The sequence below is a fragment of the Leisingera sp. SA215 genome (assembly GCF_055902035.1).
This window is the reverse complement of sequence record NZ_JBVVXU010000008.1, coordinates 1-112,625: the sequence shown is the minus strand read 5'-3', so window position 1 is coordinate 112,625 and position 112,625 is coordinate 1. Positions and strand designations below refer to the sequence as shown.

105 protein-coding genes, 1 tRNA gene and 3 pseudogenes are annotated in these 112,625 nt (G+C 58.9%); 66 read left to right on the top strand and 43 right to left on the bottom strand.

Annotated features, from left to right (window positions below; all coding sequences use genetic code 11):
• Positions 1-75: 75 nt before the first annotated feature.
• The gene (locus AC0KW6_RS10815) at positions 76-390 is read right to left on the bottom strand and encodes a hypothetical protein (RefSeq protein WP_323775552.1); all 315 of its coding nucleotides are present in this window, start codon (positions 388-390) and stop codon (positions 76-78) included.
• Positions 391-624: 234 nt separating this feature from the next.
• On the opposite strand from AC0KW6_RS10815, the gene AC0KW6_RS10810 reads away from it, so the two are divergent.
• Positions 625-1,221, top strand: a complete 597-nt coding sequence (locus AC0KW6_RS10810) for an HD family hydrolase (protein WP_323775551.1) — start codon at positions 625-627, stop codon at positions 1,219-1,221.
• A 3-nt stretch (positions 1,222-1,224) separates the two neighbouring features.
• On the opposite strand, the gene AC0KW6_RS10805 is transcribed toward AC0KW6_RS10810, so the two are convergent.
• Complete coding sequence (locus AC0KW6_RS10805) at positions 1,225-1,779, bottom strand: ActR/PrrA/RegA family redox response regulator transcription factor (RefSeq protein ID WP_024092171.1); 555 nt, start codon at positions 1,777-1,779, stop codon at positions 1,225-1,227.
• Between the two features lie 81 nt (positions 1,780-1,860).
• Entirely contained in the window at positions 1,861-2,481 is a 621-nt protein-coding gene (locus AC0KW6_RS10800; RefSeq protein ID WP_323775550.1) for an SCO family protein, read from the bottom strand.
• A 116-nt stretch (positions 2,482-2,597) separates the two neighbouring features.
• On the opposite strand from AC0KW6_RS10800, the gene regB reads away from it, so the two are divergent.
• The 10 genes from regB (at position 2,598) to AC0KW6_RS10750 (ending at position 15,371) form a co-directional block, all read left to right on the top strand.
• Positions 2,598-3,992 carry a sensor histidine kinase RegB gene (gene regB / locus AC0KW6_RS10795; RefSeq protein ID WP_323775549.1) on the top strand — a complete coding sequence of 465 codons (1,395 nt, stop codon included), beginning with the start codon at positions 2,598-2,600 and terminating at the stop codon, positions 3,990-3,992.
• A gap of 89 nt (positions 3,993-4,081) precedes the next feature.
• Positions 4,082-5,629 (top strand): PAS-domain containing protein, encoded by a 1,548-nt coding sequence (locus AC0KW6_RS10790; protein WP_323775548.1) that lies wholly within the window; start codon positions 4,082-4,084, stop codon positions 5,627-5,629.
• 49 nt (positions 5,630-5,678) lie between these two features.
• Complete coding sequence (gene tsaE, locus AC0KW6_RS10785) at positions 5,679-6,155, top strand: tRNA (adenosine(37)-N6)-threonylcarbamoyltransferase complex ATPase subunit type 1 TsaE (RefSeq protein WP_323775547.1); 477 nt, start codon at positions 5,679-5,681, stop codon at positions 6,153-6,155.
• Complete coding sequence (locus tag AC0KW6_RS10780; RefSeq protein WP_474034882.1) at positions 6,152-7,150, top strand: aminoglycoside phosphotransferase family protein; 999 nt, start codon at positions 6,152-6,154, stop codon at positions 7,148-7,150. Before tsaE ends, AC0KW6_RS10780 begins: the two co-directional genes overlap by 4 nt.
• The gene (locus AC0KW6_RS10775) at positions 7,150-7,842 is read left to right on the top strand and encodes a nucleotidyltransferase family protein (RefSeq protein ID WP_474034881.1); all 693 of its coding nucleotides are present in this window, start codon (positions 7,150-7,152) and stop codon (positions 7,840-7,842) included. Before AC0KW6_RS10780 ends, AC0KW6_RS10775 begins: the two co-directional genes overlap by 1 nt.
• Complete coding sequence (gene addB, locus AC0KW6_RS10770) at positions 7,832-10,765, top strand: double-strand break repair protein AddB (RefSeq protein WP_474034880.1); 2,934 nt, start codon at positions 7,832-7,834, stop codon at positions 10,763-10,765. Before AC0KW6_RS10775 ends, addB begins: the two co-directional genes overlap by 11 nt.
• The gene (gene addA, locus AC0KW6_RS10765) at positions 10,762-14,115 is read left to right on the top strand and encodes a double-strand break repair helicase AddA (RefSeq protein WP_474034879.1); all 3,354 of its coding nucleotides are present in this window, start codon (positions 10,762-10,764) and stop codon (positions 14,113-14,115) included. Before addB ends, addA begins: the two co-directional genes overlap by 4 nt.
• Before the next feature lie 62 nt (positions 14,116-14,177).
• Positions 14,178-14,498: a thioredoxin gene (trxA, locus tag AC0KW6_RS10760; RefSeq protein ID WP_323775542.1), complete on the top strand. Its 321-nt coding sequence runs from the start codon at positions 14,178-14,180 to the stop codon at positions 14,496-14,498.
• A 157-nt stretch (positions 14,499-14,655) separates the two neighbouring features.
• On the top strand, positions 14,656-15,003 hold the full coding sequence (locus AC0KW6_RS10755; protein WP_323775541.1) for a Lin0512 family protein: 348 nt from the start codon (positions 14,656-14,658) through the stop codon (positions 15,001-15,003).
• Positions 15,000-15,371, top strand: coding sequence for a Lin0512 family protein (locus AC0KW6_RS10750; protein WP_323775540.1), 372 nt, complete (start codon positions 15,000-15,002; stop codon positions 15,369-15,371). Before AC0KW6_RS10755 ends, AC0KW6_RS10750 begins: the two co-directional genes overlap by 4 nt.
• 52 nt (positions 15,372-15,423) lie before the next feature.
• Here AC0KW6_RS10750 and AC0KW6_RS10745 read toward each other — a convergent pair whose 3' ends face one another.
• On the bottom strand, positions 15,424-15,615 hold the full coding sequence (locus AC0KW6_RS10745) for a DUF1127 domain-containing protein (RefSeq protein WP_323775539.1): 192 nt from the start codon (positions 15,613-15,615) through the stop codon (positions 15,424-15,426).
• A 220-nt stretch (positions 15,616-15,835) separates the two neighbouring features.
• Between AC0KW6_RS10745 and hslV the strand changes: the two genes are divergently transcribed.
• From hslV to AC0KW6_RS10725, 4 genes are all read left to right on the top strand, one after another.
• On the top strand, positions 15,836-16,399 hold the full coding sequence (gene hslV, locus AC0KW6_RS10740) for an ATP-dependent protease subunit HslV (protein ID WP_323775538.1): 564 nt from the start codon (positions 15,836-15,838) through the stop codon (positions 16,397-16,399).
• Between the two features lies 1 nt (position 16,400).
• On the top strand, positions 16,401-17,471 hold the full coding sequence (locus tag AC0KW6_RS10735; protein WP_323775537.1) for a hypothetical protein: 1,071 nt from the start codon (positions 16,401-16,403) through the stop codon (positions 17,469-17,471).
• Between the two features lie 13 nt (positions 17,472-17,484).
• A complete protein-coding gene (hslU, locus tag AC0KW6_RS10730) occupies positions 17,485-18,795 on the top strand; it encodes an ATP-dependent protease ATPase subunit HslU (protein ID WP_323775536.1) in 1,311 nt (436 codons plus the stop codon).
• A 78-nt stretch (positions 18,796-18,873) separates the two neighbouring features.
• On the top strand, positions 18,874-19,989 hold the full coding sequence (locus AC0KW6_RS10725; protein ID WP_323775561.1) for an alpha/beta hydrolase: 1,116 nt from the start codon (positions 18,874-18,876) through the stop codon (positions 19,987-19,989).
• 6 nt (positions 19,990-19,995) lie between these two features.
• Here the strand turns inward: AC0KW6_RS10725 and AC0KW6_RS10720 are convergent, their stop codons facing one another.
• Genes AC0KW6_RS10720 through AC0KW6_RS10710 form a run of 3 tightly spaced genes read right to left on the bottom strand, consistent with a single transcriptional unit; the run spans position 19,996 to position 22,289 of the window.
• Positions 19,996-20,583 (bottom strand): Smr/MutS family protein, encoded by a 588-nt coding sequence (locus AC0KW6_RS10720; RefSeq protein WP_323775535.1) that lies wholly within the window; start codon positions 20,581-20,583, stop codon positions 19,996-19,998.
• Positions 20,584-21,636, bottom strand: a complete 1,053-nt coding sequence (mltA, locus tag AC0KW6_RS10715) for a murein transglycosylase A (protein ID WP_323775534.1) — start codon at positions 21,634-21,636, stop codon at positions 20,584-20,586.
• Positions 21,633-22,289, bottom strand: a complete 657-nt coding sequence (locus tag AC0KW6_RS10710; protein WP_323775533.1) for a Tim44/TimA family putative adaptor protein — start codon at positions 22,287-22,289, stop codon at positions 21,633-21,635. The genes mltA and AC0KW6_RS10710 overlap by 4 nt, the downstream gene beginning before the upstream one ends.
• 114 nt (positions 22,290-22,403) lie before the next feature.
• On the opposite strand from AC0KW6_RS10710, the gene AC0KW6_RS10705 reads away from it, so the two are divergent.
• Entirely contained in the window at positions 22,404-22,904 is a 501-nt protein-coding gene (locus AC0KW6_RS10705; protein ID WP_323775532.1) for an FxsA family protein, read from the top strand.
• A gap of 55 nt (positions 22,905-22,959) precedes the next feature.
• Positions 22,960-23,448: a protein-export chaperone SecB gene (gene secB / locus AC0KW6_RS10700; protein WP_323775531.1), complete on the top strand. Its 489-nt coding sequence runs from the start codon at positions 22,960-22,962 to the stop codon at positions 23,446-23,448.
• A 75-nt stretch (positions 23,449-23,523) separates the two neighbouring features.
• Here secB and dnaQ read toward each other — a convergent pair whose 3' ends face one another.
• From dnaQ to AC0KW6_RS10680, 4 genes are read right to left on the bottom strand one after another with little or no spacing between them, the layout of a single operon-like run.
• Complete coding sequence (gene dnaQ, locus AC0KW6_RS10695; RefSeq protein WP_474034878.1) at positions 23,524-24,249, bottom strand: DNA polymerase III subunit epsilon; 726 nt, start codon at positions 24,247-24,249, stop codon at positions 23,524-23,526.
• Positions 24,242-24,835 carry a dephospho-CoA kinase gene (gene coaE, locus AC0KW6_RS10690; protein ID WP_323775529.1) on the bottom strand — a complete coding sequence of 198 codons (594 nt, stop codon included), beginning with the start codon at positions 24,833-24,835 and terminating at the stop codon, positions 24,242-24,244. The genes dnaQ and coaE overlap by 8 nt, the downstream gene beginning before the upstream one ends.
• Positions 24,832-25,665 (bottom strand): shikimate dehydrogenase, encoded by an 834-nt coding sequence (locus tag AC0KW6_RS10685; protein WP_474034877.1) that lies wholly within the window; start codon positions 25,663-25,665, stop codon positions 24,832-24,834. Before AC0KW6_RS10685 ends, coaE begins: the two co-directional genes overlap by 4 nt.
• Complete coding sequence (locus tag AC0KW6_RS10680) at positions 25,662-26,261, bottom strand: Maf family protein (RefSeq protein WP_323775527.1); 600 nt, start codon at positions 26,259-26,261, stop codon at positions 25,662-25,664. Before AC0KW6_RS10680 ends, AC0KW6_RS10685 begins: the two co-directional genes overlap by 4 nt.
• A 410-nt stretch (positions 26,262-26,671) precedes the next feature.
• Here AC0KW6_RS10680 and AC0KW6_RS10675 point away from each other — a divergent pair, with 410 nt between their 5' ends.
• The 7 genes from AC0KW6_RS10675 (at position 26,672) to AC0KW6_RS10645 (ending at position 34,115) form a co-directional block, all read left to right on the top strand.
• Positions 26,672-27,127: a CopD family protein gene (locus AC0KW6_RS10675; RefSeq protein ID WP_323775526.1), complete on the top strand. Its 456-nt coding sequence runs from the start codon at positions 26,672-26,674 to the stop codon at positions 27,125-27,127.
• A gap of 174 nt (positions 27,128-27,301) precedes the next feature.
• Complete coding sequence (gene rho, locus AC0KW6_RS10670) at positions 27,302-28,573, top strand: transcription termination factor Rho (RefSeq protein ID WP_323775525.1); 1,272 nt, start codon at positions 27,302-27,304, stop codon at positions 28,571-28,573.
• A gap of 31 nt (positions 28,574-28,604) precedes the next feature.
• Positions 28,605-29,891 (top strand): tRNA uridine-5-carboxymethylaminomethyl(34) synthesis GTPase MnmE, encoded by a 1,287-nt coding sequence (gene mnmE, locus AC0KW6_RS10665; protein WP_474034876.1) that lies wholly within the window; start codon positions 28,605-28,607, stop codon positions 29,889-29,891.
• A 13-nt stretch (positions 29,892-29,904) separates the two neighbouring features.
• A complete protein-coding gene (mnmG, locus tag AC0KW6_RS10660; protein WP_474034875.1) occupies positions 29,905-31,779 on the top strand; it encodes a tRNA uridine-5-carboxymethylaminomethyl(34) synthesis enzyme MnmG in 1,875 nt (624 codons plus the stop codon).
• The gene (gene rsmG / locus AC0KW6_RS10655) at positions 31,776-32,393 is read left to right on the top strand and encodes a 16S rRNA (guanine(527)-N(7))-methyltransferase RsmG (RefSeq protein ID WP_323775522.1); all 618 of its coding nucleotides are present in this window, start codon (positions 31,776-31,778) and stop codon (positions 32,391-32,393) included. The genes mnmG and rsmG overlap by 4 nt, the downstream gene beginning before the upstream one ends.
• Positions 32,386-33,195, top strand: coding sequence for a ParA family protein (locus tag AC0KW6_RS10650; RefSeq protein ID WP_323775521.1), 810 nt, complete (start codon positions 32,386-32,388; stop codon positions 33,193-33,195). Before rsmG ends, AC0KW6_RS10650 begins: the two co-directional genes overlap by 8 nt.
• A gap of 26 nt (positions 33,196-33,221) precedes the next feature.
• Positions 33,222-34,115: a ParB/RepB/Spo0J family partition protein gene (locus AC0KW6_RS10645; protein WP_323775520.1), complete on the top strand. Its 894-nt coding sequence runs from the start codon at positions 33,222-33,224 to the stop codon at positions 34,113-34,115.
• Here the strand turns inward: AC0KW6_RS10645 and AC0KW6_RS10640 are convergent.
• Genes AC0KW6_RS10640 through rph form a run of 4 tightly spaced genes read right to left on the bottom strand, consistent with a single transcriptional unit; the run spans position 34,105 to position 36,934 of the window.
• Positions 34,105-34,458: a YbaN family protein gene (locus AC0KW6_RS10640; RefSeq protein ID WP_323775519.1), complete on the bottom strand. Its 354-nt coding sequence runs from the start codon at positions 34,456-34,458 to the stop codon at positions 34,105-34,107. The two genes, AC0KW6_RS10645 and AC0KW6_RS10640, sit on opposite strands and share 11 nt — an antisense overlap.
• A 4-nt stretch (positions 34,459-34,462) precedes the next feature.
• Complete coding sequence (hemW, locus tag AC0KW6_RS10635) at positions 34,463-35,617, bottom strand: radical SAM family heme chaperone HemW (RefSeq protein WP_323775518.1); 1,155 nt, start codon at positions 35,615-35,617, stop codon at positions 34,463-34,465.
• Positions 35,610-36,224 (bottom strand): RdgB/HAM1 family non-canonical purine NTP pyrophosphatase, encoded by a 615-nt coding sequence (gene rdgB / locus AC0KW6_RS10630; protein ID WP_323775517.1) that lies wholly within the window; start codon positions 36,222-36,224, stop codon positions 35,610-35,612. Before rdgB ends, hemW begins: the two co-directional genes overlap by 8 nt.
• Positions 36,221-36,934 (bottom strand): ribonuclease PH, encoded by a 714-nt coding sequence (rph, locus tag AC0KW6_RS10625; protein WP_323775516.1) that lies wholly within the window; start codon positions 36,932-36,934, stop codon positions 36,221-36,223. The genes rdgB and rph overlap by 4 nt, the downstream gene beginning before the upstream one ends.
• A gap of 143 nt (positions 36,935-37,077) precedes the next feature.
• On the opposite strand from rph, the gene hrcA reads away from it, so the two are divergent.
• Both hrcA and AC0KW6_RS10615 read left to right on the top strand, forming a co-directional pair.
• Positions 37,078-38,142, top strand: a complete 1,065-nt coding sequence (gene hrcA, locus AC0KW6_RS10620; protein ID WP_323775515.1) for a heat-inducible transcriptional repressor HrcA — start codon at positions 37,078-37,080, stop codon at positions 38,140-38,142.
• A 9-nt stretch (positions 38,143-38,151) separates the two neighbouring features.
• Positions 38,152-38,715, top strand: coding sequence for a nucleotide exchange factor GrpE (locus AC0KW6_RS10615; RefSeq protein WP_024092134.1), 564 nt, complete (start codon positions 38,152-38,154; stop codon positions 38,713-38,715).
• 90 nt (positions 38,716-38,805) lie between these two features.
• On the opposite strand, the gene mutS is transcribed toward AC0KW6_RS10615, so the two are convergent.
• Both mutS and AC0KW6_RS10605 read right to left on the bottom strand, forming a co-directional pair.
• A complete protein-coding gene (gene mutS / locus AC0KW6_RS10610; RefSeq protein WP_474034874.1) occupies positions 38,806-41,436 on the bottom strand; it encodes a DNA mismatch repair protein MutS in 2,631 nt (876 codons plus the stop codon).
• A 101-nt stretch (positions 41,437-41,537) separates the two neighbouring features.
• Entirely contained in the window at positions 41,538-42,371 is an 834-nt protein-coding gene (locus tag AC0KW6_RS10605; RefSeq protein WP_323775513.1) for a flagellin N-terminal helical domain-containing protein, read from the bottom strand.
• Between the two features lie 300 nt (positions 42,372-42,671).
• Here AC0KW6_RS10605 and AC0KW6_RS10600 point away from each other — a divergent pair, with 300 nt between their 5' ends.
• Positions 42,672-44,927 (top strand): NADP-dependent malic enzyme, encoded by a 2,256-nt coding sequence (locus AC0KW6_RS10600; RefSeq protein WP_323775512.1) that lies wholly within the window; start codon positions 42,672-42,674, stop codon positions 44,925-44,927.
• A 6-nt stretch (positions 44,928-44,933) separates the two neighbouring features.
• Positions 44,934-45,806 (top strand): ribokinase, encoded by an 873-nt coding sequence (locus AC0KW6_RS10595; protein ID WP_323775511.1) that lies wholly within the window; start codon positions 44,934-44,936, stop codon positions 45,804-45,806.
• A gap of 156 nt (positions 45,807-45,962) precedes the next feature.
• On the opposite strand, the pseudogene AC0KW6_RS10590 reads toward AC0KW6_RS10595, so the two are convergent.
• Positions 45,963-46,334: pseudogene (locus tag AC0KW6_RS10590) on the bottom strand (transposase); the annotation flags it as partial.
• 390 nt (positions 46,335-46,724) lie between these two features.
• On the opposite strand from AC0KW6_RS10590, the pseudogene AC0KW6_RS10585 reads away from it, so the two are divergent.
• A pseudogene (locus AC0KW6_RS10585) lies at positions 46,725-46,867 on the top strand (sulfotransferase-like domain-containing protein); the annotation flags it as partial.
• A gap of 189 nt (positions 46,868-47,056) precedes the next feature.
• Here AC0KW6_RS10585 and AC0KW6_RS10580 read toward each other — a convergent pair.
• The 3 genes from AC0KW6_RS10580 to AC0KW6_RS10570 all read right to left on the bottom strand — a co-directional run bounded on the left by AC0KW6_RS10580 (position 47,057) and on the right by AC0KW6_RS10570 (position 49,108).
• The gene (locus AC0KW6_RS10580; RefSeq protein ID WP_323784156.1) at positions 47,057-47,341 is read right to left on the bottom strand and encodes an SCP2 sterol-binding domain-containing protein; all 285 of its coding nucleotides are present in this window, start codon (positions 47,339-47,341) and stop codon (positions 47,057-47,059) included.
• 79 nt (positions 47,342-47,420) lie between these two features.
• Complete coding sequence (locus AC0KW6_RS10575; RefSeq protein WP_474034873.1) at positions 47,421-47,885, bottom strand: DUF1810 domain-containing protein; 465 nt, start codon at positions 47,883-47,885, stop codon at positions 47,421-47,423.
• Complete coding sequence (locus AC0KW6_RS10570; protein ID WP_024092126.1) at positions 47,882-49,108, bottom strand: argininosuccinate synthase; 1,227 nt, start codon at positions 49,106-49,108, stop codon at positions 47,882-47,884. Before AC0KW6_RS10570 ends, AC0KW6_RS10575 begins: the two co-directional genes overlap by 4 nt.
• A 137-nt stretch (positions 49,109-49,245) precedes the next feature.
• Here AC0KW6_RS10570 and AC0KW6_RS10565 point away from each other — a divergent pair, with 137 nt between their 5' ends.
• Both AC0KW6_RS10565 and ilvA read left to right on the top strand, forming a co-directional pair.
• Complete coding sequence (locus AC0KW6_RS10565; protein ID WP_323784160.1) at positions 49,246-50,019, top strand: hypothetical protein; 774 nt, start codon at positions 49,246-49,248, stop codon at positions 50,017-50,019.
• Positions 50,020-50,104: 85 nt separating this feature from the next.
• Entirely contained in the window at positions 50,105-51,331 is a 1,227-nt protein-coding gene (gene ilvA / locus AC0KW6_RS10560) for a threonine ammonia-lyase IlvA (protein WP_474034872.1), read from the top strand.
• A gap of 14 nt (positions 51,332-51,345) precedes the next feature.
• On the opposite strand, the gene AC0KW6_RS10555 is transcribed toward ilvA, so the two are convergent.
• Positions 51,346-51,669: an Hpt domain-containing protein gene (locus tag AC0KW6_RS10555; protein ID WP_323779159.1), complete on the bottom strand. Its 324-nt coding sequence runs from the start codon at positions 51,667-51,669 to the stop codon at positions 51,346-51,348.
• A 187-nt stretch (positions 51,670-51,856) separates the two neighbouring features.
• On the opposite strand from AC0KW6_RS10555, the gene AC0KW6_RS10550 reads away from it, so the two are divergent.
• Positions 51,857-53,110, top strand: a complete 1,254-nt coding sequence (locus tag AC0KW6_RS10550; protein WP_323779182.1) for a PP2C family protein-serine/threonine phosphatase — start codon at positions 51,857-51,859, stop codon at positions 53,108-53,110.
• A 78-nt stretch (positions 53,111-53,188) separates the two neighbouring features.
• Here the strand turns inward: AC0KW6_RS10550 and AC0KW6_RS10545 are convergent, their stop codons facing one another.
• On the bottom strand, positions 53,189-53,632 hold the full coding sequence (locus tag AC0KW6_RS10545; RefSeq protein WP_323779161.1) for an NUDIX hydrolase: 444 nt from the start codon (positions 53,630-53,632) through the stop codon (positions 53,189-53,191).
• A 77-nt stretch (positions 53,633-53,709) separates the two neighbouring features.
• Here AC0KW6_RS10545 and hslO point away from each other — a divergent pair, with 77 nt between their 5' ends.
• From hslO to AC0KW6_RS10505, 8 genes are all read left to right on the top strand, one after another.
• Positions 53,710-54,696: an Hsp33 family molecular chaperone HslO gene (hslO, locus tag AC0KW6_RS10540; RefSeq protein ID WP_474034871.1), complete on the top strand. Its 987-nt coding sequence runs from the start codon at positions 53,710-53,712 to the stop codon at positions 54,694-54,696.
• Positions 54,689-55,297, top strand: a complete 609-nt coding sequence (locus AC0KW6_RS10535) for a CoA pyrophosphatase (RefSeq protein ID WP_323779165.1) — start codon at positions 54,689-54,691, stop codon at positions 55,295-55,297. The genes hslO and AC0KW6_RS10535 overlap by 8 nt, the downstream gene beginning before the upstream one ends.
• Positions 55,297-56,448, top strand: coding sequence for a CCA tRNA nucleotidyltransferase (locus tag AC0KW6_RS10530; RefSeq protein WP_474034870.1), 1,152 nt, complete (start codon positions 55,297-55,299; stop codon positions 56,446-56,448). Before AC0KW6_RS10535 ends, AC0KW6_RS10530 begins: the two co-directional genes overlap by 1 nt.
• A gap of 216 nt (positions 56,449-56,664) precedes the next feature.
• Positions 56,665-58,503, top strand: coding sequence for an ABC transporter ATP-binding protein (locus tag AC0KW6_RS10525; protein WP_323779169.1), 1,839 nt, complete (start codon positions 56,665-56,667; stop codon positions 58,501-58,503).
• Entirely contained in the window at positions 58,500-60,344 is a 1,845-nt protein-coding gene (locus AC0KW6_RS10520; protein ID WP_323779170.1) for an ABC transporter ATP-binding protein, read from the top strand. Before AC0KW6_RS10525 ends, AC0KW6_RS10520 begins: the two co-directional genes overlap by 4 nt.
• A gap of 55 nt (positions 60,345-60,399) precedes the next feature.
• Positions 60,400-61,647 (top strand): class I SAM-dependent RNA methyltransferase, encoded by a 1,248-nt coding sequence (locus AC0KW6_RS10515; RefSeq protein WP_323779172.1) that lies wholly within the window; start codon positions 60,400-60,402, stop codon positions 61,645-61,647.
• A gap of 1 nt (position 61,648) precedes the next feature.
• On the top strand, positions 61,649-62,458 hold the full coding sequence (locus tag AC0KW6_RS10510; RefSeq protein ID WP_323779174.1) for an ion transporter: 810 nt from the start codon (positions 61,649-61,651) through the stop codon (positions 62,456-62,458).
• Positions 62,459-62,524: 66 nt separating this feature from the next.
• Positions 62,525-63,052, top strand: a complete 528-nt coding sequence (locus AC0KW6_RS10505; RefSeq protein WP_323779176.1) for a L,D-transpeptidase family protein — start codon at positions 62,525-62,527, stop codon at positions 63,050-63,052.
• A 92-nt stretch (positions 63,053-63,144) separates the two neighbouring features.
• On the opposite strand, the gene dalA is transcribed toward AC0KW6_RS10505, so the two are convergent.
• Complete coding sequence (dalA, locus tag AC0KW6_RS10500) at positions 63,145-63,627, bottom strand: divisome-associated lipoprotein DalA (RefSeq protein WP_323779184.1); 483 nt, start codon at positions 63,625-63,627, stop codon at positions 63,145-63,147.
• Positions 63,628-63,797: 170 nt separating this feature from the next.
• On the opposite strand from dalA, the gene AC0KW6_RS10495 reads away from it, so the two are divergent.
• The gene (locus AC0KW6_RS10495) at positions 63,798-64,415 is read left to right on the top strand and encodes a L,D-transpeptidase (RefSeq protein WP_323779178.1); all 618 of its coding nucleotides are present in this window, start codon (positions 63,798-63,800) and stop codon (positions 64,413-64,415) included.
• Between the two features lie 138 nt (positions 64,416-64,553).
• Positions 64,554-64,736, top strand: coding sequence for a hypothetical protein (locus tag AC0KW6_RS10490; RefSeq protein WP_019295279.1), 183 nt, complete (start codon positions 64,554-64,556; stop codon positions 64,734-64,736).
• A gap of 79 nt (positions 64,737-64,815) precedes the next feature.
• Here AC0KW6_RS10490 and AC0KW6_RS10485 read toward each other — a convergent pair whose 3' ends face one another.
• From AC0KW6_RS10485 to AC0KW6_RS10475, 3 genes are all read right to left on the bottom strand, one after another.
• Complete coding sequence (locus AC0KW6_RS10485) at positions 64,816-67,824, bottom strand: aminotransferase class III-fold pyridoxal phosphate-dependent enzyme (protein WP_474034869.1); 3,009 nt, start codon at positions 67,822-67,824, stop codon at positions 64,816-64,818.
• Between the two features lie 71 nt (positions 67,825-67,895).
• Positions 67,896-68,957, bottom strand: coding sequence for a ferrochelatase (gene hemH, locus AC0KW6_RS10480; protein ID WP_323777500.1), 1,062 nt, complete (start codon positions 68,955-68,957; stop codon positions 67,896-67,898).
• Positions 68,958-69,062: 105 nt separating this feature from the next.
• Positions 69,063-69,884 (bottom strand): methyltransferase domain-containing protein, encoded by an 822-nt coding sequence (locus tag AC0KW6_RS10475; RefSeq protein WP_323777502.1) that lies wholly within the window; start codon positions 69,882-69,884, stop codon positions 69,063-69,065.
• Between the two features lie 13 nt (positions 69,885-69,897).
• Between AC0KW6_RS10475 and AC0KW6_RS10470 the strand changes: the two genes are divergently transcribed.
• The 4 genes from AC0KW6_RS10470 to AC0KW6_RS10455 all read left to right on the top strand — a co-directional run bounded on the left by AC0KW6_RS10470 (position 69,898) and on the right by AC0KW6_RS10455 (position 72,252).
• Positions 69,898-70,626 carry a ComF family protein gene (locus AC0KW6_RS10470; RefSeq protein ID WP_323777504.1) on the top strand — a complete coding sequence of 243 codons (729 nt, stop codon included), beginning with the start codon at positions 69,898-69,900 and terminating at the stop codon, positions 70,624-70,626.
• Positions 70,627-70,708: 82 nt separating this feature from the next.
• Positions 70,709-70,966 carry a glutaredoxin 3 gene (gene grxC, locus AC0KW6_RS10465; protein ID WP_323777506.1) on the top strand — a complete coding sequence of 86 codons (258 nt, stop codon included), beginning with the start codon at positions 70,709-70,711 and terminating at the stop codon, positions 70,964-70,966.
• A 15-nt stretch (positions 70,967-70,981) separates the two neighbouring features.
• Positions 70,982-71,812 carry a carbon-nitrogen hydrolase family protein gene (locus AC0KW6_RS10460; RefSeq protein WP_474034868.1) on the top strand — a complete coding sequence of 277 codons (831 nt, stop codon included), beginning with the start codon at positions 70,982-70,984 and terminating at the stop codon, positions 71,810-71,812.
• Complete coding sequence (locus tag AC0KW6_RS10455; RefSeq protein ID WP_323777510.1) at positions 71,812-72,252, top strand: MarR family winged helix-turn-helix transcriptional regulator; 441 nt, start codon at positions 71,812-71,814, stop codon at positions 72,250-72,252. The genes AC0KW6_RS10460 and AC0KW6_RS10455 overlap by 1 nt, the downstream gene beginning before the upstream one ends.
• 291 nt (positions 72,253-72,543) lie before the next feature.
• Here AC0KW6_RS10455 and ubiG read toward each other — a convergent pair whose 3' ends face one another.
• Complete coding sequence (gene ubiG / locus AC0KW6_RS10450; protein ID WP_323777512.1) at positions 72,544-73,290, bottom strand: bifunctional 2-polyprenyl-6-hydroxyphenol methylase/3-demethylubiquinol 3-O-methyltransferase UbiG; 747 nt, start codon at positions 73,288-73,290, stop codon at positions 72,544-72,546.
• A 50-nt stretch (positions 73,291-73,340) separates the two neighbouring features.
• On the opposite strand from ubiG, the gene pip reads away from it, so the two are divergent.
• The 6 genes from pip to infB all read left to right on the top strand — a co-directional run bounded on the left by pip (position 73,341) and on the right by infB (position 81,689).
• Positions 73,341-74,321 carry a prolyl aminopeptidase gene (pip, locus tag AC0KW6_RS10445; RefSeq protein WP_323777514.1) on the top strand — a complete coding sequence of 327 codons (981 nt, stop codon included), beginning with the start codon at positions 73,341-73,343 and terminating at the stop codon, positions 74,319-74,321.
• The gene (locus AC0KW6_RS10440) at positions 74,318-75,163 is read left to right on the top strand and encodes an ABC transporter substrate-binding protein (protein WP_323777516.1); all 846 of its coding nucleotides are present in this window, start codon (positions 74,318-74,320) and stop codon (positions 75,161-75,163) included. Before pip ends, AC0KW6_RS10440 begins: the two co-directional genes overlap by 4 nt.
• A gap of 1,183 nt (positions 75,164-76,346) precedes the next feature.
• A complete protein-coding gene (rimP, locus tag AC0KW6_RS10435) occupies positions 76,347-76,937 on the top strand; it encodes a ribosome maturation factor RimP (protein ID WP_323777518.1) in 591 nt (196 codons plus the stop codon).
• On the top strand, positions 76,937-78,547 hold the full coding sequence (nusA, locus tag AC0KW6_RS10430) for a transcription termination factor NusA (RefSeq protein ID WP_323777520.1): 1,611 nt from the start codon (positions 76,937-76,939) through the stop codon (positions 78,545-78,547). The genes rimP and nusA overlap by 1 nt, the downstream gene beginning before the upstream one ends.
• A 26-nt stretch (positions 78,548-78,573) precedes the next feature.
• The gene (locus AC0KW6_RS10425; RefSeq protein WP_323777522.1) at positions 78,574-79,194 is read left to right on the top strand and encodes an RNA-binding protein; all 621 of its coding nucleotides are present in this window, start codon (positions 78,574-78,576) and stop codon (positions 79,192-79,194) included.
• 8 nt (positions 79,195-79,202) lie between these two features.
• Positions 79,203-81,689: a translation initiation factor IF-2 gene (infB, locus tag AC0KW6_RS10420; RefSeq protein ID WP_323777524.1), complete on the top strand. Its 2,487-nt coding sequence runs from the start codon at positions 79,203-79,205 to the stop codon at positions 81,687-81,689.
• 558 nt (positions 81,690-82,247) lie between these two features.
• Here infB and mutT read toward each other — a convergent pair.
• The 3 genes from mutT to AC0KW6_RS10405 are packed head-to-tail and all read right to left on the bottom strand — an operon-like array spanning position 82,248 to position 84,723.
• Positions 82,248-82,646 carry an 8-oxo-dGTP diphosphatase MutT gene (mutT, locus tag AC0KW6_RS10415; protein WP_323777526.1) on the bottom strand — a complete coding sequence of 133 codons (399 nt, stop codon included), beginning with the start codon at positions 82,644-82,646 and terminating at the stop codon, positions 82,248-82,250.
• The gene (gene argJ, locus AC0KW6_RS10410; RefSeq protein ID WP_323777527.1) at positions 82,643-83,869 is read right to left on the bottom strand and encodes a bifunctional glutamate N-acetyltransferase/amino-acid acetyltransferase ArgJ; all 1,227 of its coding nucleotides are present in this window, start codon (positions 83,867-83,869) and stop codon (positions 82,643-82,645) included. Before argJ ends, mutT begins: the two co-directional genes overlap by 4 nt.
• A 2-nt stretch (positions 83,870-83,871) precedes the next feature.
• The gene (locus AC0KW6_RS10405; protein WP_474034867.1) at positions 83,872-84,723 is read right to left on the bottom strand and encodes a peptidylprolyl isomerase; all 852 of its coding nucleotides are present in this window, start codon (positions 84,721-84,723) and stop codon (positions 83,872-83,874) included.
• A 177-nt stretch (positions 84,724-84,900) separates the two neighbouring features.
• Between AC0KW6_RS10405 and secA the strand changes: the two genes are divergently transcribed.
• From secA to AC0KW6_RS10390, 3 genes are read left to right on the top strand one after another with little or no spacing between them, the layout of a single operon-like run.
• Positions 84,901-87,603 carry a preprotein translocase subunit SecA gene (gene secA / locus AC0KW6_RS10400; protein WP_474034866.1) on the top strand — a complete coding sequence of 901 codons (2,703 nt, stop codon included), beginning with the start codon at positions 84,901-84,903 and terminating at the stop codon, positions 87,601-87,603.
• Between the two features lie 51 nt (positions 87,604-87,654).
• Positions 87,655-88,818, top strand: coding sequence for a hypothetical protein (locus tag AC0KW6_RS10395; RefSeq protein WP_474034865.1), 1,164 nt, complete (start codon positions 87,655-87,657; stop codon positions 88,816-88,818).
• 24 nt (positions 88,819-88,842) lie between these two features.
• On the top strand, positions 88,843-90,396 hold the full coding sequence (locus AC0KW6_RS10390; protein ID WP_474034864.1) for a phosphate ABC transporter substrate-binding/OmpA family protein: 1,554 nt from the start codon (positions 88,843-88,845) through the stop codon (positions 90,394-90,396).
• 87 nt (positions 90,397-90,483) lie between these two features.
• Here AC0KW6_RS10390 and radC read toward each other — a convergent pair whose 3' ends face one another.
• From radC to dnaK, 3 genes are all read right to left on the bottom strand, one after another.
• On the bottom strand, positions 90,484-91,248 hold the full coding sequence (gene radC / locus AC0KW6_RS10385; protein WP_323777537.1) for a RadC family protein: 765 nt from the start codon (positions 91,246-91,248) through the stop codon (positions 90,484-90,486).
• A gap of 270 nt (positions 91,249-91,518) precedes the next feature.
• Complete coding sequence (dnaJ, locus tag AC0KW6_RS10380; RefSeq protein ID WP_323777539.1) at positions 91,519-92,679, bottom strand: molecular chaperone DnaJ; 1,161 nt, start codon at positions 92,677-92,679, stop codon at positions 91,519-91,521.
• Between the two features lie 78 nt (positions 92,680-92,757).
• A complete protein-coding gene (dnaK, locus tag AC0KW6_RS10375) occupies positions 92,758-94,872 on the bottom strand; it encodes a molecular chaperone DnaK (protein ID WP_474034863.1) in 2,115 nt (704 codons plus the stop codon).
• A gap of 22 nt (positions 94,873-94,894) precedes the next feature.
• On the opposite strand from dnaK, the gene AC0KW6_RS10370 reads away from it, so the two are divergent.
• Positions 94,895-95,497, top strand: coding sequence for an alpha-ketoglutarate-dependent dioxygenase AlkB family protein (locus AC0KW6_RS10370; RefSeq protein ID WP_323784298.1), 603 nt, complete (start codon positions 94,895-94,897; stop codon positions 95,495-95,497).
• Between the two features lie 77 nt (positions 95,498-95,574).
• On the opposite strand, the gene AC0KW6_RS10365 is transcribed toward AC0KW6_RS10370, so the two are convergent.
• The gene (locus AC0KW6_RS10365) at positions 95,575-96,396 is read right to left on the bottom strand and encodes an ABC transporter permease (protein WP_323784296.1); all 822 of its coding nucleotides are present in this window, start codon (positions 96,394-96,396) and stop codon (positions 95,575-95,577) included.
• A gap of 112 nt (positions 96,397-96,508) precedes the next feature.
• Here AC0KW6_RS10365 and cysQ point away from each other — a divergent pair, with 112 nt between their 5' ends.
• The 8 genes from cysQ (at position 96,509) to AC0KW6_RS10325 (ending at position 105,570) form a co-directional block, all read left to right on the top strand.
• Positions 96,509-97,306: a 3'(2'),5'-bisphosphate nucleotidase CysQ gene (gene cysQ / locus AC0KW6_RS10360; protein WP_474034862.1), complete on the top strand. Its 798-nt coding sequence runs from the start codon at positions 96,509-96,511 to the stop codon at positions 97,304-97,306.
• The gene (locus tag AC0KW6_RS10355; RefSeq protein ID WP_323779367.1) at positions 97,306-98,106 is read left to right on the top strand and encodes a 3-deoxy-manno-octulosonate cytidylyltransferase; all 801 of its coding nucleotides are present in this window, start codon (positions 97,306-97,308) and stop codon (positions 98,104-98,106) included. The genes cysQ and AC0KW6_RS10355 overlap by 1 nt, the downstream gene beginning before the upstream one ends.
• A gap of 178 nt (positions 98,107-98,284) precedes the next feature.
• A complete protein-coding gene (gene galU, locus AC0KW6_RS10350; RefSeq protein WP_323779369.1) occupies positions 98,285-99,178 on the top strand; it encodes a UTP--glucose-1-phosphate uridylyltransferase GalU in 894 nt (297 codons plus the stop codon).
• A gap of 45 nt (positions 99,179-99,223) precedes the next feature.
• Positions 99,224-100,207: a UDP-glucose 4-epimerase GalE gene (gene galE / locus AC0KW6_RS10345; protein WP_323779372.1), complete on the top strand. Its 984-nt coding sequence runs from the start codon at positions 99,224-99,226 to the stop codon at positions 100,205-100,207.
• A gap of 2 nt (positions 100,208-100,209) precedes the next feature.
• Positions 100,210-101,250: a glycosyltransferase family 2 protein gene (locus AC0KW6_RS10340; protein WP_323779374.1), complete on the top strand. Its 1,041-nt coding sequence runs from the start codon at positions 100,210-100,212 to the stop codon at positions 101,248-101,250.
• A 193-nt stretch (positions 101,251-101,443) separates the two neighbouring features.
• On the top strand, positions 101,444-102,430 hold the full coding sequence (locus tag AC0KW6_RS10335; protein ID WP_323779396.1) for a glycosyltransferase family 2 protein: 987 nt from the start codon (positions 101,444-101,446) through the stop codon (positions 102,428-102,430).
• Positions 102,427-104,127, top strand: coding sequence for a DUF5927 domain-containing protein (locus AC0KW6_RS10330; protein WP_474034861.1), 1,701 nt, complete (start codon positions 102,427-102,429; stop codon positions 104,125-104,127). The genes AC0KW6_RS10335 and AC0KW6_RS10330 overlap by 4 nt, the downstream gene beginning before the upstream one ends.
• A gap of 6 nt (positions 104,128-104,133) precedes the next feature.
• Positions 104,134-105,570, top strand: a complete 1,437-nt coding sequence (locus AC0KW6_RS10325; protein WP_474034860.1) for a nodulation protein NodH — start codon at positions 104,134-104,136, stop codon at positions 105,568-105,570.
• A gap of 280 nt (positions 105,571-105,850) precedes the next feature.
• Here the strand turns inward: AC0KW6_RS10325 and AC0KW6_RS10320 are convergent, their stop codons facing one another.
• The 8 genes from AC0KW6_RS10320 to AC0KW6_RS10285 all read right to left on the bottom strand — a co-directional run bounded on the left by AC0KW6_RS10320 (position 105,851) and on the right by AC0KW6_RS10285 (position 110,921).
• Positions 105,851-106,315: a PTS sugar transporter subunit IIA gene (locus tag AC0KW6_RS10320; protein WP_323779380.1), complete on the bottom strand. Its 465-nt coding sequence runs from the start codon at positions 106,313-106,315 to the stop codon at positions 105,851-105,853.
• A gap of 52 nt (positions 106,316-106,367) precedes the next feature.
• Positions 106,368-106,925: a ribosome hibernation-promoting factor, HPF/YfiA family gene (gene hpf, locus AC0KW6_RS10315; RefSeq protein ID WP_323779382.1), complete on the bottom strand. Its 558-nt coding sequence runs from the start codon at positions 106,923-106,925 to the stop codon at positions 106,368-106,370.
• Between the two features lie 271 nt (positions 106,926-107,196).
• Complete coding sequence (gene lptB / locus AC0KW6_RS10310; protein WP_323779384.1) at positions 107,197-107,955, bottom strand: LPS export ABC transporter ATP-binding protein; 759 nt, start codon at positions 107,953-107,955, stop codon at positions 107,197-107,199.
• The gene (gene lptA, locus AC0KW6_RS10305; RefSeq protein ID WP_323779386.1) at positions 107,955-108,467 is read right to left on the bottom strand and encodes a lipopolysaccharide transport periplasmic protein LptA; all 513 of its coding nucleotides are present in this window, start codon (positions 108,465-108,467) and stop codon (positions 107,955-107,957) included. The genes lptB and lptA overlap by 1 nt, the downstream gene beginning before the upstream one ends.
• 3 nt (positions 108,468-108,470) lie before the next feature.
• Complete coding sequence (gene lptC / locus AC0KW6_RS10300; RefSeq protein WP_474034859.1) at positions 108,471-109,070, bottom strand: LPS export ABC transporter periplasmic protein LptC; 600 nt, start codon at positions 109,068-109,070, stop codon at positions 108,471-108,473.
• 23 nt (positions 109,071-109,093) lie between these two features.
• On the bottom strand, positions 109,094-110,062 hold the full coding sequence (locus tag AC0KW6_RS10295) for a KpsF/GutQ family sugar-phosphate isomerase (RefSeq protein ID WP_323779390.1): 969 nt from the start codon (positions 110,060-110,062) through the stop codon (positions 109,094-109,096).
• Entirely contained in the window at positions 110,059-110,673 is a 615-nt protein-coding gene (locus tag AC0KW6_RS10290) for a ribonuclease D (protein ID WP_323779392.1), read from the bottom strand. Before AC0KW6_RS10290 ends, AC0KW6_RS10295 begins: the two co-directional genes overlap by 4 nt.
• A 161-nt stretch (positions 110,674-110,834) precedes the next feature.
• A tRNA-Leu gene (locus tag AC0KW6_RS10285) sits at positions 110,835-110,921 on the bottom strand.
• A gap of 842 nt (positions 110,922-111,763) precedes the next feature.
• On the opposite strand from AC0KW6_RS10285, the gene AC0KW6_RS10280 reads away from it, so the two are divergent.
• Positions 111,764-112,345: a tyrosine-type recombinase/integrase gene (locus AC0KW6_RS10280; protein ID WP_474034858.1), complete on the top strand. Its 582-nt coding sequence runs from the start codon at positions 111,764-111,766 to the stop codon at positions 112,343-112,345.
• A gap of 93 nt (positions 112,346-112,438) precedes the next feature.
• Positions 112,439-112,625 (top strand): annotated as a pseudogene (locus tag AC0KW6_RS10275) (IS91 family transposase); the annotation flags it as partial.

The following is a 112,625-nucleotide window of genomic DNA, read 5'->3' as shown; positions in this document are numbered from 1 at the left end:
CGCGGCCGGAGCCTGTGGCTCTGGCTTTTCAGGGTGGAGAGCAGGCTGTGGGGGGAGCCCGTCAGGCAGCCAAAGTCAGCTTGGCGTGCCTGGGTCCGGCACATTTTCCGAAATGTGGAAGAATGAGGAACCGGTTGCAACAACACAGCTGACCCCATTTGCATGTGTGACCAGAACCGTAAAAGTTCCGGTTTCGTCCGACGACCAGACCTCGATCACAGTGGCCTCGGGACGGCTTTTCTGCAATCCGCCAGCGGTCAGCCGTTCAGAGTATCCGCTTTCCAGCTTCTGGGTCATGACCTCGCGGTCGCCGCAGCTGGCTGCCAAAGCCGGCGGCGCCGTCGCTGCCATGCCGAAAAGCAGAGTAATACCAAGGAGACGCTTAAACATGACAAACTCCTTTCCATTGCGTTTCACGTCAGGAAAAGGGGTTGCCCCAGAGAGGGGGCGGTGCCCCTTGTCTACCTATAATATTGGGCCGCACGGTGCCCGTTTCAAATTCACAAGGCATGAACACTCCGTTTTTGCTTGTGTTCTGACACCCAGCAGCCAAACCCGGCCAGTATTGCCCGGTTGCCGCACAGCGGGTAGTCAAAGGGGAAAGTGCCGCAACAGGAAAGCCTTATGCCCGCCAAACCCGCCCGAGCCTGGCAGCGTATGCTGTCCGGCCGCCGCCTTGATCTGCTGGACCCCACACCGGTGGATATCGAAATTGAAGACATCGCCCATGGATTGGCATTCGTTGCCCGCTGGAATGGTCAGACAATGGGCGATTTTGCCTATTCCGTGGCCGAGCATTCGCTGCTGGTCGAGGACCTTTTCACCCGGATGAATCCCAAGGTGCCGGTTAAATGGCGGCTGGCGGCACTGCTGCATGATGCGCCTGAATACGTGATCGGAGATATGATTTCTCCAGTCAAAGCAGCGGTGGGGCCAGGGTATGGCGAACTGGACTCGCGGCTGACGGCGGCCATTCACCTGCGGTTTGGTCTGCCTGCTGCTTTGCCAAAAACTGTCAAGGCGCACATCAAACGGGCAGACAAGATCAGTGCCTGGATGGAAGCGGTGCAGATCGCCGGGTTTTCAGAGACAGAAGCCAGCAGCTTCTTTGGGCGTCCGAAGCCAGAAGTCACCGACGGTCTGAATATTGTGCTGCGGCCGCCGCTGGACACCCGCATGGCGTTTCTGGGCCGCCATGCGGAATTGATGGGTCAGCTTTGACGCTCAGCGCGGACTGCGCTTGGCCAGGATCCGCTGCAGGGTGCGGCGGTGCATGTTCAACCGCCTTGCGGTTTCCGAAACATTGCGGTCGCACAGCTCATAAATCCGCTGGATATGCTCCCAGCGCACCCGGTCGGCGCTCATCGGGTTTTCCGGCGGCGGCGGCAGCACATCCTCGTTGGCCAGCAAAGCGTTCATAATGTCGGTGGCATCGGCCGGCTTGGACAGGTAATCCGTCGCGCCGATTTTGACCGCCGCAACCGCTGTGGCAATGGCGCCATAGCCGGTCAGAACTACAATCCGGCTGTCCGGCCGCTTCTCCCGCAGCACCTCGACCACATCCAAACCGTTGCCGTCTTCCAGCCTCAGGTCAACAACCGCAAAGGCCGGCGGGCGTGCCGTTGCAATGGCACTGCCTGCGGCAACCGACCCCGCGGTCTCCACCGTGAAGCCGCGTTTTTCCATTGCCTTTGCCAGACGCCGCAGAAACGGCTCGTCGTCATCGACCAGCAGCAGTGTCTTGTCGGGTCCAATGTCCTGCAGAGCAGTTTCGGCCATGCCCGGTCCTCCGCGAAGTTATTATCTGTTCACGCAAGAATATGTCCGGGCAGGGGAGAAAGGTCAAACAGCTATCCTGCCTCAGATTTTTTCGATGAAACAGGCGGTCTTGTCGGCCATCTGCTGTGCCGATTCATCGCGGCGGAAGAATTCCACAAAACCGTCCTCCGGCAGTACCAGATAGGAGAAGGTCGAATGGTCGACGAGATAGTAATCCTCGTCTCCTTCATTCTTCTTGAAATAGGTCTTGTAGGCCTTGCTGGCGGCTTTCACCTGATCCGAGGACCCGGTCAGCCCGATCATCTTTTCATGCAGGTTTTCGGCGAAATCGCCAACCGCTTCAGGGGTATCGCGGTCCGGGTCGATTGAAATAAACACCGGCGTTACACTGATGCCCCGCTCTGCCAGCACATCCACCGCATCCGCGTTGCGGGCCGAATCCATCGGGCAGACATCCGGACAGAAGGTGTAACCGAAGTAAACAATAGACGGCTCGGTGATCACATCCTTGTCGGTGACCGTCTCGCCCTTGGCATTGACCAGCTCGAATGCCCCGCCGATGGTATCGGTGCCGCCGGCAATCTGGCTGCTGCGGCACTGTGCGAATTTGTCGCCTCCGCCGCCCCCTCGGGTCATAAACCAGGCACCGCCCACAAGGGCGGCAACAAAAGCAGCAGCAAGAAGAGCATAGGCGCGGGTCATGAGATCACACTTTTCGTCAGGGAAGGGATGTTGATCGTTTACGGCGCCAGACCTATCAAGAATTACAGCTGATGCAACTGGCGCACGGCGTCACATCTGCGGGAGCAGTGAACCTTATGAGCGATCGCATCTTCAAACTGATGAACGGCCAGGAACACAGCCACTGGATCCGCCTGCGGACCCTGATCCTGCTGCGCTGGGTGGCCATTGCCGGGCAAATCACCGCCATTGCCGTGGCGCAGTACCGATTTAACCTGCAGTTGGAGCTGGGCCTTTGCTACTTGGCCATTGGCATTTCAGCCGCCGGCAATCTGATCGCCATCTTCGCTTTCCCGGAGAACAAACGCCTGACCGAGTTCGAGAACTTTCTGATGGTGCTGTTCGATCTGCTGCAGCTGGCCTTCCTCGTGTATCTGACCGGCGGGCTGAACAACCCGTTTGCCTTGCTGGTGCTGGGGCCGGTGACCATTTCCGCCGCCGTCATGGGGCTGCGCTCCACGCTGATCATTGGCGCCACCGCTGTCATTCTCGTTACCCTGATGGCAGAGTTTCACCTGCCGCTGCACACTGAACATGGTTTCATCCTGCGCATTCCCGATGTGTTCATCTTCGGCAATTGGATCGCCATCGTTATCGCCATTCTGTTCATCGGCGCCTATTCCTTCCGGGTCAGCAACGAAATGCGCTCTATGTCGGATGCGCTGAGCGCTACCCAGCTGGCGTTGTCGCGCGAGCAAAAGCTGACCGATCTGGGCGGCGTGGTGGCGGCGGCGGCGCATGAGCTGGGCACACCGCTCGCCACTATCAAACTCGCTAGTGCCGAGCTGATCGAGGAGTTGGACGACCGCCCTGAACTGCGCGAAGATGCCGCGCTGATACGGGAACAAGCCGACCGCTGCCGCGATATCCTGCGCAGCATGGGCCGGGCCGGAAATGACGATTTGCATTTGCGGCAAGCGCCCTTTTCAACCCTGGTTACCGAAGCCGCAGAGCCGCATATGAACCGCGGCAAATCCGTCATCTACCATGAAGAGCCGCTGGAGGGAGGTGACTGCCAGCAGCCTACGGTGATGCGCAAGCCCGAGATCATCCACGGGCTGCGCAACCTGGTGCAGAATGCAGTGGATTTCTCCCGCTCCACAGTCTGGATCGATGCCGCTTGGAACCACGACAGGATCATTTTGAGGATCTGCGACGATGGCAAAGGATTCCCTCCGCATCTGCTGGGCCGAATCGGCGATCCCTTTGTGCGCCGCCGCCGGGGCGAAAGCGAGCTGAAGCAGCGGCCCGAATACGAAGGCATGGGGTTGGGTCTGTTTATTGCCAAGACGCTGCTGCAGCGCACCGGCGCACAGCTGAGATTCGCCAATGGCGCGGACCCCTTCCAGACCCTCAGCCCCTACCGCGAACGGCGCGGCGCCGTTGTCGAAGTCTCCTGGCCGCGCCGAAAAATCGACGCCATGGCAGACGGTGGCCCTGTCATTGGGAAAAATAAACCTTTAGAAATTTAATTATTCACTTTTGGGCAACCAATTAAACTTCACTTAACTATTATTAGGGAACCATGCGGGTACACGAGAGCTGAACTAGGCAGGACGACATGCAGGACTTCGCTTCGATCGAATGGTTTGTACTGGCAGCGCTTTGCGCTGCAACCGCGGCCGCGGCGGTCTGGTGGCTGTCACCCGATCCGCGCCGCAATGGCATGGAACATGATCTGCTGGCCGGCGACGGCCGCACTGATGCCGTGTTCCTGTTTGACGAAAACAGCTTGATCGGCTGGTCTTCGGGCGCGCGCAAATTCATTGGCGACCAAGCAGAGAATTTTGACTGGGGCATGCTGCGCGACCAGTTGGCCCGCAACTACCCGGGCCTGCCGCAATCGCCGGGTTTCCTCAAGGATGTCGGACCGCTGGTGCTTTCAGGCACCGCCTCCGCCGAAAGCCGCGAGGCGCATTGCGAATGGATCGACGGGGTCACCCGCGTGCAGCTGCGCCGCAGCACCTTGGAAGAGCAGAACAAATCCCTCGATCAGGAGCTGACCACCCTGCGCGCTGCCGTGCATCAGGCGCCCTACCCGGTCTGGCTGCAATCAGAGGAGGGCAACGTTACGTGGTCCAACCTTGCCTATGACGACCTGAGCCAGAAGATCCGCGGCCGCAATGCTGATTTTGCCGCGCCTTTATTCACTGACCTCCACGACCCGATGACCAGCGGCAAGCCGGAACGGATCTATATTCCGCTCCCGGAAAGCAAAAAAAAGCTTTGGTATAATGTTTCCACCACCGAAACCGAGGCCGGCTGGCTGTGCCATGCGGTGGATGTGAATGCCGTGGTCGATGCCGAAGTTGCCCAGAGAAACTTCGTACAGACCCTGGCCAAAACATTTGCCCAGCTTTCGATCGGCCTTGCGATCTTTGACCGTAACCGTCAGCTGGTGCTGTTCAACCCTGTGCTGATCGACCTCACTGCCCTACCCGCCAATTTCCTCAGCTCGCGGCCCAACTTGCTCACCTTTTTTGACCGGCTGCGCGACCAGCGGATGATGCCGGAACCCAAAAGCTACTCCAGCTGGCGCCACCAAATGGCCGATCTTTTGGAGGCCGCCGCCGAAGGCCGGTACCAGGAAACATGGTCGCTTCCGTCGGGTTCCGTCTACAAGGTTTCGGGCCGGCCGCACCCGGATGGCGCTATTGCCTTCCTGTTCGAAGACATCACTGCCGAGGTCACTCTCACCCGCCAGTTCCGCTCGGAGCTTGAGATGGGCCAATCAATCATGGATCAGATGGACGAGGCGATTGCAGTTTTCGCCAGCGATGGCAGCATGACCTTCTCTAACAGTGCCTATGGCAGTCTCTGGCAGATGGACCCGGAGGCCAGCTTTGCGAAAGTGTCGATCATGGATGCCAGCCGGATCTGGCAGGATACCTGCGCGCCGACCCCGGTTTGGGGCGAGATCCGCGATTTTGTCGCTGGCGGCGATGGGCGCGAAGCCTGGTGGTCGCGTGTTCAATTGCGTGAAGGCACGCGCTTGATCTGCAAGGTTTCCGCGATCCAGAATGGTGCCACGATGGTCAGTTTCCGGGCACCGGAAACCATCGCCTTGCCGGAAGGCCAGCAGCGCTTCCCCGCGATCAGCCAGAGCTGAGCCTGAAATCCGGCTTGCAGCAGAGTGGCGGCGGCGCCATTCTAGCGCCATGACAACAGATACCGCGTCCTGCACGCTGAACTCACCGGACGATACGGCCCGATTGGCCGCACAGATCGCCGGGGCCCTGCGCCCCGGCGATTGCCTGTTGCTGGAGGGGGTAATCGGCGCCGGCAAAACCCATTTCGCCCGCCACTTGATTCAGTCGCTGATGCAGTGTCCAGAAGACGTCCCCTCGCCCACTTTCACACTAGTGCAAACATATGACGTGCCCGCCGGCGAGCTGTGGCACACTGACCTCTACCGGCTGTCCTCCCTGGACGAGATGGAGGAGCTGGGACTGACTGACGCTTTTGAGACCGCCATCTGCCTGGTGGAATGGCCCGACCGGCTGGCGGAACTGACGCCGCCTCATGCCCTGCGCCTCACGCTGGCGCTGAACCCGGAACACGAAGACCGCCGCCATTTGACGCTCAGCTGGAGCGATGCGAAATGGCAGCCCCTGATGGAGCGCATCTGCGCATGAATGACCGAACTTCCCGATGCCAGGCGTTTCTATCGGCAACGTCTTATACCGGATGGCTGCGCAGTCCGTTGGCCGGCGATGCCTCCAACCGGCGCTATGAACGGCTGACCGCCGGTGATGGCAAAACCGTTGTGCTGATGGACGCACCGCCGGAAAAGGGCGAGGATGTCCGCCCTTTCATCCGTATTGCCAACTATCTGCGTCACCAGGGCCTCAGCGCCCCGGAGATTCTGGCGCAGGACGTTGAGAATGGCTTTCTGCTACTGGAAGACCTGGGCGATGATCTTTTTGCCCGTGCCATCCAGCGGCAACCGTCGCTGCAGAAGGAACTTTATGAGGCGGCCACTGACGCCCTGGTTTCCTTGCATCAGGCACCGATACCGGATCTGCAACCATATGGCCCGAGAATTATGGCGGAAATGGCCGGTCTGGCATTGCTGAAATACCGGGACGGCGTCCTCGGCGGCCATGACCCGGATCTGCAAACCCGGTTCGAGGATCAGTTCGAAGACATCCTGCGTGAAACTGTCAAAGGCGATCCTGTTCTGATCCAACGTGACTATCACGCCGAAAACCTGCTGTGGCTGCCGGACCGCGACGGAGTGGCGCGCGTTGGTCTTCTGGACTTCCAGGACGCCCGCGCCGGCCACTGCGCCTACGACCTGGTGTCGCTGCTGCAGGATGCCCGCCGCGATGTGCCGGCCGCCGTCGAAATGCAAATGATGGGCCGCTATATCGCTGCCGCCGGAGTGGATGAATCCGGCTTCCGCACCGCCTATACAGTACTGGGCGTGCAGCGGAATCTGCGTATCCTTGGCGTATTTGCCCGGCTCAGCGTGGAATACGGCAAACCCCTTTACTTGGACCTGATCCCGCGGGTTTGGGATCATTTCATCCGCGGGCTGGAGCACCCTGCACTGGCCCCGGTTGCGGGTCTTCTGCGTGAAAACCTGCCCCCCCCATCTCCGGAAAACCTGGACAAGCTGAGGCCCTGATGCAGCGCTCCCCCGATGCCGTCATGCTGTTTGCCGCCGGGTTCGGCACCCGTATGCGGGAACTTACCCGCGACAAGCCGAAACCGACGATCGAAGTCTCGGGCCGGCCCCTTATCGCACATGCGCTGGAATTGGCCCAAGCCATCCGGCCGGCCCGGATCGTGGCAAATCTGCATTACAAGCCAGAGCCGCTCAAAGCTATATTAGAGCCTGAAAAGGTACTCATCAGTCTCGAAACCCCCGAGATTCTCGACACCGGCGGCGGGCTGCGCCAGGCTTTACCATTGCTGGGAGACGGGCCGGTTTTCACAATGAACACTGACGCAATATGGAAGGGTCCGAACCCGCTGCAATTGGCGCAGGATGCTTGGGATCCTGATCGGATGGACGCGCTGCTGGTCTGCGTGCCGCTGGAGCGGACCGTGGGCCGCACCGGCAGCGGGGATTTCTCGGCTGATGCCGCAGGCCGCATCAGCCGTGGCGGCAATCTGGTCTATGGCGGGGTGCAGATCCTGAAAACGGACGGGCTGCATCAGGTTCCGGAACAGGTGTTCTCGCTGAATGTCCTGTGGAACCAAATGGCCGCAGAAAGCCGGCTGTTTGCGCTGGAGTATCCCGGCCGCTGGTGCGATGTGGGCCATCCTGAGGGAATCACACTGGCCGAGGACCTGTTAGCCGCCGATGATGTTTGAACCAGCCAGCAAACCGCGCGTCTTTGCCGTGCCCTGCGGCGTCGATTTCCCGCGCGCACTGGTCGAGGGCTTGCGCAATCGCAGCCAGGGACAGCCGCCCGAGGTACTGGCGCGGGCCGAGCTTATCGTCAACACCTCCCGCATGGCGCGGCGGGTGCGGGGCCTGTTTGACAACGGTCCGCCACTGCTGCTGCCGCGGATGCTGATGCTCACCGACCTGGCACAGCGCGCCACCCTGGACGGCCTGCCCCCCGCCCTGCCTCCGCTGCGGCGCCGGTTGGAGCTGTCGCAGCTGATTGCAAAACTGCTCGACGCCCAGCCCGATCTCGCCTCCCGCGCCTCGCTTTACGATCTTTCCGACAGCCTGGCCGCGCTGATTGACGAGATGCAGGGTGAAGGCGTCAGCACCGATGCGATCCGCGATCTTGATGTCACCGACATGTCGGGCCACTGGGCCCGGGCGCAGGCTTTCATCGGTATCGCAGATGTGTTCACCGGCCTGCATGACGGCGCGATGGACGCCCAGGCCCGGCAGCGGCAAGTGGTGCTGAACCTGATTGAACAATGGCAACACAGCCCGCCGCAGCATCCCATCATTCTGGCCGGCTCCACTGGCTCCCGCGGGACCACTCTGATGCTGATGCAGGCCATCGCCCGCCTGCCCCAGGGCGCGGTGGTGCTGCCCGGGTACGACTTTGACCAGCCGGATCATGTCTGGAACGGGCTGGATGATCCGATGATCTCGGAAGATCACCCGCAATACCGCTTTCACAAGCTGATGAAGGACCTGGAGCTTTCACCGGGCGACGTGCAGCCCTGGACCGAAACACCGCCGGTCTCGCCCGCCCGCAACCGGTTGGTGTCGCTGGCCCTGCGCCCTGCCCCGGTAACAGATGCCTGGATGAGCGAAGGCCCGCATCTGACCGGTTTGGACACAGCAACGGAAAACGTCACGCTGGTCGAGGCCGCCACCCCCCGTGCCGAGGCGCTGGCCATCGCACTGCGCCTGCGGCAGGCCGCGGAGGACGGGCAGACCGCCGCGCTGATCACCCCGGACCGGATGCTGACCCGCCAGGTCTCTGCTGCACTGGACCGCTGGGAGATCCTGCCTGACGATTCCGCTGGCCAGCCCTTGCAGCTTTCACCTCCGGGCCGGTTCCTGCGCCATGTGGCAGGACTGTTTTGCAAACCTCTGGCCTGCGACAGTCTGCTGACGCTGCTGAAGCACCCGTTGGCCCACGATGGTGCGGACCGCGGCAGCCATCTTCGTCAGACCCGCGAACTGGAGCTTTCCCTGCGCCGCAACGGCCCGCCGTTCCCAGATGCCGCAGCCTTTGCAGGGTTTGAAAACGGCCGGGAGCTGACACCCGGGTGGGTGGATTGGCTGACCGTCTGTTTCGCGGATCAGGAATTCACCGGCACCCTGCCTTTGGTAAACTGGGTTCAGCGCCTGCGTGAACTGGCACAACACATCGCTGCAGGCAGCCAGGCAGACGGCTCGGGCACCCTCTGGGATAAGAAGGCCGGGCAGGCCGCGCTTGCCTGCATAGAAAATCTCGAAGCCGAAGCCTCTCATGGCGGCAACATGTCCGCGCGCGATTTTGCCGACCTCTTGGGCGCACTGCTGAGCCAGGGAGAGGTACGCGACCGCGATGCGCCCTATGGCTCAATCATGATATGGGGCACGCTGGAAGCCCGCGTGCAAGGCGCCGATCTGGTGATCCTTGGCGGTCTGAACGAAGGCAGCTGGCCGGAGGCCGCCAGCCCCGATCCCTGGCTGAACCGACAGCTGCGCAACCAGGCCGGCCTGTTGCTGCCGGAACGCCGCATCGGCCTGTCAGCGCATGATTTCCAGCAGGCTATCGCCGCACCCGAGGTCTGGCTGACCCGCGCCGCACGGTCAGAGGAAGCCGACACTGTGCCCTCACGCTGGCTGAACCGGCTGACCAACCTGCTGTCCGGCCTGCCGGATCAGGGCGGCCGCGCGGCGCTGGAAACGATGCGCGCCAAGGGCCGCCAGTGGCTGGGCTGGGCGGAGGCGCTGGAAGAACCAACGCCGATCCCCCAAGTGCCGCGTCCCTCACCGCGTCCGCCGGTTTCGGCACGGCCGCGGCGCCTGACGATTACGGAGATTCCCCGACTGATCCGCGACCCCTATGCGATATATGCCAAACATGTTCTGCGGTTGAAGCCTCTGACCCCTTTGGTTCAAGAACCGGATGCGTTGCTGCGCGGCATTGTGGTGCATGAGGTGTTTGAACGGTTCATCAAGGAAGTCCAAACGGATCCTTCCCTGCTGACCGCCGGTCACCTGATCGACAAAACCCGCGCATTGCTGAAAAGCCACGTCCCCTGGCCGGTTGCGCGCATCCTGTGGCACAGCCGCATCCGCAGGATCGCCAGTGACTTTGTGCTGGCAGAGCAGGAACGCCAATCGCGTGCCAAACCGGTCGCCTTTGAAGCCAAAGGCAGCGCGCGGCTGGATCCGCTGGATTTCACCATCGCCTGCCGCGCCGACCGTATCGACATGGACGACCGCGGTTTTCTGCATCTGTATGACTACAAGACCGGTGCCCCCCCCAGCGAAGCACAGCAGAAGAAGTTCGAAAAACAATTGCTGATCGAGGCCGCCATGGCCGAGCAAGGCGCCTTTGACGGCCTGGGCCCGGCAGAAGTGGCCCGCGCGCTGTTCATCGGGCTGGGGTCCAGCATGAAAGAAGTGCGTGCACCGCTGGAGGCGGAACCTCCGGCCAAGATCTGGGACGAGCTGCACACTTTGATCGGGGCATATTTCGAGCCTGAACAAGGCTATTCGAGCCGCCGCATGGTGTATCGTGACGATATTGCTGGCGACTATGACCACCTAGCGCGCTACGGCGAATGGGACCGCAGCGCCACACCGCAGCCGGAGGATCTGTCATGACCATCCGTGATGCCGCCTCCGAGGCGCAATTCCGTGCCGCCCGGCCTGATGCCTCGACATGGCTGGCCGCCAATGCCGGGTCCGGCAAAACCAAAGTGCTGACTGACCGGGTTGCGCGGCTATTGCTGAAAGGCGTGCAGCCGCAGCACATCCTGTGCCTGACCTACACCAAGGCCGCCGCCAGCGAGATGCAGAACCGGCTGTTCAAGCGGCTGGGTGAATGGGCGATGCTGGGAGATCCAGCACTGATCACTGCCTTGACTGAACTGGGAGAGCTCAGCACCGGACCCAACGACCTCGCGCAGGCCCGCACCCTGTTTGCCCGCGCGATTGAGACGCCGGGCGGGTTGAAAATCCAGACCATTCACTCCTTCTGTTCGTCGCTGCTGCGCCGCTTCCCGCTGGAGGCCGGCGTCAGCCCGCAGTTTTCCGAAATGGATGACCGCGCAGGCCAGATGCTGCGCGCTGAAATCATGGAAGACTTTGCCCAAGCTACCGAGGCACCGCTTGTGGAGGCCTTGGCACGCTATGTCAGCGACAGCGATTTCGAAACACTGACCGCAGCCGTGTGTCAGCGCCGCGCCGATTTCTCCCGGCCGCTGGATTGGAACGGCTTACTGGACCTGTTTGAGCTGCCGGCGGATTTTGACGAAACCGCGCTGGAAGCCCTGGTGTTCTTGGGCGGCGAGGAAGAGCTGCTGCAGCGCACCCGCGATATGCTCGGGCAAGGCAGCAGCTCCGATCAGAAAGCCGCGGACAAGCTCGCCGGCATCACCAAACCCACGCGCGCCGACCTTGACACACTGGAGAGCCTGTTCCTGACCGGTCCCGGGGCCAAGGAACCTTTTACGGCGAAACTGGACAAGTTCCCAACCAAGAAGCTGCGCGAATCGCATCTTTCGCTGATGGATCAGCTGGAGCCGCTGATGCGGCGGATCGAGGATGCGCGCACCAAGCGCATTGCCCTGGCTGCTGCCCGGAAAAGCCACGATCTGCACCGCTTCGCTGCCACCTTCCTGCCGGAGTATGAGCGCCGCAAACAGTTGCGCGGCTGGCTCGATTTCGACGACCTGATCCTGAAGGCCCGGCAACTGCTAAACGATCCCGGCGTTGCGGCCTGGGTGCTGTACCGGCTGGACGGCGGCATCGACCACATCCTGGTGGACGAAGCGCAGGATACCAGCCCGGTGCAATGGGACGTGATCGAGAAACTGGCGCAGGAATTCACTGCCGGCGAGGGCGCCCGCTCGGATGTCGAACGCACGATATTCGTGGTCGGCGACAAGAAGCAGTCGATCTATTCCTTCCAAGGCGCCGACCCGGATGCCTTTGACCGGATGCAGCTGGAATTCGGGAACAGGCTGTCGGAAACCGGGGCAGGTCTGCAAGACGCATCGCTCGATTTCTCCTTCCGCTCCTCTGCAGCGATCCTGAAACTGGTGGACTTGGTGTTCCGCGACAGCCCCCGCGCCGGTTTTCGCAAAGACGCGCTGCACCGCGCTTTCAAATCCGATCTGCCCGGCCGGGTGGACCTTTGGCCGGTGGTCGGGAAGGTCGAGGATGACGAGGATCCCGATTGGACCAGCCCCGTCGACCGGCCCAGCAGCCGGCATCACACAGTGATCCTCGCCGAACGCATCGCTCAGTCGATCAAGGGAATGATCGAGACCGGCACCACAATCCCAGAGGACGGCTCTGAGCCCGGCACCTTCCAGCGCCGCCCGGTGCAGGCCGGAGATTTCCTGATCCTGGTGCAGCGCCGCTCCGATCTGTTCTCGGAGATCATACGTGCATGTAAAAAGGCAGAACTGCCGATCGCCGGCGCCGACCGCCTTAAGGTGGGCGCCGAACTGGCGGTCAAGGATATCGCAGCACTGTTGCGGTTCCTGGCCTTGCCGGAAGACTCTTTGTCACTGGCGGAGGCTCTGAAATCACCTCTGTTCGGCTGGAGCGAGCAGGCGTTGTTCGATCTGGCACACCGGCGGGAGGCGATGTTCCTGTGGCCGGCATTGCGCGACCGGGCAGGGGAGTTTCCCGAAACCATGGCCGTGCTGAATGATCTGCGCGCCAATGCCGACTTCCTGCGCCCCTATGACCTGATTGAGCGCATTCTGACCCGTCACGGCGGCCGTCAGAAACTGCTGGGCAGGCTGGGACCGGAAGCTGAGGACGGTGTCAACGCCCTGCTATCGCAGGCACTGGCCTATGAACGCACCGATGTGCCCAGCCTCACCGGTTTTCTGGTCTGGATGCAGACCGATGATCTGGAGATCAAACGCCAGATGGGTGCAGCAGGCAATATGATCCGGGTGATGTCGGTGCATGGCTCGAAAGGTCTGGAGGCTCCGATCGTGATCCTTCCGGACACCGCCAAACGACAGCCACCGCGGGATGCCGAAATCATGCTGGCGGATGGCACTCCAGTCTGGAAGCTGCCCAAGGACCAGATGCCAGCCGCGATGCTGGCCGCCCGTGAAGCCGCGCAGGAGAAACTGAAAAATGAACGGCTGCGCCTATTGTATGTGGCTCTAACCCGAGCGGAAAAATGGTTGATCGTTGCCGCAGCAGGCGACGTCGGTGAGATGAACGACAGCTGGTACCGTATGGCGGAACGCGCCTTGCGGGACAACGGGGCGGTGGAGCTTGATATCGAAGGCGGCACTGGACTTCGCCTGCAACACGGTGATTGGGACGGACTTCCTCTGGTTGAAAAGCCTGGCCAAAGCGTTGAGAAACACAGTCTGCCGGAAGTCTTTACCCGTCCGTCAGGACCTTATGCTGCGCCGGCGCCGGCTCTCAGCCCCTCGGATCTGGGCGGGTCCAAGGCCTTGCCAGGGGATCAGGGCCTGGACGAGGAGGCGGCCAAGGCGCGCGGCTCCCGGCTGCATCTTCTGTTGGAGCATCTGCCCGGCCGGCTGCGGGAGGAGTGGCCCGTATTGGCTCAAAATCTATTGCAGGAAGCAGATGACGGCGCAGAGCTGCTGGTTGAGGCCTCGGGCGTTCTTCAGAACGCTGCCCTCTCTCACATTTTCCAGAATGACACATTGTCGGAGGTGCCCGTTACCGCAGATTTTTACGGATCGCGCTTGCATGGCATCATAGACCGGCTGGTTGTAACCCCGGAAAAAGTCCTGGCGGTGGATTTTAAATCCAACGTGACTGTACCCGAAACTCCTCAGCAATGCCCGGAAGGCCTGCTGCGGCAGATGGGGGCCTATGCCCATGCGCTGGCGCAGATTTATCCGGACCGCGCCATCGAAACCGCGTTGCTTTGGACCCGCAATGCCACCCTTATGCCGCTGCCGCACAAGCTTGTGACAGAGGCACTGCTGCGGCGTATGGAACCTTGACGATCGGTTAAGCCGTACCTAGGTTCCAACTCCAGTTGCCACACACTCATGGAGACATGCATATGTCCACCGTAGCCGTCACCGACGCCACTTTTGACGCCGAAGTCAAGAACTCCGATATCCCCGTAGTAGTGGATTTCTGGGCTGAGTGGTGCGGCCCCTGTAAGCAGATCGGTCCCGCTCTGGAAGAACTGGCCGCGGAATTCGGCGGCAAGGTGAAAATTGCCAAGGTCGATGTTGACAACAACCCGAATTCGGCCGCCGCCATGGGCGTGCGCGGTATTCCGGCGCTGTTTATCTTCAAGGACGGCCAAGTGGTTTCGAACCGTGCCGGCGCGGCTCCCAAAGCAGCGCTGCAAAGCTGGATTGAAGAGTCGATCTGACTCTGATCCCTGTTGCAGATTTAAAAGGGCTGTCCCCGCGGGGACAGCCCTTTTCTTTTGCCCGCAAACACTGGTGCACCTGCGGACGGCAAACTGGCTCTTTCCTTTGCGCCCATTGCCTGCAACCGTCCCGCCCAGAACAGGTACAGGAGGCACTATGGCCAAGACACGGGTATTGGTGGAATTCGGCATGGGTACATCGCTCCGGCGTGAAGATTACACCGAAGCCGCTCGCCGCGCGATCAAGGACGCGCTGTGGCATAATTCCGTCAACATGGCGGAACTATTTGATTTTCAGAAAGAAGATATGATCATCGACGCTGAGATCGGGGTCCAGAAACCCGAGTCCGTGGACAAGGATGCGCTGTTGGGGATTTTCCCTTACGGCCAGCCCAGCATCCGTGTTGTGGAAGGGGGGCTCAATATCGACAAGCCCCAAGGCGGGCGCACGGTGATCGCCAATGCGGCCGTGGTTGTGTCCTTTGACATGGAGGCGGAGGAATGAACGAAAAACGCATTATCCTGGAAATGGGCACCGGCAATGATCTGTATGGCCAAAACTACACAAAGGCAGCCCGCCGTGCAGTGCAGGACGCATTGCACCACTCGTCGATCACTCTGTTTTCCAAGCTCGGGATTGATCACAACGAAATGCGGGTGGACGTGACGGTTGCCGTGCAGCAGCCGGAAGCAGTGGATTGCGATTTAGTGGCACAGGATCTGCCGCGGGGCCGGGCCAGCGTGCGAGCCGTGAAAGGCGGGCTGGACGTAGAGGATGCCGAAGCCGGAACGCATCATGTGGTCGCCACTGCTGCAATTGAGGCCTGGCTGCCGGATCAGGCTGGCAAGTATAAAACCAGTGTCCGGAAATGAACAAAGCCGCCCGATAGCGGGCGGCTCATTCAAAACTGTGGATAAACAGGGATCAGATTTTAGAGATATCAGCGCGTTTCATACCAATGTCTTCCAGCTGATCGTCCGACAATTGTGCCAGAGCCTTGCGGGTTTGACGGGCCTCGTTCCATTCCACGAGAGCAGTTTTCACGTTGATCAGTCCGTCGACCACGCGGAGAACGGTGACTGCTCCGAGCGGCGCATAGATGTTTGCGGTAGTCATAGCGCTAGTCCTTCTGAGAAACAGCCGACCCTGTGCCGGTTGTGAACCCCATGTAGGATGTGCGGCTGAGTCTCACAATTGCCGGTTCAACAGCCCCGATTTGCATTTACTGCATAGCAGTGAACAGCCATGCAGCTGCTGCCCGGCAATGGACTTTGCGCGTTCTCTTGTGCCGACGGTGGGATGGTTCCATATAGAGGGCAATAAAGCGGAGGCATATATGGCAGACGATCAATTCCCCGGCTGGCACGGCACCACCATCATCGGTGTGAAGAAGGATGGCCAGGTTGTCATCGCCGGCGACGGCCAGGTGTCGCTGGGGCAGACGGTGATCAAAGGCACGGCCCGCAAGGTGCGTCGCTTGTCACCGGGCGGATTTGACGTGGTGGCGGGTTTTGCCGGCTCGACAGCCGACGCCTTCACCCTGCTGGAGCGGCTGGAAACCAAGCTTGAGGCGACTCCTGGCCAGCTTGCACGGGCCAGTGTCGAGCTGGCCAAGGACTGGCGCACCGATAAATACCTGCAGAAACTTGAGGCCATGCTGATCGTCACCGATGGCGCAGACATGTTTGTCATCACCGGTGCCGGCGACGTGCTGGAGCCTGAGCACAATGTAGCCGCTATCGGCTCGGGCGGGAATTTCGCACTGGCTGCCGCCCGCGGTATGATGGACAGCGGAAAATCCGCCGAACAAGTGGCCCGTGATGCCATGGCCATCGCTGCCGATATCTGCGTCTACACCAATGGCAACCTCACTGTTGAAAGCATAGGCCAGGAAAGCTGACGTGACCCAGGTTGATCAAAATGATCTGCGGGCTGCTGTTGGGTCCGGATTGTTGACCGAGGCCCAGGCCGCGTCGCTTCTGGCTATGGCGCATAGCCGCAGAGGCGCACGGGAGAACCTGGCACCAGGGGATGAACCCTTTGAGCTTTTCAAAGGGTTCAATGAAATCTTCATTGTCATCGGGCTTGTGATCCTGGCTTCTGGCTGGATGGCCTTCACAGCCGTTGATCTGGCTGGGTCAATCGGCGGTTACCAGGACAAGGCGATCTATTCAGCCATCGCCGGCGCGGCCGTGCTATGGATGCTGTCTGAATATTTCATACGCCGCCGCCGCATGGTCGCACCAGCGATTGCTCTTTCCCTTCTGTGGGCCGGCAACGCCGGTGCCGGTTTCTCGGCTGGTTTTTCCCAGCCCTTCATGATTGCGCAAAACGACTATTCAAGCCTGCCGCTGCCATTTGCGCTGGCAACGGCCGCCGTCACTGTGTTTTGGCTCCGCTTTCGCGTTCCTTTTGCCATGGCGCTGATCGCTTTGGGTGTTTTTGTCCTCGCCCTGTTGTCGGGATCGATACAGGCAGGCACCCCTGCCGGGGTGAGCGACCTGTTTCTGCTATCGGCCAGCGGGCCGTTTGCTTGGATCACATTGGCCGTAGGGTTCGCCGTATTTACCGTAGCCATGTCGTTTGATCTCAGCGATCCGCACCGTGTGACCAGACGCTCGGCCCAAGGTTTCTGGCTGCACGTCGTTGCAGCCCCGGCCTTGGTGAATACAATTGCCCTCAGCCTGCTGAACGCCGGAACTTCTGGTTCCAACATGCTGCTGATCAGCGTCCTGCTGGTGTTTGCCCTGATTGCAATCATCATTGACCGGCGCTCGTTCCTGATTGCCGCAATCGGCTACAGTGTTTCCCTCGCAGGAACAGTCTTCAGCGGCGAAGGCACCGCCATTACGATCCTGGCACTTGGCGTGTTCCTGGTGGCTTTGGGGGCCTTCTGGAGCCATATCCGGGCTGTGCTGCTCTCACTCTTGTCTGGCGTGCTGCCGCTTGGCCGGCTGCCGCCATCCCATTGAAACGGAAATATCCATGACTGATCTGACCCCTCGCGAAATCGTCTCTGAACTGGATCGTTTCATCATCGGCCAGAAAGAAGCCAAACGTGCTGTTGCCGTGGCGTTGCGCAGCCGCTGGCGGCGCAAACAGCTTTCCGATGACCTGCGTGATGAGGTGTATCCGAAGAACATCCTGATGATCGGCCCCACAGGAGTCGGCAAGACAGAGATTTCCCGCCGGCTGGCAAAACTGGCGCGCGCGCCCTTCATCAAGGTTGAAGCGACAAAATTCACAGAAGTCGGTTATGTCGGCCGCGATGTGGAGCAGATCATCCGGGATCTCGCTGACGGCGCCATTGCCCAGACCCGCGAATTCATGCGCGAGGATGTGAAGGCCAAAGCTCAAAAATCCGCCGAGAACCGGGTTTTGGAAGCTATCGCCGGCACGGATGCCCGTGAAGCAACCCGCGAGATGTTCCGAAAGAAGCTGAAATCAGGCGAACTGGACGACACAGTGATCGAACTGGATGTCGCAGACACCTCCAATCCGATGGGCAATATGTTCGAAATTCCCGGCCAGCCCGGCGGCAACATCGGCGCTCTGAACCTAGGTGATCTATTCGGCAAGGCGATGGGCGGCCGAACCACCCGCAAGAAGATGACCGTTTCTGAAAGCTATGAGGTGCTGATCAGCGAAGAGGCTGACAAACTGCTGGATGATGAGACCGTGACCCGCATCGCGCTGGAATCGGTGGAGCAGAACGGCATCGTCTTCCTGGACGAGATAGACAAGGTCTGCGCGCGCCAGGAAACCCGGGGCGGCGACGTCAGCCGCGAGGGTGTGCAGCGGGATCTGCTGCCGCTGATCGAGGGCACTACCGTCAGCACCAAACACGGGCCGGTCAAGACCGACCACATCCTGTTCATCGCCTCCGGTGCCTTCCATATTGCCAAACCCTCGGACTTGCTGCCGGAACTGCAGGGCCGTCTGCCGATCCGGGTGAGCCTGCGGGCGCTGACCGAAGCGGATTTCGTGCGTATCCTGACCGAGACCGACAATGCTTTGACACTCCAATACACTGCATTGATGGGCACGGAAGACGTCGAAGTGACCTTTACCGACGACGGTATCGCCGCGTTGGCCAAAATCGCCGCCGAAGTGAACCAGGCGGTGGAAAACATAGGCGCACGCCGACTTTACACAGTGATGGAGCGGGTGTTTGAGGAGCTCTCCTTTACTGCCCCGGACCGGCCGGGCGACACAGTCACTGTGGACGCAAGTTTTGTGAAGAAAAACCTGGGCGAACTTGGCCGGTCAGCCGATGTCAGCCGATACGTGCTGTAAAACACCAGGCAAAATTGCAGCCTCTGGACTTTGGCGGCAGGTGCAGTAGCCTGCCACCAATTGATTGAGGTAAACAAAATGCACGGGCTGCGCCTGATTTCCGGTGTGATCATGGTCTTTCTGGCGGCTTGTACTGACAGATCTTATACGCCAACAGTTCCAGAAGCGCTGGAACTGGGCACACCTAAGACCATTTTTGCCGCCACAAACCGTGAACCGCTGCCTGACGGCACCTTTGGGCCGGACCGCACCGATGCAGTCAGCCTCCTTGAACTCACGGTTTCAATTCCGCCGGATCATAAACCCGGCTCGCTGAAGTTCGGCTATGCGAAACCGGACCCCGTCACTGAATTCACCATGGCGGGACGCAAGACATTCGAAACCGAGGCCGCCTTTTCCATCCGGCTGCAGCAAGAACTGGCAAAGTTTCCCCGAAAGGAGCGCGAAGTCACGGTTTTTGTGCACGGCTTCAATTCCACCCAGGCCGAGACCGCTTTTAGGGCTGCCCAGCTTGCTCATGACATCAACCTCCCCGGGGCAACGGTTATCTATTCCTGGCCAAGCAAGGGCCGTCCGCTTGGCTATGCCTACGATGGCGACAGTGTGCTGTTTGCCCGTGACGGGCTGGAAGCTCTGCTGCGCAAACTGCGCGCTTCCGCGGTCGAGCGTATTGTACTCGTTGCCCATTCCATGGGGGGGCTGCTGACGATGGAAACCCTGCGCCAGATGGAGATCAAATCTCCCGGCTGGACAGCGCAGAACCTGGGCGGTGTCATCCTGATGTCACCAGATTTGGATGTCGACGTGTTTAAATCTCAGATGCGGAGATTCAAGCAGGTGCCGCAACCGTTCCTGATTTTCGTGTCGCGAAAAGATAACGTTCTGACCCTGTCACAACACCTGCGCGGCCTGAATGGCCGTGAACGGCTCGGGAATCTGGACAGCCTTGACGCAGTCAACGGTCTGCCGGTTGAAGTGATCGACACCACGGCCTTTGCAGGTGAAGCGGAGACGCAGCATTTTGTGGCAGCCTCCTCGCCGGCGCTGATTGCATTGCTAAACAGTGCTCGGGAAACCGCGGACTCGTTTACGCATAGACAGGACCTGCTGCGAAAGATCCTGCCGGGTCAAATTGTCATTCAAGACAGAACCATCAAGGTTGCACTGGAAAAAACGCCCGCAGACAACAGATAGGCGGGTTCAACGGCTGCGTCTGAGATAGACGTAGTAGGCACCTTCACCGCCATGGCTGATGTGGGCAGGGGTGACCTGCATCACCGCTTGCGCCAGCGGCGGCAATGACAACCATTGCGGCACCTTGTGGCGCAACACTCCGCGCGGAACCGGCATCGGACCTGGCTCGTCGCGGTGCTTTCCCTTGCCGGTGATCACCAGAACCAGCCGTTTTCCGGAGGCTTGGGCAGACAGGATAAACCGGGTGAGAGCAGGATGCGCGGAGTCGATCCGCATGCCGTGCAGGTCCAGCTTGCCTTCCGGCTTAAGCTTACCGCGCTTCATGCGGCGGAAGGATTTCTCATCCATCTGCACCGGATCGCTGGCCAGGCTGCGGGCAAGAGACGGCTTTAAATCGTGTTTCAGAGGCTTTGGCTTGGCGCGGCTGCCAATCTCAAACGGATCCAGTCCCGGCTCAAGTGGCTTAACCGGTTTGGGTTTCAGCATCGGCGGGGCAGGCGGCTTGGAAGGCCCGCCGGGATGCATGCGTTCCGCGTGTTTCACAACCTTGTGCCAGAGGTCGATCTCATCTCCTGTCAGTTTCCGCCGTGTCATTCAAAGGTCGTCCGGCAGCATCGCATAGGCCCGCTGAATCGGCAGCAGAACAACCATCCGCCCGGGGTCTTTCATCGTTCCAGCGGTCTCGCCGGCGGCATCACCTGTACCGACAAATATATCAGCCCGCTGCGCGCCCTTTATTGCGGATCCTGTATCCTGCGCCACCATCAGGCGGCGCAGGGGCATATGTCCATCCTTTTCCACCCAGACCGGCGCACCCAGCGGAGTGTATGCGGGGTCGGCGGCAATAGTTCGCATCGGCGTGACCGACCGGTTCATTGCGCCAAGCGGCCCTTTGGACGCGGATACTTTGCGCACTTCGCGGAAGAACACATAGGACGGATTGTGGAACAGCAGTTCCCTGCCGTCCGACGGGTTGCGCCGGACCCAGGATTTGATCACTTGGGCACTGACCTGATGGGCGTTGTAGACGCCGCGGCGCACCAGTTCCTTGCCGATGGATTTATAAGGGTGCCCATTGGCGCCGCCGTAGCCAACCCGAATCATCGAGCCGTCCGGCAGGCGGATCCTGCCAGAACCTTGAATTTGCAAAAAGAACAGCTCCACCGGGTCGTCCACCCAGGCAATCTCCAGCCCGCGGTCTGCCAATACACCGCTGGTCAGAATATCCCGCCGGGACAGCCACAAATCGGTGGAGCGGGCCTCGGGCGGCATCTTGTAGGCCGGGTAGCGAAAGCGTTCTGTCGGATAGCGGGAACCGCTCAGCTCAGGTTCGAAATAGCCGGTGAACAGAGCTGGATTGCCATCCTCGATCAGAACCGGGCGGAAGAACAGCTCGAAAAACGCCTGTGCCCCTTCGGGAGTCTGAGCTTGCGCGGCCTTGCACAAGGCAGCCCAGTCGGGATCCCTCAGGTTCTTGCAGGTTTCTAAAAAAACCTGCAGCGCATGGGCATGATCGTCTTTTGCCCAGCCGTCCAATTGGGCAAAATCCAAGATGCTGGACACGGTTTCAGAATGCGCCCCTGAGGCGGTCATCGCGGCACCTGCGAATGCAGCTGCCCCAAATACCCCCCGAAGCGCCGCAATCATGCGTCCGTCGCTACCAGCTGCCAATTGGGATCATCGGCGCCCATGTTGCGGGCAAAGATCCAGGTGTCCTTCTGACGCTTCACAGCCTTGGGGTCGCCTTCGACGATGTCGCCACCGCGATCGCGGACAACGGACGTCATTTCACCAACAAACCGCATGGTGATTTCGGCCCGGCCCGTCTGTGTGTCGAATGTGGCATCTGCCACGGTGGTTTCACGCACGCCAACAAACTCGGCCTCGATTTTGAATCCCTGATCCTCACGCTGCGCAACGGCATCCACGAAGCTTTCGAAGACGTCCTCGGCCAGGAACGGCTGGATGTCGTCCAGGTTGCCATGCTCAAAGCCCATCAGGATCATTTCATATGCACTGCGCGCGCCCTGCACAAATTCCTGCACCTGAAAAGACGGTTCAGCCCGCTTCATCTCAGCCAGTGCCAGAGCCTGCGGGCTGCCGTCAGCCACATAATCGGTAATGTCACGGTCCGGGCCGCCTTCGATCACTTCCAGATCGGGCCGGCGGCTCCGCGCTTCGGATTGTGGCAGCGGTGGCTTTTCGAAACCTTCCCGTGATCCAAGTACGCTTTTTAAGCGCAGGATCAGAAACACGGCAATACCGGCCAGAACCAAAAGCTGAATCACAGGCGACTCCATGGATACCTCATGCTAGGCGTTCGTGCTTTGTTTGAAACCAAAGCGATCAGACCTTATGTAGGTGACGGACGGGGGCAAGTCTACCGCCCGGGCGTATGATCGTAAGGAAACTCCATGTATATCTTCCTGGCCTTTCTAATGGTTCCAATCATTGAAATTGCCCTGTTTATTCAAATCGGCGGCGCAATCGGGTTATGGCCGACCTTGGCTATCGTGGTTCTGACAGCGGTGCTGGGCACCTGGCTGGTGAAAACTCAGGGACGAATGGCAATGGGGCAATTGCGCTCGTCTTTCCAGCAAATGTCCGATCCGGCCGAGCCTTTGGCCCATGGTGCCATGATCCTTTTTGCCGGCGCGCTGCTGCTGACTCCGGGGTTCTTTACAGATGCCTTTGGTTTTGCCCTTCTGATGCCACCGGTGCGGCTGGCGGTTTTCCGCTACCTTCGGGCACGTGTCACAGTGGCGCAGTTCCAGATGGGGCCCGGCAGCATGCAGGGCCGTCACTATCCTGGGACCGCCGGCAGGCCGGATGACACCATCGACGGAGATTTCGAAGATGTGACTCCCAGTGACCGTCCAAACGGCCCGTCAGGCTGGGTCGACGGCCCCCGTTGAGCTACCCGAACCAAGCTGCTAAGCACGGTCAAAAGAATTTTTCAGGAGTATCCCGATGGCCGAAAACGGCGAAGCCCAGCAGCAGCCGCAAGTCAAGATGAACATTTTGGGCCAGTTCATCCGCGACATGTCATTTGAAAACGTGATGGCGCAAAAGGGCACCGGCGGCGACGTTCAGCCGGATGTCAGTGTGCAGGTGAACCTGGATGCAAAAAAACGCTCGGTTGAGAACCAGTATGAAGTTGTCACCAAGCTGACTGTTGAATCAAAGAACAAGGAGGGCGGCGAAGTCCTGTTCGTTCTGGAACTGGAATATGTCGGCGTCTTCAACATCGCCGGCGTGCCGGAAGACCAACTGCACCCGTTCCTGCTGATCGAATGCCCGCGCATGACCTTCCCGTTCCTGCGCCGCATCGTGTCGGACGTCACCCGCGACGGCGGCTTCCCGCCGCTGAATCTGGACAACATTGATTTTGTGGCGATCTACCGCAACGAACTGGCCCGCCGTCAGACCGAAGCGGCGGCAGCAGCTCCTACTCAGTAAAGTTTCAAGCCCGCCTAACCAAAAAAACGCCGCTGTGATTCAGCGGCGTTTTTCATTTTTGGATCCTGCCTTGGGTCAGGAAACCTTCCACAAAGCCTCTTCCCCCAGGTTGGCCACGAATTCTTCATGAGCAGCCAGTTCCTCTGCGGTGATCCGCTGGGGCAAAGCCGATGGACGGGGGACAGGGCGCCAGTCATCCTCCACCCGGGTTGTCTCTGAAGTTGATTGGGCAGACAAACCAAAATCCGGCTGGCGGCCGCCGATCAGCTCCAGATAGACATCAGCCAGGATTTCAGAGTCAAGCAGTGCTCCGTGCAAGGTTCGGTTGGTGTTGTCGATATTGAAGCGCCTGCACAGCGCGTCCAGCGTAGCTGGCGAACCAGGAAATCTCTTGCGCGCTATCGCCAGCGTGTCGAGCGCTTGATCCATCGGCAGCTTGGGCAGGCCCATCCAGTCCAGTTCCGCGTTCAGGAACTTCATGTCAAAGCTGGCATTGTGAATGACCAGTTTGGAGTCCTGCACGAAATCTAGGAAACTCTGCCCGACTTTGGCAAAAACCGGTTTGTCCCGCAGCGTCACCGCGCCGGGTTGCGGTTTTTGCGGCGGCTCCAACAGGTCAGGACCGATGCCGTGAACCGAAAACGCCTCAGCCGGCATCGAGCGTTCCGGGTTGATATATTCGTGGTACCTCTTGCCAGTGGGCATGTGATTGTACAGCTCTACCGCACCGATTTCAACAATCCGGTCACCGGAGAACGGATCAAACCCGGTGGTCTCGGTATCAAGAACGATTTCACGCATCTGCCAGTTTCCTCCTGATGTCTGCGAGGATCTCTGTCACCTGCGCCGCGGCGTGCTCAAGCGTGTCCGTCTCGATCGCATAATCGGCGCGGGCGCGTTTCTCCTCAATCGGCATCTGTTTTTGCAGGATATGCTCGAATTGCTTAACCGTCATCGTGCCGCGGGCAAAAACCCGCTCTTTCTGTGTCTCTGCATCAGCGAACACGCAAGCCACTGCGTCCATTTCAGCATCACTGCCCGTTTCAAACAGCAGCGGAATGTCAAACACCAGGATATCGCTTTGCGCTCTTGTCCGGAACTCTGCCCGGTCCTTTGCGACAAGCGGATGCACGATAGCTTCGATATGTTTCAATGCATCAGGATTTTCACTGATGATACACTTTAACCCAGCACGGTTTACCGCGCCATTCTGGATAGCATCTGGGAAGGCCGCGCTCATTGGCCGAACCGCAGCGCCTCCCGCGCTGTAAAGCCGGTGCACGGCGGCATCTGCATCCCAGACCGCACACCCTTTGGCGGCGAACAATTTAGCGGTCGTGCTCTTGCCCATTCCGATGGAGCCAGTAAGGCCAAGGCTGAAACTCATCCGAGAGCCGCCGCCCGCGCTGCAGCATCCACATCAGGGCGGTGTCCGAACCAGCGTTCAAACCCTGGCACAGCCTGATGCAACAGCATGCCCAGCCCATCCACCACAGTGCAGCCAGCATCCTCAGCCGTCAGCAGCAAGTCTGTTTTCAACGGCGCATAGATAAGGTCGGTCACAACCGCATCGGGCTGCAACCCATCCAGCGGAACCCGCAGACGAGGCTTGCCCTGCATTCCCAAGGAGGTGGTGTTCACAATCAGCGCACCTTCTTCGATGACATTACCGGCCTGGACCCATTCGACCACCCGGACCCGGTTGCCAAAGTCCGAATGCAACTGATCGGCCCGGCCGCGGGTGCGGTTGGTCAGCAGGATCTCCGGCACTCCGGCCTCCAGCAATGAGGCAACTACCGCGCGGCAGGCACCGCCGGCACCCAATAGAACCGCCGGGCCGGATTCCGGGTCCCAGTCCGGCGCTCCCTGGTGCAGGTTGGTGATGAAGCCGTAGCCGTCCGTATTGTCGGCGAGGATTGTTCCATCGCTTCGGAAAATCAGCGTATTGGCGGCGCCAATGAGTTTGGCCCGGTCGGTGACCTTATCCGCAATCTCCATAACCGCTTCTTTGTGCGGAATAGTGACATTAGCCCCGACAAAACCCATCTTCGGCATCATCCGGACCGTCTCTGCCAGATCTTCAGGTTCCACATGCATCGGCACATAGTAGCCGGAAATACCATATGTGCTCAGCCAGTGACGGTGGAGCTGCGGAGATTTGGAATGTGCAACCGGACAGCCGATCACGCCGGCGAGCGGGATTTTTGCTACTGTCATTGCTCGATTACCCCTTGCAATCCCAAGTAACTGATAAGCTCCATCAACGGCAATCCCAAAACATTAAAGTAGCTGCCATCGACGCTGGCAAACAGCCGCACACCTTCTTCCTCCAGCTTGTAAGCACCCACCGCATGGCGGATGCTGGGCCAGTTCCGGCCAACATAATCCTCGAGAAATGCATCAGTGCTGTTCCGCATGAGCAGACGGACCTGTCCTACATGGCGCCAGATCGGTTCACCGTCACGGTAAATCACGGCCGCAGACAACAGCATATGCCGTTTGCCACGCATGCCCTTCAGTTGAGACAACGCGTCCTCGGCGCTGGTAGGTTTCGAAAGAAGGTTCCCTTCGAAATCTAGCACCTGATCACATCCCAGCACCAGTTTTCCCGGATGTTTTCCGCTGATTTTACGCGCCTTCGCCTCTGCCAACGCATCGGCAATATCGCGCGGAAGAGCCTCTTCGGCCAAGAGCGCAGATTTGATCGCCTGCTCGTCCAGGCGCGGTACATCGATTTCAAATTCTATCCCGGCCTGACGCAGCAGTTGCGCCCGGATTCCGGAACCAGAAGCCAGCACTATGTGGGCAGTCATGTGGAAAACCCCGTGGGAAAGAAGCAAACGGTTTCAGAACGTTTTGTATGGTTTTCCGCGGTTAAGTAAAGACTCACGGGGTTGACGCACATCCCGGGATTCAGTTCGCTGAGTCGCCCTTTGTGGGTCAGGATAACTTTGCTTTAGTGGATATGCCGGCTCTCCCCGGTTCATCCCAGCCTTATCCCCAAGCACAGATGGGGATGCGCGGCGTTAACGCACCTTATTTCCGGGGTGTTTAGAAGAATCTTATGACTTCTTTCCCGTCCAGTCTGGAATCTTATCCCTGCTGGGGATAAGCGGAGGAAGATTCACTTATCCACCGGAATCCATGCACACTACAAAAACATCATCCTTCTAATATATCTTTAATTATTAGGGTGATCAGATCTGACCGGGGAGACTTGCCTATGGATCCGAGCGACCTGATGTTCACGCTCTACCCGTATGCCAAATCACTGCACATCATGGCTGTACTCAGCTGGATGGCAGGGCTTTTCTATCTCCCCCGTCTGTTCGTGTATCACGTGGAGCAAGCACAGAAGGTTCAGGACACAGTACCGATCTTTCTGGAAATGGAAGAAAAGCTCCTCCGGGTTATCATGCGCCCAGCAATGTATGTGTCGTGGGCCGCTGGACTATTCATTGTGCTGACACCGGGTATCGTTGATTGGAGCTCGGTCTGGCCCTGGACCAAGGGCGTGTCAGTGATCGCGATGACCTGGTTCCATCACTGGCTTCTGTTCCGCTTTCGCGACTTTTCTGCCGGCGGGAACAGACTGTCTGGCCGGCAGTTCCGGTTGATGAACGAAGTGCCTACCGTTCTGATGGTGGTGATTGTTGTCTCGGTGATCTTCAAGTTCTAACGCAGAGGCGCAGAAAAGGGCCTTGCAGCCCCGGAACGACTCCAGCCGGCGTTTGACTCATCTGAAACGAGTCCCTATGTATGGCAGCCAACGGGTCCGTCCGGGCCACCGTGTTTTCCAATCCTGTCCTGTGACCAACCCCTGGATGAACGGGGGAGTAGAGGCCGTATCTATATGACCGTGCAATCCCTGAATCTGTCCGATCTCCAAGCTAAAAGTCCCAAGTCTCTGTTGGCAATGGCCGAGGAGCTGGAGATCGAAAACGCCTCGACCATGCGCAAGGGCGAGATGATGTTTCAGATCCTGCGTGAACGTGCAGATGAGGGCTGGGACATCAGCGGTGACGGCGTGCTTGAAGTATTGCAGGACGGTTTTGGTTTCCTGCGTTCGCCTGAAGCTAACTATTTGCCGGGTCCAGACGATATCTATGTTTCACCCGACATGATCCGCCAGTATTCATTGCGGACTGGCGATACTGTTGACGGCCAGATCAAGGCGCCGCTAGAGACCGAACGCTACTTCGCGCTGACCAATGTCACTTTGATCAATTTTGAAGAGCCGGAGAAAGCCCGCCATAAGATCGCTTTCGACAACCTCACTCCGCTCTATCCTGATGAACGGTTGAAAATGGAAGTCGAGGATCCCACCATCAAAGACCGCTCGGCGCGGGTGATTGACCTGGTGGCTCCGATCGGCAAAGGCCAGCGGTCGCTGATCGTTGCACCGCCACGTACAGGTAAGACGGTGATCCTGCAGAATATCGCGCACTCCATCGAGAAGAACCATCCTGAGTGCTATCTGATCGTTCTGCTGATCGACGAACGCCCGGAAGAAGTGACTGACATGCAACGTTCGGTGAAGGGCGAAGTTGTCTCTTCGACCTTTGACGAGCCGGCGACTCGCCACGTTGCAGTCTCGGAAATGGTCATCGAAAAGGCCAAGCGGTTGGTTGAGCATAAACGAGATGTTGTGATTCTTTTGGACTCCATCACAAGACTTGGTAGAGCCTTTAACACCGTGGTGCCATCGTCGGGCAAAGTTCTGACCGGGGGTGTTGATGCAAACGCCCTGCAGCGGCCCAAGAGGTTCTTTGGTGCAGCCCGGAACATCGAAGAGGGTGGTTCGCTGACCATTATCGCCACCGCGCTGATTGATACCGGCTCGCGTATGGACGAAGTGATCTTTGAAGAGTTCAAAGGTACCGGTAACTCGGAAATCGTGCTGGACCGCAAGATTGCAGATAAGCGGGTGTTCCCGGCTATCGACATACTCAAGTCCGGCACCCGAAAAGAGGATTTGCTGGTCGACAAGGTTGATCTGGCCAAGACTTTTGTGTTGCGCCGGATTTTGAATCCGATGGGCACAACCGATGCGATTGAGTTCCTGCTGTCTAAGCTTAAGCAGACAAAGTCGAACACCGAGTTCTTCGATTCGATGAACACCTAATCAGGGCGGTCTGGAAAAGAAGGGCCATCCCATGGAAACGATCTTTGCGCTGGCTTCCGCACAGGGGAAGGCCGGGGTCGCGGTAATCCGCGTCTCGGGTCCTTTGGCGCATGAAGCCGGCGCGCAACTTTGCCGTGGCGCGTTGCCGGCGCGGGGCAAAAGCCTGAAAATCCTGAAAGACCAATCAGGAGAGCGTCTTGATGAGGCTTTGGTGCTGAGCTTTACGGCTCCCAAAAGCTTCACAGGTGAAAATACTGTTGAATTTCAAGTGCATGGAAGCACAGCTGTGGTTGCAGCAGTGCTTGAAACCTTGGGCCGTATCGCCGGTTTGCGGATGGCTGAGCCGGGTGAATTTACCCGTCGCGCCTTGGAAAACGGCAACCTGGACTTGGCTCAGGTTGAAGGGCTCGCGGATTTGATTGACGCGGAAACCGAAGCGCAACGCAGACAGGCCCAGATAATTCTTGCCGGCGGGTTGGGGGAATTGGCTGAAACCTGGCGCGCAAGTTTAATCCGTGCGGCATCCCTGATTGAAGTAACGATTGATTTCGCTGATGAAGAAGTACCAGTAGATGTAACTCCGGAAGTTTCTGCTCTACTGGCCGAAGTTCAAGCCGGCCTTGCAAGAGAAACTAATGGAGTGAAAATTGCAGAACGGATCCGCAGCGGGTTCGAAGTGGCTATCATTGGGGCTCCCAATGTCGGGAAATCAACCCTATTGAACGCGTTGGCCGGCCGCGAGGCAGCCATTACGTCTGAATTTGCCGGCACCACCCGGGATGTTATCGAAGTGCGGATGGATCTGGCAGGCCTGCCGGTGACATTGCTGGACACCGCGGGATTACGGGATACCGAAGACCACGTAGAAGGTATTGGTATCGCTTTAGCACGGAAACGCGCAGAAGATGCTGATTTAAGAGTGTTTTTGGCGGAGAAGAATGACATTCTTGATGTCGCGATGGAGGATGGAGATATCCGTCTTCAACCAAAGGCTGACCTGCGCGGCGATGCAGAGAATGCGATCTCAGGAAAGTCCGGGCAGGGTATAGACAGACTTGTCGAACACATCTCTCTGATTCTGAAAAACCGGTCGTCTCAAGCGGGTATTGCTACGCGCGCTCGACACCGGGATGCGATGTTGTCTGCTTTGGTAAGTTTAGACGAAGCGCAGGATATACTATCGCGCGGTCCTGGATTTTATGATATCGCCGCCGAGGAGATGCGCTCGGCTATACGGGCGCTGGAAACGCTGGTGGGCCGGATCGGAGTGGAGAATCTCCTGGACGAGATTTTCTCGAGCTTCTGCCTGGGGAAGTGAAGGAGTGTTTCACGTGAAACATCCGAAGTATGATGTGATTGTTGTTGGTGGCGGGCATGCCGGAACTGAGGCGGCCCACGCTGCAGCACGCATGGGTGCAGCTACAGTTCTGATTACCCTGAATCGAAACGGCATCGGTGTGATGTCGTGCAATCCTGCTATCGGCGGATTAGGTAAGGGGCACCTTGTCCGGGAAATCGATGCTCTTGATGGAGTAATGGGACATGTTGCTGACCTTGCGGGAATACAATTCCGGCTGCTGAATCGCCGAAAAGGGCCCGCGGTTCAAGGTCCAAGAGCCCAGTCTGACCGGGCGATCTATCGTCAGGAGATGCTGAGACTGACCGAGGCACAACCAAACCTAGATATTCTGGAAGGTGAGGTTACGGATTTCCTGATGGCGGGGGAAGCCGTATCTGGCGTTGTGCTGGCCGATGGCAGTGAAGTTCCAGCCAAGGCAGTTATCCTGACCTCCGGGACATTTCTGCGCGGTGTCATACACATCGGTGAAACTTCAAGGCCAGGAGGTCGGATAGGCGATAAGCCTTCGGTAAAGTTAGCGGAACGCCTGGATGGTTTTGATCTGCCGTTGGGCCGGCTAAAGACCGGCACACCACCTCGGCTGGATGGGCGCACGATAGATTGGGATAGTCTGGAAAGACAGCCCGGAGATGAGGATCCGGTATTCTTCTCATTTATGAGCAGGGGCGCGAGCGCCAAGCAAGTTTCCTGCGGGATAACACATACCAACGCGCAGACTCATGACATCATCCGAAAAAATCTGGAACGGTCAGCAATGTATGGCGGCCATATTGAAGGTGTCGGGCCTCGGTACTGCCCATCAATTGAAGACAAAATCGTGCGGTTCTCCGAAAAGGACTCGCACCAGATTTTCTTGGAACCGGAGGGCGTATCGGACCACACGGTCTATCCGAATGGAATTTCCACAAGCTTGCCGCTGGACGTCCAAGAGGCGTATGTCCGCTCCATCAAAGGGTTAGAGAAGGCAAATATTCTTCAGCCAGGCTATGCAATTGAATATGACTATGTAGACCCTAGGGCTCTGAAACTGGATCTGTCATTGAAGGATGTGCCGGGCTTGTATCTGGCCGGCCAAATCAACGGTACAACCGGATATGAAGAGGCCGCTGCGCAAGGCATGGTCGCCGGCTTGAACGCTGCGCGCAAAGCCCAGGCGAAAGACCCTGTAACTTTCGGCCGCTCAAACAGCTACATTGGCGTGATGATCGACGATCTTACTACTAATGGCGTTACTGAACCCTACCGTATGTTCACGTCGCGGGCGGAATTCCGGCTGTCCTTGCGGGCAGATAACGCGGACCAACGGCTTACGCCTTTAGCTATCGAAATCGGCTGCGCGGGAGTAGATCGTCGGAGTGCGTTCTTGGAAAAGAACGAGCGCTTAGCATCAGGCCGGGATATTCTGAGGTCGCAATCGTTCACCCCAAAACAGGTATCTTCCGCTGGTATACGGATTAATCAAGATGGAACCCGTCGCGACGGGTTTGATGTTCTAGCGTTTCCGGATGTCACTTTTGAGGACCTTATTCCGCTTCTGCCTGAATTGGATGGAGTAGATCATGAGGTTCGCCGGCAATTGGAGCGGGATGCGCTCTACGCCAACTACATCGCACGGCAACAAAGGGAAGTTACAGCGATAAAGAGAGATGAGGGCTATCTATTCCCTACAGATTTTTCATTCGAGGGAATCGAAGGCCTGTCCAAAGAGTTGCAAAGTAAGCTTTCCCAGTCCCGTCCTGAAACCCTGGCGCAGGCTGCGCGCATTGATGGTATGACTCCGGCTGCGCTTGCTCTTCTTCTGGCCCGCTTACGGCGTGGCCTGCCGCGGAAGGGGAAGTCCGCGTGAATAGGACAGCGATTATTGAAGAGCTTGATGTTTCACGTGAAACATTGTACCGATTTGAGGTTTTTGAACAGGTTATACGTAAGTGGAACCCAAAAATTAATCTCGTTTCGAAGTCCAGCTTGGATCACCTATGGATGCGTCACATTGTCGATTCTGTGCAAGTGTTTCGGTGTAGTGACTCAGTTGAACACTGGGTTGATATTGGAAGCGGCGGAGGTTTCCCCGGTCTGATTGTCGCTCTACTTGCTGCAGATGAAGTACCTGGCATGAGGGTAACCTTGATTGAAAGCGATCAGAGAAAATCTGCATTTCTTCGGACCGCCGCACGGGAATGTGGTGCTAAAGTGGCCATCTTAACGGATAGAATTGAACGGGCTAGGCCCCAAGAAGCTGACGTTCTTTCTGCTCGGGCGCTAGCCGATTTAACTACTTTGCTGGGATTTTCTGAACGCCATCTTTCGCCTGCAGGGGTGGCGTTATTCGCAAAAGGTGAAAGCTGGAAAAAAGAAGTGGATAACGCGCGGCAGCAATGGCAGTTCGATGTGGAACCGGTTAAAAGTCTGACAGAACAAGAAGCAGTAATCCTGAAAATAAGGGAAGTGGCACGTGTCTGATTACTCCCGCCCCGAGGGGCCTCGTATTATCGCGGTGGCAAATCAGAAAGGCGGAGTTGGAAAGACAACAACAGCCATCAACCTTGCGGCCGCCTTGGTGGAAACCGGATTGCGCGTGCTCGTCGTCGATTTGGATCCGCAAGGGAATGCTTCAACCGGACTGGGTATTGAACCGTCTGACCGGGATCTGACAACCTATGATCTTTTAGTTGAAGATTCATTGCTGAGTGACGTCATTCAGAGGACTGAGATTGAGGATCTGTGTATTATTCCAGCCACGGTTGACCTAAGTTCGGCTGATATCGAACTCTTTACCAATGAAAAACGCAGTTTCCTGCTGCACGACGCTCTGCGTCAAACAGCAATGGACGAGTATGATTGGGACTACGTCCTAATTGATTGCCCGCCCTCCCTGAACCTTCTGACAGTCAATGCAATGGTGGCAGCGCACTCGGTTCTGATTCCGCTGCAAAGTGAATTCTTTGCCCTGGAGGGGGTGACCCAGCTTATGCTGACAATTAGGGAAGTTCGGCAGTCAGCGAATCCAAACCTACGGATCGAAGGAATTGTCCTAACCATGTTTGATCGCCGTAACAACTTGTCGCAGCAAGTAGAACAGGACGCGCGGGACAATCTGGGTGATCTGGTGTTCCAAACGAAAATCCCGCGCAATGTCCGGGTGAGCGAAGCACCTTCCTATGCGCAGCCGGTGCTGAACTATGATACGAATTCTCTGGGTGCACAGGCATACCGCGCATTGGCAGAAGAGATCCTGAATAAACATCACAAGATAGCGGCATAAATGAAGAATACCTATCGGAGGCAATCATGGCAGACAAGAAAACAAAACCACGCGGACTCGGCCGGGGATTGTCAGCGTTGATGGCAGATGTGAACCCTGCGCCGGTGAGCACGCAGGCAGAGGCTCCGCGGAATGCGGAAGTTCTGGTTCCTATTGAAAATGTCATTGCTAATCCGAACCAGCCGCGTCGTCAGTTCCTGCAGGAGGACTTGGATGATCTGACTGCGTCGATCAAGGAAAAGGGCGTTCTGCAGCCACTGATAGTGCGGCCGCGGCCGGGCGGAATGTACGAAATCGTTGCTGGCGAACGCCGGTGGCGCGCCTCTCAGGCTGCCCAACTTCATGAAGTGCCTGTCCTGATCCGGGATTATTCGGATGTTGAGATGATGGAAGTGGCCATTATCGAAAACATTCAGCGCGCGGACCTGAATGCACTGGAAGAGGCACAGAGCTACAAGCAACTGATGGAAAAATTCGGCCATACGCAAGAACGGATGGCTGAAGCACTTGGCAAAAGCCGTAGCCATATTGCAAATCTAGTGCGCCTTCTGCACCTGCCGGAAGATGTTCAGATCCTGGTGCAGGAACGCAAATTGTCGGCTGGACACGCTCGTGCGCTGATTACCTCTGACAACGCTTCAGACCTTGCAGCAAAAATTGTCAAGGGAGGGCTGTCGGTTCGCGCAACGGAAGCGCTGGTCAAGAAAGATGCCGCAGGTGCACTGACCTCGGTTACGAAGAAGCCGAAAAGGATACCGGAAAAGGATGCGGATACCCGCGCTCTTGAAGGGGATCTGTCGGCTGTGCTGAAAATGAAAGTGTCCATTGATCACAAGCCCGGCGGCGAGGCCGGCGCTGTAGTTATCAGTTACGATAACCTGGATCAGCTGGACGAACTGTGCAACTTGCTCAGCCGCTAGGCCGGGTCCAAATGAACAGAAGAACGGCAGATAGGACGACGGTTTGAATCCCTAAAATATGACTGGGAATACCAAGCATCAGAGACAGTCCGAAAACGGCGGCAATCGAGACGGTTGCCGCCGTTTTTGCACCTGATCGGATGGCGCCGCGCTCGCGCCAATCCAGGATCATTGGGCCAAAAATATTGTGATCCACAATCCAACTATGCAGGCGCTCAGATGAGTTTGCGAAAAAGAACGCAGCGAGTAGAAGGAAGGGAACAGTTGGCAGCAAGGGCAGAACAATACCTATGACGGCCAAGGCAACACAGAACAGTCCAAGGCCAGCATAAATAAAACGCATTGCTTCAATCCATTAACAGTTCGCGGAGGACCGCATTCAATAGGGCGCGTCCCTGTTCCGTCGCGCGAAGCCTCTGGTCAGAGATAGTTACCATGCCCATCTGGACAAGGTCTGCCAACCGGTTCTGAGGAAGTTCTGCGCCTGAAAGTTCGGCGAAACGCACCATATCCAGACCTTCAGAGAGGCGCATCCCCATCATCAAGTATTCCACCGCAGCAACTTCTGGGGAAAGAGAGTCGCGAAGGGATTCTCCGTTACCGTTTCTGACCGCTGCCAGCCAGGCTCCTGGGGCCAGATGGGTTTCCGTGGCATATCGGGAACCGTTCAAAGTTAACCGGCCATGGGCGCCGGGGCCGATCCCGGCATAGTCGCCGTAGCGCCAGTAGATCAGATTGTGACGAGATTCCGAGCCTGGCTTGGCGTGGTTGGAAATTTCATAACAGCCCATACCATAAGACGCACAAATTTCCTGGGTCGCTTGGTACATGTCCGCGGCCGTGTCGTCAGCCGGCAAGTCCCGCAGCTTGCCCCGGGCATAGCGGTCACCAAAAGCGGTGCCGTCCTCAATAGTCAGTTGGTAGAGCGACAGGTGGTCAATAGTCATTGAGAGCGCCTCACGCAGTTCAGCCTCCCAGCCTTTCAATGTCTGACCCTGGCGGGCATAAATCAGATCAAAGCTGACCCGGTCAAAGCAATTTCGGGCGATGTCGAAGGCGGCTTTGGCCTCGGAGACGCTATGAATGCGTCCCAGCCGGTGCAGATCTTCGTCATTCAGAGCCTGAATGCCCATCGAGACCCTGTTGACCCCGGCATCCCGGTAGCCGGCAAAGCGGCCAGCCTCGACAGAGCCTGGATTCGCTTCAAGAGAGATTTCTATGTCATTGGCAAAGGGCCAGATTTCACGTGCTTTTTCAATAACTGCAGCTACGGTTTCAGGCTGCATCAATGAAGGTGTGCCGCCGCCAAAGAATATTGAGTTGAGGACGCGGCCGGAAAGCTGCTGTGACAGTCTGTCCAGTTCATTTACATAGGCCCTAACCCATAGGTTCTGGTCAATATTTGCGGAGACATGACTGTTGAAGTCGCAGTAAGGGCATTTGGCCTGGCAAAAGGGCCAATGCACATAGAGGCCAAAGCCTGCTTTGCGCCAATCATCCACCGAAACAGCCCTGGACGAACTGGGTAACTGCCTTACCGCGGTGGCTTATCTTGTTTTTTTCTTCGGGGTCCATTTCGGCACAGGTGATGTCATAACCGTCTGGCTGGAACATTGGGTCATAGCCAAAGCCATGCTCGCCGCGGATCGGCCATATAAGTTGGCCGGGCATCACGCCTTCGAACACTTCGTCGTGGCCGTCAGGCCACGCAATAACCAGGGTACAGCGGAACTGGGCGGTGCGGGGGGCTTCGGCGCCAACGGCGTTCAGCTTTTCATTCGCACGCGCCATCGCCCTCTGAAAATCACGGCCATTCGGGGTTTCTGCCCAGTCGGCGGTATAGACACCCGGGGCACCATTCAGCGCATCAATAGTGATACCGGAATCATCTGACAGGGCTGGCAGGCCGGTTGCCTTGGCAGCTGCGTGGGCCTTGATCCGGGCATTGCCGACAAAGGTGTCTTCAGTTTCTTCCGGCTCCGGCAGGTTCATTTCGCCGGCGCCGGCAACGCTGACGCCGAAGGGGGCGAGTATCTCGGTGATCTCTTTCAGCTTACCCTTGTTGTGGGTGGCGACAAGCAGTTTGCCGCCTTCCAGTTTGCGGGTCATTTGCAGGCAGCCTTTTGCATCTCTGCGAGTTCTGTGGTGCCTTTGGCGGCCAGATCCATCAGCTGGTTCATCTGGTCCCGGGAGAACAGGGAGCCTTCGGCAGACATCTGAACTTCGATCAGCTTGCCCGATCCGGTCATGATAAAGTTTCCGTCGACGCCGGCCTCTGAGTCTTCCGGATAGTCCAGATCCAGCACCGGCTGGCCTGCGTAGATGCCGCAGGATACCGCCGAGACCGGATCCGTCAAAGGATCCATCTTCACATCGCCGGCTTTCATCAGCTTGTTGACTGCCAGGCGCAGAGCCACCCAGCCGCCGGTGATCGAGGCGCAGCGGGTGCCGCCATCGGCCTGCAGCACGTCACAGTCGACGGTGATCTGACGTTCGCCCAGGGCGACGCGGTCAACACCGGCGCGCAGGGCCCGCCCGATCAGACGCTGGATTTCTACAGTGCGGCCGCCTTGCTTGCCCGATGCTGCTTCGCGGCGCATGCGGGTGTTTGTGGCGCGCGGCAGCATGCCGTATTCTGCAGTGACCCAGCCAAGTCCGGTTCCCTTGATAAAGGGCGGCACGCGGTCTTCGATGGTGGCGGTGCACAGGACGTGGGTATCGCCGGCCTTGATCAGGCAGGAGCCTTCAGCGTGCTTGGTGAAGCCGGTCTCAATTGACACGGCGCGCATTTCATTCAGTTCTCTTCCCGAGGGTCGCATGGCACATCCTTTATTTGCTGGCTTGGGGATATCCCCCTGTCGACAGGCGATGCAAGCCCGATTGACCTTTTCGCGCGCTGCTCTTTAATGACATCCGGGCTTTGGGTTCCTATGTTGAATCCGCAAGAAACGTTGGAAGGCTGATGAGCGAAGCGAACAATATCCTTCAAGACCTGAATGACCGCTCGCGGGAAGTTTTCCGGACGGTGGTTGAAAGCTATTTGGAGAGCGGCGATCCAGTTGGAAGCCGTACGCTGACACGTTCATTGAGCGAAAAGGTAAGCGCGGCCACCGTTCGCAATGTTATGCAGGATCTGGAATATCTTGGCCTTCTGGACAGTCCCCATGTAAGCGCTGGCAGGGTGCCCACCCAAATGGGTTTGCGGATGTTTGTCGATGGGCTGCTGGAGGTTGGTGACCTCAATGCAAACGACCGCCAGAAAATCGATGCAACGCTGGGCAAGAATGCCGGCGATGTTGGCGGCATGCTGGACAGGGTCGGCGCGGCACTGTCCGGTGTCACGCAAGGCGCCTCGCTGGTGCTGACACCCAAGCATGAGGCGGAAATCCGGCATATCGAATTTGTTTCTCTGGCGCATGACCGGGCGTTGGTGGTTCTGGTGTTTTCCGACGGTCATGTGGAGAACCGCCTGTTCAAGCCGCCGCCGGGCCAGACACCGAGTTCGATGCGGGAAGCGGCGAATTTCCTGAATGCGCTGATTGAGGGGCGGACGCTGAGCGAGGTGCAGCGGGAAATCCAAAAAGAGATATCGGCACGGCGGCAGGAAATCGACAGCCTGGCACATGCTATGATCGAAAGCGGGCTGGCCGTATGGGAGGATGAGGGCAGCGATCAGGCACGGCTGATTGTGCGCGGCCGGGCGAATCTGCTGGCCGAGACTGGAGCGGCCGAGGAGTTGGAGCGGATCCGAACCCTGTTTGACGACCTGGAGCGCAAGCGTGATATCGCCGAATTTCTGGAACTGACTGAAGACGGCGATGGCGTGCGCATTTTTATCGGTTCCGAGAACAAACTTTTCTCACTTTCGGGTTCCTCTTTGGTGGTGTCTCCCTATATGAACGCGGATCGAAAGATCATCGGTGCGGTAGGGGTGATTGGCCCGACGCGCCTGAATTACGGACGGATCGTGCCGATAGTGGACTATACGGCACAACTGGTCGGCAAACTGTTGTCTGACCGGAGTTAGAGGTGAAACATGGCAGAGCTCAAGGACGAAGACTTTCTGGATGACATCGCTGCCGCCGAGGCTGAAGAGCTGGCGGGGCAGACCGAGGAATTTGATGATGCCTCGCTGGAAATCGATGCGCTCCGGGCGGAACGGGATGAGCTGAAGGACCGGTTCATGCGGGCGCTGGCGGATGCCGAAAACGCCCGTAAGCGCGGTGACAAGGCGCGCCGGGAAGCGGAGAATTATGGTGGCTCGAAACTGGCCCGTGACATGTTGCCGGTTTACGACAACATGAAGCGTGCAATCGAGGCGGCGACCAGCGAGCAGCGCGAAGTTGCGGCGGCGCTGATCGAAGGTGTGGAGCTGACCATGCGCTCGCTGCTGGGCGTGTTTGAAAAGCATGGGATCCGGGTTGTATCGCCAGAGGTTGGCGACAAGTTTGATCCGCAGGTGCATGAGGCAATGTTCGAAGCACCGGTGCCGGGCACTAAGGCTGGTGATATTATCCAGGTGTCCGCCGAAGGCTTCATGCTGCACGACCGTTTGCTGCGCGCGGCGCAGGTCGGGGTGTCTTCTACGCCGGCTGGCTAAAGGGAAGCAGGCCCTCCGGGGCTTGCGCCTCGGCAGGAAGCTTATTGGCAATGAAAGAAAGGCGGAGCCGTTTGGCGCCGCCTTTCTGTTTTACGTAGCTGCCTGTTTCAGCTTGTAGAGAATCTCCAGCGCTTCCCGCGGCGAGAGCTCGTCCGGGTGTATGCTTGCGAGGAATTCCTCAGCAGGCGAGGGGCCAACCGGTGCCGTTGGCTCTGGCGGCGGTGCGGCAGCGAAGAGTGGAAGATCGTCAATCTGGATTTTCGTTCCGCCTTCACGGCTGCCTTTCTCGAGCATGTCGAGTACATCTCGAGCACGCGCAACAACCGATGCCGGAAGGCCGGCCAACTGCGCCACTTGCACGCCATATGACCGGTCAGCAGCGCCTTTATGCACTTCGTGCAGGAAAATCACTTCGCCTTCCCATTCCTTGACCGCCACTGTGGCGTTGTCGACGCCTTCCAACTTGGCGGCAAGCTGGGTCAGTTCGTGGTAATGGGTCGCAAACAGCGCGCGCGAGCGGTTAACATCATGCAGGTGTTCCAGAGTGGCCCAGGCGATGGAGAGACCATCATAGGTCGCAGTGCCACGGCCGATCTCATCCAGAATCACCAGAGCCCGGTCGTCGGCCTGATTTAGAATAGCTGCGGTTTCGACCATTTCCACCATGAAGGTGGAGCGGCCGCGCGCGAGGTCGTCGGCTGCACCGACCCGGCTGAAAAGCTGGCTAACGACGCCGATATGGGCACGTTCCGCCGGAACGTAGCTTCCCATTTGGGCAAGCAGGGCGATCAGAGCGTTCTGGCGCAGGAATGTTGACTTACCGGCCATGTTCGGACCAGTAAGCAGCCAGACCGCCGCGCCGTCCTGTGCTGACAGATTGCAATCATTGGCCACAAAAGTCTCACCGCCTTGCCGCCGCAGGGCATGCTCCACCACCGGGTGGCGTCCGCCTTCCACGTGAAACGCGCGGCCGCCGTCAACCTTGGGACGGCTCCAGTTTTCGCCACGTGCCAGATCGGCCAGACCGGTCAGAAGATCCAGCTCGGCCAACCCGCGGGCGGCAGTGTTGAGGCGGGCGGCAGTCTTCAAAATTGCCCCGGAAAGCTTTGCATAGAGCCGCTTTTCAGTTTCAAGAGCCAGGTTACCGGCATTCAGGATGCGGGTTTCGATTTCGCTCAGCTCCACAGTCGTGAAACGGACCTGATTGGCGGTTGTCTGGCGATGGATATAGGTTTCGTTCAGTGGCGGCGACATCATTTTATCCGCGTGGGTCGCGGTGGTTTCGATGAAATAGCCCAGCACATTGTTGTGCTTGATTTTCAGTGACGTGATGCCGGTATGTTCCGCGTATTTCTGCTGCATGGAAGCAATCACCGAGCGGCCTTCGTCGCGCAGGGTGCGGGCTTCGTCGAGTTCCGGGTCGTAACCGGTTGCGATGTAACCGCCGTCCCGCGCCAGCAGTGGCGGTTCTGCCACTAGGGCCGCTTCAAGGAGCGACAGCAGATCGTCGAACCCTTGAAGATCTGACATGGCACCGGCCATAAGCGCAGGCAGTTCGAGACCGGCGCAGAACCCAGCAATTGCTTCGGCCTGCGACAACCCGTTGCGGATGGCAGCCAAGTCGCGCGGGCCGCCGCGCTCCAGAGCCAGGCGGGAGAGCGCCCGGTCCAAGTCCGGTGTTTTGCGCAAAGCCGCGCGCAGGTCTTCGGCGGTCTGTGCGTGGTCAACAGCGAAATCCAATGCGGCAAGGCGCTGGTGGATGACATCCAAATTGCGGGACGGGCTGGACAGCCGTTGCTCCAGCAGTCGGGCACCACCGGGGGTAACTGTCCGGTCGACAACAGCCAGCAGAGAGCCGTTGCGGCCGCCGGAAAGCGAGCGGGTCAGTTCCAAGTTGCGGCGGGTGGCTGCATCAATCTGCACAACCCGGTCCTGCGCCTCCTGCTGCGGCGGCTGCAACAGCGGCAGTTTGCCTTTTTGGGTGATTTCCAAATAGTCGATCAGCGCGCCCATGGCTGAGACCTCGGCACGGGTGAAAGTGCCAAAACCATCCAGGGCGCTGACGTTGAACAAGGTGCAGATGCGCCTTTCCGCGGCGGTACTGTCAAAGCTCGCCTTGCCTAGCGGTGTGAGCGGGATCTTATATTCATCGGCCAGAGGGCGGGCGGTGCCATAGGCCGGGCCATCCGCAACGATGAGCTCCGAAGGCGCCAGACGGGCCAGTTCGGGAGACAAGCGGATCCGCGCAACCGGCATCACATGGAACGCGCCGGTGGAAATGTCCGCCCATGCCAGTGCGGCTTCGTCCCGCAGTTCAGAGTAGGAAACCAAGAAATTGTGGCGCCGGGCTTCCAACAGAGACTCTTCGGTCAGCGTGCCGGGGGTCACGAGCCGCACCACATCCCGTTTCACCACCGTTTTTGAACCGCGTTTTTTGGCCTCAGCCGGGCTTTCCAGCTGTTCGCCCACGGCTACGCGAAAGCCCTTGCGGATCAGGGTCAGCAGATAGCCTTCGGCAGCGTGGACAGGCACTCCGCACATCGGAATGTCCTTGCCATTGTGCTTTCCGCGTTTGGTCAACGCTATATCCAGGGCTTCTGCGGCGTTGACTGCGTCCTCAAAGAACATCTCGTAAAAGTCGCCCATCCGGTAAAAAAGCAACGCATCCGCATGTGCTGCCTTGATCTCGAGATACTGCGCCATCATGGGCGTTACGGTCATGAAAATTCCCCCGGGTCGTCTTTGTAAGACGTGTACTATGGGGGTGGTCCGAGGAAAACCCGGATGTGGCTGCCGCCAGGATCCTCAGCGGCAGCCTGCTGTCAGTAGAGATTGCGGAGCGTGTCGGGCATCGTATGGACGATGGACAGTGAGACTGAACTCAGCTGCTGTTGTGCCTGCAGCGCCAGGAGTTTTGCCGCCGCCTCCTCCGTGCTGGTGTCGATCATCAAACTGACCCCACGGGTGATCGTATCCGACAACTTTCCGACGAACTGGTTCTGTTCTGCAATGCCGCTGGCGCTGGCGCCTAACGCAGCAGAACTGCTGATTGCATAAGTCAGGAAACCCTCGATTTCGCCTAGGGCGGTCAGCGCACTGGCGCTGTCGGTTATGACAGTCCGGTTGCCGATGTTAAACTGCGGGCTGCCTTCGAAGTCCACACCATCGACGCTGAGCGTCGTCAGGCCTCCGGCCGCAGACAGTGCAGACGGAACAGCCAGCGCTGTGCCGCCATTTCCGTCCACGTCGGTCTTCAACAGGTTCACGCCATTGAAATTGGATGACGAGATTATTGAATTGATCTGCTCGGTTCTAAGCGACAGAGCAGCTTCGAATTTGCTGAGATCCCCCATCCCGCTTGCCGCCATAACTGCCAGAGACCTCATTTCGGTCAAAGTATCAGCGATCTGTTCCGCTCCGGCGGAAGCAACCGCCACGGTGGCTTCACCCAACGACAACGAGTCCGAGACAGAGCGTAATCCGGAGACATCTGAATCCATCAGCTCGGAGATCGCCCAAAGGGCGGCGTTATCCTGCGCTGTGTCGACTTCTTTGCCGGTGGATATGCTGGTTTGTACGGTGTCGAGCTGGCTACTGACGCCGCCCAATGCCTGCAAGGCAACCATCGCTCCGGAATTGTTCTGGAAGCTTATCATCCCTCAGTATTCCTTCGATCCTAGGCCCGTGTTCCGGGTGTACAAATGACATTCTGACAGGTGCTTCTCAGGCCCATGAGTTCAAGCGCGCAGCACCACCTGGCGGACAGGTGCGTGTTAATACCTATTAGTAAAATACAACGGCTGGAGATCTGCTTTAAGGTGAAATCTTGACGGCTTCTATCGTCTTTTAGTCGTGTTTATCTCAATTCTGGCCATACAGATTCTTGAAAGCCCGGATTGAGGGGCGCGGTTGGCTGGGCTAAGACGGACTGTGACGAGGAGAGGACACGAGATTAAATGCCCAAAACAAAGATCACCGACGCAGAAGCCCTGGCGTTTCACCTGGAGCCGTCTCCAGGCAAATGGGAGATCAATGCCACTGTCCCGATGACAACGCAGCGGGATTTGTCGCTGGCGTACTCTCCCGGCGTTGCGGTGCCTTGCGAGGCAATCGCGGAAAATCCAGAAACTGCCTATGATTACACCAATAAGGGTAACCTGGTTGCGGTGATTTCTAACGGCACGGCGGTCTTGGGGCTGGGCAATCTGGGGGCTTTGGGGTCCAAACCGGTGATGGAGGGTAAATCTGTCCTGTTCAAACGCTTCGCCGACGTGAATTCGATCGACATCGAGCTGGATACCGAGGATCCGGACAAGTTCATCGAAGCGGTCAAGCTGATGGGGCCGACTTTTGGCGGCATCAACCTGGAGGACATCAAGGCGCCCGAGTGTTTCATCATTGAGCAGAAGCTCAAGGAAGAGATGGACATTCCTGTCTTTCACGACGACCAGCACGGAACCGCGGTGATCTGCGCGGCCGGCCTGATCAATGCGCTGCATTTGTCGGGCAAGAAAATTGAGGATGTGAAGATCGTCCTGAATGGGGCAGGAGCAGCCGGCATTGCCTGTATCGAGCTGCTGAAAGCGATGGGCGCACGGCATGAAAACTGCATTGCCTGTGACACTAAGGGAGTGATCTACCAGGGCCGCACAGAAGGCATGAACCAGTGGAAATCGGCCCATGCGATCCAGACCGACCTGCGCACCCTAGAAGAGGCGATGCGCGGCGCGGATGTGTTCCTGGGCGTCTCGGTCAAGGGTGCAGTGACGCAAGAGATGGTCGCCTCGATGGCGGACAATCCGGTGATCTTTGCCATGGCCAACCCGGATCCTGAGATCACTCCGGAGGAGGCGCATGAGGTGCGTGTCGATGCCATTGTCGCGACCGGCCGGTCGGATTACCCGAACCAGGTCAACAACGTGCTGGGTTTCCCCTATCTGTTCCGCGGCGCGCTGGATATCCACGCCCGCGCCATCAACGATGAGATGAAAATAGCCTGTGCCCACGCTTTGGCTGCCCTTGCCCGCGAGGATGTGCCGGACGAAGTGGCGCTGGCCTATGGCAAGTCTCTGTCTTTTGGCCGCGACTACATCATTCCTACCCCCTTTGATCCCCGGCTCATCCACCGGATTCCGCTGGCGGTGGCCAGGGCCGGCATGGATACCGGTGCCGCGCGCCGCCCGATCGTGGACATGGACGCCTATGAGGTCGGATTGAAATCCCGCATGGATCCGACCGCTTCTATCCTGCGCGGGTTGAATGCCCGTGCCCGTTCCGCCCAGTCCCGGATGATTTTTGCCGAAGGTGACGATCCCCGTGCGCTGCGCGCTGCGGTGATGTACCAGCGTTCCGGCTTTGGGAAATCATTGGTTGTGGGCCGGCAGGAGGATGTGCGGACCAAACTGGAAAAGGCCGGACTTGGCGATGCCGTGCGTGAACTGGAAATTGTCAATGCAGCCAACACGCCGAATTTCGATGTTTACAAGGACTTCCTGTATAACCGCCTGCAGCGTAAAGGTTTTGATCACAAGGATATTCACCGGCTGGTAGGACGTGATCGGCACGTATTTGCCAGCCTGATGCTGGCGCATGGGCATGGCGACGGCCTGGTCACTGGCGCGACTCGGAAATCAGCCCATGTTCTGGAGCGGATCAACCATGTGTTTGATGCCGACGCCGACCATGGTGCCGCCGGCGTAACGGCGCTGCTGCACAAAGGGCGGATCGTTCTGATCGGGGACACTTTGGTGCACGAATGGCCGGATGAGAACCACCTGGCAAACATCGCTGAACGTGCCGTGGGCGTCGCCCGCCATATGGGGCTTGAACCGCGGGTGGCCTTTGTCAGCTTCTCCACCTTTGGTTACCCAGTGTCAGAACGCTCTGAAAAAATGCATGTCGCGCCCACCGTGCTGGATAAACGCGGTGTTGATTTCGAATACGAAGGTGAGATGACCGTTGATGTGGCGCTCAACGAGCGGGCTCAACGGTATTACCCGTTCCAGCGCCTGAGCGGCCCGGCTAACATCCTGATCGTGCCGGCCCGCCACTCGGCCTCGATCTCGGTCAAACTGATGCAAGAAATGGGCGGCGCCACGGTGATCGGCCCGATCCTGTCCGGTATCGACAAGCCGGTCCAGATTTGCTCGACCACCTCCACCACCAATGACATTTTGAATATGGCGGTACTGGCAGCCTGCAACATCGGGTGATCTCATATGGCAATCTGGAACCTCGGCTCGATCAATGCGGACATGGTTTATGCTATGCCGCATTTGCCGGCGGCGGGGGAAACCCTTGCCGCCCGGCACCTTGACCGGTTTCTTGGCGGCAAGGGGGCGAATATGTCCGTGGCCGCGGTTCGGGCCGGCAGCCAGGTGCATCACATCGGTGCGGCGGGCCCTGACGGGGTCTGGGCGGTTGAGCGATTGAAGGGCTATGGAGTTGGAATTCGCGATATTGCCGAGGTGGACACCCCGACGGGCCACGCCATCATTGCGGTGGAACCAAAGGGTGAAAATCAGATCATCCTGTTTCCGGGCGCCAACCGTGCGCTGACCCGGAACCAGCTGGATCAAGCGCTTTTGCGGGCATGTGCAGGCGACATTCTAGTGATGCAGAATGAAACCAACATGCAGGAGGAAGCTGCCCGCGCGGGCCGCGATCGCGGGCTGCGGGTCTGCTACGCCGCCGCCCCCTTTAACTCGGACGCAGTCCAAGCGGTTCTGCCATTTCTCGACTTCCTGATCTTGAACGAGGTGGAAGCCGGACAGTTGAAAGAGGCGTCTGGAAAGTCACCCGATGAGCTTGGCGTCAAAGACGTGATCATCACTCTCGGCGCCAAAGGCGCGCGGCATATAAACGGCGAAACCGGTGTGATACTGGATGTTTCCGCTCTTCCGGTGACACCAGTAGATACGACGGGGGCAGGAGACACTTTCACCGGATATGTTCTCTCAGGTCTGGATCGGGGTTTGCCGTTGGCAGAGGCAATGTCACTGGCCACGCAGGCTGCGGCGCTGATGGTCACGCGCCATGGCACAGCGGACGTGATCCCTGAACTTAAAGAAGTTCAGGCGGCTTGCTTTTGATTTGAGACGGTTTACCTCTTTCTGGTCAAAATACATCGAGGGAATTGGCCGTCAGGCCAAGGTGGGCAGCGTCCCCGCTTTAATGCCCTTCGATAAAAGGTGCGGCATCGCTTCACAACTGAGCTACCCGATCACCGGCCAGTCGGGAACGGGGAGGCCCGGGTCCAGAACCGGCGCCGTGGTTTCATCTATTACCCGGCAGGTGATTTGCAGGGCAAATCTGCCGAGAGGGCCTGAACAGCTTGCCTGAGCCCTTAAGGTGCTCAGCGAGCCGGTCGACTATCAGGCCAAAGTGGAAGGCGGCGGTGCCAACCCAAACGGCGAGCGCGCTGAGGTGGAGATCAATCCCGGAGCGGGCGAGGATCTGGCTCTGGTGGTATAATGGCAAATGGTCCGAGAACTTGGCTGCCAGGACTTGCGCGATGGTGCCCCGGTCGGCAGCCCGCCGTCGATCAGATGCGCAGGGGCCCGTGCCTGGGTGACACTCTCGGTGCAGGCGCAGCAGGCATACTTGGGGCGGAGGGTGACTCCTCTCGTGCATGACGCTGAGCTGTGCCAGATTGCAGATGATTTTCACCGCCTCATAATGACCGCTGCCGTCGCGGCTGACGTTTTTGCAAGTCGGGTTTTCAGTCTTGCCGCCGGTACAGCCCGCAAAGCTTCGATCACCCCGGGCACGCTTTCATAATCGCTTTCCACACACCAGCCCCCCGGCCACGGTCAGCACGACAGTCGCTTGTGCTTGTGCTTGCACCGGATTGGCATGAGCAACCGTACCGATCGTAAAAAGGCCCATTAAAGTCAAAGGTCCCAGTCTGTCCAGTAAACGCATTCTGGCCTTTCATTCTGCTTTGTTGCCACACTGACCGAACATCCTTGTGCCCTCTATAAAGATCTCATCGAAAGGGAGTGCGCATAATGCGGATTGCCATGTGGTCCGGGCCGCGGAACCTGTCGTTGGCGATGATGTATACCATTGGCAACCGTGGCGATTGCGGGTGACGGATAAACCGTTTTATGCGGCTTACCTGTCGATGACGGGCCTCAGGCACCCAATGCGGTAGGGCATTCTGGACTGCCAACCGCAGGATCCCGACGCAGTGGCAGAGGCGCTGCTGGGACAGGTCCCTAGCATCAAGCCCTACTACGAACAGATGAATGCAGTGAAAATCTGAGGCGCGAGGCGGCCTTGTCTCCGCCTCGCGCCTGCGGCACTCATCCCGAGGATATTTCCAAGAAAATGAAGTGCCTCAACCGAGCAGCTTGCTCAGTTGCATGGCAACACCCATCTTGCCGGAAATCTTGATTTTGCCCATTACTACGGCTGTCATCGGGTTGAGCTTGCCGGTGAGCAATTTCTTCAAGTTCTCTTTGGAAAGCTGCAGCGTGCAGTCGGTGCCACAGTCATCTGTGCTGGCACTGCCTTCTGTGAGCACGATGACACCATCTTCGCCGCAATCGAATTTCAGTGAGCCCTCAAAGGTTTTTCCAGCCAGTCCTGTGCGGATTTCCCTAGCGATGTCTTGCAATGCCATTTGGCCCTCCCTTGCCTGCGGCGAGGATTAGGTATGCAAGGGATGGCCAGCAACATTGACCTTAGGTGAAGTCGCCTGCTTACGTTCCGGTAAGGGCTGCCTCGGTCAGAGGGCAGGGTCGGCCGCCATAGAAGGCATCAAGCACCTGCCGGAATTCCGCCGGCGCACCGGGGACAGCTGCAAACAGTGTCATTGAAGAGCGAAGTTTCTTTGCGTCGATACCGCCGAGGATTTGCGCTGGATCCGTTCCCAGATGCTGCAGCATCAGCTGGCTGGCCTCCACCAGGCGGTTTCGCAGTATTTCGTGGTTCAAATAGGCGGTGGCCTCAGTCAGGTCCTCGATCCCGTAAAGCTGTGCCATATGGGATTGGCCCAGTTCGGCCAATTGGGGAAAGACGAACCACATCCAGTGGCTCGTCTTTTGACCTTCAGAGAGTTCAGTCAGAACAGCCGCCCAAACGGTGTCCTGAGCTTCGACGAACATTTCCAGCTCTTCCGCGAAATCGTCTTCGAAACCGCCGTCTATATCGTCGTAGTTACTCACTTTTTGATCCGGCGCTCGCGGGCGGCCAGCAGCTTGAGGCGCAGGGCGTTTAACTGAATGAAACCTGCAGCATCGGTCTGATCATAGGCGCCTGCGTCTTCCTCGAAGGTTACATGCGCTTCGGAGTAGAGCGAATGATCCGACCAGCGGCCCACACAGGCTGCAGAACCTTTATAAAGCTTCAGGCGCACAGTTCCGGTGACATGTTCCTGGCTCTTGTCGATGGCAGCTTGCAGCATTTCCCGCTCAGGCGAATACCAGAAGCCATTGTAGATAAGTTCAGCGTATTTCGGCATCAGCTCATCTTTGAGATGCATTGCGCCGCGGTCCATAGTGATCGATTCGATTCCGCGGTGGGCTTCCAGAAGCAGGGTGCCGCCCGGCGTTTCATAAATGCCGCGGGATTTCATGCCGACAAAGCGGCCTTCGACCAAATCGAGACGGCCGCAGCCATGCTTGCCGCCCAATTCGTTCAGCTTGGTCAACAGGTCTGCCGGGCTCAAGGTTTCACCGTTGATACTGACAGCATCGCCTTTTTCAAAACCGACTTCGATAAACTCAGGCTCGTTCGGTGCGTCCTCGGGGTGCACAGTGCGCTGGTAGACATAATCGGGCGCCATCACCGCCGGATCTTCCAATACTTTGCCTTCGGATGAGGTGTGCAGCAGGTTGGCGTCAACGGAGAAGGGGGCTTCGCCGCGTTTGTCCTTGGCGACCGGGATCTGGTTGGCTTCAGCAAATTCCAGCAGACGGGTGCGCGAGGTCAGATCCCATTCCCGCCAGGGTGCGATCACCTTGATATCGGGGTTCAGCGCATAGGCTGCCAGTTCAAACCGCACTTGGTCGTTGCCCTTGCCGGTGGCGCCATGGGCGACGGCATCGGCGCCAGTTGCCTCGGCGATCTCAACAAGGCGCTTGGAGATCAGCGGGCGGGCAATCGAGGTGCCCAGAAGGTAGAGGCCTTCGTAAACCGCATTGGCACGGAACATCGGGAAGACAAAGTCGCGGACAAATTCCTCTCGCACATCTTCGATGAAGATGTTCTCCGGCTTGATGCCCAGCATTTCCGCTTTCTTGCGGGCGGGCTCCAGCTCTTCACCCTGGCCGAGATCGGCGGTGAAGGTGACAACTTCGCAGCCGTATTCGGTCTGCAGCCATTTCAGGATGATCGAGGTGTCGAGGCCGCCGGAATAGGCGAGCACAACTTTCTTGGGCGCGGACATGGAATTCCCTCTCAGGTCAGAACGTCTGGGGCGTAGCCGGTTTTGGTCGCAAGGGCAAGGTTATCCGGGGTTTTCTAATCCGCCGAGCACGCATAACGTGCGCAGCAAAACAGAACGAACTTTTGGAGAATGCCGGTATGAAAGGCTGGACAATATTTTCCCATTCGGTGCGCATGGTGATCCGGAATTTGAACCATGGGTTCAGGATAGCCGCCGGGCCGGTGCTGATCGGGGTGGCGATCGTCTTTGCGCTGCTGGCCAGCGCCGGGCTGCCGCTGACGCTGCTGGGCGACCAGCAGGCGCTGTTGCAGGCTTTGGCGGCGGGCGGCTTTGGCCTGACGCTGCTGGTGGTGTTCCTGGTCATCATTGCGGTGCAGATCTGGGTGTTCGTGTCCTGGCATCGCTTTGTTTTGCTGGAGGAATATCCAAGCGGCCTACTGCCCGCTTTCCGCGGTGACCGCATTCTGGCCTATGTCGGAAAGTCGCTGCTGATCGCCTTGGTCGGGATGGCTATCATGATCCCGGCCGGTGTTGCCGCGGCGCTGCTAAGCTCCATTGCGGGGCAGGGCGCGGCGATAGTGATCATACCGGCCTATATCGTGTTGGTCTTGTTCTTGCTGGTGACGATCTACCGGCTGACTCCTGCGCTGCCTGCGGCTGCAATCGGACATTCGCTGAAACTGCGCGAAGCCTGGCAAAAGACTCGTGGCACAACGGGCGCCATCATCCTGCTGGTGCTTCTGATCGGGCTAATGCAGCTGCTGTTGCAGCTGGTGGCCAGCCTGTCGATGGCAGTGTTTGCGCCGCTGGGGGTGGTGTTCCTGATCCTGGTGTCGCTAATCACGACGCTGGTCAATGTCAGCGTCATCACCACCTTCTATGGCCACTACGTCGAGGGCCGCCCGATCTGATCAAGGACGGTTCTGACGGTATTCTTATGCATGCTTTCACACCCGCCCCTTGCCTTGCGGGCGGGCTTGCGCCACTGAAGGACACATGAGCGATTTCAAGTCCCAGGCCCGCGCCGCTGAACAGGCGATGCGCGATGTGTTTCCCGCAACGCCGCTGCAGCGCAATGTGCATCTGTCCGAGCGTTTCGGTGCCGACATTTACCTTAAGCGCGAAGACCTGAGCCCGGTCCGCTCCTACAAGATCCGCGGTGCGTTGAACGCAATGCGCAAACAGCCGGATCAAGAGCTGTTTGTCTGCGCATCGGCCGGCAACCACGCCCAAGGCGTTGCTTTTATGTGCCGTCACATGGGCAAGCGCGGGGTGATCTTTATGCCGGTCACCACGCCGCAGCAGAAGATCCAGAAAACCCGGATGTTCGGCGGCGACAACATCGAAATCCATCTGGTCGGTGACTATTTCGACATCTGCCTTGCCGCAGCGCAAGAGTGGTGCGCCAAGGAGGGCGGGCATTTTCTGTCGCCCTTTGATGATGCTGATGTGATTGAAGGCCAAGCCTCCATCGCAGTGGAGATTGAGGCGCAGCTCGAAAAAGCTCCGGACCATGTCCTGCTGCCAGTTGGCGGCGGCGGCATGTCGGCTGGGGTGTCCTCCTGGTTTGGTGAAGAGGTGCACAGCCTGTTTGTCGAGCCTGACGGCGGCGCCTGTCTGCGGGCAGGGCTTGTTGCTGGCAAGCCGGTTGCGTTGGATCATGTCGACACCTTCGTAGATGGTGCTGCGGTCGGGCGGATCGGCGCGCTGCCCTTTGAAATTTTGAAGGGCGTGCCGCTGCCGGATGTCCTGACGATCTCCGAGGACCGGATCTGTGCCACTATCATTGAGATGCTGAACGTGGAAGGCATCGTGCTGGAGCCGGCCGGCGCGCTGTCGGTCGAGGCGCTGCAGGATGTGCGCTCCTGGATCCGCGGCAAAACCGTGGTTTGCGTCACTTCCGGAGGCAACTTCGATTTTGAACGCCTGCCGGAGGTCAAAGAACGGGCGCAGCGCTATTCCGGAGTGAAGAAATATTTCATCTTGCGCCTGCCACAGCGTCCAGGTGCGCTGAAGGAGTTTCTCGGAATCTTAGGCCCAGAGGACGATATCGCCCGCTTTGAGTATATGAAAAAGTCTGCCCGTAATTTCGGTTCGGTGCTGATCGGGATCGAAACCAAACGGCCAGAAAATTTCGAGCAACTGTTTGCGCGGCTGCATGCGGCGGGGATGACTTTCACCGACATTACTCAAGACGAGACTTTGGCGCAGTTTGTTATCTGACGCTGAGGGACGGGTTAGAAATTTTCGGACATTCTGGTCAGGAAAGCTGACTTGGATGTTTGGAAATTGGTAATGATGGCGGGGACATCGACATCGTCTGCTTCGCCTTGTGCGGACTTCCGCTCGCCGTCCAGGCACAGCGCCGAAAACTCATCAAATCCGAGGTTGAGCGCACTGCCTTTCAGGAAATGCAGGTCCTGCTCAAGCTGACTGCGGTCGCCGTCCTGCAGCTTGCTGATAACTTCCTCGACCTCCTCGAGGAAAATTTCAACAACTTCTTCGAAATCCTCGGCGCCAACTTCCTCGCGCAGCTCAGTCACTCGCGGCCAGTCAATCATGTCATATATTCCTAAGATCAGTCGCCATGCGCAACTTAGTAAGTTGATTGCAGTAAAAATATAGTGAAATAAAGACAGAAGCTCAAATTGTAGGTTTCACAGCCTGTTAAATTTCTGGACCGATAGTATCACAAGATTGTCTGATTTTGCCATTTGTGAGGTGCCTTCGGTGCTGCCAGAAAGTTCGATGGACAACGAGGACCACACAGTGGCCGGATCAATACGCCGTGTGCTGGTTGTCGACGACAGCCGACTGCAAAGACGCATCCTTGTGGCCTCTCTCAAAAAGTGGGGATTTGAGGTTGTTGAGGCAGAAAGCGGCGAGGCTGCGATGGAGATCTGTCAGGCGGAAACGCCAGATCTGATCCTCAGCGACTGGATGATGCCAGGCATGAACGGGCTGGAATTCTGCCGGGCCTTCCGCGCCCGCTCCAGCGAGGATTATGCCTATTTCATCCTTCTGACATCAAAAAGCGAAAAGAACGAGGTTGCAGAAGGGCTTGACGCAGGTGCCGACGATTTCCTGACCAAGCCGGTCAATTCGGATGAACTGCGGGCGCGGATTTCTGCGGGTGAGCGGATCCTGAGAATGCAGCGGGAACTGTCCGAGAAGAACCGTATCGTGTCCGAAACGCTGGGGGAGTTGCAGCGTGTTTATGATGCAATCGACAAAGATCTGATCCAAGCCCGCAAGATTCAGGAATCACTGGTGCCGGAACTGTCCAAGGATTTTGGATCCTCCACCGTCAGTCTCCTGCTGAAACCCTGCGGCCATATTGGCGGTGATCTGGTGGGTATGTTTTCTCCAGGTGTGAACAGAATCGGTTTTTATTCTATCGACGTGTCCGGTCATGGCATTACTTCGGCAATGATGACAGCACGCCTGGGAGGCTATCTCTCCTCGAATTACTTCGATCAGAATGTCGGGATGGAGAAACGCTTCAACCGGTTTTATGCACTGCGCCAGCCGGAGGAAGTCGCCAGCCTGCTGAATGCACGGCTGATTGCTGATACAGGGATCGAAGAGTACTTCACCATGGCCTATTGCATCGCTGATTTGCGCAGCGGTGTCGTCAAGATAGTGCAAGCCGGGCACCCGCATCCGTTGTTGATGCGCAATAACGGTGACATGGAGTTTATCGGCAAGGGCGGCGTGCCTGTGGGGTTGGTCCCCGATATCGGCTACAGCCAGGAAGAATTCGTTATGGAACGCGGCGACCGTCTGCTGTTGTTCTCTGACGGCTTTACAGAGGCGCGGCTGGAAGACGGTTCCATGCTTGAGCCGGAGGGTCTGCTGGAGCTGGTGAAAAAATGCGGGTCAGAGCAAAGCAGCAAGGAATTCCTGGATGATCTTTACTGGCATCTGACGCAAGTTATGAGCAAGGAACACGGGCTTGAGGATGACGTCTCGGCCACGTTGTTCGAGTATCAGGGTCCGTAGATCTGTCAGTTCTTCTAAATGATGCTGTCCTGGCTGAGGCTGGGTTTTTGTCTTTTCGGCTGCCAGTTTCGCAGGCGGTTACAACCGGGCTGCCAGTTGGGCTGCGAAATGCCGGTCGCCAGCATTGCCCAGCCGCATGGCGGCTTCCTCCGGGTCGATCCACAGGGCTTCATGCCCGTCTTCTGCAGGCGGGCCGATTCGTCGCAATGGGCGGGCGATATAGATATGGCAGATCTTTTCAGCCCAAAGACCGTATTCCGGCATATAGGCGAAGCGCCGGAATACGCCCATTTTGCGTGGCTTGCCGATTTTCCAGCCGGTTTCTTCAAAAACCTCCCGGTGCAGTGCTGGAATGGGTGATTCGCCTGGGTCGATACCACCGCCTGGCAGTTGCAGGTCTGGTTGAGGCGCAAACTGGCAGGTGATCAGCAGCCTGCCGTCCCGCGGCAGCAAAGCATAGGCGCCCGGGCGTATCCGGTACCGCTGGCCGTTCTCCGGTGTCTTACCAAATCGCCTGATCACACGTCGGCCCCTTCACTCCAGTGTCAATTCTCCTATATAGCCCCGGTATGCCAATCCCCGGCGCGTAAGGAAACCCCATGACACTTGGTTCGAAAATCGCGTGGGACGATACCGTCCTGCCCTTCCAGCTTGATGCCTCGGACATGCGCGGCCGCGTTGCGCGGCTGGACGGCGTGCTGGACGGAATCCTGAGACAACACGACTACCCGCCGGTAGTTGAGGCGCTGGTTGCCGAGATGGCGCTGTTGACGGCACTGATCGGGCAGACGATTTCCCTGCGCTGGAAGCTGTCGTTGCAGGTGCAGTCCAAGGGTGCTGTGCGGATGATTGCGACCGATTATTACGCACCGCAAAAAGAAGGTGAAATCGGACGGATCCGCGCCTATGCAAGTTTCGACCGTGACCGGATTACCGACAGCAACCCGTTTGATCAGGTCGGGGAAGGGTATTTTGCCATTATGATCGATCAGGGTAAAGGCACCAAGCCCTACCAAGGTATCACGCCGTTGTCTGGCGGGTCGCTACGGGCCTGTGCCGAGGCTTATTTTGCACAATCCGAACAGCTGCCCACTATGTTCAAGATGAGCTTTGGTAAATCATCCGAGCCTGGTGTTGACGAACATTGGCGCGCGGGCGGCATTATGTTGCAGAGTATGCCCAAGGCTTCGCCTTTTGCTGCACACGTCGAAGGATCGGGTGAAATCCTGCAAGCCAGCGATCTGGTGTCTGGTGATCAGGAAGAAAACTGGAACCGGGCCACGATGCTGCTGAACACTGTCGAGGCATTGGAGCTGATCGGGCCATCAGTGTCCCCGACCGAACTGCTGATCCGATTGTTTCACGAGGAACAACCGCGGGTCTTCGATGTCCAGCCCGTTCGTTTCGGCTGCACTTGCTCCGAAGACCGGGTGCGTCAAAGCTTGTCGATCTATTCCGCCAAAGACATCGGCACCATGACAAACGAGGATGGCCGGGTCACGGCAGATTGCCAGTTCTGCAGCGCGCATTATGATTTGGACCCGGCAAGCGTGGGATTCGAAGCGGAAAACCCGCCCAGTGAGTGAGGCCGCGCAGAACCTTGCCAATAGAATTGCGGCCGCGCTGAAACAACAGGGCGGCGGCTCTTCCGACTTTGATCTCAACCCCGGCACCGTGCTGCCAGTGGGACGTAAGCTGCGGCCAGCCGGCGTGCTGGTGCCCATTTCTGTTGCCGGCAAAGTGCCACGGCTTATTTTGACCAAACGCTCCTCCGCGCTGAAGCATCATCCGGGCCAGATCGCCTTTCCCGGCGGTAAAGTAGAGGCTGGTGACACGGACGCCTGCGCCGCAGCGTTGCGCGAAGCTTGGGAAGAAATCGGGCTTCCGCAGGAGCTTCCGCAGATCATCGGCTGCCTGCCGGAGCATGAGACGGTAACCGGCTTTTCGGTGACGCCGGTTGTGGCGCTGATCGGTGAAGAATTTCCAGTGCACGCGGAAGCAGGTGAAGTGGCTGAAGTCTTCTCCGTTCCGCTGGCCCATGTGCTGAAGCCGGAAAACTACATTATTGAGTCCCGCCGCTGGCGCGGTACCCGCCGTCGCTACTATACCGTTCCATACGGATCCTATTACATATGGGGCGCCACCGCGCGGATGCTGCGCGGATTTGCGGCACGGATGGAGAAATAATGCGAATTGATCAACCTTGGTTGAAGGATCCTGCGACCCAAGCAGTTTGCAAGGCGGTCATGGGAGACGGTGCGCAAGTTCTGTTTGTCGGCGGGTGCGTCCGCAACGCGCTGCTGGGGGAGGCGGTTTCCGATATGGACATTGCCACTGACGCACTGCCGGAGCAGGTGGTGGCGCTGGCAGGCCGAGCCGGGATCAAGGCGGTTCCTACCGGTATTGACCATGGTACAGTGACGTTGATCAAGAACGGCATTCCGCATGAGATCACCACCTTCCGGAAGGATGTGGCTACCGATGGCCGCCGGGCTGTCGTTGCGTATTCAACCGAAATCACTGAGGACGCCCGCCGCCGCGATTTCACCATGAACGCGATTTATGCCCGTCCGGATGGAGAGATAATCGATCCTCTGGACGGCATGGCGGATTTGCAGAAACGCCGGATCCGGTTCATCGGCACGGCAGGGAACCGGATCCGCGAGGATTACTTACGTTCGTTACGCTATTTTCGCTTTCACGCATGGTACGGCGATCAAACGTTGGGTTTTGACCCGAATGCGCTGGCGGCGATTGCGGCCAACCTTGAGGGGTTGGCTACACTGTCTAAGGAACGTGTCGGTGCCGAGATAATGAAGCTTTTGGCGGCGCCTGACCCTGCACCTGCGGTCGCCGCCATGCGTCAGGCAGGCGTGTTGGCGCAGATCCTTCCGGGAGCGGATGACCGCGTGCTGGCGCCACTGATACACTTGGAATCAAACCGCCCGGCATCCGCGCTCCGCCGGTTGGGTGCACTAGGCGGTGATGGTCTGAAAGACGCCCTGCGGCTAAGTAAAGCTCAGGCCTCTCATCTTGAGACAATCCGGGAAGCAGCGGCAGGCACGGCCGGGGCGGGAGAACTGGGTTACCGGATAGGGGCGGAACAGGCACTGGATGCCATGCTGTTGCGCACTGCCCTGCTGGAACAGCCAGTTTCCCCAACCTTTGAGACTGATATTGCTTTGGGTGCAGGAATGATCTTTCCAGTGAAAGCCCGCGATCTTCTGCCCGATTTCAAGGGCGCGGCGCTGGGTTCTGCATTGAAGAAAATGGAGGCGGAATGGATTGCCTCGGGATTCTCCCTGAGCCGCGAGCAGTTGCTGGACTCCCTCCGCTGACATAGTCTGACAGCAGAGTCACAACCTCGGGGAGTGACAAAACTGCAAATCTTGCGTACCCATAAGGCTGCCACCACATGACGGAGGAATACTGATGTATTACGGGATCTGGTTTTCTTAACGTCTGAGACCTTGCCCCTGTTAGGCGTAGGCCTTCGGCGGCCTGCTGTCTTCATCTGTATTCCAAATCAATGCTCGAGCGCTTGGAGCACCCGCATGTTTCGTTTTTTTGAAAACCTCATTGATCCTTATTGCGCCCACCCGGAGACCAACACGCCGCCAACCCGGCTGTGGCCGTTCCTGCGCGATTTTTCCAAGCCGTTCAAAACTGTCTTTGTCTTGACCGCGCTGATGTCGGTGCTGGTCGCCGGGATAGAGGTGGGTCTCATCTACTATATGGGCCGGATTGTCGACCTGATGTCCGGTACGCCCAGGCAGGTTTGGGAAGCGCATGGAACCGAGCTGATACTGGTTGCTCTGTTCATCCTGCTGCTGCGGCCATTGATCCAGCTTCTGGATGTGATGCTGTTGAATAATGCGATCCTGCCGAACTTTGGCACCTTGATCCGCTGGCGGGCGCATAAGCATGTGTTGCGCCAGTCTGTGGGCTGGTTCGAGAATGACTTTGCAGGCCGGATTGCCAACCGGATCATGCAAACTCCTCCAGCCGCGGGGGAGGTGATCTTTCAGGTTTTTGATGCCATCACCTTCTCGCTGGCCTATCTTGTCGGTGCAGCCGTTTTGCTGTGGGTAGCGGACGTACGGCTGATGCTGCCGCTGGCCCTATGGTTTGCGCTTTATGCAATGCTGGTGATGTGGACCGTCAAGCGGGTCGGCCCGGCCAGTCAGGCATCGTCTGATGCGCGCTCTACCGTGACAGGTCGTGTGGTCGACAGCTATTCCAACATCCATTCAGTTAAGATGTTCGCACATCACGACAACGAGCTGACCTATGCCCGCGATGCGATTGAGAACACCCGTAAGACGTTTCAGGCGGAGATGCGTATCTTCACCGTTATGGATGCTGCTCTGGTCACGCTGAACGGTCTGCTGATTGTTGGCGTGGTCGGATGGGCAGTTATGCTGTGGTCGCAGGGAACCGCCTCGGTGGGCCTGGTGGCGGCGGCCACGGCGCTGACGCTGCGGCTCAACGCAATGACCAGCTGGATCATGTGGGCACTTACCTCCTTTTTCCGCCAGCTTGGTGTTGTGGCTGAGGGAATGGAAACCATCGCCCAGCCTATCGACCTAGTGGATGCCGCCAATGCAGAACCGCTGCAGCTGGCCAAAGGGAAGATCGAACTGCGCAACCTGTCACACCATTTCGGGCGTGAGGCAGGCGGGCTCGACAAGATCGGCCTGACAATCCAGCCGGGCGAGAAGATCGGCCTGATCGGTCGCTCTGGTGCCGGCAAGTCGACACTGGTGAAGCTGCTTTTGCGGTTTTATGACGCCGAAGGCGGCCAGATCCTGATTGACGGTCAGGACATCCGCGCGGTGACGCAGGACTCGTTGCGCAGCCGCATCGGTATGGTGCAGCAGGACAGCGCGCTTATGCACCGGTCTGTGCGGGACAATCTGCTGTACGGCCGTCCCGACGCCACTGAAGAGGAGATGATCGCCGCCGCCAAACAGGCGCAGGCGCATGAGTTCATCCTGGATCTGGAGGATCCGCAGGGCCGCAAGGGCTATGATGCCCATGTGGGCGAGCGCGGGGTGAAATTGTCGGGCGGCCAGCGCCAGCGGGTGACGCTGGCCCGGGTGATCCTGAAGGACGCGCCGATCCTGGTTCTGGACGAGGCTACCTCGGCGCTGGATTCTGAGGTCGAGGCGGCGATTCAGGAAACGCTTTACGGCATGATGCAGGGCAAGACGGTGATCGCCATAGCACATCGGCTGTCCACCATCGCACAGATGGACCGTATTTTGGTGATGGATCAGGGCCGCATAGTTGAAGAAGGCACGCATGAGACGCTATTGCAGGCGCATGGGCTTTACGCACAGCTCTGGGCACGCCAATCCGGCGGCTTCCTGAACATCGAGGCAGCAGAATGAACATTGGCAACCTGATTGACGCCTTCCGCCCGGCAGAGGGGCCGCCGCCGCAGCAGTTGGGGGCCTTCCTGCGCTGGTGCCTGGCCGGCGCGTGGCCGATGCTATTTCTGGCGGCAGCGTTTTCGGCACTGGCCGGGGGGATGGAGGCGGGCACTGCCTATATCCTGGGCATGGTAATCGATACAGCAATCGCCAGCGGGCCGGAGCAGTTCTTCTCAGACCGGAACATGGCGGTGATCGCGCTGGCGCTGGGCTTCTTCATGTTTCTGCGCCCGGTGCTGTTCGGCCTTTCTGCGGCCTCTAACGCAATAATTGTCCAGCCCAACGTGAACCCGCTGGTGCTGTCGCGCCTGAACCGCTGGACGCTAGGTCAGGCGGTCCGGTTCTTCGACGATGATTTTGCCGGCCGCATTGCCCAGAAACAGATGCAAACCGCAACTGCGGTCACCTCCGTTACCAGCGAGATGATCAACGTGGTCGCCTTTGCATTGGCCTCTTTAGCGGGCTCTTTGGCCTTGTTGGGCTCTATCGACTGGCGCATTACCGGGGTGTTTCTAGTCTGGCTGATTGCCTATTTCGCGCTGATCCGCTGGTTTTTGCCGCGTGTCCGCAAGCGGTCTGGCGCGCGTGCTGGTGCGCGGGCGATGGTGACGGGCCAAGTGGTGGACTCGATCACCAACATCAAGACGGTGAAACTGTTTGCACATGCCGACCATGAAGAGCGCACCGCCCAGGACGCCATGGTCTCCTTCCGCGACAAGGCGCTGCAATTCGGCTATCTGGCCGCCAGCTTCCGGTTCTGCCTGATGTGCTTGGCCGGCGTGCTGCCTGTGCTGATGATCGGCGCGACACTGTTCCTGTGGCAGACGGGCACGGCGACTGAGGGCGACATCGTAGCCGCTGGGGCGGTCTCGATCCGCATTGCCCAGATGACCGGCTGGGTCAGCTTCACGCTGATGGCGATCTATTCCAATGTGGGCGAGATCGAGAACGGCATGAAGACCCTCTCGGTCCGTGCCAGGGTCGAAGACCGGCCCGATGCCAAACCGCTGCAGGTTAGCGAAGGCGGGATCGTCTTTGACCAGGTGGAATTTGCCTATGGCCGTGATGTGGGCGGGGTTCAGGGCATCAGCCTGACCATTCAGCCGGGTGAGAAACTGGGCATTGTCGGCGCCTCGGGTGCCGGGAAATCGACGCTCGTTTCCCTTCTTCTCAGGCTCTATGACCGGGAAAGGGGCCAGATCCTGATCGACGGCCAGAACATCACCGGCGTCACTCAGAACTCGCTGCGCAGCCGGATCGGCATGGTCACCCAGGAGACGGCCATGTTCAACCGCACGGCCCGGGAGAACATACTCTACGGCCGGCCGGATGCCTCCGAAGCAGACCTGATCGCCGCGGCAGAAAAGGCCGAGGCGCATGAGTTCATTGCAGAGCTGGAGGATGGGCAGGGCCACAAAGGCTATGACGCTTTTCTGGGCGAGCGCGGTGTGAAACTCTCGGGTGGGCAGCGGCAGCGAATTGCTCTGGCCCGGGCTATTCTGAAGGACGCACCCATTTTAGTCTTGGACGAGGCAACCTCAGCGCTGGATTCCGAGGTGGAGGCGGCCATTCAGGCCGCACTGCACCGGGTCATGGAGGGTAAGACGGTACTGGCGATCGCGCACCGTTTGTCGACCCTGAGCGAGATGGATCGGATCATTGTGATGGAGAAAGGGCGGATCGCTGAAAGCGGCAGCCATGAAGAGCTGCTGGCCAAGGCCGGGCTCTATGCTGCGTTTTGGGCGCGCCAGTCCGGTGGCTTCATCTGCACAGATGAGAACAAGGCCGCTGCTGAATAAATAAATCCAGCGCATTTTGCTTTTGCTGCCCCGCTTGCCGCTGTAATGAGCGGCCATGACAGACACAGCCAGAACCAAAGCGACGATCAGCCGGCTGGGCCATCAGGGCGATGGCGTGGCCGATGGACCGGTATTTGTCCCGCGCGCCCTGCCGGGAGAAACCGTCTCAGGTTTCGCAGAGGGCAGCCGCCTGACCAATATTCGGGTCGAAACTCCGTCCGAGCACCGTGTGCAGCCAGCCTGCCGCCATTACAAATCCTGCGGCGGTTGCCAGCTGCAGCATGCAAGTGACGGTTTTGTGGCTGAATGGAAAACGGAAGTCGTGCGTACCGCGTTGATGGCACAAGGGCTGGAGACTGAGTTTCGGCCGATCCGCACCTCTCCACCCCGTTCCCGCCGCCGCGCGACGCTGGCAGTACGGCGCACCAAGAAGGGTGCGATGGCCGGTTTCCATGGTCAGGCGTCGGATGTGATCACTGAAGTTCCCGATTGCCAGTTGCTGGAGCCTGCATTGATGGCCGCCATTCCAGTGGCAGAGGCGCTGGCGATGGCCGGGGCCAGCCGGAAGACACCGCTGGCCGTGACGATTACCACCTCGGTCGCCGGGCTGGACATATTGGTCAGGAATGGCAAGCCGCTGGACGGGCCACTGCGTATTAAACTGGCGCAGCTGGCAGATCAGTACCGGATTGCCCGATTGACCTGGGAGGATGAACCGGTTGCGATGGAACAGCCGCCGATGCAATCCTTTGGTTCGGCGCGCGTTTGTCCGCCGCCTGGGGCCTTCCTGCAGGCCACACGCGAAGGTGAGGCGGCGTTGCTGGCGGCGGTTCAGGAAGTGACAAGCGGAGCCAAGCGGATCATCGATTTATTTGCTGGCTGCGGCACCTTTGCTCTGCCTTTGGCGCTGACCGCCGAAGTGCATGCGGTGGAAGGTGAGCGTTCGATGCTGGAAGCTTTGGATGCAGGCTGGCGCAGGGCGGCAGGACTGAAGAAAGTCACCACCGAGGTCCGCGACTTGTTCCGCAATCCGTTGCTGCCCGAGGATTTGAACCCGTTTGGTGCTGCCTTTGATGCTGCTGTGATTGATCCGCCCCGTGCAGGCGCCGAGGCGCAGACTGCGCAACTGGCCATCGCCCGGACACCTGTGATCGCCTATGTGTCCTGTAATCCGGTAAGTTTTGCCCGCGACGCCAAAGCGTTGGTTGCGGCGGGCTACAGCCTTGACTGGGTGCAGGTTGTTGACCAGTTCCGCTGGTCGGCCCATACCGAACTGGTTGCGCGATTCACCGTGAAAGACTGAGATGACTGATACCCAAGCGTTCACCCCGACACGCCGCCTGGCAGCGATTCTGGACAGTGACCGGTTTGGCCGGTTTATTACCGCTGTCATCCTGGTCAATGCAGTCACTCTGGGGCTGGAGACTGCGCCATATGTCATGGCCAAAGTTGGCGGTCTGATTCACCTGGTCGACTACATCTGCTTGTCGATCTTTGTAATGGAGATTCTGGCCAAACTTTTTGTACGCAGGTTGCGGTTTTTCCTGAGTGGCTGGAATGTGTTCGATTTTGTGATCGTCGGCATTGCGCTGGCACCGGGGGCGCAAGGGCTGTCAGTTCTGCGGGCGTTGCGTATCTTGCGGGTGCTCCGTGTTATTTCGGTTGCACCGCGCCTGCGCCGGGTGGTCGAGGGGTTCATCACCGCGCTGCCGGGGATGGGTTCGGTTTTTCTGCTGATGGCGATTATTTTCTACATCGGATCTGTGATCGCTACCAAGCTGTTCGGCCATGACTTTCCGGAATGGTTCGGCAACTTGGGCCGCAGCGCCTATTCGCTGTTCCAGATCATGACGCTGGAAAGCTGGTCAATGGGGATCGTGCGACCGGTAATGGAAGTGCATCCACACGCCTGGGCTTTCTTTGTGCCGTTCATCATGGTGACGACTTTTGCTGTGGTGAACCTTCTCGTCGGCTTGATCGTGAACTCCATGCAGGATGCCCATGGAGAAGAAGAGGTGGAACGCACAGATGCCTATAGGGACGAAGTGCTGAGCCGGCTGGAAGCGATTGAACAAAGGCTAAGCCGTCAAACAGCCCAGGACAGGAAATTGTGAATTTCCTTAACAGTCAATTCGCGGTACAGGCTGAATAGAGGCAAAAAAGAAATACAGGCTTTGAGAATGGACAGAAGGGCATTTGGTTTCGGTGCAGCCGCAAGCCTTGCGCTGGCCGGTTGCAGCATCTCCAGCGGCACAGTGAGTCGCTTTCAGTCATATGACGGACCGCAAGTGACTTCGATCGTGATCAACAAGGGTACGCGTAAGCTTTACCTGATGCACAACGAAGAAATTCTGCGCGAGTATGAGGTCGACCTAGGGTTTGCACCGCTGGGGCATAAGGCTTTCGAGGGTGACGGAAAGACACCTGAGGGCACCTATGTTATTGACCGGCGCAATCCCAACAGCCGCTATCATCTGTCGGTGGGAATCTCTTACCCGAACCGGCAGGACCGGGCCAATGCGCATGCACAAGGCAAGCGGCCAGGCGGAGAGATTTTTATCCACGGAGAGCCGAACAACCGCAAGGAGCGGAAGCGCGCATCCCGGGTGGATGACTGGACCGCCGGGTGTATCGCAGTATCAAATGAAGAGATCGAAGAGATCTACGCCATGGTGCAGGACGGTACGGTTATCGCCTTGCGGCCCTGAATTTCAACCAGGGTTCCCGTACCTGCGGATATGCCGCCAGTACCTTTTTGCCGGCTTTGGGCCGGCGCCGTGCTGATGCACGGCGCCGTGGCTCAGCTGCCCATAACCATCGTCCACCAGATTTTTCCGTTTGGCTCCTGAAACCAAGAGAACCCCATGTTCAAGGCTTTTGGGTCGAGAATCACCGCGCGCGTGGCCGGGCGTTCCAGCCAAGCAGACAGGGTTTGCTGTTCATTCTCGTAGGTTTCTGAGATGTTTTCTCCCAGAAGCGAGCCAGTGTAACCCGCACGTGACACCCGATCCAGCGGCGAGGAGCCGTCGGATCCAAAATGCCATGGCCGGTTTTGCACTGACATGTCCCGGGAATGAGTCGCGGCGGCCGCGGTCAGCTCCGCATTCAGCTGAACGGCCGGTGCTCCAGCCGCCTCGCGCAGGGCGTTGACAGAATCGAGCATTCGGATCTGCACTTTATCTGCATTTCTAATACGGTAGGTGCTGCCAGAATCTGTTACGGGCGTACATGCCGCTGCTACAGTTATCAATGCAGCAGCCATCAGCAGAAAAACACGTCTCATATTGCTCTCTCGCTCCGTCGGTTGCTGATGCATTTATCCTTCCTGCGGCAGAGGTGCAAACGGACCGGCAGAAATATGCGGGCCTGCTTGTCGGATTGATTTGCGACTGCGGCTTTCGGGCCATAAAATGGCGCGACCATTGATCCTGATTGCGCAAGTTGGAAAGAGTGATGCCCCAAAACCCCTTTGATACCCTCAGCAGGCGGCATTTTCTTGCCGGCAGCGTTGCATTGATTTCCTCGTCAGCCTTAGCGCAAGACACCAGCGACGAGGCGCAGCAGGCTTTTGATCCATTGCGCCCGCCGCCTGAGCCGGAACCGTCTGTCCAGCGCAACATTTCTGCCTTCCGCGCCAAATCCTGGAGGCCATACTTTGATAACCTGCGGAACGGAGCGATTCTAGTCGATATCGACAGCCGTGCTCTGCACTACTGGTCACAGGATGAAAGCGTATACAAACTGTTCCCGTCTTCCGTACCGCTGTCCGACGACCTGACCCGCCGCGGCCGGACTAAGATCGTCCGCAAGGTTGAAGGCCCAGGCTGGGCTCCAACCCCGAATATGCGCAAGCGCAACCCTGAATGGCCTGCTTTCATTCCGCCGGGACCGGACAACCCGCTTGGCACTCATGCGCTTTATCTTAGCTGGAAGTACTACCGCATCCACGGAACCCACGATACGCGAAAAATTGGCCGTAAATCGTCCAATGGCTGCATCGGGCTCTACAATGAGCATATCGCCGATTTGTTCAGCTTAGCCAAAGTCGGCACACAGGTGTTGCTAATTTGACGACACGAGGCGGGGCGCTGAGCTGTTAACTATAACAAGCAATTGCAATCCCGAGGATTTGCTGGTTAGAAAAAAATACGAGATAAGTCTTGGGTGCGTGGTTCAGTTGTATGATCCGTGCGAATTCTGGAGGTTAACATGAAAAAACTCGTTATCGCTGCTGCGCTGACTGCTGCTGCTTCGACCGCCACTGCTGGCAACCTGTCCGAGCCGGTTGTAGAACCGCCGGTCATCGTGGAAGAAGCTCAGGGTTCTTCCAGCGGCATCCTGCTGCCGCTGCTGCTGCTGGTTCTGGTCGGCGCAGCTGTTGCATCGAGCTAAGTTCGGTACAAGGTTACAGAAAAGGCGGTGGTTCTCCACCGCCTTTTTTGTTGCCTGATCTGCGGGTAGGGAGGGGCTGTCAGGCCGCCTCCACTTCGCCCAGGATGGCATCCAGAGTATGGATGATCATGTCTGCGTCTTCTGCACCTATGGTCAGCGGCGGGCGGATTTTCAGGATGTTATCCCTTGGGCCTTCGCTCCCGATCAGGATCCGATGATCGCGCATCCTGTTCTTGACGTAGGAGCAGATTCCAGTGGCTTCGGAACCATCAGGGGAGATCAGTTCCAGTCCCAGGAACAGGCCCATTCCACGCACATCGCCAACGCAGGCGTATTTCTGTTCCAGCCCCCGCAGCCCTTCGATCAACTGGGCGCCTATTACTCGTGCGTTGTCCTGCAGGCCCTCATCATCGACGATTTCCAGCACCTCCTTGCCGGTCCGGCAAGACAGGGTAGAGCCGCCGAAGGTCGAGAAGAACTCGATCCCGTTGTCAAAGCTTTCGGCAATTGCTTTGGTTGTCACAAGCACGCCCAGCGGATGGCCGTTGCCGATGGGTTTGCCCATCACAACGATGTCCGGCAGCGCGCCCTGGTGTTCGAAGCCGAAGTAATAATCCCCGAGCCGGCCCAGCCCGGTTTGCACCTCATCAGCGATGCAGACACCGCCCGCGGCGCGGATCTTGTCGTAGACTGCAGGCAGATAACCTTTGGGCGGGATGATTTGGCCGCCAACAGAGGGGAAGGTTTCAGCGATGAAGCCGGCGATGCCGTGGCCTTTTTGCTGCAGGTTCCTGATCGCCGGATCCACCAGATCCGCAAACTTCTGTGCCCGGTCCGGATCGTACCGCGGGAAGGAGCCGCGGTAATCGTTGGCGACTTCCACCAATTCCACCCAATCCGCCTTGCCTGCGCCGCCGGGCTTGTTGAACTTGTAGGCGGAGATCGCGATCGCGCCGGTGGTATTGCCGTGATAGCCGTGATCGGGCGTCACTATCCCCTTGGCGCCGGTATGAGCGCGGGCCAGCCGCAGCGCTAGTTCATTGGCCTCGGTGCCTGAGTTCACAAAGAAGCAAACTTCGAAATGTCCGGGCAGCTTTGACAGTATCTTGTCTGCAAAGGCGGTTTGCGCCGGATGCAGGTAACGGGTGTTGGAGTTCATCCGTTTCAGCTGATCCGCTGCCACCGTCTGGATCCGCGGGTGCGCGTGGCCCACATGCGGCACATTGTTGTAAGCATCCAGATAGGGGCGGCCCCATTCATCAAACAGATGGTGCTTCCAGCCGCGTACCGGCATCACCGGATCGGAGTAGGTGAGGCTTAGGTTGCCACCAAAATGCGCGCGGCGGCCCGCTAAAACTTCATCCTTGTTGGTGGGGTGATAGCGGACCTTTTTATCCGGCAGGTTCAGCAGGGCTGCCGGGTTGGGGCAGACTGCGCGCCAGAAGTACATCTCATCAGGGCCGCCGACACCGGGCCAATCAGTCTCAATTCCTTCGGTGGTCAGTGCCAGCTGGAAATGAACATGCGGCGCCCAGCCGCCGTTCAGACTGGGATCGCCCAGGCAGCAGAATTGCTCACCCTTTTCCACCGCATCACCCGGCTTCAGGCGATTCATGAATTCCGGGTCAAGATGGCCGTACAGAGTGTAGAACGAATCGCCCTCAGGCGTTTCATGGCGCAGAATGATCACACCGCCGTAATCCAGATGCCCGTCCCGGTATTCGGCCGCAAAGACCTCACCATGCAGCGGGGCAAACATCGGAGTGCCCGCCGTGGCAAAGGCATCCACGGCCAGATGCACCGTGCGGCGGTCGCTGGCTTTCCATGGGCCGTTTCGAAATGCCGGATCGGTATATACCAGCCGCGGTTCGTGGTAATAGCCCAGCCAGATGCGGCCGTTGTCTTCGAATTCTTCACCAACCTTTGCGGCTTCCTCGGCTGGCATGTGGAATGGGTTCTGCGGCCAGGTGGAGTTTTCCACTGATAGCGATCCCATGGGGGCATCACCCAGATCCTGCCCCATCAGCGGAGCGAAGTTTCCGCGTTCCTGCTCCAGCCAGGCCATCACACGGTCTGCACCTTCCACCACCGGCAGACCGCAGGCGGCGCGCAGCCGGGCAGACAGCAGCCCTCGGTGCAGCGAATTGCCCTCCAGGAACCGCCAGGCTGGCGCCTGTGAAATGGTGACATAGGGATCATCCGGATCTTCCGCCGCCATCAGTGTGGAGTTCACCACGCTGACCGCCAGCCGTGCGTGCAAGAGCGGCCAGATCAAATCAATCTCAGCAGGCGTCAGCGGGCAGACGCTGTGATAGCCGGCCACCAGCGCCGCCAGGGCGGCCTCCGGCGCGGAATGGTCCAGCACGATATAGGCCGCGGCAATTGCCAGATCGCAGACCCGCGGCGCGGCGCACATGTCGCCCAGATCGATCAGGCCCGAGACATGGCGGGGATCTCCAAGTTCACCTGCAACCATGATGTTGTAATCGTTTGCATCGTTATGGATGGCCTGCTTGGGCAGCTTTGCCAGAACAGGCGCTAACTTAGCAAACTCGCAAGCGATCTCATTTAGGATCGCCCGTCGGGCCGGGTTGGTGATGCAGGGCAGCTGATCCGTGATCCATCCCGCCCGCATCAGATCCCATTTGAAGTCGCGCTCCAGCCCCTCGTGCTTGAAATCTGCCAGCGCCTTGGCTGAGCCGCCTAAAACCTGTCCAATCTCATGGATCAGCGCATCGCTTTTCGGTTCAGCCTTGGCATAGCAGCGCCCCGGCAACTGGTTAAGCAGCCAGACCATGCGGTTTTGACCGTCTTCATCCGGTAGTTTCAGCAGCGACTGGCCATTTGCAGAGGCAATTACCCGCGGGCAGGGCAGATCCGGCTGGCGCGCGGCGATATGCTCAAACGCCTTTACTTGCATATCGACCAGCCAGGTCTCGCAGCCGGGGCGCATGGCTTTAAGTATATAACCCTTGCCATCTCTCCCTTTGGCCAGGAAGTTCAGGTCATACTCCCCATCGAGGCGGCTCAATTCCGCCTCGATCCCCCAATGCTGTTCAAGGGCGGCGGCCCAATGCGCAAGCGTCATCTAAAATCTCCCCGGTCTGGCAGTGTGCCCAGCGATCTAACATTGGATCCTATTTGGACCGGGACAGAGATTTAGTCTAGCCAGCCTAGCAGATTCTGCTCGATCACAGCGGCCAGTGCCGCAATGTGATCGTTATCATCGTTAAGGCAGGGGATATAAAGAAAGTCCTCGCCGCCGGCATGCATAAAGCTTTCACAGATCTCTTCGTTGATTTCTTCCAGCGTCTCGATGCAATCGGCCGAGAAGGCCGGCGCGATCACCGCGATGCTCTTCTTGCCTTCCTTGGCAAGCGTTGCGACGTGATCCACAGTGTAAGGCTTCAACCATTCTTCGGGTCCAAATACAGACTGGAAGGTAGTAGTGATCCAGGTATCCTCCCAGCCAAGCCGCTCCTTAAGCAGGCGTGTCGTCTTTTGGCACTGGCAGTGGTACGGGTCGCCCTGCATCAGGTAGCGCTTTGGCATACCGTGATAGGAAACCACCAGGATATCCGGGCGCCTTTCCGCTTTGGCATAGGCTACTTCCACCGATCGCGCCAAAGCGTCGATGTAAGCAGTCTGGTCGAAATAGGGCGCGATCGTGCGGGAGGCAGGCTGCCAAGGTTCATCCATAAGGGCGCGGAAGAACTGGTCGTTGGCAGTGCCGGAGGTGGCACCAGCGTATTGCGGGTAGAGCGGTGCAAACAGGATCTTTTGGCAGCCGGCCGCAACCATTTCCCGCACTTTGGATTTGGTCGAGGGGTTGCCATAGCGCATGCAGAAATCGACTACCACCTGATCGCCATACCGTGCTTTCATCGCCGCTGCTATCTTGCCGGTTTGGTCTTTAGTGATGGTCATCAACGGGCTTTCACCCCTGTCGTGGTTCCAGATCGATTTATAGGCGGCGCCCGAGGAGAACGGACGTTTGGTCAGGATGATCAGCTGCAGCAGCGGCTGCCATTTCCAGGACGGGTAGTCGATCACTCTTTTGTCGGACAGGAATTCGTTCAAATACCGGCGCATCGGCCAGTACGAAAAATTATCCGGCGTGCCGAGGTTGGCCAGAAGGATGCCGACCTTTTCCACCGGAATCTTAGGGTGATCTGCAGGGGCGTGGGCAGGGCATTTAGCGGTCCGGGCGGCGTCCAGCATTGGCAGGTCCTGTAGGGCTGAGAAATTGGTGGTTGGCGGCAAGTTACTGTCTTTACGCACAGAAGGCCAATTGGATCACATTGGTGCAGCCATAGCGAAAATTTATCAGGGCTTGAGCTTGGTTTCCGGCACTCTCAACGCATCGGCGAGGCGCATCCGTGCAGTGCCGGGGCGCAAGGGCTTCTGCTGGTTGTCCGACGGCGACCAGCCGGTCAGGCAGACCAGCTCGAACGTGGCGGGCAGCCGCCCTTCTGCGTTGGCAAAATGTTCCTGATAGATGTGATCGGCGAGCTGAAAAAGGGCACGTGGCGCCGGGTTTTTCAGCCGCTGGGCAAGGACGTTGGTCTCTCCCATACCACGCAGGTCGTGGATCAGATGGGTGAGGTTGCGGTACTCGGCAGTCAGCGGTACCAGATCCGCTACCGGCAGAGCAAAACCCGCCCGCTGCAGTAAACCGCCCAGGTCGCGGATTTCCCCCATGGGCGCAACGCGCGGTGAAAGGCCTCCCATCACCACGGTTTCTGCCTCAGCCATGGCCGCGCGCAATTCTTGCAAGGTATGACCGCCAAGCATGACAACCAGCAGCAGACCGTCCTCCTTCAGCGCACGACGGCACTGGATCAGCTGGCCTACCGCGTCATTGGCCCAATGGAGGCACATGGCGTGGATCAACACATCATGGGCACTTTCTTCCAGCGCCAGCACATCGTTATCAGGAACCACTGCGGCACCGGGTAGAAATCCCTCCCAGACTTCCGGGAAAGGGCAGACAACGGCGGGCGCTGTAAAGCGTCTGTTAACCATGTTCAGGCGATCCTCGACCTCATCCCGCGCCATCCGGTGCAGAAACAGGGCATCGGCACGCCGGCGTGCGCGGCGGGCCGCCAGGGTGCGACGGTCGAAAAGCTGTGCAGGTGCTTGTGTCATGGGAGCTATTTAGATGCTGTTGGGTGGGATTCAAACCGCTGTTTCATTGATATACCCGCCGCAATGCATGAACTGCGGAGGGCTGGTTGGCAGCGACTTTGGCCTGTGCGGTTCCTGCTGGGCCGAGATGCATTTCATCAGCGGCACGGTCTGCGAGGGCTGCGGCGCCCCATTGCCGGGCGAGGCGGATGGCTTCCGCCTGGAATGCGACAGCTGCCTGCGCCATCCACGTCCTTGGAGCCAGGGGCGATCTGCGCTGCTTTATGAGGGGCAGGGCCGCAAGCTTGTTCTGGCACTGAAACATGGTGACAGGACGGAAATTGCGCACATGGCCGCTGCATGGCTGGAGCGGGCTGTGCAGCCATTGCTGGAGGATAATCCTCTGATATGCCCAGTACCGCTGCATTGGACCCGGCTGCTGAAGCGTAAGTATAACCAATCCGCCTTGCTAGCTGGTTCAATGGCGAATCGCACGGAATTGGAGTTTTGCCCGGACCTGCTGAGCAGGTTCCGGCGGACCCCCGCACTGGAAGGCAAGACGCGGGACCAGCGTTATCAGCATTTGGGTGCTGCAATTACGACCCACCCAAGCCGGAAAGGGCGGATCAAAGGGCGGACGGTTCTGATCGTGGATGACGTGATGACCTCCGGCGCCACCCTCAGCGCTTGTACTGATGCCTGCCTGCTAGCCGGAGCAGCAGAAGTGCGTGTTGCGGTGCTGGCCCGTGTCACGCGAGCGTGAAGCGGCGCGCCCGCCTCTGGCAATTGTTGCAATGAATGCCCAATTCCTCCACAACCTTCGAAATCAGATCATGGGGTCCTGAATGAAAACCGTTGAAATCTACACCTCGCCGCTGTGCGGATTTTGCCACGCGGCCAAGCGTCTGCTGAACCAGAAGGGGGTCACCTTTTCGGAGATCAACGTTTTGGCGCAGCCGGATCGCAAGGCAGAGATGATTCAGCGCGCTAATGGCGGTCGCACGGTGCCGCAGATCTTTATCGGCGACACCCATGTCGGCGGCTGTGATGAGCTTTATGCGCTGGAGCAGGCGGGCAAGCTCGACCCGCTTCTTGCAGCCTGAACCGGGAGAGACAGAATGCGCGCAGCTCTGATTCAGATGACGTCCACCGACATCCCTGCTGAAAACCTGGAAACGGTGAAGACGATGATGGCTGAGGCTGTCCGCGGCGGGGCAGGGTTTGTGCTGACGCCGGAGGTCACCAATTGCCTTTCCGGCAGCCGGACGCATCAGAATGCTGTGCTTTGCCATCAAGAAAACGACCCGATCCTCGAAACTTTGCGTGGCGAGGCCGCGAAACATGGGGTGTGGCTGCTGCTGGGTTCGCTGGGGATTAAGACCCACGATGAGGACGGGCGTTTCGCCAACCGGCAGTTTCTGATTTCCCCATCTGGGGAAATCAAAGCATGCTATGATAAGATCCACATGTTCGACGTGGAGGTCACCCCAGAGGAAACTTACCGCGAATCCGATGGCTACCGCCCGGGTACGAAGGCGATTGTGGCAGAAACACCATTCGCCAATATCGGCATGACGATCTGTTATGACGTGCGCTTTCCTCATTTGCACCGGGCCTTGGCCAAGGGAGGCGCGCAGATTCTCACAGCGCCGGCAGCGTTTTCCTATGTTACGGGCGCGGCTCATTGGCATTCGCTGCTGCGTTCCCGGGCGATCGAAACCGGCTGCTTTGTGCTGGCCCCGGCGCAGACCGGCCAGCACCCGGCCTCTCGCGGGCCCAGCCGCAAGACCTATGGCCATTCGCTGGCTGTGGCCCCTTGGGGCGAGGTGCTTGCCGACGCGGGCCAAGAACCAGGCGTGACTTTCGTTGATCTTGATCTTGAAAAAGTGGCAGAAGCGCGCAGACGCGTGCCGTCCCTGACTCACGACCGGGAGTTTGACGAACCCTGATGGATGAGACCCATTCCCTGGCGGTATCGCTGTTCAGCGAAATTCTTATGGCTGACCAGCTGGCGCGGTCACGTCTTAGCAAAGTGCTGCCCAAAGGGATGGAACTGTCGCATTTCTCGGTGCTGAACCACTTGGGTCGGGCCGGGTTGGAACGCTCGCCCGCGCAGCTGGCCAAAGCGTTTCACGTGACCCGCGGGGCGATGACCAACACGCTGAGCAAGCTGGAAGTTGCGGGATACATCCATGTCCGCCCCGATTGGGACGATGCAAGGCGCAAAATGGTGGCCATCAGCCCGGCTGGCAAGCAGGCCCGTGACGCGGCACTGGCCGGGATCATACCGGTGATCTCGGAAGTTGTGGGTGAATTAGGCAGCGATCGGGTCCGGGCGACCTTGCCTATTTTGCGCGAACTGCGCGGCAAGCTGGAAGAGAGTGGCTGAGAGGCAGAATCCAAGCCGTCATTTGCCCGGCATAAAAAGGGACGCCTGCAAACAAGCGCCCCTTTTCCCCACCATGCCGTGAATGGCAATCGTACAGCTAATGGGCAGCCTCTGAAGTGACGCCCGCAAGCATCCGATAGATTCGTAGCTTGTGCCCGGTCGCGGCTCAGAAAAATAAACCAAGCCCGCGTGTTACAAATACCAAGCGAGGCGCGATGACTAAAGAGAGCATAAGGATTACCACCTATCCTTTAGCATAGGCGGCAGCTGAAACCGGCCGGCGAAGGCACCTCAGCCCGGTTTTACGCTGGCGGTCACATAGTTTACCGACAAATCTCGTTCGGAGATGGACCAGTTCCAAGTGATCGGATTGAACACGAACCCCTTTCGGTCCACCGGCTTCAGCCCGGCCTTGCGCAGCAGCTCGAACAGCTCGTCCGGGGTAATGAACTTTGACCATTCATGGGTGCCCCGCGGCAGCCAGCGCATGATCACTTCAGCTCCGATAATGGCCATGGCAAAGCTTTTGGGGTTGCGGTTGAGCGTCGAGCAGATCTCCAGCCCGCCCGGTTTCAGCAGCAGCTGGGTCGCCGTCAGATAGCTGACCGGGTCGGCAACATGTTCCACCACTTCCATGTTGAGCACCACGTCGAATTGCTCGCCGGCCTCGGCCAGCGCTTCGGCGGTGGTGTGGCGGTAGTCAATCTCCAGCCCGGACTGTTCGGCATGAATGCGGGCGACCGGCAGGTTGCCTTCTGCGGCATCGGCGCCCACAACTGTTGCACCCAACCGCGCCATGGGCTCGCTAAGCAGCCCGCCGCCACATCCGATATCCAGCAGCCGCAGTCCTTTGAACGGGTGCTGTGACGTCAGGTCGCGGGCGAATTCCCCGGCGATCTGACGGGTAATATAGTCAAGCCGACAAGGATTTAGCATGTGCAAAGGCTTGAACTTGCCGTTCGGATTCCACCACTCTGCCGCCATCGCTTCGAATTTTGCGATTTCGGCAGGGTCGACCGTGGATTGAGGCGCTTGCATTCCTGTCTCCGTGTGCTCTTTTGTAGTCTGACGTTTCACTAAGGTCAGTAATGGATAGATACCCGGACCAAAAGCGCGCTGTGCATTATCTTTACCCGCCGGTCGAGCCCTTTGACCAGCGTATGATCGACGCAGGCCAGGGCCACCGCATATATGCCGAGCAAACCGGTAATCCCAATGGTATTCCCGTGATCGTGTGCCATGGCGGCCCTGGCGGCGGCAGCAGCCCGGCAATGCGGCGGTATTTTGACCCGCATGTGTACCGAATCATCCTGTTCGACCAGCGCGGATGCGGCCGCTCGCGCCCCTATGCGTCGTGTGAGGACAACACCACCTGGCATCTGGTTGCCGATATGGAGCTGATTCGAAGTCAGCTCGGCATCGAATCCTGGATTCTGTTCGGCGGCAGCTGGGGGGCGACACTGGCGCTGATTTATGCCCAGACCCACCCCGGCCGGGTCCAGCAAATCATCCTGCGCGGCGTGTTCCTGATGACCCGCGCTGAATTGGATTGGTTCTATGGCGGCGGCGCCGGCAAATTCTGGCCCGAAACCTGGGCCAAATTCGTTTCTCTGATTCCGGATGCTGAGCGCAGCGACATGATCGCCGCCTATCACAAGCGGTTGTTTTCCGGAAATTTGGAAGAGGAAATGCGTTATGGCCGCTCCTGGTCTGCATGGGAGAACGCGCTGGCTTCGGTGCATTCCAACGGTCAGAGCGGAGAAAGCCCCGGAGATTACGCCCGTGCCTTTGCCCGGCTGGAGAACCACTATTTCATCAATAGCGGTTTCCTCGATTACGATGGCCAGATCCTCGCCAATATGGGCCGGATCTCTCATATTCCCGGGGTCATCGTGCAGGGCCGTTACGATATGATCTGCCCGCCGTCTTCTGCCTGGCGCCTGAATGAGCTGTGGCCGAATGCGGAGTTGAAGATGGTGCGCAATGCCGGCCATGCTTTGTCAGAACCGGGAATCAGCGCTGAGTTAGTCCGGGCGATGGACCGGATTGCAGGAGAACTTGTGCCATGACGCGCATAGACCGCCGCGCGCTGTTCACATCGGGTGCAGCTGCTGCTCTGCTGGCAGCAGCAGGCGGGTCGGTCAATGCATCTCCGAAGGCCGGCGGCGTTTTTCGCCTTGCCGTTCCGCGCGAAGGCGGGATGCTGGAACAGGCCGCCCGCGGTGCAGTCTATGATACGCTGACTGAAATCGCCGCCGATGGACTGCTGCGCGGTGAACTGGCCACTGGCTGGCATTCGACGCAGGATGCAAAGACCTGGACCTTCGATTTGCGCGCGGGTGTGACGTTTCATGACGGTACGCTTTTCTTGGCAGAGGACGCAGCAGCCTCGCTTGCCACACAAGGTATTGCCGGTGCGGAGGTGCGAGCGATCACCGCGCTGGGCAGTCGTCAGCTGCTGATTGAGCTGACCCAAAGCAATCCGCATTTGCCCTATCTGCTTGCCGGCACCGATCAAATTGTTGCACCTGGCGGAGAACTGCCTGTGCCGTTGTCCAATGCGATTGGCACTGGATGCTACAAAGTGGAGCGCGCGCAGGAAGGCCGCCATTTCCGAGCTTGCAGTGTTGAACATCACTATAAATCTGGCACAGCAGGCTGGGTGCAGACCGTGGAGATCATTGTGATCCCTGATGCGGAAATCCGGGCCGAGGCTCTGCGCGACGGTTATGTTGATGTGGCAGCGCTCCCGGAACCGCGCGGGCTGCTGAAGCGCGGCGCGTTCTTTTATCACCCCTCATCCAGCGACATGGCCCTGGCCGCCCGGCAAAATGTCGGTATTCCGCGCACGGTAGGGCGGCGATCACCACTGGATGACGGGCGCATTGCCGAGCGCTGGTGGCTGGCCTGACCGGCTATCCTCAATTTGACGCTGCAGCTCTCCTAAAGCATGTAGGCAATAACGCTTTGGATAGCCTCGCTTTTCTTCAAACATCTGCAATTCATGCGGTTTTCGCGCATCGCCCTTTTGGAATGTGATGGAAAGGAAGCGAGCTGGTTTTCGTACTGAGATATATCGCCATTGGTTTGGTGATGAGCAGACTGGCGGCCGCCCGCAGGAAGATTGCGGGAAAGTTGGCGGAAACGGAGATGGGAAGATGAAGCAAGCGCAGGCGGCATTCGCTGATGAAAAGCTGACGGCCTGCATGGGGGGTGAGGTGGACACTGGCCTGCTCAGCCGGGTCGTGCTTGCGCTGAACTAAGATGCGGTTTCGGCGCAGTGTTCACAGCCTCTGAAAATTCGGTGGCTGCGTTGCGGGCCGTCTTATCCGCCGCGGCGCTGGCTGCCTCGCCGATGGCGTAAGGCTGATTCCCTCATCCCGTCCCGCCTGTGCCTTGCGGCAGCGGGTTGCCGGAAAGCCGATGGTTGCCGGCCGGGGAGTTCTTTCCAACTACATGCTGCAGGGGGACCCAGCCGCAAAAGGCACCGGGCTGGAATGCGGCCGCGGCATTCGACCAGTCGTTCTGCATCATTTACGCTGTGGCGAATGCCGGGCAGGCGTCCGGAGTGACGGCCAAAGTGCTGGCCGGGTTTTCCATCGGTCAGAGCGTCGACCCGTTTCCTGCTCGATCTGCCAAGAGGCGGGAATTCAAAATGCGCCTGGCTGCTTGGCTTCAAAGATAAACCCCTATTGCAAATGGCATTTCTGGACCCGGACGGCGTACCGGTCGCCTTTTGCATCACCTGCTCCGCCGGCGCCGGCAAGGCAGTGCAAGCGAGTTTCTGGCTGGCATGGCCGTTGCCACCCGGGTCAGTGAAGGCATTGTTTATCTGGTGATCGGCGGCCAGGATCAGGGGGTCGTGGGTGGGGTTGCGGCGGATATTCAGGGCAAGCTGGGGTAGCAGTCCGGCAGTCAGCCGTTTTGCGCGCTGCACGATCCTCTTGCAGTTTTGGGCGAACCGTCCTATATGCCTTTGACAACAGCGGCGCGTTGAACCTCTGGTTTAAGGCTCCACCGGGAATTTCAACGGGCCGCGCGCCCGTTTTTTTGTGCCCGCAGGCCATTGCCTGCAAGCCCCAAGTGGAGGTCTGATGACCAACGACCTGATTGCCAAAGCTGCCATCGACCGGCGCCTGGCCGAGATCATCACCCCGGTGATCGAGGACTTGGGTTATGAGCTGGTGCGGATCCGGCTGATGTCTGGTAAGGCAACCACATTGCAGATCATGGCCGATAAGCCGGATGGCGGCATCGAAGTGGATGACTGCGCTGATATCTCCAATGCGGTAAGCGCCGTGCTGGACGTTGAGGATCCGCTTATCGACGCTTATGCGCTGGAAGTGTCGAGCCCCGGCATCGACCGCCCGCTGACGCGGATGAAGGACTTCGAGATGTTCGAAGGTTACGAGGCCAAGCTGGAAACCGCCGAGATGGTCGGCGGCCGCCGCCGCTTTAAGGGCGAACTGGCGGGAACTGAAGAGGACGAAGTCCTGATCAACATTGAGGATCAGGGCGAGACCGTGACAATCGGATTGAAGTTTGACTGGCTGAGCGACGCCAAGCTTGTTCTGACCGATGATTTGATCAAGGAAATGCTGCGCCAGCGCAAAGAGGCCGGCACGCTCAACGAAGACGCATTCGACGAAATCGAGACCGAAGAGTCCGAAGAGGAGAAAAAGTAATGGCTATCACCTCTGCAAACCAGCTGGAGCTGTTGCAAACCGCCGAGGCCGTGGCGCGCGAAAAGATGATCGACCCAGGTCTGGTCATCGAGGCGATGGAAGAGAGCCTCGCCCGTGCGGCCAAAAGCCGCTACGGCGCCGAAATGGATATTCGGGTGTCTATCGACCGCAAGACCGGCCGGGCAAAATTCACCCGCGTACGCACCGTGGTGGCGGAAGAAGAGCTGGAAAACTACCAGGCCGAGATGACGGTCGATCAGGCACGCCAGTACATGGCCAACCCAGAAGTAGGCCAGACCTATGTCGAGGAAGTGCCGCCGGTTGAGATGGGCCGGATCGCCGCGCAATCGGCCAAGCAGGTGATCCTGCAGAAAGTCCGCGAAGCCGAGCGCGACCGACAGTACGAAGAATTCAAGGACCGTGCCGGAACCATCATCAACGGCCTGGTCAAGCGCGAAGAATACGGCAACGTCATCGTCGATGTGGGCGCCGGCGAGGCGATCTTGCGCCGCAACGAGAAGATCGGCCGCGAGAGCTATCGCCCGAACGACCGGGTGCGCTGCTATATCAAAGATGTGCGCCGCGAACCGCGCGGCCCGCAGATCTTCCTGTCCCGCACCGCGCCGGAATTCATGGCCGAGCTGTTCAAGATGGAAGTGCCGGAAATCTATGACGGCATCATCGAGATCAAGGCTGTGGCCCGCGACCCCGGTTCGCGCGCCAAGATCGCTGTTATCTCTTACGACGGCTCGATCGATCCGGTCGGCGCTTGTGTGGGTATGCGCGGTTCCCGCGTACAGGCCGTGGTGAACGAGTTGCAGGGTGAGAAAATCGACATCATCCCCTGGAATGAGGACCAGCCGACATTCCTGGTGAATGCGCTGCAGCCGGCTGAAGTGACCAAGGTTGTGCTTGATGAAGAAGCAGGCAAGATCGAAGTTGTCGTTCCTGAGGAACAGTTGAGCCTGGCTATTGGCCGCCGCGGGCAAAACGTGCGCCTGGCATCACAGTTGACTAACCTCGACATCGACATCATGACCGAAGAGGAAGAATCGGCCCGCCGCCAGAAGGAATTCGAAGCGCGCACCAAGCTGTTCATGGAAACCCTGGATCTGGACGAATTTTTTGCCCAGCTGCTGGTTTCTGAAGGCTTTACGAACCTAGAAGAAGTCGCCTATGTCGAACTGGACGAACTGCTGGTTATCGACGGTGTCGATGAAGGAACCGCAGGGGAACTGCAAGCCCGTGCCCGCGACTACCTGGAAGCCAAGGCCAAAGCGGCGCTGGATGCCGCCCGTGAACTGGGTGCTGAAGACAGCCTGATTCAGTTCGAGGGCCTGACCCCGCAGATGGTAGAGGCCCTGGCCAAGGACGACGTGAAGTCGCTGGAAGATTTCGCTACTTGTGCGGATTGGGAACTGGCCGGCGGCTGGACCAACGATGGCGGCGAACGGGTCAAGGACGATGGTATCCTGGAACCTTTCGGCATGACGCTGGAGCAGGCGCAGGATCGGGTGATGACTGCCCGTATCATGCTAGGCTGGGTTGATCCGGCTGAGCTGGAAGAAGACGCAGTTGAAGACGATGACGAAGAGGAAGGCGAAGCCTGAATTGAGGCTTTGCGGAGGGGAACTGCATGACACGCGGCGGCGCCACAAAAGACCGGACCGACGGGAGCGAACGCAAATGCATCGCAACCGGCGAGATCCAGCCCAAACAGGGCCTCATCCGATTCGTGATGGGTCCTGACGGGCAAGTTGTGCCTGATGTGATGGGCAAGCTGCCCGGCCGCGGTGTCTATGTGGCGTCCAGCCGGGCGGCATTGGAAACCGCGGTCAAGAAGAAGCTGTTTTCCCGCAGCTTCAAGGCCCAGGTTCAGGTGCCGGACGATTTGGTTCAGGAGGTCGAGCGGCAGGTTGCCCGCCGGCTTGTCGAGCTGATCAGTCTGGCGCGTAAGTCGGGCGATGCTGTGTCCGGCTTCGAACGGGTGAAAGACTGGCTGTACAAAGAGGACGCCCGGGTGCTGATCCAGGCTTCTGACGGGTCAGGGCGCGGGAAGTCGAAGCTGAGCACCCCCTACAAGGGCAAATTCATCGGCTGCCTCACGGCGGACGAGCTGGGACTGGCATTTGGGCGCCAAACTGCAATACATGCCGCCCTCGCCTCTGGCGGACTCAGCAAACGTGTTGTAGATGAGGCGCAACGACTGCAAGGTTTGCGCGAAATGGTGGGCGGCGACGGCCGCACGGAAGGATAAGAAGCTTTATGAGCGATAGTGACGGCAAAAAGACACTGGGTCTGCGTGGGAGTTCCCGTCCGGGGAACGTGAAACAGAGTTTCAGCCATGGACGGACCAAGAATGTCGTAGTGGAAACCAAGCGCAAGCGCGTTGTGGTTCCCAAGCCGGGTGCGGCCAAGGGGGGCAGCGGTGCTGCACCATCCACATCCGGATCGCGCCGGCCTGCCGGCATCAGTGACGCAGAGATGGAGCGCCGCCTGAAGGCGCTGCAGGCCGCCAAGGCACGTGAGGCCGAAGAAACGGCCGCTCGGGCTGCCGAAGAAAAAGCGCGTGAAGAAGAGCGGAACCGCCGCCGCGCCGAAGCGGAAGCGAAGGAACGCGAACAGCGCGAAGCCGAGGACCGAGCTAAGGCAAAGCAGGAAGAAGAAGAGCGCAAGAAGCGTGAAGCTGAAGTGGCAAAAGAACGTGCCGCTGCTGCTGCCGCTGCGCCTGCTGCCGACACGCCCAAAGCGGCGCGCCCGGCGCCGAACAAACCTGCGCCTGCTGCCGCGCCGCGCAAAGCAGACCGTGAACGCGAACAGCGTCAGAACCGCGGCAAGGGCCAGGACGATGGCCGCCGTTCGGGTAAACTGACTTTGGGGCAGGCCACTGGCGGCGGTGGCAATCGCCACCGGTCGATGGCGTCGATGAAGCGCAAGCAAGAGCGTGCCCGGCAAAAAGCTATGGGCGGCCAGGTCGAGCGTGAAAAGGTCATCCGTGATGTTCAGCTGCCCGAGGCGATCGTGGTTTCTGAACTGGCCAACCGGATGGCGGAGCGCGTTGGCGAAGTTGTCAAATCGCTGATGAACATGGGCATGATGGTCACGCAGAACCAGACCATCGATGCCGACACCGCAGAACTGATCATCGAAGAGTTCGGCCACAAGGTGGTCCGGGTGTCTGCCTCCGACGTTGAAGACGTGATTAAGGAGATTGAGGACAAGGAAGACGATCTGAAACCGCGTCCGCCTGTCATCACCATCATGGGCCACGTTGACCATGGCAAGACTTCGCTGCTGGATGCAATCCGGGATGCCCGGGTTGTGGCTGGCGAAGCCGGCGGCATTACCCAGCACATCGGCGCTTATCAGGTGAAAACCGAAAGCGGCACTGTGCTGAGCTTCCTCGATACGCCCGGCCATGCGGCCTTTACCTCGATGCGCTCGCGTGGCGCTCAGGTGACGGATATCGTGGTTCTGGTTGTGGCCGCAGATGATGCGGTGATGCCGCAGACCATCGAAGCCATCAACCACGCCAAGGCGGCGCAGGTTCCGATGATTGTGGCGATCAACAAGATTGACAAGCCGGCTGCTGACCCGACAAAGGTTCGTACTGACTTGCTGCAGCACGAAGTAGTCGTGGAAGCGATGTCCGGTGACGTGCAGGACGTTGAGGTTTCCGCTGTTACCGGCCAGGGCCTCGACGAGCTGCTGGAAGCCATTGCATTGCAGTCGGAAATTCTGGAACTGAAGGCTAACCCCGACCGCGCCGCTCAAGGCGCCGTAATCGAGGCACAGCTGGATGTGGGTCGCGGCCCCGTGGCAACCGTGCTGGTTCAGAATGGGACCCTGCGCCAGGGCGATATCTTTGTTGTGGGTGAGCAATACGGCAAGGTACGTGCGCTGATCAACGACAAGGGCGAACGCGTCCAGGAAGCCGGCCCGTCGGTCCCGGTCGAGGTTCTTGGCCTGAACGGCACCCCGGAAGCAGGCGACGTGCTGAACGTGACCGACACCGAAGCACAGGCGCGTGAGATCGCAGAATACCGTGAGCAGGCCGCAAAAGATAAGCGTGCCGCTGCTGGTGCGGCGACCACGCTGGAACAGCTGATGCAGAAGGCCAAGGATGACGAAAGCGTCTCCGAATTGCCGATCTTGCTCAAAGCTGACGTGCAGGGGTCCGCGGAAGCCATCGTGCAGGCGATGGAAAAGATCGGCAATGACGAGGTGCGCGTTCGCGTGCTGCATTCGGGCGTTGGTGCGATCACCGAAACCGATGTCGGCCTCGCAGAAGCCTCCGGTGCGCCGATCATGGGCTTCAACGTCCGTGCCAACGCTTCGGCCCGCAACACCGCCAACCAGAAGAGCGTCGAGATCCGTTATTATTCGGTGATCTATGATCTGGTGGATGATGTGAAAGCGGCGGCTTCCGGCCTGCTGTCTGCCGAGATCCGCGAGAATTTCATCGGATACGCGCAGATCAAGGAAGTCTTCAAGGTTACCGGGGTTGGTAAGGTTGCCGGCTGTCTGGTCACCGAGGGGATCGCCCGCCGTTCGGCTGGCGTGCGTCTGCTGCGCGACAACGTGGTGATCCACGAAGGCACGCTGAAGACCCTGAAACGCTTCAAGGACGAAGTGTCCGAAGTCCAGTCTGGCCAGGAATGCGGTATGGCGTTCGAAAACTACGATGATGTCCGTCCGAACGACGTGATTGAGATCTTCGAGCGCGAAGAAGTCACCCGTACCCTCGACTGATCGTTGCTAAAGTCAGATTTATGAGCAGGCCCTGGCACCTTTGCCGGGGCCTGTTTGTTTCTGCAGGATTTCTTAAGCGTACTTCACTGTTACGTGCCGCAGGGGCTGAAGCGCCTTTAAAGGCTCCGCTAACCAAGTTCGTCGAGCCGGGAGATCAGGACTAGGGTTCGGCCCTGCCGTTCTACGCACGCCTCTGCGTCCAGCACGTTCGCCCGGCCGACGTGTTTCTGGACCGCCCGCTCGTGGGCGGATGTCGTCGGGATTTAAGCGATGGAAGCCGCGGTGACGCGCCCGGCCGGTTTCCTAATGCAGTAGTCAAACGAAGAGCGAGCGGTCAGAGGGCGCTGTATGACCCTCGAAATCGTCGCCGCCATCGGCAACACAGCCCGCATGGGCCCGGCGACAGTCGCCGCTTTGTAACTGCGGCCGGGCCGAGGATGAAGAATGAAGTCACAGCAGGACCCGGGACACTACTATAAGTCCGATTTATAACCCGGAAAACCGAGTAAATTCACCGTTGGGAAAGTCTTGAACCGCCGTGGTGCAGCTACCTGCGTGTTACAACCAGTCCCGAAGGATCGGAATCAGCGGGATATCGGCCGGTGGCATTGGATAATCCCGCAAATCCTGCGGCCGCACCCATGTCAGGGTCTGCCCCTCTTTGGCTTGCGGAATGCCGTCCCACTTACGGCAGGCAAAAAGCGGCATCAGCAGGTGGAAATCCTCGTAGGAGTGGCTGGCGAAGGTCAACGGCGCCAGGCAGGACGCCCAGGTGTCAATGCCCAGTTCCTCCTGCAATTCACGGACCAGGGCTGCCTCCGGTGTTTCGCCTGGCTCAATCTTGCCGCCCGGGAACTCCCACAAACCGGCCATGGATTTTCCTTGGGGACGCTGGGCCAGGAGCACGCGCCCATCCGCGTCGATGAGCGCGACAGCAGAAACAAGGACTACCTTCATGACCGGTAATCCGCGTTGATCGAGATATACTGATGGGTCAAATCGCAGGTCCATACCGTGGCCTTACCCGCACCCAGTCCCAGGTCGACTTTTATGGTGATCTCCTGTTTCTTCATCTCCGCAGCGCCGAGATCTTCCTTGTAGTCCGGTGCGACCCAGCCCTTTTCGGCGACTCTCACGTCGCCAAATGAGATTGACAACAGGTCCCGGTCGGCTGCGGCGCCGGATTTTCCAATTGCCATTACCACCCGGCCCCAGTTCGGGTCTTCGCCCGCAATCGCGGTTTTCACCAGCGGAGAGTTGGCGATGGCCAGGCCATGAACTTTGGCATCCGCATCCGAGGCCGCGCCGGTCACCTGAACTTCCACGAATTTGGTGGCGCCTTCCCCATCGCGCACCACCTGGTGCGACAGGTCAAGCATTACCCGCTCCAGGCCTGCTGCAAACTCCTCGTTTCCTGTTGCGTCGACGCCCGAAGCACCGGTGGCGCACAGCATCAGGCTGTCTGAGGTCGAGGTGTCGCTGTCCACGGTGATGCAGTTGAACGTGCGGTTGCAGATTTCCGCCAACTGCGCCTGCAGGTCAGCTTGTCTGACCTTCGCATCGGTGAATATGTAGACGAGCATCGTAGCCATATCCGGGGCGATCATGCCTGAGCCCTTGGCGATGCCGGCGATCTTCACTGTTTGGCCACCGATCCCCACCGTGGCGCTGGCACCTTTGGCAAAAGTGTCGGTGGTCATGATCGCCTTGGCGGCGCCTTGCAGCGCGTTTTCGCTTAAACTCCCGTTCAGCTCGCCGATCTTTGCTACAATTCGATCATGCGGCAGCGGTTCGCCAATGACGCCGGTAGAGGCAGTAAAGACGCGTCCGGCAGGCAAGCCGGTTGCATCCGCAACGGCAGTTGTGATCTCTGCCACCGAGCTTTGCCCGTAATGGCCGGTGAACGCATTGGAATTGCCGGAATTGACCAGGATCGCGGCACCGGTGTCAGCATCGCCGCCCAGTTTGGCCTGGCAGTCCAGAACAGGTGCGGAGCGGGTCGTGGACCGGGTGAACACCCCGGCAACCGCAGTGCCCGGGTCCATGACCGCAAGCATCACATCGGTCCGGCCCTGATATTTGACCCCGGCCGCGGCTGATGCAAAACGCACGCCCTTGATCACCGGAAGGTCGGGGAAGCTGGCCGGAGCCAGCGGCGAGACGGGCAGGGGGGCTCCCATGATCAGTTCCTTACCAGGCTAAGGTCTTTGAGAACTGCAGGATCCAGATCCTCGATCTCAGGCCGTTCGATTTCTGCGGACGCGGTCAGTTCATTCACGCTCTCTTCCACTGCCCGTTGACGCAATTCCTCGGCCAGCTGAGCCCGGACCTCTTCGAACTCGGGGGCTTCAGCTTTTCGGCGTTCATGCAGCAGGATTACATGCCAGCCGAACTGGGTTTTCACCGGGGCGGAAATCTCACCCGACTGAAGCTTCAGAACAGCGTCTTCAAATTCCGGCACCATTCGGCCGGTGGTGAACCAACCCAGATCGCCGCCGCTAGGGCCAGAAGGGCCGGTGGACTTTTCTTTTGCAAGCGTGGCAAAATCGGCACCGGCGTCCAGTTCCTTTTTGACGTCCTGCGCGTCCTCCTCACTTTCAACCAGGATATGGGCGGCGTGAAACTCGTCACCACCGTCACCGGACGAATATTTCGCGTCATAGGCTGCGCGCAGCGCGTCCTCGCCGCTGGCCTTTTCCATGACCATATCGATCACATTGGCGGCCAGCATGGCGCGTTCTTCGTTTTCGACAGATAGCTGCACGTAGCGGGGCACTTCACCATTCATCTGCTGTTTCAACGCGGTTTGCTGAACCAGCTGATCCAGAATGGCGTTGTAGAGCACGTCATCGGGCAGCTCTTTGTACTGGGAAGGCAGGTTCTCCCGGGCCATGACCATATGGCCGATAGTGATCTTCTCGCCATTGACCGAGGCAACAACCGTGTTGGCATGGGGCGCTGCGACTACAGCCAGCGGCAGCGCAGCACAGGCCGCCACCGCAGCACCACGCAGAAAAGTGAGACCTTTACGCATTGAAAACTTCCTATTCCTAGGCCGTATAAGGGCCTGCCGTTGACACTCAATAGCCTGCCGCTTACATCGCCATGAGGCCATTGGCAGGATCGTCTTACCACCATTGTTTATGGGTTGCGGACACGGCGGGCAAGCCTGCCCGATGCAAAGGCCGGACATAGGATCGCTGGAGAAAACATGCTGGGTTTCGGAACACTCGCCAAAAAGGTTTTCGGCACACCGAATGACCGTAAAATTAAGGCGACACGGCCGCTGATTTCACAAATCAACGGGCTGGAGGACACGTTCGCGAAGCTCAGCGATGACGGGCTTAAGGAAAAAACCGAAGAGCTGCGCAAGCGCGCATTGGGCGGTGAGAGCCTGGACGCGCTTCTGCCCGAAGCCTTTGCCAACGTGCGCGAAGCGGCCAAGAGGGCGCTTGGCTTGCGGGCCTTTGACACCCAGCTGATGGGCGGCATCTTCCTGCATCAGGGTAACATCTCCGAGATGAAGACCGGGGAAGGCAAGACCCTGGTGGCGACATTCCCCGCCTACCTGAATGCGCTGACCGGCAAGGGCGTGCATGTGGTAACCGTGAACGAATACCTGGCCACGCGCGACAGTGAATGGATGGGGAAAGTGTTTGCGCAGCTGGGCATGACCACCGGTGTGATCTGGTCGGGGCAGGGCGACGCTGAGAAAATGGCTGCCTATAACAGAGACGTCACCTATACCACCAACAACGAGCTGGGTTTCGACTATCTGCGCGACAACATGAAACCGTCGCTGGATCAGGTGTTCCAGAAACAGCACAACTTTGCCATCGTCGATGAAGTCGACTCGATCCTGATCGACGAGGCCCGCACCCCTCTGATCATTTCCGGCCCGGCTGAAGACAGGTCCGAGCTTTATTCAACCATTGATAAAGTGATCCCGCTTCTGTCCGGAGATCACTATGAGATCGACGAGAAAACACGTGGTGTGACCTTTACAGAGGACGGCAACGAATATCTGGAACAGACGCTGCGCGAGCACGGGCTGCTGGACGAGGATGCCTCGCTTTACGATCCGGAAAGCACTTCCGTTGTCCACCACGTGAACCAGGCCCTGCGTGCGCACAAGCTGTTCCAGAGGGACAAGGACTACATCGTCCGCGATGGCCAGGTGGTGCTGATCGACGAATTCACCGGCCGGATGATGCCAGGCCGCCGCCTCTCCGAAGGGCTGCACCAGGCCATCGAGGCCAAGGAAGACGTGCAAATTCAGCCGGAAAACACAACGCTGGCTTCGGTGACGTTCCAGAACTACTTCCGTCTGTATGAAAAGCTGTCCGGCATGACCGGCACCGCGATGACCGAAGCGGAGGAGTTTGCCGAAATCTACAGCCTCGGCGTGGTGGAAGTGCCGACCAACCGCCCGATTGCGCGGGTGGATGAAGACGATCAGGTCTACCGCACCGCCCGCGAGAAATACGAGGCGATGATCAAGGAAGCCAAGGTCGCACATGAAAAGGGCCAGCCGGTTCTGCTGGGCACCACGTCGATCGAGAAATCCGAACTGCTGAGCCAGCTGCTGCAGGAGGACGGCATTCCGCACAACGTGCTGAACGCCCGCCACCACGAGCAGGAAGCGCAGATCGTCGCCGATGCCGGCCGCTATGGCGCGGTGACCATCGCAACCAACATGGCCGGCCGCGGCACCGACATCCAGCTCGGCGGCAACGTTGAGATGAAGGTACTGGAGGCGCTGGAACAAAACCCGGAGGCTGATCCCGCAGAACTGCGTGCCGCCGAGGAAGCCAAGCACGCTGAGGAAAAGCAGAAGGTGCTGGACGCAGGCGGGTTGTTTGTGATGGCTTCCGAGCGCCACGAAAGCCGCCGCATCGACAACCAGTTGCGCGGCCGTTCCGGCCGTCAGGGTGATCCCGGCCGCACCCGGTTCTATCTCAGCCTCGAAGATGATCTGATGCGCATCTTCGGATCGGAACGGCTGGATAAACTTCTGTCATCGCTTGGTATGAAAGAGGGCGAGGCGATCATTCATCCTTGGGTGAACAAATCTCTGGAACGTGCGCAGGCCAAGGTCGAAGGCCGCAACTTCGACATGCGCAAGAACGTTCTTAAATTCGACGACGTGATGAACGACCAGCGCAAGGTGATTTTTAACCAGCGCCGCGAGATCATGGCGGCCGAGGACCTCTCGGAGATCGTCGATGACATGCGTCACGAGGTGATCGACGACCTGCTCGATACCCATATGCCACCGAAGACCTACGCCGACCAATGGGATACCGCTGGTCTGCAGGAACAGGTGCGCGAGATGCTGTCGATCGACGCGTCTGTGGCCGAATGGGCCGCCGAAGAAGGCGTCGATGACGAGCAGATCCGCGAACGTCTGGTCGCGGTCTCCGACAAGATGATGGCGGAAAAAGCCGCGGCCTTTGGCCCGGAAAACATGCGCAACATCGAAAAGCAGGTGCTGCTGCAGACCATTGATAAGAAGTGGCGCGAACATCTGCTGACTCTGGAGCACCTGCGCTCGGTAGTTGGTTTCCGCGGCTACGCCCAGCGTGATCCGTTGAATGAGTACAAGAACGAAAGCTTCCAGCTGTTTGAAACCATGCTCGATTCCCTGCGAGAGGAAGTCTCGCAGCAGCTCAGCCGCGTGCGTCCGATGACCGAGGAAGAGCAGCAGCAGATGCTGAAAGAAATGGCTGCCCGCCAGGCCGCAATGCAGCAAATGGCGGTGCCGCAGCCTACGGCAGCCGCAGCCCCTGCAGAGGATCCGGCACCGGGTTTTGCGGAGGATGATCCTGTGACTTGGGGAAACCCCTCGCGCAATGACAAATGTCCTTGCGGGTCGGGCAAGAAGTTCAAGCACTGCCATGGCAGTCTGACCTGAGATCCGGGGAAAGCGCGCAGGCTTTTTTTTTGAAGCTGCGCCCGGCGGCGTGTGGGTGATTTCCCGTACGTTTCTGGCCTTTTGGAAAAGATTGCTTCCCTTGTGCAAGGCGCTGCGCAAGGCACAGCGCGCTGTCCCGTCAGGAAAACTCTGGCAATGCCAAAGCACGGGGAGCGGGCTTGGATCTGTTTCCCTACGCGAAACAAAGATGGCGGGGTTGCCGTATTTGCCGGAATCTCTCCTGTTGGCCGCCACAAACCGGCCGGCATTTTCAGGCAAGCTTCCTTAACCGAACAGGTTCAGGAGGATCTTATGCAAAGCAAACAGGTGATACTGACAAGCGCGTTGACGCTGGCTTGCGCCATGGGCATCGGATTCTTCATGCAGTCCTCCGGCCGGGGCTTGGCGGTCAGCATGGCCGGACGGACCGCTGCGGCCGACCCTGAACTGCCAGGGGAGCCCGATGCTGCTCAGCTGCGAATCGAAAAGATAACGCTAACTTCGGTGCCGGCTGCTGCAAGCGAGTTGGAAGCGGGAAGCCAGCCAGGCGAACCTTTGCAAACAGTGTCCTGCCAGATGACGGCTGCGGCTGAAGCAGCCCCGATGGCAATGGTTAGACTATCGGTTGAAGCGTCTTGCAGACCAAACGAGCGCTTGAGCGTGCATCACAGTGGCATGACCTTTACTGCTTCTTTAGACCAGTCCGGCCGGTTCAGCGCGCAGGTGCCGGCATTGGCCGGGACGGCCGTCTTCATCGCGGAGACCGCGAACGGTAGCGGAGCTGTGGCCGTTGCGGAGGTAGATGGTCTTGAAGCTATTGAGCGGATTGTTCTGCAGTGGACCGGTAACAGCGGTTTCGAAATTCACGCTCGCGAGTTTGGTGCCGCTTATGGCAGCGCTGGCCATGTCTGGCGCGGCGCGGCCGGGGCCGGGCAAGTGGCCCGCCTGGGTGACGACAGCCAATTGGCACCGCGTATCGCCGAGATCTACAGCCTGCCACGCACCACAAGTGAATCCGGTACCGTGTCTCTGACTGCTGAGGCCGAAGTTACGGAATCCAATTGCGGCAGGGATATTTCTGCTCAGGCGCTGCAATTGCGCGGTGGACAGCTCACCAGCCGGGATTTGGTGATGGCAATGCCCGATTGCGATGCAATGGGCAGCTTTCTGGTGTTGAATAATCTGGTAGAAGATCTGAAAATCGCAACCAACTGATTTGCGGTAACTTCAGGTATCCATATGATCTTCTTTCGTGCGGCCGTTTGCGCCGCACTTTTTCTGACATACTTTGCGCGCGGTCTTGCAGCCCAGGATGTCACCCTTTCTTCCCCCGATGGCGCGGTTGAAATCACTGGCACCTTGCTGGGGTTCGACGGCGAGTTCTACCGGGTACAGACCCAGTTCGGCGAACTCACCGTCGATGGCTCAGGTGTGGCTTGCGATGGACCAGGCTGCCCCAGCCTGTCAGGATTCGTTTCGGAAATCACGCTGGCTGGCTCCTCAGCCATGTCTGAAGTGCTGCTGCCTGCGCTGATCGAAGGCTTCGCCTTGCGGAATGGCTATCAGACACGGTTGGAAGCACTGCCGGAGGGGAATTTCAGCCATGTTTTGCTGCGCGGGCAAACGCCGGCTGCACGCTTCACCTTCCTGGCCAGCAATACCGACGGGGGATTTGCGGCTCTTATCGCGGACGAAGCGGATGTGACGATGGCGCTGCGGGAGATTCGCCCGCTTGAACAGAAGGCTGCCCTCGCCGCTGGACTGGGTGATCTGACCGGACCGGGCCGCAGCCGGGTTCTGGCGCTGGACGCTTTTGTTCCGGTGGTGGCGCCCAGCAATCCGGTACGCGAGATTTCATTGCCGCAGCTGGCTGGGATATTTTCCGGCCAGATCACCAATTGGGAAACGGTTGGCGGTCCTGATGCGCCGATTTCGCTGCATATGCCGGTTTCCGGATCAGGCCTTGCCCAGGCGGTGGAGGATCGGCTGATGGTGCCTTTTGGAGCGGGGTTCACACAACGCATCCGCCGCCACGACCGCAGCAGTACACTTGCCCGGCGGGTTCTGGTCGATCCTTTTGCTATAGGTATCGCCAGCTTTGCCGAGAAAGGCGCGACGCGGATGCTGACGTTGACGGGCCCCTGCGGGTTCTCTTTGCAGGCCAGCCGCAGGGCGGTAAAGACTGAAGACTATCCGCTGACGGTTCCTATGTTCCTTTACCTGCCGTCCCGCCGTCTGCCCAAGGTTGCTCGGGATTTCCTGGCGTATGTGCGAGGCCCTGCGGCGCAGGCAGTTATTCGTCGGGCGGGATTTGTCGATCAGGCGCCGGAGCTGATCCCGGTCAGCCGCCAGGGAAGGCGTTTGGCAAATGCGATCCTGGCTGCAAAAGAAGAACCCGGGCTGGATGAGCTTCAGCGGCTGGTGACCCTGATAGGCGGCATGCGCCGCTTGACCATCTCATTCAGGTTCGAGCCTGGATCGGCGCGCCCGGATGCGCAATCCCGCAGCAACGTCGAACAGCTGGCCCGCGCGCTGGAGGCAGGAGAGTTTGACGGAAAAGAGCTTGTATTTGCCGGGTTTTCTGATGGGATCGGGGCAGTTGAAGGCAATCGGCAAATTGCTCTGCAGCGGGCCGGAGCAGTTCAGGAGGCGGTGATGAAAGCTGCGGAGACGGCAGATGCAGGCCGGGTGCAGATCAGCACTCATGGCTTTGGCGAGGCGCTGCCGATGGCCTGTGACGACAGCGAATGGGGCCGCCAGATCAACCGGCGGGTTGAGGTCTGGGTACGCTGACGCACACCACCCACGCAGGTTTCCGTGTGCGTTGCGGTGCATCCAGGATCCCCAGATAACCCAGGGGCCGGGCATCGCGCTGCGGAGCTAGAGATAGCCTTGGGCGCGAAAACTCAGTTCGGTGGATTTACCGATGATCAGGTGATCGTGCAGGGTGATGCCAAGCGCGGAGAGGGCGGCCTGAACTTGAGTGGTCATATTGAGGTCACTGTCAGATGGAGTTGGATCTCCGGACGGGTGATTGTGCACTAAAATCAACGCGCTGGCATTGATCTCAAGAGCCCTTTTGGCAACCTCCCGGGGGTAAACCGGGACATGGTCCACGGTGCCGCGGGCCTGTTCTTCGTCGGCGATCAGTACGTTTTTGCGATCCAGAAACAGGATTCGGAACTGCTCTGTTTCCAGGTGCGCCATGGTGGTGTGGCAATAGTCAAGCAGCGCATCCCAGCTGGAAATCACCTGCCGCTGCATGATCCGGGCCCGAGCCATGCGGTGAGCAGCAGCCTCGAGCACTTTGAGGTCGGTTATCACAGCATCACCAATGCCTTTGACAGCCGCCAGCCGCTCGGGGGAGGCGGACACGACACGGTTGAAATCTCCAAAACTATTAAGCAGTTGCCGAGCCAAAGGTTTCACATCCCGGCGTGGAATGGAGCGGAAAAGAACCAGTTCCAGCAGCTCGTAATCCGGCATTGCCGCAGCACCGCCCTGCATGAAGCGGTCGCGCAGGCGGGCGCGGTGATCCTTGATGTAGGAGGGCAGACGGCCGGGCGAGAGCGGGGCCGCAGGGGCCACTTCGCTGCCGGGAAACAGCGGCAGGGAGACGTCCTCAAAGGCGGGGTCCTGTGCCATGACGCCATGGTGCCGCCATCATGGTTGAGGAAGTGTTAATGCAGGCCGCGCTGCAGCTGCAGCAGAGGGGGTGACATGTGTGCACCCCCTGTACACTCTCTGTGCACCGCTGCAGTGCCGTTCGTCCGGCGCCTTCGGCTTGTTCCGGGCTGGGGGGTAAAAAGAAAAGCGCCCCGATCGGGGCGCTTTTTTTGTGTCACATTTGGCAATGCCCGGGACTCCGCCCGTTCGGCCCTGAAACGCTCGACCGGAGTGTTTCCAGGACGGGCCTCACCCCTTCATGCCATCCCAGAAGCTTTTCACCGAAGAGAAGAAGCTGCGGGATTCGGGGTTGGTGTTGTCCTCGGACATTTCCTCAAACTCGCGCAAAAGCTCTTTCTGGCGGACGGTGAGGTTGACCGGGGTTTCCACAGCCAGTTCGATGAACATGTCGCCGGTGGCACCGCCGCGCAGCGCCGGCATGCCTTTGCCGCGCAGGCGCATCTGGCGGCCTGACTGACTGCCCTCGGGGATCTGTACCCGACCGCGGCCGCCGTCGATGGTCGGCACTTCGATGGAGCCGCCAAGGGCTGCCTTGGCCATGCTGACCGGCACCCGGCAGTAGAGGTTGTTACCGTCGCGCTCGAACAGGCTGTGCGGCGCAACTTCGACAAAGATGTAGAGATCGCCTGGCGGGCCGCCGCGCAGGCCGGCTTCGCCTTCGCCGGCAAGGCGGATGCGGGTGCCGGTTTCGACCCCTGCCGGGATGTTCACCGACAGCGAGCGGTCCTTTTCCACCCGGCCGTGGCCATGGCAGGACTTGCACGGGTTCTTGATGATCTGCCCCAGGCCCGAACAGGTCGGGCACGTGCGTTCGACGGTAAAGAAACCCTGCTGGGCGCGGACCTTGCCCATGCCGGAGCAGGTCGGGCAGGTGGTCGGTTCCACACCGCCCTCGGCGCCGGTGCCCTCGCAGGAGGTACAGGAGACCGAAGTGGGCACTTTGATGGTTTTGTGCAAGCCGCCAAAGGCGTCCTCAAGCGAGACCCGAAGGTTGTAGCGCAGGTCAGCTCCGCGGGAGGCCCGCTGCCGTCCGCCGCCGCCGCCGCGCTGGCCGCCCATGAAGTCGCCGAACAGATCGTCGAAGACGTCAGAGAAGGCAGAAGAAAAGTCGCCGCCGCCAAAGCCTTGGCCTTGTCCGCCACGCTGTCCGCCGCCCATGCCATTTTCAAAGGCGGCATGGCCAAAGCGGTCATAGGCTGCCTTTTTCTCGGCGTCCTTCAGGACGTCGTAAGCCTCGTTGGCTTCCTTGAACTGCGATTCGGCGTCCGGATTATCGGAATTCCGGTCGGGGTGCAGTTCCTTGGCCTTCTTGCGAAAGCCTTTTTTGATTTCGTCTGCGGTGGCGCCTTTGGTCACGCCCAGAACGTCGTAGTAGTCGCGTTTTGACATCGGATAACCCCATCTGCCTCAACGAAAATGGGCCGGTCCGGGGTCCGGACCGGCCCGCTATAGCCTGTGTATCAGGCGTTAGCGCTTGTCGTTGTCCAGGTCTTCGAATTCCGCGTCAACAATGTCGTCATCCGCCGGGCTTGCAGCTTCGTCCGCCGCGGCCGGCTCTTCTTCACCGTCCGCTTCTGCCTGTGCCTTGTAGATCGCCTCGCCCAGTTTCATCGCAGCTTCGGTGACGTTCTGGATGCCGGATTTGATCTTCTCGGCGGTCGCTTTTTCGTTTTCCAGTTCGTCTTTCAGCGCGGCCACGGCCAGCTCGATCACCTCGACGGTGGACGGGTCGACCTTTTCACCATGCTCTTCCACAGATTTCTCGGTCGAGTGGATCAGCGATTCGGCCTGGTTTCTGGCTTCGATCAGCTCGCGGCGCTCCTTGTCGGCCTCGGCGTTCTCTTCGGCGTCCTTGACCATCTTTTCGATGTCGTCGTCGGACAGGCCGCCCGATGCCTGGATGGTGATCTGCTGTTCCTTGCCGGTCGCCTTGTCCTTGGCGCCGACCGACACGATGCCGTTGGCGTCGATGTCGAAGGTCACTTCGATCTGCGGCATGCCGCGCGGTGCCGGCGGGATTTCCTCGAGGTTGAACTGGCCGAGCATCTTGTTGTCGGCGGCCATTTCACGCTCGCCCTGGAAACAGCGGATGGTCACGGCGTTCTGGTTGTCTTCCGCGGTCGAGAACACTTGGCTCTTTTTGGTCGGGATGGTGGTGTTGCGATCGATCAGGCGGGTGAAGACACCGCCCAGGGTTTCGATGCCCAGCGACAGCGGGGTCACGTCGAGCAGCACCACGTCCTTGACGTCGCCCTGCAGAACGCCGGCCTGGATGGCCGCGCCCATGGCAACCACTTCGTCCGGGTTGACACCTTTGTGCGGTTCCTTGCCGAAGAATTTGGTCACTTCTTCGATCACACGCGGCATACGGGTCATACCGCCGACCAGAACCACTTCGTCAATGTCGGAAGCGGAAAGGCCAGCGTCCTTCAGGGCCGCTTTGCACGGATCCATCGAACGCTTGATCAGGTCGGAGACCAGGCTTTCCAGCTTGGCGCGGGTCAGCTTCATCACCATGTGCAGCGGCTGGCCCGAGGAGGGGTCCATCGAGATGAACGGCTGGTTGATCTCGGTCTGCGAGGTGGAGGAGAGTTCGATCTTGGCTTTCTCAGCGGCCTCTTTCAGGCGCTGCAGGGCCATCTTGTCCTTGGACAGATCGACACCGTTTTCCTTTTTGAACTGGTCCGCCAGGTAGTTGACGATACGCATGTCGAAATCTTCGCCGCCCAGGAAGGTGTCGCCGTTGGTCGACTTCACTTCGAACAGGCCGTCGTCGATTTCCAGAATGGTCACGTCGAAGGTGCCGCCGCCGAGGTCATAAACCGCGATGGTCTGGGTGTCTTCCTTGTCGAGGCCGTAGGCCAGCGCAGCCGCGGTCGGCTCGTTGATAATACGCAGCACTTCGAGGCCCGCGATCTTGCCGGCGTCTTTGGTAGCCTGGCGCTGGGCGTCGTTGAAATAGGCCGGCACGGTGATCACCGCCTGGGTGACTTCCTCGCCCAGGTAGGATTCAGCGGTTTCCTTCATTTTGCCCAGGGTGAAGGCGGAAATTTGCGACGGGGAGTATTTCTCACCCTTGGCTTCCACCCATGCGTCGCCATTGCCGCCGTTGATGATGGAAAACGGCACCATCTTCTTGTCTTTGGCGACTGCGGCGTCGTCGAACCGGCGGCCGATCAGGCGCTTGACGCCGAACACGGTATTATCGGGGTTGGTGACAGCCTGGCGTTTGGCCGGCTGGCCGACCAGGCGTTCGTCGTCGGTAAAGGCAACAATTGACGGGGTTGTGCGCGCGCCCTCGGCGTTTTCAATCACGCGGGGCTGGGAGCCATCCATGATGGCCACGCAGGAGTTGGTGGTACCCAGGTCGATGCCGATAACTTTGCTCATTTGCGATCCCTTTTTACTACTCAAGGCGATTACCCGAGGCCTGAACCCGTTGCGGCATCCTGGCCCCGATGGAAGTTGCGGTTTGGTCTGCACCTTGCCGCGTCCCGGCGTATATAGGGACGTGAAAACGGCCCTGCAAGCGTTCAGGCACGCCCGGAGGCGTGAATCAATACGCTTTTTTGCAAGGGTCATGGTTAAGGATGGATGAACGGCAATGACCTTGCTGCGTGTGCGCGATTTCGATGTCTACAAGGGATTGCTTGATCCGGCCCGGCAAGCGGCGTTGATAGACGCGTTGCGGCCAGTGCTGAAAGCGGCGCCGCTGTTTTCACCCAAGATGCGGGGCGGCGGGCAGATGTCGGTACGGATGACGTCGGCGGGTCAGTTCGGCTGGTATTCTGACGCCTCCGGTTACCGCTATGCGGAGCAGCACCCCTCCGGGTGCAAGTGGCCGGATATCCCGGAGGCGGTGCTGGAGATATGGCGGCAGCTGACCGGGTTGGAGCGGGTGCCGGAATGCTGCTTGCTGAATTACTACGGAGAAGGTGCGCGGATGGGGCTGCATCAGGACAAGGATGAGGCGGATTTCTCCTACCCTGTGGTGTCAATCAGCTTGGGAGATGATGCGCTGTTCCGGATCGGCAACCGCAGCCGCGGCGGCAAGACGGAATCGGTCTGGCTCAGCTCGGGCGATGCCGTGGTCATGGGCGGCGCGGCGCGGCTGACCTACCATGGGATAGACCGGATCCGGTTCAAATCATCACGGCTGCTGCCCAAGGGCGGGCGGATCAACTTGACACTCAGAATGGTCACGTGATGCCAGTGCGGCGCAAAGGTGTCGCGGCTATCTTTTGCCAAGTCTTTTGGAGAAAAAACCTGGACCGGTTATTGCGGTTACCGCCGCGCGCCCCAGCTGATGGAGACCTGGCGGCGGGTGTAGAATTCGCCCATCAGGCCAATCACAATCAGCACCAGCGCTACCCAGGCCGCATACTGCCAGGAGCTGAAATGCGGGTTGTAGTTTATAAAGACAAATCCGCGGGCCTGGTCGATGCAGTGAAACAGCGGGTTCCAGTCGAACATGGCAAGCATGAAGCTGGGCAGCGTGTTGGCCAGGAACATCTTGCCCGAAGCAATCATATTGGCGCGTTGATAGATCATCGTCAGAATACTCACCAGCCCAGGTGCCCAAGGCTTCAGCACCAGGAACACCAGCCCGACTGAGGCGCCAGTGGTCCAGGCCAGCAAAATCATGCCAAAGGCAGGTATAGGCTCTTCGATGTGCACCGGTGTGAATGCGACGTGGTAGACAAACAGGATGATGAACAGTGAAAAGACTTGAATGTACAGCGCGCCGATGGCGGCGGACAGAATGGCCACCATCGTGTTCATCGGCGCATGCTGCATCATCGGGCTGCTCGGCCCCTCGGCACTGGCAACGGCACCGACGGTCTTGGTGTGGACCATGAACAGGAACACACCGGACATAACATAGAGCAGGAAGTCGCCGCGAATGGCGGAACCGCGCAGGCCCAGCAGTGCAAACATGGCAAAAAAAGCTGCAACGAAGAGGACGGCCTGCAGGATGTTCAGTGCCAGGGCCGCAAAAGCATTGTTGTGTTTGGAGCGGACGCTGCGCACGACCGAATGGAAGACCACCTCGCTTAGTGAGAGGAACCCGGAAACCGAGGATTGCTGCGTGCGCTGTTGAAACATGAGACCTGTATTCTCTGCTCGAATTCAATGCGGCTGCTTGCCGTTCTGTTATCTGCGCATCATAAGGGGCAAGAGGCAAATTTTCAATTAAACCCGTGTTAGGGAGATCTGCGTGACATATGAAGACCTGGTGCCCGTGATCCGCCGGCTGGCAATTGAGGCCGGGGCAAAGATCATGGAGATCTACAATTCCGACGATTTCGACGTGAAGGTCAAATCCGACGAAAGCCCGGTAACGGCAGCGGATGAAGCTGCAGATGCGCTGATCTCTGAAGGTCTGCGGGCGGCCTTCCCGGACATGATGCTGGTCACTGAAGAACAATCCGACTCCCACAAAGAGCGCGGCGATACCTTTCTGATCGTCGATCCCTTGGATGGCACCAAGGAATTCATTCACCGGCGCGGCGATTTCACCGTGAATATCGCGTTGGTGGAAAAGGGCGTGCCGACCCGTGGTGTGGTCTATGCTCCGGCTAAGGAACGGATGTTCTTTACCCTGGCGGATGGCACCGCTGTGGAGGAAACCGGCGCGTTTGATCCGGACACTATCGGTGAAGTAACTCCGATCCGGGTCGCCAGCAGTGACAACGCTGCATTGATGGTGGTGGCGTCGAAATCGCACCGCGATCAGGCAACCGACGATTATATCGGAAAGTACAATGTGAAAGACAGCAAGAGCGCCGGCTCTTCGCTGAAGTTCTGCCTGGTGGCCACCGGCGAGGCGGATCTGTATCCGCGTGTTGGCCGTACCATGGAATGGGATACAGCTGCCGGTCATGCGGTACTCGCAGGCGCTGGCGGAAAAGTCGTGCGTTTTGACGATCACACCCCGCTTGTTTACGGCAAGGAAGGCTATGCGAACCCGTTTTTCATCGCCTATGCACCGGCTGTGGAGCTGAAGAAAGCCTGATGTCTGTTCTGATCGTCATCCCCGCCCGCTACGCTTCGACCCGCTATCCCGGCAAGCCGCTGGTGCCGCTCACCGGTGCCACCGGCGGAAAGCGGACGCTGGTGGAGCGGTCTTGGCGGGCGGCCTGTACGGTGCAGGGCGTCGACAGGGTGGTGGTTGCGACGGATGACATTCGCATCAGGCAGGCGGCAGAGGGCTTTGGCGCCGAGGTGGTGATGACCTCGGAAAGCTGCGCCAATGGCACCGAACGCTGTGCCGAGGCGCATGCGGCGCTGGGCGGCGGCTATGACATCGTGGTGAACCTGCAAGGGGACGCCCCGCTGACACCGCACTGGTTTGTCGAGGATCTGGTGGCGGGGCTGCGGGCCTCCCCCAGCATGGGGCTGGCGACGCCGGTGCTGCGCTGCAATGGCGGTATGCTGAACAGTCTTCTGGCCGATCGCAAGGCCGGCCGGGTCGGCGGCACCACCGCAGTATTTGCCGAAGACCGCAGTGCGCTCTATTTCTCTAAAGAAGTGGTTCCGTATTGCGCGCAGGCCTTTGGTGATGGCGAAGTTACGCCGGTCTTTCATCATGTTGGTGTCTATGCCTACCGTCCGGACGCCTTGGCGGCGTATTCTAACTGGACAGCGGGGCCGCTGGAGAATCTGGAAGGATTGGAACAGCTGCGCTTCCTGGAAAACGGCCGCAAAGTTCTGTGTGTCGAAGTCGAAGCCCGAGGGCGCGAGTTTTGGGAACTCAATAACCCGGAAGACGTGCCGCGGCTGGAGGCGATGATGAAGAAGATGGGTCACGAGTAGGCGGAGAATGGTAGTAGGTACTGACACAGGCAAATACACACTAGAGGGATGCAGCCAGGGGCCGATGGCAGCGGCATCGCAAAATGTTGGGGACAGCCAGGTCTAGCGGAGCTTCACCCTTCCCCGAGGGAATGTGAAAACGGTATCCGGCCTGGAATTTTAGTATTGAGAGAGCGCCATGCGTAAAAAGGTAACTAAGGCAATTTTTCCCGTTGCAGGTATGGGAACCCGTTTCCTCCCCGCAACCAAATCCGTTCCGAAGGAAATCATGACTCTGGTCGACCGGCCGCTGGTGCAATACGCCATCGACGAGGCGCGTGCCGCCGGGATTAAAGAGTTCATTTTTGTCACCTCGCGCGGCAAAGGTGCGCTGGAAGACTATTTTGACCATTCGCCGGTGCTGGAGCAGGAGCTGCGCAAAAAGGGCAAACAAGACCTGTTGGACTTGTTGCAAGACACCAATATGGAATCAGGAGCCATTGCCTATATTCGCCAGCACAAGGCGCTGGGCCTGGGCCATGCAGTCTGGTGCGCCCGTCGGCTGATCGCCAATGAGCCCTTTGCGGTGATCTTGCCGGATGACGTGATCGCAGCGGAAAAACCGTGCCTGCAGCAGATGGTCGAAGCCTATGAGGAAACCGGCGGCAACATGGTAGCAGCGATGGAGGTTCCGCCTGAAAAGACGTCCTCTTACGGGGTGCTTGATGTGAAGGACGACATGGGCCAGGTGGTTTCGGCAAATGGTATGGTAGAAAAGCCGAGTGCAGGCGAGGCGCCTTCGAACCTGGCGGTGATCGGCCGCTATATCCTGTCGCCTTCGGTTTTGAAAAACCTCAACAAGATGAAGTCGGGTGCGGGCGGCGAGATCCAACTGACTGACGCCATTGCGGAGGATATTGCGCAGGACGTGCCGGTTTACGGCTACCGGTTCCGCGGCCAGCGGTTTGATTGCGGCTCCAAGGCGGGCTTTTTGCAGGCAACCGTGGCCTTTGCGCTGGCCCGCGACGAGCTGCGGGACGATCTGATGAACTACATTTCCGAGATCGCGCAGGTTGGTAAAGCCGCGCAGTAACCAGTCTGGCCGTCTCCCGGGGCGGCCCCGAATGGGGCAGAGACAGTGACACATATACTTGTAACCGGTGGAGCCGGCTATATCGGCTCGCATGCCTGCAAAGCGCTGAAAGCGGCGGGCTATATCCCGGTAACCTACGACAACCTGGTAACCGGCTGGCAGGACGCGGTGAAATTCGGCCCGTTTGAAAAGGGCGATTTGAGCGACCGGGCACGGCTGGATGAGGTATTTGCCAAGTATCAGCCGGCTGCTGTGATGCATTTCGCGGCGCTCAGCCAAGTGGGCGAAGCGATGAGCGAGCCGGGCCGCTATTGGGCCAACAACACCGGCGGGTCGCTCAATCTGATTGAGGCCGCAGTGGCGGCAGGCTGCCTGGACTTCGTGTTCTCCTCGACCTGTGCCACCTATGGTGAGCATGACAATGTGGTGCTGGACGAAAACACGCCGCAGCTGCCGCTGAATGCCTATGGCGCCTCCAAGCGCGCGGTCGAGGATATTCTCAAAGATTTCGGTGCTGCGAACGGGTTGCGTTCGGTGATCTTCCGTTATTTCAATGTGGCGGGGGCTGACCCTGAGGCCGAGGTGGGCGAGTTCCACCGCCCGGAGACCCATCTAGTGCCGCTGGTGCTGGATGCGGTTGCGGGAAAACGCGATGCGCTGACCATTTTCGGCACCGATTACGATACTCCGGACGGCACCTGCATCCGCGATTATGTGCATGTCTGCGATCTGGTGGACGCGCATGTCTTGGGGGTGAAGTGGCTGGAGGCGGGCAAAGGCAGCCAGGTGTTCAACCTTGGCACCGGTTCTGGCTTTTCCGTGCGCGAAGTGATGGACAAGGCCGAGGCGGTGACCGGTCAGAAGGTGCCTTGCAACACAGGTGAGCGCCGCGCGGGAGATTGCACCAAGCTGGTGTCGGGTTCGACCCGTGCGGTCACCGATTTGGGCTGGGAGCCGCGCCGCTCCACCTTGGAGGTGATGATCGCCGACGCGTGGAAATGGCATAAGACAGGTCACTACGAGGCCTGAGCATGGCGCGCTCCGCCGCCCCTGACATGCCGCCTCTGGGCCTCGCCTGGGCCTACCGGATGCGGTGGAAGCGGCGGCGCATGCTGTGGCGGGCGTTGCGGGCCCGTCGTCAGATGTGCAAATTGGCTGATCGTTCAGGCCGAATCCCCAGGAACGGGGTTCTGGTCTTTATCGTTTTGCGCAACGAGATCACCCGGCTGCCCTATTTCCTGGAGTATTACCGGCGTCTGGGGGCTGTGCATTTCCTGGTTGTCGATAACGATAGCAATGATGGGAGCCCTGAATATCTGGCCCGGCAGCGCGATGTTTCCGTTTGGCAGACCGCTTCTAGTTACCGGGAGGCGCGCTTTGGGCTCGACTGGCTGGGTTGGCTGCTGATCCGCTACGGCCATGGGCGCTGGTGTCTGACGGTGGATGCGGATGAGCTGCTGGTCTATTCCGGCGTGGAAAAGCGCGGGCTGGACGACTTGACGCAAAGCCTGGAACAGCAAGGGCGCCGGGGTTTTGGCGCCCTGATGCTCGATCTCTATCCTAAGGGGGCGCTGGGCGCGCAAAGCTATGCGCCGGGACAGGACCCGTGCGAAATTCTGCAATGGTTTGACACGGGGCCATACCGGGCCGTGCGGCAGCAGCCGATGGGCAACCTTTGGGTCCAGGGCGGCGCCCGCGAAAGAGTTTTTTTTCAGAAGCAGCCAGAACGTTCGCCGACATTAAACAAACTGCCGCTGATCCTTTGGGACCGGCGCTATTCCTATGTGAACTCAACCCATTCGCTGCTGCCTCCGCAGATGAATGCGCTCTATGACGGGCCGGGCGGGCCGGAGCCCTCAGGAGTACTGCTGCACACCAAGTTCCTGCCTGAAATTGTTTTCAAGTCAGCAACAGAAAAGCAGCGGCGGCAGCACTTTCATACGCCGCTGCAGTTTGACAGTTACTACGACGAAATCTCGGGAGCTCCGGACTTGTGGCATTCTGGATCGGTTCGGTACCGGGAGCCGGAGCAGTTGGCAAATTCCGGGTTGATGACGCCGATCATCTGGTGACTTGCCGAACAGCCACAGAAGTGTTGCAGCAAGGCCGTGCGGATGCGTAACTGTTTCTAAATTCGTTGTTAATACAATATGCCCGTGACATATTGTGCGGAAACTTGAGGCAGGTTCTGCTAGGCCTGTACGGGTGAGCGCGCTCCCTGGATATTAGTTTGGAGTGAACGTGGGGCTTTGGGATTCTTACCGGATGCGATTGCGGCGCAAGCGGCGTTTGATCCGTGCGGTGCGCAAATCCAGTGAGCTAACGACTGTGCAGGACAAGACCAAGGCAATCCGGCCGGGGGATATCCTGCTGGTCTGCACCATGCGCAACGAGCAGATCCGGCTGCCCTATTTCTTGCAGTATTACCGCAGCATGGGAATCAATCATTTCCTGTTTGTTGACAATGGCTCTACCGATGGTAGCGCGGATTATCTGCGCGGCATGGACGATGTTTCTCTGTGGCACACCACAGCGAGCTACAAGCGTTCCGGCTTCGGCATTGACTGGATGAACGGCCTGAAACGCAAATATGCGGATGGGCATTGGGTTCTGGTGGTGGATCCGGATGAATTCTTTATCTACCCGTTCTGCGACACCCGGCCGATACGCGCTTTGACCGATTGGCTGGACAATTCGGCGATCCGCAGTTTTTCGGCCATGCTGATTGATGTCTATCCCAAGGGCAGAATTGGCGAGGTTCCGTACCAGCCGGGTCAGAACCCGTTGGAGATTGCCCATTGGTTCGACAGCGGCAACTACACGATCAGCCGCAACCCGGAATACGGCAATTTGTGGATCCAGGGCGGGCCGCGGTCGCGGGTGTTTTTTGCAGACCAGCCCCAGCGAGCGCCGGCGCTGAACAAGATCCCGCTGGTCAAATGGCACCGCCGCTTTGCCTATGCCAGCTCTACCCACGCGCTGTTGCCGCGGGGATTGAACCAGGTCTATGAGGCCGATGGTGGCGAGAAAGCAAGCGGGGCGCTCCTGCATACAAAATTTCTCGATACCTTCACGGTTAAGGCGCAGGAGGAACTGGTCCGCGGGCAGCATTATGCTGGCTCCGCAGAGTATAAGGCCTATGCAGGAAAGCTGGAGGATCAGCCCGAGCTGTGGTGCAAATGGAGTGAAAAATACATCAACTGGCGCCAGCTTGAGATTCTGGGGATGATGTCCAAAGGAAACTGGGCATGAGCGCGGTCGGGGTCGTCATGCTGGTGCACACCGCGTTGGAGCGGGCGGCGCAGGTGGTGCGGCACTGGACAGCCAGCGGCTGCCCGGTGGTGCTGCATGTCGACCGCAACGTGGGGAATCAGGCGTTCACGCGTTTCAAAGACGCGCTGGCAGATGACCCGCTGGTCAGGTTTTCCGCCCGCCATCGGTGCGAATGGGGCACCTGGGGGATTGTTGCGGCTTCGCAATCGGCGTCCGAGATGATACTGGCGGAGTTTCCGCAAGTGCGCCATGTTTATCTGGCCTCCGGGTCGTGCCTGCCCCTCCGGCCGGTGCAGGAGCTGATCGATTACCTGGCAGACCGCCCGCGCACCGATTTCATTGAAAGCGCCACCACTGCGGATGTGCCGTGGATTGTCGGCGGACTAAGCCATGAGCGTTTCACGCTTAGGTTCCCGTTTTCCTGGAAGAAACACCGTTATCTGTTCGACCGTTACGTGGATCTGCAGCGCAAACTGCGTTTCAGGCGCCGGATCCCGGCCGGCCTTGTCCCGCATATGGGCAGCCAATGGTGGTGCCTGACCCGTCATACCCTGTCGGCGATCCTGGAGGATCCGGAACGTCCGGTTTATGATACCTATTTCCGCAAGGTCTGGATTCCGGATGAGAGTTATTTCCAGACTCTAGTGCGGCAGTATTCCAGTAATATCGAAAGCCGCTCTCTGACGCTGTCGAAATTCGATTTCCAGGGTAAGCCGCATATCTTCTACGATGATCATTTGCAGCTTCTGCGCCGGTCCGATTGCTTTGTTGCCCGCAAGATCTGGCCTCATGCTGAACGCCTGTATCAGGCGTTTCTGACCGACCCTGCTGGCGCGATGAAACGGACTGAGCCGAACCCGGGAAAGATCGACCGGATTTTTGCCAAGGCGGTAGAGCGGCGCACCCGCGGCAGGCCAGGTTTATACATGCAAAGCCGGTTTCCCGGCCAAGGCTCGGAGAATGGCATTACATCCAGCCCCTATTCGGTGTTCCAGGGATTTACGGAACTGTTCGACGATTTTGAGGGCTGGCTGGCCCGAACCACGGGCGCGCGTGTTCATGGGCACATATTCGCTCCGCAAGGGGCGGCGTTCTCTGAAGGGCAGAGTTTGATCAATGGTTGCCTCAACAGCCATGCCAGGATCCGCGACTATAATCCGGAAAGCTTTCTGACCAGCCTGATCTGGAACACCCGCGGCGAACGCCAGTGTTTTCAGTTCGGACCCGGCGACAATCAGGCAGTAAACTGGTTGATGGCGCGGGATGCAAATGTGCAGATTTCTGTCATCAGCGGTGCCTGGGCGGTGCCGTTGTTCAAATCCAACTGCAATTTCGCAGAACTCCGGCAGAAAGCGGCAAAACTGCAGCAGACAGAGGCTGAGCAGTTGCAGATCCTGCGCTCGCAATGGACCAAGGCACGGGTGCGGATCTGGAGCATGGCCGAGTTTGTAGAGGCACCGATGGAGCCGTTGCAGACGATCATTGACGAAATCGGCCCTCTGGCAGCACGTCATCTGAGCGAGGCCCCCAAGATGACGAACCTTGAGGGCTTTGGGCAGTTCCTGCAAAATCTCAAAAATCAGGGCATGCATCCCTATTTGATGGGAGATTTCCCGGTTGAGCAAAGCCCAGTCAGCCTCTCCAAGCCGCAACGCAAACCCTATCTGGTGCGATAAACTCTGATGCCTGCTTCTTCGTTCGATTATTTTGTGGTCTTTGCAGAAATGCGGACGGGCTCCAATTTCCTGGAGGCCAATCTGAATGCTTTTGACGGGCTTGCCTGCCACGGCGAAGCCTTCAATCCGCATTTCATCGGCTATCCGAATAAAAGCGATATCCTGGGGGTGACGCAGGCCATGCGGGAGGCGGATCCGGCCCGGTTGATCCAGAAGATCAAATCAGATCCAAAGGCGCTGGGCGGCTGCCGCTACTTCCATGACCATGATCCGCGGGTTCTGGATCTGATGCTGGAAGATCCGCGATGTGCCAAGATCATCCTGACCCGCAACCCGCTGGACAGCTATGTTTCCTGGAAGATTGCCAAGGCGACCGGGCAGTGGAAGCTGACCGATGTAAAACGCCGCAAGGAAGCCAAGGCGCAGTTTGATGCGGCAGAGTTTTCCGCCCATGTAGAGTCGCTGCAAGATTTTCAGGTGACACTGCTGAACCGGTTGCAGGCTCTGGGGCAGACGGCGTTCTACGTGGCTTACGAGGACCTGCAAAGCGTTGATGTGATGAACGGGCTGGCGCGCTGGCTGGGCGTTTCGCAACAGATGGAGGCACTGGATGGGAGCCTCAAGCGGCAGAACCCTGCGCCGGTGCTGGCCAAGGTGGCAAACCCTGAAGCAATGCAAGAGGCGCTGTCGGGCTTGGACCGCTTCAACCTCACCCGCACCCCCAATTTCGAGCCGCGCCGCGGCCCGGCGGTCCCTGGTTATGTGGCGGGAGTGGTGACGCCGCTTTTGTACATGCCCATCAAGGGCGGGCCGGAGAAGGAAGTCGTGCAATGGATGGCCGGGCTGGATCACGTGGCGCCAGATGGGCTGATCCAGGGCATGAATCAGAAACAGCTGCGCCAATGGAAGCGCGGCAATAAGGGGTTCCGCAGCTTTACCGTTTTGCGCCATCCCGCGGCGCGGGCCCACGCTGTGTTCTGCCATCGGATCTTGAATGCCGGCGAAGGCAGCTACCGTGCCATCCGCAATACGCTGCGGCGGCAGTTCGGGTTGATTTTGCCCGAAGAGGGACCGGATGAGGGTTATACCCGGGCACAGCACCGGGACGCTTTTTCCGGCTTTCTGAACTTCGTTCGGGCCAATCTGTCAGGTCAGACTTCCATCCGGGTGGATGCGGAGTGGATCAGCCAAAGCCAGACGCTGGCCGGGTTCGCTGAACTTGGGCAGCCGGATTTGCTGATCCGCGAGGCGGAGATGAGTGAAGATCTGCCTGCACTGGCCCGCAGGCAGGGACGGCTGGAGCCAGGCGAAGTTCCGGCTGTAGCACCCCAGGCGCCTTTCGGGCTGGATGAGATATACGATGCGGATCTGGAGGCGCTGATCGGTTCGGTTTACCAGCGCGATTATCTGGCGTTTGGCTTCGATCCTTGGCGTGCAGGCTGATCCGCCTGCGTTAAAACGGGTGCAGTGCGCCCGTACCCGCCGGAGGTTTGACTGAGGCTACATTTAGGGCGGCTTTGGGCCTGGTTCCGCATTTGGCGCAGAACTTTTCAAATCAAGGAAACTACTGGCAAGCGGAGGCTGCCGCACGGACCGATGGGAAGAGTGAGGTGAAATGGCGGGAGACTGTCTGGATAGGAAGCTGGGGCGAGGTGGCTTCTGACCAAAGTCACGCAGGCGTAAAAACCCGCAAAATCGACTGCGGGCAGACTTAGTACAGAAATCAGGCCGCTTGTACGGACTGATCTTCTGTCAGGATGGTGTATAGCGTAGCCGGGTCGTGGTTGGCGCGCAGTTTGGTGCAGAAGCTTTGTTCGCGCAGGGTGCGTGACACCAGCGCCAGCGCCTTCAAATGCTCGACACCGGCATCTTCCGGAGCAAACAGGGCAAAGGCAATATCCACAGGCTGGCGGTCAACCGCTCCGAAATCCAGCGGCTTTTCCAGGATCAGGAAGATGCCGCGAACCTCGCTGACCGTGTCGAGCCTGGCGTGCGGCAGTGCGACGCCATGGCCAACCCCGGTGGGGCCAAGGCTTTCGCGGTCCAGCAAGGCCTCGACCGCCGCTTGGGCATCCTGGCCGTAGGCAAGTTGAGCGATGTCTGCGATTTCCTGAAACAGGCGCTTCTTGCTTGAGACCGCACCGATCACCCGGACGGCCTCTGGCTTGAGGATGCTGGAAATGTGCATATGTCTGCTCCGTTCCGGCGCCCCCACTGGGGCGCCGATGCCTTAGGTGTGATTACGGATCGATCCAGCCGATGTTGCCGTCTTCGCGGCGGTAGACCACATTCAACCCGTCTTTGCCTTCGTTGCGGAAAACCAGAACCGGTGCCCCTGCCAGCTCCATCTGCATCACCGCCTCGCCGACCGACAGCGACGGTATGCGGGTTTCCATTTCGGCGACGATGATCGGCTGCAGCGAGTCCGGTTCGGAATCCGCTTCCTCTGAGGCGAGGATATACGAATTGGCGCCCAGATGTTCAACCGGTTCGCTGCGATCCTTGTGGTGATCCTTCAGCCTGCGCTTGTAACGGCGCAATTGCTTTTCCATTTTTTCGCAGCAGGCATCGAATGCGGCGTAGATTTCGGTTTCGTGCGCCTTGGCCTGGGCGCTCAATCCGGTCGACAGATGGACGGTGGCTTCACACACGTATTCATGCGCCGAACGGGAAAAGACCACGGACGCGTCGGTTGGCCGTTCTGCGTATTTCTGAACGGCCGAACCCAGCTCGTTTTGCACATGTGTCTGCAGAGCTTCGCCGATGTCGATCTGTTTACCGCTTATTTTGTAACGCATGTGATCTCCTTTACGAATTATTGCGGCCGGGCCCGCCGCCAAGGCAATCCTTGGCGCTATCACGTCAGGTCCGGAACCGGGGGGCAGGCCAGCCGTCCGGGTGCATCCATCCGGGCCTTGTTGCCAAGGCTATTAAGCGGATTGCATCGGACTGCGCGTATGCCATGGGTCAATTCGACGGCAAGTCGGCGGGAGAGTCAATGGATATCCCGGAAAAAAGAACCAAGGCTTTTCAGGCAGAATTCCCGGTGGTTCGCTGCCAGCGCGAGGGTTAGGAAATACGGAAATTGTCGCCCAGGTAAACCCGGCGGACGTTTTCATTTTCAACCACTTCCTCGGGGCTGCCAGACATCAGAACCTGGCCGTCGTGCAGGATATAGGCGCGGTCAACGATCTCCAGCGTTTCACGTACATTGTGGTCGGTGATCAGCACCCCGATGCCGCGTTTCTTGAGATCGGCCACCAGATGGCGGATGTCGCCGACCGAGATCGGATCGACCCCGGCGAAGGGTTCGTCGAGCAGCAGGTACTTGGGGTCGGCCGCCAGGCAGCGGGCGATTTCTACCCGGCGGCGTTCACCACCCGACAGCGCCAGCGCGGGGGCGCGGCGCAGGTGCTCGATCGAGAAGTCCGACAAGAGCTCTTCCAGCCGCTCGCGCCGCTTGTGCTCATGCTTTTGCGAGATATCCAGAACGGCAGAGATATTGTCCTCGACCGACAGGCCACGGAAGATCGACATTTCCTGCGGCAGATAGCCGATGCCCAGCCGCGCGCGCCGGTACATCGGCAGGCCGGTCACGTTCTGGCCATCGATGCTGACGGTGCCTGCTTCGGGGAAAACCAGACCTGCAATGGTGTAAAAACTGGTGGTCTTGCCTGACCCATTGGGGCCCAGCAGTGCCACCACCTCGCCCCGGTTCAGCGACATCGATACGTCCCGGATCACCACCCGTTTGCGGTAGGACTTGCGCAGTTTGTCAATGCGCAGCCCGGAGGAGCCTTCAGTGACGGTCAGACCAGGTTTCGTCATCAGTTGCTGCCGCCGTCCGGGTTTAGGATCGTTTTCACGCGGCCGGCCATTTTGGCGGTGCCCGTGGTCAGGTTCACCTCGAGCCGGTTGGAAGCGAGAGTGCCGCCTTTCTGGCTCAGCAGCACATTGCCGGTCATCACGATGGTACCTTGATCAATCGTGTATTCGGCGCGTTGGGCCTCGGCAGCGTCCGGACCGCTGACCAGAACCACATTGCCGGTGGCTTCCAGCCGTTCGATGCCGGCTTTGGCTTCAGTTTCGCCAGCGGTTTTGTAGATCACCAGAACCTTGTCAGCGGACAGCCGCATGATGCCCTGTACGATGAGCACACTGCCGGTAAACTCTGCCGAGCCATTGGCTTGGTTTACCGCCAGATTGTCGGCGGTGACTTCAACCGGCTGACTGGGGTCGGCTTTGACCGCGCCAAAAGCAACGGATGCTGTCTGCGCTGCCGCGAGGCCGGGAAAGACCGCGAGCGGAAGGCAAAAAATCAATGCGCGCAAATAGGACACAGTTTATCTTTCCGGTTGCTGGGGGTCGTATAGCAGCTTCACCCCGTTTTTGAACAGTATGTGGACCGGTCCGCCCCCGGTTTTCGCTTCGATCCGCATGTTACCTGCGGTCAGCTCGCCGATTGGGCCTGCCGCACGGACTGAGCCAGGGCTGTCGGCTTCCAGCCCGCTGAGCGCTGTGTTTAGCTCCTGGGTCTCAACGATCAGCCCGTCTGCGGTGGTGATGGTCACATTGCCGCTAAAGCGCGCCATATTCTGGCCAGGATGGATCGCGCCGCTTTCCGACTTAAGCGTGATCCTGCCGCCCTCAGCCAAAATGAATTCGGCGGAAAGATCGCTGGCGACGGCAGGTGTGCCGTCACTGCCCGGTCGGGCGAGCGCAGCGGTAACCATGATCTCGTCGCCTTGTGCGGTGGTGCCGGAAAAGAAGGGGGCAGTGACTTGCTGGCCTTTCATCCGGTCTTCGATTTCCTTTTGGGCAAAAGGGATCACCGCGTCGGTGTTCACTCCGCGGGAGATCAGGAACATGGTGGACATCAGAACCAGTGCTGCCAGCGGCAGCAGCACCTTGAGATAGGCAACGGCTCTGGAATAATTGTCCATGCTTTTTCTCACCGGCCCCAGCGTCAACCCAGACCTGCGCGCAGGCAGTCGTGGATATGCAAGAGACCTTCGGCCTTGCCGCCATTGTCCGGATCAACCACGAACAGGCAGGTGATCTTCCGCTGGTTCATAACGGCGACGGCCTCCTGGGCCATGGCGCCGGGAGCAATAGAGGCGGGGTTTGCAGTCATGACTTCGGCAGCGCTCTTGTCCAGCAAACCGTCCATATGGCGGCGCAGGTCGCCGTCTGTGATAATACCGGCGAGCGCCCCATCTGCGGAGGTCACGCCTGCCACTCCAAATCCCTTCTGGCTGATCTCGATCAGCGCATCGGACATCGGGGTATCCTCAGTGACAAGCGGCAGGGCATCTCGGGCGTGCATCAGGTCGCGGACCTTGCTGAGCTGCGCGCCCAGTTTGCCGCCTGGGTGGAAGTCGCGGAAGTTCTCCGGGCGGAAATTCCGGTGTTTCATCAACGCTATCGCCAGCGCATCGCCTATTGCCAGTGTCAGCGTGGTGGAAATTGAGGGTACCATGCCAAAACCGCAGGCCTCGCCCAATGAGGGGATCTGCAGATGCACATCCGCTTGCTTCATCAAGGTGCTGTCCATCTTGCTGGACAGCCCGATCAGCGGAATCCCGAAACGGCGGGTGAAAATCAGTAGATTGGCCAGTTCCGGCGCCTCTCCCGAGTTGGAGATTGCCAGCACAACATCGCCTTCGGACAGCATCCCCAGGTCGCCATGGCTGGCTTCGGCCGGATGCACGAAATAGGCCGGCGTGCCGGTGGAGGCCAGGGTCGCGGCGATCTTGTGGCCGATATGGCCGGATTTGCCGATGCCGCTGATGATGATGCGGCCCTTGGCCTGCAGGATCAGCTGCACCGCTTCGGCAAAGCGGCCATCCAGACCTTCAGCCAGCGTGTTCAGCGCCTTGGCTTCATCAGTGATCACCTGCCGCGCGGTGACGAGGAATTTGTCAGTGTCTGTCATGAGTGAGCAAAAATGTCGATGTCGGGCCAGCCGGCCAGGTCCAGCTTGGCACGCATGGGGAGGAAATCAAAACAGGCTTGCGCCATTTCTGTACGGCCCTCGCGGGCGAGGCGCTTGTCCAGTGCTTTGCGCAGCTTGTGGAGGTGGAGCACGTCGGAGGCAGCATAATCGAGCTGTGCTTCGGTCAGTTCTTCAGCGCCCCAATCGCTCATCTGCTGCTGTTTGGATATGTCGATGGCCAAGAGTTCCTGGGTCAGGTTCTTGAGACCATGACGGTCGGTGTAGGTGCGGACCAGGCGGCTGGCGATCTTGGTGCAATAAACCGGGGCCGCGAGGGCGCCGAATGCGTGGTGCATGGCGGCAATGTCGAAGCGGCCAAAGTGGAATAATTTCAGCACATTTGGGTTTTCCAGCATCCGGCACAGGTTGGGTGCTTCGGTCTGGCCTATTTCGACCTGCACGATATGGGCATTGCCGTCACCGCCTGACATCTGGATCACGCAGAGCCGGTCACGGTGCGGGTTCAGGCCCATGGTCTCGCAATCAATGGCGACAACGGGGCCGAGGTCCAGCCCGTCGGGCAGATCGTTCTTATACAGGTGGTTGGCCACTGGAATTCCCTTTTCGTGATCATCGCGCCGACAGGTGCTGGAGTGGAGATAGGCGCTTTGGCGGTCAAACTCAACTGCGGCAGGGCAAGCTGGTTTACGCGGGCAGAAGCAATTTTCCGCACACAACATGGGGAAAGTGCTGAATTCCAATGTTCGGGGAATGGTGCCCAGGAGAGGACTCGAACCTCCACGTCCATACGGACACTAGCACCTGAAGCTAGCGCGTCTACCAATTCCGCCACCTGGGCAGGTGTCGTGGGATCGGCGTATAAGCGGAGTCGCAGGCAGCGTCAAACGAAAATGGCCCGGCCCGCGTTGCAAATATTTGCGCTTCAAGAAACACGGCTGAAACGAACGCAATCTATGGTGAGGTGGCTGTGGAAATTCGGGCCAGTGCTGAAGCCGGATTGGTTTGCGGGCATGGTGGTCAGCGATGGCTAAGGGAGAAAACCTTACCGCTTGACGCTTTGCCAATGCTGCGCATGAAGCGACCCGAAGGGGCGAGCGGAGGATAATAGAATAGACCACCCGGGAAAGACCGTTCGACAGTAAGGACAATTGCTGTCGCAGGCACAGTCGAGCCCCTGTTAGGCGTACACAGGCGAGAGCGAAACGAACCTGATGTTCCAGCGCAGCCCTTGGACGAAGCCGCTCCGCGGCATTGGCGCGGGAGGCTGGTGTTCAGCGATGATCTGACAGTGGTGCATTTGGGGAACCGGCATTTCTGCCTGACGATTGAGGCCTTCTCAATCGAAAGACAGGAGGTTCCCATGACAGGGGAGAGATCGACCCCGCTTCGAGAGCGGATGATCGAGGACATGCGCATCCGCGGGATGGGCGATCACGGATTTTGCCATTTTCCTCGGGCACCCGCCGGATACCGCCACACCGGAGGAATTCCGCGCCTATCAACTGCAGATGACGGATACAGGGGTAACGCCGGCGACTTTCAACGCCCGGATCGTGGCGCTCAGGTTCTTCTTCGGCATGACTTGCAGGCGCGAGGAGATGAAGCGCTGCATGCAGTTCCGCACCCAGCCCAGAGATCTGCCTGTAGTCTTCAGCGTGGAAGAGGGTATCGGACATCCTGATGGCGGCGCCGGGGCCCGGGCTCAAGTACCGTGCCGCGCTCAGCATCTCCTGCGGCGCGGGGCTGCGGGCCGCCGAGGTCTGCAACCTCAAGCCCGGCGATACCGACAGCGACCGGATGCTGATCCATGTCGACCAGGGCAAAGGGCGGAAGGACCGGAAGGTGATGCTGTCACCCGGGCTTCTGAGCTTGCTGCGCGGCTACTGGCGCGAGGCGCGGCCGGAGGGCTGGCTGTTCCCCGGCAAGCCGAAGATCAACCCGCTGCCGCCACGGCAGCTGAACCGCGCCTTCACGCCAGCGCAGAACATGGCCGGCATCAAAAAAGGCCGCCACTCTGCATATCCTGCGGCACAGCTTTGCGACGCATCTGCTGGAGGCCGACACCCCCTCTCGGCAGCATCCTGCGGATGCGCCTGCCGGGCAGCGGATGTCCGGATCATCCAAGTGCTGCTCGGCCATGCCAAGCTGAGCACGACGGCCCAATACACCGATGTCGCCACCAAGACGATCCGTGACACGGTCAGCCCCTACGAGATGCTGGCGCAGTTGCAGGATCAGACGCTCAAGCGAAGCCTGAAGTGACGGGGCGCCGGGGTGTCCCGCCCGGGGCTGGAGATTGCTGATATATTCCGTGCCCATGGCCCCGCGTGGCGGCGGGCCAATGCGGGGCATGTCAGCCTGACCCATCCCCCCCACATCCATATGATCGTGCCCGGTGGCGGCCTGTTTCTGGAGGGGCTGATGGCGCTTCTCCGCGCCGGGGAGCTGGCCTTCTTCGGCGGCCTGGAACCGCTGGCGCAGGCCGGTGCCTTCGCAGAGTGGCTGGCTCCTTTGCGCAAGTCCGAATGGGTGGTCTATGCCA

What these genes read in the sequence shown, in the direction of transcription:
- AC0KW6_RS10455 (WP_323777510.1), top strand. Translation starts at nt 71,812, where the DNA reads ATGGATGAGACCCATTCCCTGGCGGTATCGCTGTTCAGCGAAATTCTT.
- AC0KW6_RS10725 (WP_323775561.1), top strand. Translation starts at nt 18,874, where the DNA reads ATGCACGGGCTGCGCCTGATTTCCGGTGTGATCATGGTCTTTCTGGCG.
- AC0KW6_RS10515 (WP_323779172.1), top strand. Translation starts at nt 60,400, where the DNA reads ATGACAGACACAGCCAGAACCAAAGCGACGATCAGCCGGCTGGGCCAT.
- argJ (WP_323777527.1), bottom strand. Translation starts at nt 83,869, where the DNA reads ATGGGAGCCCCCCTGCCCGTCTCGCCGCTGGCTCCGGCCAGCTTCCCC.
- tsaE (WP_323775547.1), top strand. Translation starts at nt 5,679, where the DNA reads ATGACAACAGATACCGCGTCCTGCACGCTGAACTCACCGGACGATACG.
- AC0KW6_RS10595 (WP_323775511.1), top strand. Translation starts at nt 44,934, where the DNA reads ATGGCAATCTGGAACCTCGGCTCGATCAATGCGGACATGGTTTATGCT.
- rimP (WP_323777518.1), top strand. Translation starts at nt 76,347, where the DNA reads ATGACCAACGACCTGATTGCCAAAGCTGCCATCGACCGGCGCCTGGCC.
- ilvA (WP_474034872.1), top strand. Translation starts at nt 50,105, where the DNA reads ATGAGCGATTTCAAGTCCCAGGCCCGCGCCGCTGAACAGGCGATGCGC.
- AC0KW6_RS10425 (WP_323777522.1), top strand. Translation starts at nt 78,574, where the DNA reads ATGACACGCGGCGGCGCCACAAAAGACCGGACCGACGGGAGCGAACGC.
- nusA (WP_323777520.1), top strand. Translation starts at nt 76,937, where the DNA reads ATGGCTATCACCTCTGCAAACCAGCTGGAGCTGTTGCAAACCGCCGAG.
- AC0KW6_RS10550 (WP_323779182.1), top strand. Translation starts at nt 51,857, where the DNA reads ATGGACAACGAGGACCACACAGTGGCCGGATCAATACGCCGTGTGCTG.
- secA (WP_474034866.1), top strand. Translation starts at nt 84,901, where the DNA reads ATGCTGGGTTTCGGAACACTCGCCAAAAAGGTTTTCGGCACACCGAAT.
- AC0KW6_RS10600 (WP_323775512.1), top strand. Translation starts at nt 42,672, where the DNA reads ATGCCCAAAACAAAGATCACCGACGCAGAAGCCCTGGCGTTTCACCTG.
- AC0KW6_RS10530 (WP_474034870.1), top strand. Translation starts at nt 55,297, where the DNA reads ATGCGAATTGATCAACCTTGGTTGAAGGATCCTGCGACCCAAGCAGTT.
- AC0KW6_RS10555 (WP_323779159.1), bottom strand. Translation starts at nt 51,669, where the DNA reads ATGATTGACTGGCCGCGAGTGACTGAGCTGCGCGAGGAAGTTGGCGCC.
- mutS (WP_474034874.1), bottom strand. Translation starts at nt 41,436, where the DNA reads ATGACCGTAACGCCCATGATGGCGCAGTATCTCGAGATCAAGGCAGCA.
- lptC (WP_474034859.1), bottom strand. Translation starts at nt 109,070, where the DNA reads ATGGACAATTATTCCAGAGCCGTTGCCTATCTCAAGGTGCTGCTGCCG.
- AC0KW6_RS10750 (WP_323775540.1), top strand. Translation starts at nt 15,000, where the DNA reads ATGAACGAAAAACGCATTATCCTGGAAATGGGCACCGGCAATGATCTG.
- AC0KW6_RS10800 (WP_323775550.1), bottom strand. Translation starts at nt 2,481, where the DNA reads ATGACCCGCGCCTATGCTCTTCTTGCTGCTGCTTTTGTTGCCGCCCTT.
- AC0KW6_RS10640 (WP_323775519.1), bottom strand. Translation starts at nt 34,458, where the DNA reads ATGCGTTTTATTTATGCTGGCCTTGGACTGTTCTGTGTTGCCTTGGCC.
- regB (WP_323775549.1), top strand. Translation starts at nt 2,598, where the DNA reads ATGAGCGATCGCATCTTCAAACTGATGAACGGCCAGGAACACAGCCAC.
- AC0KW6_RS10805 (WP_024092171.1), bottom strand. Translation starts at nt 1,779, where the DNA reads ATGGCCGAAACTGCTCTGCAGGACATTGGACCCGACAAGACACTGCTG.
- AC0KW6_RS10710 (WP_323775533.1), bottom strand. Translation starts at nt 22,289, where the DNA reads ATGGAGTCGCCTGTGATTCAGCTTTTGGTTCTGGCCGGTATTGCCGTG.
- AC0KW6_RS10325 (WP_474034860.1), top strand. Translation starts at nt 104,134, where the DNA reads ATGCCTGCTTCTTCGTTCGATTATTTTGTGGTCTTTGCAGAAATGCGG.
- AC0KW6_RS10775 (WP_474034881.1), top strand. Translation starts at nt 7,150, where the DNA reads ATGCAGCGCTCCCCCGATGCCGTCATGCTGTTTGCCGCCGGGTTCGGC.
- dalA (WP_323779184.1), bottom strand. Translation starts at nt 63,627, where the DNA reads ATGAGACGTGTTTTTCTGCTGATGGCTGCTGCATTGATAACTGTAGCA.
- lptB (WP_323779384.1), bottom strand. Translation starts at nt 107,955, where the DNA reads ATGACGAAACCTGGTCTGACCGTCACTGAAGGCTCCTCCGGGCTGCGC.
- mltA (WP_323775534.1), bottom strand. Translation starts at nt 21,636, where the DNA reads ATGATTGCGGCGCTTCGGGGGGTATTTGGGGCAGCTGCATTCGCAGGT.
- AC0KW6_RS10720 (WP_323775535.1), bottom strand. Translation starts at nt 20,583, where the DNA reads ATGACACGGCGGAAACTGACAGGAGATGAGATCGACCTCTGGCACAAG.
- AC0KW6_RS10505 (WP_323779176.1), top strand. Translation starts at nt 62,525, where the DNA reads ATGGACAGAAGGGCATTTGGTTTCGGTGCAGCCGCAAGCCTTGCGCTG.
- AC0KW6_RS10460 (WP_474034868.1), top strand. Translation starts at nt 70,982, where the DNA reads ATGCGCGCAGCTCTGATTCAGATGACGTCCACCGACATCCCTGCTGAA.
- AC0KW6_RS10405 (WP_474034867.1), bottom strand. Translation starts at nt 84,723, where the DNA reads ATGCGTAAAGGTCTCACTTTTCTGCGTGGTGCTGCGGTGGCGGCCTGT.
- AC0KW6_RS10370 (WP_323784298.1), top strand. Translation starts at nt 94,895, where the DNA reads ATGACCTTGCTGCGTGTGCGCGATTTCGATGTCTACAAGGGATTGCTT.
- AC0KW6_RS10580 (WP_323784156.1), bottom strand. Translation starts at nt 47,341, where the DNA reads ATGGCATTGCAAGACATCGCTAGGGAAATCCGCACAGGACTGGCTGGA.
- infB (WP_323777524.1), top strand. Translation starts at nt 79,203, where the DNA reads ATGAGCGATAGTGACGGCAAAAAGACACTGGGTCTGCGTGGGAGTTCC.
- AC0KW6_RS10675 (WP_323775526.1), top strand. Translation starts at nt 26,672, where the DNA reads ATGGATCCGAGCGACCTGATGTTCACGCTCTACCCGTATGCCAAATCA.
- rho (WP_323775525.1), top strand. Translation starts at nt 27,302, where the DNA reads ATGACCGTGCAATCCCTGAATCTGTCCGATCTCCAAGCTAAAAGTCCC.
- pip (WP_323777514.1), top strand. Translation starts at nt 73,341, where the DNA reads ATGGATAGATACCCGGACCAAAAGCGCGCTGTGCATTATCTTTACCCG.
- AC0KW6_RS10490 (WP_019295279.1), top strand. Translation starts at nt 64,554, where the DNA reads ATGAAAAAACTCGTTATCGCTGCTGCGCTGACTGCTGCTGCTTCGACC.
- AC0KW6_RS10365 (WP_323784296.1), bottom strand. Translation starts at nt 96,396, where the DNA reads ATGTTTCAACAGCGCACGCAGCAATCCTCGGTTTCCGGGTTCCTCTCA.
- hslU (WP_323775536.1), top strand. Translation starts at nt 17,485, where the DNA reads ATGACTGATCTGACCCCTCGCGAAATCGTCTCTGAACTGGATCGTTTC.
- AC0KW6_RS10755 (WP_323775541.1), top strand. Translation starts at nt 14,656, where the DNA reads ATGGCCAAGACACGGGTATTGGTGGAATTCGGCATGGGTACATCGCTC.
- AC0KW6_RS10745 (WP_323775539.1), bottom strand. Translation starts at nt 15,615, where the DNA reads ATGACTACCGCAAACATCTATGCGCCGCTCGGAGCAGTCACCGTTCTC.
- AC0KW6_RS10470 (WP_323777504.1), top strand. Translation starts at nt 69,898, where the DNA reads ATGCTGTTGGGTGGGATTCAAACCGCTGTTTCATTGATATACCCGCCG.
- rdgB (WP_323775517.1), bottom strand. Translation starts at nt 36,224, where the DNA reads ATGACCCGCAAACTGGAAGGCGGCAAACTGCTTGTCGCCACCCACAAC.
- AC0KW6_RS10520 (WP_323779170.1), top strand. Translation starts at nt 58,500, where the DNA reads ATGAACATTGGCAACCTGATTGACGCCTTCCGCCCGGCAGAGGGGCCG.
- addA (WP_474034879.1), top strand. Translation starts at nt 10,762, where the DNA reads ATGACCATCCGTGATGCCGCCTCCGAGGCGCAATTCCGTGCCGCCCGG.
- AC0KW6_RS10705 (WP_323775532.1), top strand. Translation starts at nt 22,404, where the DNA reads ATGTATATCTTCCTGGCCTTTCTAATGGTTCCAATCATTGAAATTGCC.
- AC0KW6_RS10815 (WP_323775552.1), bottom strand. Translation starts at nt 390, where the DNA reads ATGTTTAAGCGTCTCCTTGGTATTACTCTGCTTTTCGGCATGGCAGCG.
- AC0KW6_RS10440 (WP_323777516.1), top strand. Translation starts at nt 74,318, where the DNA reads ATGACGCGCATAGACCGCCGCGCGCTGTTCACATCGGGTGCAGCTGCT.
- coaE (WP_323775529.1), bottom strand. Translation starts at nt 24,835, where the DNA reads ATGAGTTTCAGCCTTGGCCTTACTGGCTCCATCGGAATGGGCAAGAGC.
- hslO (WP_474034871.1), top strand. Translation starts at nt 53,710, where the DNA reads ATGACACTTGGTTCGAAAATCGCGTGGGACGATACCGTCCTGCCCTTC.
- AC0KW6_RS10335 (WP_323779396.1), top strand. Translation starts at nt 101,444, where the DNA reads ATGCGATTGCGGCGCAAGCGGCGTTTGATCCGTGCGGTGCGCAAATCC.
- dnaJ (WP_323777539.1), bottom strand. Translation starts at nt 92,679, where the DNA reads ATGTCAAAACGCGACTACTACGACGTTCTGGGCGTGACCAAAGGCGCC.
- AC0KW6_RS10685 (WP_474034877.1), bottom strand. Translation starts at nt 25,665, where the DNA reads ATGACAGTAGCAAAAATCCCGCTCGCCGGCGTGATCGGCTGTCCGGTT.
- AC0KW6_RS10295 (WP_323779390.1), bottom strand. Translation starts at nt 110,062, where the DNA reads ATGACAGACACTGACAAATTCCTCGTCACCGCGCGGCAGGTGATCACT.
- AC0KW6_RS10780 (WP_474034882.1), top strand. Translation starts at nt 6,152, where the DNA reads ATGAATGACCGAACTTCCCGATGCCAGGCGTTTCTATCGGCAACGTCT.
- AC0KW6_RS10340 (WP_323779374.1), top strand. Translation starts at nt 100,210, where the DNA reads ATGGCGCGCTCCGCCGCCCCTGACATGCCGCCTCTGGGCCTCGCCTGG.
- AC0KW6_RS10525 (WP_323779169.1), top strand. Translation starts at nt 56,665, where the DNA reads ATGTTTCGTTTTTTTGAAAACCTCATTGATCCTTATTGCGCCCACCCG.
- secB (WP_323775531.1), top strand. Translation starts at nt 22,960, where the DNA reads ATGGCCGAAAACGGCGAAGCCCAGCAGCAGCCGCAAGTCAAGATGAAC.
- radC (WP_323777537.1), bottom strand. Translation starts at nt 91,248, where the DNA reads ATGGCACAGGACCCCGCCTTTGAGGACGTCTCCCTGCCGCTGTTTCCC.
- hpf (WP_323779382.1), bottom strand. Translation starts at nt 106,925, where the DNA reads ATGCGTTACAAAATAAGCGGTAAACAGATCGACATCGGCGAAGCTCTG.
- AC0KW6_RS10485 (WP_474034869.1), bottom strand. Translation starts at nt 67,824, where the DNA reads ATGACGCTTGCGCATTGGGCCGCCGCCCTTGAACAGCATTGGGGGATC.
- mnmE (WP_474034876.1), top strand. Translation starts at nt 28,605, where the DNA reads ATGGAAACGATCTTTGCGCTGGCTTCCGCACAGGGGAAGGCCGGGGTC.
- AC0KW6_RS10510 (WP_323779174.1), top strand. Translation starts at nt 61,649, where the DNA reads ATGACTGATACCCAAGCGTTCACCCCGACACGCCGCCTGGCAGCGATT.
- AC0KW6_RS10810 (WP_323775551.1), top strand. Translation starts at nt 625, where the DNA reads ATGCCCGCCAAACCCGCCCGAGCCTGGCAGCGTATGCTGTCCGGCCGC.
- AC0KW6_RS10570 (WP_024092126.1), bottom strand. Translation starts at nt 49,108, where the DNA reads ATGTCCGCGCCCAAGAAAGTTGTGCTCGCCTATTCCGGCGGCCTCGAC.
- AC0KW6_RS10280 (WP_474034858.1), top strand. Translation starts at nt 111,764, where the DNA reads ATGGCGGCGCCGGGGCCCGGGCTCAAGTACCGTGCCGCGCTCAGCATC.
- ubiG (WP_323777512.1), bottom strand. Translation starts at nt 73,290, where the DNA reads ATGCAAGCGCCTCAATCCACGGTCGACCCTGCCGAAATCGCAAAATTC.
- hemH (WP_323777500.1), bottom strand. Translation starts at nt 68,957, where the DNA reads ATGCTGGACGCCGCCCGGACCGCTAAATGCCCTGCCCACGCCCCTGCA.
- AC0KW6_RS10355 (WP_323779367.1), top strand. Translation starts at nt 97,306, where the DNA reads ATGTCTGTTCTGATCGTCATCCCCGCCCGCTACGCTTCGACCCGCTAT.
- dnaK (WP_474034863.1), bottom strand. Translation starts at nt 94,872, where the DNA reads ATGACCCTTGCAAAAAAGCGTATTGATTCACGCCTCCGGGCGTGCCTG.
- AC0KW6_RS10330 (WP_474034861.1), top strand. Translation starts at nt 102,427, where the DNA reads ATGAGCGCGGTCGGGGTCGTCATGCTGGTGCACACCGCGTTGGAGCGG.
- hslV (WP_323775538.1), top strand. Translation starts at nt 15,836, where the DNA reads ATGGCAGACGATCAATTCCCCGGCTGGCACGGCACCACCATCATCGGT.
- AC0KW6_RS10320 (WP_323779380.1), bottom strand. Translation starts at nt 106,315, where the DNA reads ATGCACATTTCCAGCATCCTCAAGCCAGAGGCCGTCCGGGTGATCGGT.
- grxC (WP_323777506.1), top strand. Translation starts at nt 70,709, where the DNA reads ATGAAAACCGTTGAAATCTACACCTCGCCGCTGTGCGGATTTTGCCAC.
- rph (WP_323775516.1), bottom strand. Translation starts at nt 36,934, where the DNA reads ATGCGACCCTCGGGAAGAGAACTGAATGAAATGCGCGCCGTGTCAATT.
- AC0KW6_RS10605 (WP_323775513.1), bottom strand. Translation starts at nt 42,371, where the DNA reads ATGATAAGCTTCCAGAACAATTCCGGAGCGATGGTTGCCTTGCAGGCA.
- AC0KW6_RS10615 (WP_024092134.1), top strand. Translation starts at nt 38,152, where the DNA reads ATGGCAGAGCTCAAGGACGAAGACTTTCTGGATGACATCGCTGCCGCC.
- dnaQ (WP_474034878.1), bottom strand. Translation starts at nt 24,249, where the DNA reads ATGCGTGAAATCGTTCTTGATACCGAGACCACCGGGTTTGATCCGTTC.
- AC0KW6_RS10390 (WP_474034864.1), top strand. Translation starts at nt 88,843, where the DNA reads ATGATCTTCTTTCGTGCGGCCGTTTGCGCCGCACTTTTTCTGACATAC.
- AC0KW6_RS10495 (WP_323779178.1), top strand. Translation starts at nt 63,798, where the DNA reads ATGCCCCAAAACCCCTTTGATACCCTCAGCAGGCGGCATTTTCTTGCC.
- AC0KW6_RS10645 (WP_323775520.1), top strand. Translation starts at nt 33,222, where the DNA reads ATGGCAGACAAGAAAACAAAACCACGCGGACTCGGCCGGGGATTGTCA.
- AC0KW6_RS10790 (WP_323775548.1), top strand. Translation starts at nt 4,082, where the DNA reads ATGCAGGACTTCGCTTCGATCGAATGGTTTGTACTGGCAGCGCTTTGC.
- AC0KW6_RS10680 (WP_323775527.1), bottom strand. Translation starts at nt 26,261, where the DNA reads ATGACTGCCCACATAGTGCTGGCTTCTGGTTCCGGAATCCGGGCGCAA.
- AC0KW6_RS10475 (WP_323777502.1), bottom strand. Translation starts at nt 69,884, where the DNA reads ATGACACAAGCACCTGCACAGCTTTTCGACCGTCGCACCCTGGCGGCC.
- addB (WP_474034880.1), top strand. Translation starts at nt 7,832, where the DNA reads ATGATGTTTGAACCAGCCAGCAAACCGCGCGTCTTTGCCGTGCCCTGC.
- trxA (WP_323775542.1), top strand. Translation starts at nt 14,178, where the DNA reads ATGTCCACCGTAGCCGTCACCGACGCCACTTTTGACGCCGAAGTCAAG.
- galU (WP_323779369.1), top strand. Translation starts at nt 98,285, where the DNA reads ATGCGTAAAAAGGTAACTAAGGCAATTTTTCCCGTTGCAGGTATGGGA.
- AC0KW6_RS10565 (WP_323784160.1), top strand. Translation starts at nt 49,246, where the DNA reads ATGAAAGGCTGGACAATATTTTCCCATTCGGTGCGCATGGTGATCCGG.
- hrcA (WP_323775515.1), top strand. Translation starts at nt 37,078, where the DNA reads ATGAGCGAAGCGAACAATATCCTTCAAGACCTGAATGACCGCTCGCGG.
- mutT (WP_323777526.1), bottom strand. Translation starts at nt 82,646, where the DNA reads ATGAAGGTAGTCCTTGTTTCTGCTGTCGCGCTCATCGACGCGGATGGG.